This is a genomic window from Ruegeria sp. YKSE079, from assembly GCF_059612845.1.
In genome coordinates this window covers 55,956-167,478 of the sequence record NZ_JBXWRJ010000009.1, presented here as the reverse complement: position 1 = coordinate 167,478, position 111,523 = coordinate 55,956, and the positions used below count along the sequence as shown (strand labels likewise).

At 58.2% G+C, this 111,523-nt stretch carries 116 protein-coding genes, 2 tRNA genes and 2 pseudogenes (2 of these 120 only partly in view); 53 read left to right on the top strand and 67 right to left on the bottom strand.

Features of this window, described 5'->3' with window-relative positions:
• The 5 genes in view from AC2FMY_RS10630 to mraZ are tightly spaced (at most 21 nt apart) and all read right to left on the bottom strand, a layout consistent with a single transcriptional unit that may run on beyond the window.
• Positions 1–1,097, bottom strand: the 5' portion of a protein-coding gene (locus tag AC2FMY_RS10630; protein ID WP_496744634.1) for a UDP-N-acetylmuramoyl-L-alanyl-D-glutamate--2,6-diaminopimelate ligase. 385 nt of this gene lie to the left of the window's left edge; the window shows 1,097 of its 1,482 coding nt (coding positions 1–1,097); it begins with the start codon at positions 1,095–1,097; the stop codon falls past the left edge of the window.
• A 21-nt stretch (positions 1,098–1,118) separates the two neighbouring features.
• Positions 1,119–2,906 carry a peptidoglycan D,D-transpeptidase FtsI family protein gene (locus AC2FMY_RS10625; protein ID WP_480749149.1) on the bottom strand — a complete coding sequence of 596 codons (1,788 nt, stop codon included), beginning with the start codon at positions 2,904–2,906 and terminating at the stop codon, positions 1,119–1,121.
• The gene (ftsL, locus tag AC2FMY_RS10620; protein WP_480749148.1) at positions 2,903–3,271 is read right to left on the bottom strand and encodes a cell division protein FtsL; all 369 of its coding nucleotides are present in this window, start codon (positions 3,269–3,271) and stop codon (positions 2,903–2,905) included. Before ftsL ends, AC2FMY_RS10625 begins: the two co-directional genes overlap by 4 nt.
• Positions 3,268–4,287 (bottom strand): 16S rRNA (cytosine(1402)-N(4))-methyltransferase RsmH, encoded by a 1,020-nt coding sequence (rsmH, locus tag AC2FMY_RS10615; protein ID WP_496744631.1) that lies wholly within the window; start codon positions 4,285–4,287, stop codon positions 3,268–3,270. The genes ftsL and rsmH overlap by 4 nt, the downstream gene beginning before the upstream one ends.
• Positions 4,268–4,771 (bottom strand): division/cell wall cluster transcriptional repressor MraZ, encoded by a 504-nt coding sequence (gene mraZ / locus AC2FMY_RS10610; RefSeq protein WP_496744629.1) that lies wholly within the window; start codon positions 4,769–4,771, stop codon positions 4,268–4,270. Before mraZ ends, rsmH begins: the two co-directional genes overlap by 20 nt.
• Before the next feature lie 605 nt (positions 4,772–5,376).
• Here mraZ and AC2FMY_RS10605 point away from each other — a divergent pair.
• From AC2FMY_RS10605 to AC2FMY_RS10595, 3 genes are all read left to right on the top strand, one after another.
• Positions 5,377–5,724, top strand: a complete 348-nt coding sequence (locus tag AC2FMY_RS10605; protein ID WP_496744628.1) for a hypothetical protein — start codon at positions 5,377–5,379, stop codon at positions 5,722–5,724.
• 5 nt (positions 5,725–5,729) lie between these two features.
• On the top strand, positions 5,730–5,951 hold the full coding sequence (locus AC2FMY_RS10600; RefSeq protein WP_480749143.1) for a DUF1127 domain-containing protein: 222 nt from the start codon (positions 5,730–5,732) through the stop codon (positions 5,949–5,951).
• A gap of 369 nt (positions 5,952–6,320) precedes the next feature.
• Positions 6,321–6,611, top strand: coding sequence for a DUF1330 domain-containing protein (locus tag AC2FMY_RS10595; protein ID WP_480749142.1), 291 nt, complete (start codon positions 6,321–6,323; stop codon positions 6,609–6,611).
• Here the strand turns inward: AC2FMY_RS10595 and AC2FMY_RS10590 are convergent.
• Positions 6,608–9,064: an ATP-dependent helicase gene (locus tag AC2FMY_RS10590; RefSeq protein ID WP_496807356.1), complete on the bottom strand. Its 2,457-nt coding sequence runs from the start codon at positions 9,062–9,064 to the stop codon at positions 6,608–6,610. The genes AC2FMY_RS10595 and AC2FMY_RS10590 overlap by 4 nt on opposite strands.
• 180 nt (positions 9,065–9,244) lie before the next feature.
• Here AC2FMY_RS10590 and AC2FMY_RS10585 point away from each other — a divergent pair, with 180 nt between their 5' ends.
• The 3 genes from AC2FMY_RS10585 to AC2FMY_RS10575 all read left to right on the top strand — a co-directional run bounded on the left by AC2FMY_RS10585 (position 9,245) and on the right by AC2FMY_RS10575 (position 15,809).
• Positions 9,245–11,047, top strand: a complete 1,803-nt coding sequence (locus tag AC2FMY_RS10585; RefSeq protein ID WP_496807355.1) for a sensor domain-containing diguanylate cyclase — start codon at positions 9,245–9,247, stop codon at positions 11,045–11,047.
• Positions 11,048–11,085: 38 nt separating this feature from the next.
• Entirely contained in the window at positions 11,086–12,243 is a 1,158-nt protein-coding gene (locus AC2FMY_RS10580) for an alpha-hydroxy acid oxidase (RefSeq protein ID WP_480749139.1), read from the top strand.
• A 128-nt stretch (positions 12,244–12,371) separates the two neighbouring features.
• On the top strand, positions 12,372–15,809 hold the full coding sequence (locus AC2FMY_RS10575; protein ID WP_480749138.1) for a pyruvate carboxylase: 3,438 nt from the start codon (positions 12,372–12,374) through the stop codon (positions 15,807–15,809).
• A 70-nt stretch (positions 15,810–15,879) separates the two neighbouring features.
• Here the strand turns inward: AC2FMY_RS10575 and AC2FMY_RS10570 are convergent, their stop codons facing one another.
• From AC2FMY_RS10570 to AC2FMY_RS10560, 3 genes are all read right to left on the bottom strand, one after another.
• Positions 15,880–17,307, bottom strand: a complete 1,428-nt coding sequence (locus AC2FMY_RS10570; protein WP_496744621.1) for a hypothetical protein — start codon at positions 17,305–17,307, stop codon at positions 15,880–15,882.
• Positions 17,308–17,572: 265 nt separating this feature from the next.
• Entirely contained in the window at positions 17,573–18,520 is a 948-nt protein-coding gene (locus AC2FMY_RS10565; RefSeq protein ID WP_496744619.1) for a hypothetical protein, read from the bottom strand.
• Positions 18,521–18,864: 344 nt separating this feature from the next.
• A tRNA-Thr gene (locus AC2FMY_RS10560) sits at positions 18,865–18,940 on the bottom strand.
• A 231-nt stretch (positions 18,941–19,171) separates the two neighbouring features.
• On the opposite strand from AC2FMY_RS10560, the gene AC2FMY_RS10555 reads away from it, so the two are divergent.
• Complete coding sequence (locus tag AC2FMY_RS10555) at positions 19,172–20,050, top strand: hypothetical protein (RefSeq protein ID WP_496744617.1); 879 nt, start codon at positions 19,172–19,174, stop codon at positions 20,048–20,050.
• Between the two features lie 10 nt (positions 20,051–20,060).
• Here AC2FMY_RS10555 and AC2FMY_RS10550 read toward each other — a convergent pair whose 3' ends face one another.
• Positions 20,061–20,318, bottom strand: coding sequence for a DUF2312 domain-containing protein (locus AC2FMY_RS10550; protein WP_480749333.1), 258 nt, complete (start codon positions 20,316–20,318; stop codon positions 20,061–20,063).
• A gap of 165 nt (positions 20,319–20,483) precedes the next feature.
• Between AC2FMY_RS10550 and AC2FMY_RS10545 the strand changes: the two genes are divergently transcribed.
• The gene (locus AC2FMY_RS10545; protein WP_496744615.1) at positions 20,484–20,702 is read left to right on the top strand and encodes a hypothetical protein; all 219 of its coding nucleotides are present in this window, start codon (positions 20,484–20,486) and stop codon (positions 20,700–20,702) included.
• Between the two features lie 8 nt (positions 20,703–20,710).
• Here the strand turns inward: AC2FMY_RS10545 and AC2FMY_RS10540 are convergent, their stop codons facing one another.
• The gene (locus AC2FMY_RS10540; RefSeq protein WP_480749133.1) at positions 20,711–20,926 is read right to left on the bottom strand and encodes a hypothetical protein; all 216 of its coding nucleotides are present in this window, start codon (positions 20,924–20,926) and stop codon (positions 20,711–20,713) included.
• A gap of 266 nt (positions 20,927–21,192) precedes the next feature.
• Between AC2FMY_RS10540 and AC2FMY_RS10535 the strand changes: the two genes are divergently transcribed.
• From AC2FMY_RS10535 to AC2FMY_RS10520, 4 genes are read left to right on the top strand one after another with little or no spacing between them, the layout of a single operon-like run.
• Positions 21,193–22,056 carry an MBL fold metallo-hydrolase gene (locus AC2FMY_RS10535; protein WP_496744613.1) on the top strand — a complete coding sequence of 288 codons (864 nt, stop codon included), beginning with the start codon at positions 21,193–21,195 and terminating at the stop codon, positions 22,054–22,056.
• A 31-nt stretch (positions 22,057–22,087) separates the two neighbouring features.
• Entirely contained in the window at positions 22,088–22,516 is a 429-nt protein-coding gene (locus AC2FMY_RS10530) for a YeeE/YedE family protein (protein WP_480749131.1), read from the top strand.
• Complete coding sequence (locus tag AC2FMY_RS10525; RefSeq protein ID WP_480749130.1) at positions 22,516–22,947, top strand: DUF6691 family protein; 432 nt, start codon at positions 22,516–22,518, stop codon at positions 22,945–22,947. The genes AC2FMY_RS10530 and AC2FMY_RS10525 overlap by 1 nt, the downstream gene beginning before the upstream one ends.
• Positions 22,948–22,956: 9 nt before the next feature.
• Positions 22,957–23,397 carry a protein tyrosine phosphatase family protein gene (locus AC2FMY_RS10520; RefSeq protein ID WP_496744610.1) on the top strand — a complete coding sequence of 147 codons (441 nt, stop codon included), beginning with the start codon at positions 22,957–22,959 and terminating at the stop codon, positions 23,395–23,397.
• Between the two features lie 13 nt (positions 23,398–23,410).
• Here AC2FMY_RS10520 and AC2FMY_RS10515 read toward each other — a convergent pair whose 3' ends face one another.
• The 5 genes from AC2FMY_RS10515 to AC2FMY_RS10495 all read right to left on the bottom strand — a co-directional run bounded on the left by AC2FMY_RS10515 (position 23,411) and on the right by AC2FMY_RS10495 (position 29,290).
• A complete protein-coding gene (locus AC2FMY_RS10515; protein WP_496807354.1) occupies positions 23,411–24,460 on the bottom strand; it encodes a FliM/FliN family flagellar motor C-terminal domain-containing protein in 1,050 nt (349 codons plus the stop codon).
• Between the two features lie 82 nt (positions 24,461–24,542).
• Positions 24,543–27,221: an ATP-binding protein gene (locus AC2FMY_RS10510; protein WP_496744606.1), complete on the bottom strand. Its 2,679-nt coding sequence runs from the start codon at positions 27,219–27,221 to the stop codon at positions 24,543–24,545.
• Positions 27,221–27,529: a hypothetical protein gene (locus AC2FMY_RS10505; RefSeq protein WP_480749125.1), complete on the bottom strand. Its 309-nt coding sequence runs from the start codon at positions 27,527–27,529 to the stop codon at positions 27,221–27,223. The genes AC2FMY_RS10510 and AC2FMY_RS10505 overlap by 1 nt, the downstream gene beginning before the upstream one ends.
• Positions 27,526–27,906, bottom strand: a complete 381-nt coding sequence (locus AC2FMY_RS10500) for a response regulator transcription factor (RefSeq protein WP_480749124.1) — start codon at positions 27,904–27,906, stop codon at positions 27,526–27,528. The genes AC2FMY_RS10505 and AC2FMY_RS10500 overlap by 4 nt, the downstream gene beginning before the upstream one ends.
• An 85-nt stretch (positions 27,907–27,991) precedes the next feature.
• The gene (locus tag AC2FMY_RS10495) at positions 27,992–29,290 is read right to left on the bottom strand and encodes a helix-turn-helix domain-containing protein (RefSeq protein ID WP_480749123.1); all 1,299 of its coding nucleotides are present in this window, start codon (positions 29,288–29,290) and stop codon (positions 27,992–27,994) included.
• Positions 29,291–29,520: 230 nt separating this feature from the next.
• Here AC2FMY_RS10495 and AC2FMY_RS10490 point away from each other — a divergent pair, with 230 nt between their 5' ends.
• From AC2FMY_RS10490 to AC2FMY_RS10470, 5 genes are all read left to right on the top strand, one after another.
• Positions 29,521–30,873, top strand: coding sequence for a substrate-binding protein (locus tag AC2FMY_RS10490; RefSeq protein ID WP_480749122.1), 1,353 nt, complete (start codon positions 29,521–29,523; stop codon positions 30,871–30,873).
• Between the two features lie 125 nt (positions 30,874–30,998).
• Positions 30,999–32,030 carry a branched-chain amino acid ABC transporter permease gene (locus AC2FMY_RS10485; RefSeq protein WP_480749121.1) on the top strand — a complete coding sequence of 344 codons (1,032 nt, stop codon included), beginning with the start codon at positions 30,999–31,001 and terminating at the stop codon, positions 32,028–32,030.
• A gap of 3 nt (positions 32,031–32,033) precedes the next feature.
• Positions 32,034–33,242, top strand: a complete 1,209-nt coding sequence (locus AC2FMY_RS10480; RefSeq protein ID WP_496744603.1) for a branched-chain amino acid ABC transporter permease — start codon at positions 32,034–32,036, stop codon at positions 33,240–33,242.
• A gap of 12 nt (positions 33,243–33,254) precedes the next feature.
• Entirely contained in the window at positions 33,255–34,010 is a 756-nt protein-coding gene (locus tag AC2FMY_RS10475) for an ABC transporter ATP-binding protein (RefSeq protein ID WP_480749118.1), read from the top strand.
• A 12-nt stretch (positions 34,011–34,022) separates the two neighbouring features.
• Positions 34,023–34,778, top strand: coding sequence for an ABC transporter ATP-binding protein (locus AC2FMY_RS10470; protein WP_480749117.1), 756 nt, complete (start codon positions 34,023–34,025; stop codon positions 34,776–34,778).
• Between the two features lie 113 nt (positions 34,779–34,891).
• Here AC2FMY_RS10470 and AC2FMY_RS10465 read toward each other — a convergent pair whose 3' ends face one another.
• Complete coding sequence (locus AC2FMY_RS10465) at positions 34,892–36,409, bottom strand: class I adenylate-forming enzyme family protein (RefSeq protein ID WP_480749116.1); 1,518 nt, start codon at positions 36,407–36,409, stop codon at positions 34,892–34,894.
• Positions 36,410–36,562: 153 nt separating this feature from the next.
• On the opposite strand from AC2FMY_RS10465, the gene AC2FMY_RS10460 reads away from it, so the two are divergent.
• The 4 genes from AC2FMY_RS10460 to aat all read left to right on the top strand — a co-directional run bounded on the left by AC2FMY_RS10460 (position 36,563) and on the right by aat (position 39,784).
• The gene (locus tag AC2FMY_RS10460) at positions 36,563–37,099 is read left to right on the top strand and encodes a LuxR C-terminal-related transcriptional regulator (protein WP_480749115.1); all 537 of its coding nucleotides are present in this window, start codon (positions 36,563–36,565) and stop codon (positions 37,097–37,099) included.
• Between the two features lie 150 nt (positions 37,100–37,249).
• Positions 37,250–37,750 (top strand): acetyl-CoA carboxylase biotin carboxyl carrier protein, encoded by a 501-nt coding sequence (accB, locus tag AC2FMY_RS10455; protein ID WP_496744600.1) that lies wholly within the window; start codon positions 37,250–37,252, stop codon positions 37,748–37,750.
• Between the two features lie 9 nt (positions 37,751–37,759).
• Positions 37,760–39,109, top strand: a complete 1,350-nt coding sequence (accC, locus tag AC2FMY_RS10450) for an acetyl-CoA carboxylase biotin carboxylase subunit (protein WP_496744598.1) — start codon at positions 37,760–37,762, stop codon at positions 39,107–39,109.
• 42 nt (positions 39,110–39,151) lie between these two features.
• The gene (gene aat / locus AC2FMY_RS10445) at positions 39,152–39,784 is read left to right on the top strand and encodes a leucyl/phenylalanyl-tRNA--protein transferase (RefSeq protein ID WP_480749111.1); all 633 of its coding nucleotides are present in this window, start codon (positions 39,152–39,154) and stop codon (positions 39,782–39,784) included.
• On the opposite strand, the gene AC2FMY_RS10440 is transcribed toward aat, so the two are convergent.
• The 6 genes from AC2FMY_RS10440 to AC2FMY_RS10415 all read right to left on the bottom strand — a co-directional run bounded on the left by AC2FMY_RS10440 (position 39,748) and on the right by AC2FMY_RS10415 (position 43,519).
• Entirely contained in the window at positions 39,748–40,110 is a 363-nt protein-coding gene (locus tag AC2FMY_RS10440) for a DUF2155 domain-containing protein (protein WP_496744596.1), read from the bottom strand. The genes aat and AC2FMY_RS10440 overlap by 37 nt on opposite strands.
• Entirely contained in the window at positions 40,107–40,565 is a 459-nt protein-coding gene (gene mlaD, locus AC2FMY_RS10435; RefSeq protein ID WP_496744594.1) for an outer membrane lipid asymmetry maintenance protein MlaD, read from the bottom strand. The genes AC2FMY_RS10440 and mlaD overlap by 4 nt, the downstream gene beginning before the upstream one ends.
• Before the next feature lie 14 nt (positions 40,566–40,579).
• On the bottom strand, positions 40,580–40,963 hold the full coding sequence (locus AC2FMY_RS10430; RefSeq protein ID WP_480749108.1) for an NADH:ubiquinone oxidoreductase subunit NDUFA12: 384 nt from the start codon (positions 40,961–40,963) through the stop codon (positions 40,580–40,582).
• Positions 40,964–41,042: 79 nt separating this feature from the next.
• On the bottom strand, positions 41,043–41,402 hold the full coding sequence (locus AC2FMY_RS10425) for a RidA family protein (RefSeq protein WP_480749107.1): 360 nt from the start codon (positions 41,400–41,402) through the stop codon (positions 41,043–41,045).
• 66 nt (positions 41,403–41,468) lie between these two features.
• Positions 41,469–42,737, bottom strand: coding sequence for an ATP-dependent Clp protease ATP-binding subunit ClpX (gene clpX, locus AC2FMY_RS10420; protein ID WP_480749106.1), 1,269 nt, complete (start codon positions 42,735–42,737; stop codon positions 41,469–41,471).
• Positions 42,738–42,886: 149 nt separating this feature from the next.
• Positions 42,887–43,519, bottom strand: a complete 633-nt coding sequence (locus AC2FMY_RS10415) for an ATP-dependent Clp protease proteolytic subunit (RefSeq protein ID WP_480749105.1) — start codon at positions 43,517–43,519, stop codon at positions 42,887–42,889.
• A 267-nt stretch (positions 43,520–43,786) separates the two neighbouring features.
• Between AC2FMY_RS10415 and AC2FMY_RS10410 the strand changes: the two genes are divergently transcribed.
• Positions 43,787–44,791, top strand: coding sequence for a GlxA family transcriptional regulator (locus tag AC2FMY_RS10410; RefSeq protein ID WP_480749104.1), 1,005 nt, complete (start codon positions 43,787–43,789; stop codon positions 44,789–44,791).
• A gap of 9 nt (positions 44,792–44,800) precedes the next feature.
• Here the strand turns inward: AC2FMY_RS10410 and AC2FMY_RS10405 are convergent.
• The 11 genes and pseudogenes from AC2FMY_RS10405 to AC2FMY_RS10355 all read right to left on the bottom strand — a co-directional run.
• Positions 44,801–45,132, bottom strand: a pseudogene (locus tag AC2FMY_RS10405) (FCSD flavin-binding domain-containing protein); the annotation flags it as partial.
• Between the two features lie 285 nt (positions 45,133–45,417).
• A complete protein-coding gene (locus AC2FMY_RS10400; protein WP_496744589.1) occupies positions 45,418–45,606 on the bottom strand; it encodes a hypothetical protein in 189 nt (62 codons plus the stop codon).
• A 3-nt stretch (positions 45,607–45,609) separates the two neighbouring features.
• On the bottom strand, positions 45,610–46,635 hold the full coding sequence (locus tag AC2FMY_RS10395; RefSeq protein WP_496807353.1) for a c-type cytochrome: 1,026 nt from the start codon (positions 46,633–46,635) through the stop codon (positions 45,610–45,612).
• On the bottom strand, positions 46,619–47,890 hold the full coding sequence (soxC, locus tag AC2FMY_RS10390; protein ID WP_496807352.1) for a sulfite dehydrogenase: 1,272 nt from the start codon (positions 47,888–47,890) through the stop codon (positions 46,619–46,621). Before soxC ends, AC2FMY_RS10395 begins: the two co-directional genes overlap by 17 nt.
• Before the next feature lie 67 nt (positions 47,891–47,957).
• Positions 47,958–49,655, bottom strand: a complete 1,698-nt coding sequence (gene soxB / locus AC2FMY_RS10385) for a thiosulfohydrolase SoxB (RefSeq protein WP_496807351.1) — start codon at positions 49,653–49,655, stop codon at positions 47,958–47,960.
• 97 nt (positions 49,656–49,752) lie between these two features.
• A complete protein-coding gene (soxA, locus tag AC2FMY_RS10380; RefSeq protein ID WP_480749100.1) occupies positions 49,753–50,604 on the bottom strand; it encodes a sulfur oxidation c-type cytochrome SoxA in 852 nt (283 codons plus the stop codon).
• 70 nt (positions 50,605–50,674) lie between these two features.
• On the bottom strand, positions 50,675–51,004 hold the full coding sequence (gene soxZ / locus AC2FMY_RS10375) for a thiosulfate oxidation carrier complex protein SoxZ (protein WP_480749099.1): 330 nt from the start codon (positions 51,002–51,004) through the stop codon (positions 50,675–50,677).
• Positions 51,005–51,037: 33 nt separating this feature from the next.
• Complete coding sequence (gene soxY, locus AC2FMY_RS10370) at positions 51,038–51,454, bottom strand: thiosulfate oxidation carrier protein SoxY (RefSeq protein WP_480749098.1); 417 nt, start codon at positions 51,452–51,454, stop codon at positions 51,038–51,040.
• Between the two features lie 42 nt (positions 51,455–51,496).
• Positions 51,497–51,970: a sulfur oxidation c-type cytochrome SoxX gene (soxX, locus tag AC2FMY_RS10365; RefSeq protein WP_480749097.1), complete on the bottom strand. Its 474-nt coding sequence runs from the start codon at positions 51,968–51,970 to the stop codon at positions 51,497–51,499.
• Between the two features lie 176 nt (positions 51,971–52,146).
• The gene (locus tag AC2FMY_RS10360) at positions 52,147–52,725 is read right to left on the bottom strand and encodes a thioredoxin family protein (protein ID WP_496744581.1); all 579 of its coding nucleotides are present in this window, start codon (positions 52,723–52,725) and stop codon (positions 52,147–52,149) included.
• 17 nt (positions 52,726–52,742) lie between these two features.
• Positions 52,743–53,480 carry a cytochrome c biogenesis CcdA family protein gene (locus tag AC2FMY_RS10355; protein WP_496744579.1) on the bottom strand — a complete coding sequence of 246 codons (738 nt, stop codon included), beginning with the start codon at positions 53,478–53,480 and terminating at the stop codon, positions 52,743–52,745.
• A 93-nt stretch (positions 53,481–53,573) separates the two neighbouring features.
• Between AC2FMY_RS10355 and AC2FMY_RS10350 the strand changes: the two genes are divergently transcribed.
• From AC2FMY_RS10350 to AC2FMY_RS10340, 3 genes are all read left to right on the top strand, one after another.
• Positions 53,574–53,951 (top strand): hypothetical protein, encoded by a 378-nt coding sequence (locus AC2FMY_RS10350; protein WP_496744577.1) that lies wholly within the window; start codon positions 53,574–53,576, stop codon positions 53,949–53,951.
• 141 nt (positions 53,952–54,092) lie between these two features.
• The gene (locus AC2FMY_RS10345) at positions 54,093–54,431 is read left to right on the top strand and encodes an ArsR/SmtB family transcription factor (RefSeq protein ID WP_480749093.1); all 339 of its coding nucleotides are present in this window, start codon (positions 54,093–54,095) and stop codon (positions 54,429–54,431) included.
• 108 nt (positions 54,432–54,539) lie between these two features.
• The gene (locus AC2FMY_RS10340; RefSeq protein ID WP_496744575.1) at positions 54,540–55,595 is read left to right on the top strand and encodes a YeeE/YedE family protein; all 1,056 of its coding nucleotides are present in this window, start codon (positions 54,540–54,542) and stop codon (positions 55,593–55,595) included.
• Between the two features lie 7 nt (positions 55,596–55,602).
• Here the strand turns inward: AC2FMY_RS10340 and AC2FMY_RS10335 are convergent, their stop codons facing one another.
• Positions 55,603–56,496, bottom strand: coding sequence for a zinc ABC transporter substrate-binding protein (locus AC2FMY_RS10335; RefSeq protein WP_480749091.1), 894 nt, complete (start codon positions 56,494–56,496; stop codon positions 55,603–55,605).
• An 89-nt stretch (positions 56,497–56,585) separates the two neighbouring features.
• Here AC2FMY_RS10335 and AC2FMY_RS10330 point away from each other — a divergent pair, with 89 nt between their 5' ends.
• From AC2FMY_RS10330 to AC2FMY_RS10310, 5 genes are all read left to right on the top strand, one after another.
• Entirely contained in the window at positions 56,586–57,065 is a 480-nt protein-coding gene (locus tag AC2FMY_RS10330; RefSeq protein ID WP_496744573.1) for a Fur family transcriptional regulator, read from the top strand.
• Positions 57,062–57,811 carry an ATP-binding cassette domain-containing protein gene (locus AC2FMY_RS10325; RefSeq protein ID WP_496744571.1) on the top strand — a complete coding sequence of 250 codons (750 nt, stop codon included), beginning with the start codon at positions 57,062–57,064 and terminating at the stop codon, positions 57,809–57,811. The genes AC2FMY_RS10330 and AC2FMY_RS10325 overlap by 4 nt, the downstream gene beginning before the upstream one ends.
• On the top strand, positions 57,811–58,605 hold the full coding sequence (locus AC2FMY_RS10320; protein WP_496744569.1) for a metal ABC transporter permease: 795 nt from the start codon (positions 57,811–57,813) through the stop codon (positions 58,603–58,605). Before AC2FMY_RS10325 ends, AC2FMY_RS10320 begins: the two co-directional genes overlap by 1 nt.
• Positions 58,606–58,680: 75 nt before the next feature.
• Positions 58,681–58,818 (top strand): entericidin A/B family lipoprotein, encoded by a 138-nt coding sequence (locus AC2FMY_RS10315; RefSeq protein WP_480749087.1) that lies wholly within the window; start codon positions 58,681–58,683, stop codon positions 58,816–58,818.
• Positions 58,819–59,693: 875 nt separating this feature from the next.
• Complete coding sequence (locus AC2FMY_RS10310) at positions 59,694–60,119, top strand: type II toxin-antitoxin system Phd/YefM family antitoxin (RefSeq protein ID WP_496744567.1); 426 nt, start codon at positions 59,694–59,696, stop codon at positions 60,117–60,119.
• Positions 60,120–60,145: 26 nt separating this feature from the next.
• Here the strand turns inward: AC2FMY_RS10310 and AC2FMY_RS10305 are convergent, their stop codons facing one another.
• From AC2FMY_RS10305 to lepA, 3 genes are all read right to left on the bottom strand, one after another.
• Entirely contained in the window at positions 60,146–60,388 is a 243-nt protein-coding gene (locus AC2FMY_RS10305) for a PA2433 domain-containing protein (protein ID WP_480749085.1), read from the bottom strand.
• Between the two features lie 582 nt (positions 60,389–60,970).
• Positions 60,971–61,741 (bottom strand): hypothetical protein, encoded by a 771-nt coding sequence (locus tag AC2FMY_RS10300; RefSeq protein ID WP_496744565.1) that lies wholly within the window; start codon positions 61,739–61,741, stop codon positions 60,971–60,973.
• Between the two features lie 180 nt (positions 61,742–61,921).
• Entirely contained in the window at positions 61,922–63,721 is a 1,800-nt protein-coding gene (lepA, locus tag AC2FMY_RS10295) for a translation elongation factor 4 (protein WP_480749083.1), read from the bottom strand.
• Here lepA and AC2FMY_RS10290 point away from each other — a divergent pair.
• The 6 genes and pseudogenes from AC2FMY_RS10290 (at position 63,677) to AC2FMY_RS10265 (ending at position 68,421) form a co-directional block, all read left to right on the top strand.
• Positions 63,677–64,888 (top strand): hypothetical protein, encoded by a 1,212-nt coding sequence (locus AC2FMY_RS10290; RefSeq protein ID WP_496807350.1) that lies wholly within the window; start codon positions 63,677–63,679, stop codon positions 64,886–64,888. The two genes, lepA and AC2FMY_RS10290, sit on opposite strands and share 45 nt — an antisense overlap.
• A 173-nt stretch (positions 64,889–65,061) precedes the next feature.
• Positions 65,062–65,376 (top strand): hypothetical protein, encoded by a 315-nt coding sequence (locus AC2FMY_RS10285; protein ID WP_480749081.1) that lies wholly within the window; start codon positions 65,062–65,064, stop codon positions 65,374–65,376.
• A gap of 118 nt (positions 65,377–65,494) precedes the next feature.
• Positions 65,495–66,460, top strand: a complete 966-nt coding sequence (locus tag AC2FMY_RS10280) for a LysR family transcriptional regulator (protein WP_480749080.1) — start codon at positions 65,495–65,497, stop codon at positions 66,458–66,460.
• A 22-nt stretch (positions 66,461–66,482) separates the two neighbouring features.
• Positions 66,483–66,653 (top strand): annotated as a pseudogene (locus AC2FMY_RS10275) (IS5/IS1182 family transposase); the annotation flags it as partial.
• Positions 66,654–67,127: 474 nt separating this feature from the next.
• Positions 67,128–67,334, top strand: a complete 207-nt coding sequence (locus AC2FMY_RS10270; protein ID WP_480749079.1) for a cold-shock protein — start codon at positions 67,128–67,130, stop codon at positions 67,332–67,334.
• A gap of 73 nt (positions 67,335–67,407) precedes the next feature.
• Positions 67,408–68,421, top strand: a complete 1,014-nt coding sequence (locus AC2FMY_RS10265; RefSeq protein ID WP_496748291.1) for a fatty acid desaturase — start codon at positions 67,408–67,410, stop codon at positions 68,419–68,421.
• Here AC2FMY_RS10265 and AC2FMY_RS10260 read toward each other — a convergent pair.
• The 5 genes from AC2FMY_RS10260 to AC2FMY_RS10240 form a co-directional block, all read right to left on the bottom strand.
• Positions 68,413–68,661, bottom strand: coding sequence for a ParB N-terminal domain-containing protein (locus AC2FMY_RS10260; RefSeq protein WP_480749077.1), 249 nt, complete (start codon positions 68,659–68,661; stop codon positions 68,413–68,415). The genes AC2FMY_RS10265 and AC2FMY_RS10260 overlap by 9 nt on opposite strands.
• A gap of 74 nt (positions 68,662–68,735) precedes the next feature.
• A complete protein-coding gene (locus AC2FMY_RS10255; protein WP_496748292.1) occupies positions 68,736–69,425 on the bottom strand; it encodes a hypothetical protein in 690 nt (229 codons plus the stop codon).
• Between the two features lie 1,909 nt (positions 69,426–71,334).
• Positions 71,335–71,424: transfer RNA gene (locus AC2FMY_RS10250), tRNA-Ser, on the bottom strand.
• Positions 71,425–71,858: 434 nt separating this feature from the next.
• Positions 71,859–72,806: an aminotransferase class IV gene (locus AC2FMY_RS10245; protein ID WP_480749371.1), complete on the bottom strand. Its 948-nt coding sequence runs from the start codon at positions 72,804–72,806 to the stop codon at positions 71,859–71,861.
• Positions 72,807–72,974: 168 nt separating this feature from the next.
• Positions 72,975–73,889: a LysR family transcriptional regulator gene (locus AC2FMY_RS10240; RefSeq protein WP_480749372.1), complete on the bottom strand. Its 915-nt coding sequence runs from the start codon at positions 73,887–73,889 to the stop codon at positions 72,975–72,977.
• Between the two features lie 102 nt (positions 73,890–73,991).
• On the opposite strand from AC2FMY_RS10240, the gene AC2FMY_RS10235 reads away from it, so the two are divergent.
• Positions 73,992–75,116, top strand: a complete 1,125-nt coding sequence (locus AC2FMY_RS10235; protein WP_496807349.1) for an enolase C-terminal domain-like protein — start codon at positions 73,992–73,994, stop codon at positions 75,114–75,116.
• Positions 75,117–75,127: 11 nt separating this feature from the next.
• On the opposite strand, the gene AC2FMY_RS10230 is transcribed toward AC2FMY_RS10235, so the two are convergent.
• Positions 75,128–75,643, bottom strand: coding sequence for a winged helix DNA-binding protein (locus AC2FMY_RS10230; RefSeq protein WP_480749374.1), 516 nt, complete (start codon positions 75,641–75,643; stop codon positions 75,128–75,130).
• 117 nt (positions 75,644–75,760) lie between these two features.
• Here AC2FMY_RS10230 and AC2FMY_RS10225 point away from each other — a divergent pair, with 117 nt between their 5' ends.
• From AC2FMY_RS10225 to AC2FMY_RS10185, 9 genes are all read left to right on the top strand, one after another.
• Entirely contained in the window at positions 75,761–77,023 is a 1,263-nt protein-coding gene (locus AC2FMY_RS10225; RefSeq protein ID WP_480749375.1) for an NAD(P)/FAD-dependent oxidoreductase, read from the top strand.
• 39 nt (positions 77,024–77,062) lie between these two features.
• Complete coding sequence (locus tag AC2FMY_RS10220; RefSeq protein ID WP_496748294.1) at positions 77,063–78,046, top strand: TRAP transporter substrate-binding protein; 984 nt, start codon at positions 77,063–77,065, stop codon at positions 78,044–78,046.
• 64 nt (positions 78,047–78,110) lie between these two features.
• Entirely contained in the window at positions 78,111–78,644 is a 534-nt protein-coding gene (locus tag AC2FMY_RS10215) for a TRAP transporter small permease (RefSeq protein WP_480749377.1), read from the top strand.
• A 4-nt stretch (positions 78,645–78,648) separates the two neighbouring features.
• The gene (locus AC2FMY_RS10210) at positions 78,649–79,965 is read left to right on the top strand and encodes a TRAP transporter large permease (protein WP_480749378.1); all 1,317 of its coding nucleotides are present in this window, start codon (positions 78,649–78,651) and stop codon (positions 79,963–79,965) included.
• A 72-nt stretch (positions 79,966–80,037) separates the two neighbouring features.
• Positions 80,038–80,961, top strand: coding sequence for a hypothetical protein (locus AC2FMY_RS10205; RefSeq protein WP_496807348.1), 924 nt, complete (start codon positions 80,038–80,040; stop codon positions 80,959–80,961).
• Positions 80,948–81,697, top strand: a complete 750-nt coding sequence (locus AC2FMY_RS10200; protein ID WP_496807347.1) for a 5-oxoprolinase subunit B family protein — start codon at positions 80,948–80,950, stop codon at positions 81,695–81,697. The genes AC2FMY_RS10205 and AC2FMY_RS10200 overlap by 14 nt, the downstream gene beginning before the upstream one ends.
• On the top strand, positions 81,694–82,692 hold the full coding sequence (locus tag AC2FMY_RS10195) for a 5-oxoprolinase subunit C family protein (protein WP_496807346.1): 999 nt from the start codon (positions 81,694–81,696) through the stop codon (positions 82,690–82,692). The genes AC2FMY_RS10200 and AC2FMY_RS10195 overlap by 4 nt, the downstream gene beginning before the upstream one ends.
• Before the next feature lie 11 nt (positions 82,693–82,703).
• Positions 82,704–83,465: a LamB/YcsF family protein gene (locus AC2FMY_RS10190; protein ID WP_496807345.1), complete on the top strand. Its 762-nt coding sequence runs from the start codon at positions 82,704–82,706 to the stop codon at positions 83,463–83,465.
• A gap of 119 nt (positions 83,466–83,584) precedes the next feature.
• Complete coding sequence (locus AC2FMY_RS10185) at positions 83,585–83,899, top strand: hypothetical protein (protein ID WP_496807344.1); 315 nt, start codon at positions 83,585–83,587, stop codon at positions 83,897–83,899.
• A gap of 105 nt (positions 83,900–84,004) precedes the next feature.
• Here the strand turns inward: AC2FMY_RS10185 and AC2FMY_RS10180 are convergent, their stop codons facing one another.
• Positions 84,005–85,405: a D-alanyl-D-alanine carboxypeptidase family protein gene (locus tag AC2FMY_RS10180; protein ID WP_496807343.1), complete on the bottom strand. Its 1,401-nt coding sequence runs from the start codon at positions 85,403–85,405 to the stop codon at positions 84,005–84,007.
• 286 nt (positions 85,406–85,691) lie between these two features.
• Positions 85,692–86,393, bottom strand: coding sequence for an HAD family hydrolase (locus tag AC2FMY_RS10175; RefSeq protein ID WP_480749384.1), 702 nt, complete (start codon positions 86,391–86,393; stop codon positions 85,692–85,694).
• Positions 86,394–86,484: 91 nt separating this feature from the next.
• On the opposite strand from AC2FMY_RS10175, the gene clpS reads away from it, so the two are divergent.
• The 4 genes from clpS to hemF all read left to right on the top strand — a co-directional run bounded on the left by clpS (position 86,485) and on the right by hemF (position 89,605).
• Entirely contained in the window at positions 86,485–86,826 is a 342-nt protein-coding gene (gene clpS / locus AC2FMY_RS10170; protein ID WP_480749385.1) for an ATP-dependent Clp protease adapter ClpS, read from the top strand.
• 85 nt (positions 86,827–86,911) lie between these two features.
• Entirely contained in the window at positions 86,912–87,877 is a 966-nt protein-coding gene (locus tag AC2FMY_RS10165; RefSeq protein ID WP_496807342.1) for a class I SAM-dependent methyltransferase, read from the top strand.
• Positions 87,878–87,914: 37 nt separating this feature from the next.
• Positions 87,915–88,715, top strand: a complete 801-nt coding sequence (locus AC2FMY_RS10160) for an SDR family NAD(P)-dependent oxidoreductase (RefSeq protein ID WP_496807341.1) — start codon at positions 87,915–87,917, stop codon at positions 88,713–88,715.
• 5 nt (positions 88,716–88,720) lie between these two features.
• Positions 88,721–89,605 (top strand): oxygen-dependent coproporphyrinogen oxidase, encoded by an 885-nt coding sequence (hemF, locus tag AC2FMY_RS10155; RefSeq protein ID WP_496748421.1) that lies wholly within the window; start codon positions 88,721–88,723, stop codon positions 89,603–89,605.
• Positions 89,606–89,608: 3 nt separating this feature from the next.
• Here hemF and AC2FMY_RS10150 read toward each other — a convergent pair whose 3' ends face one another.
• From AC2FMY_RS10150 to AC2FMY_RS10075, 16 genes are all read right to left on the bottom strand, one after another.
• Complete coding sequence (locus tag AC2FMY_RS10150; RefSeq protein WP_480749389.1) at positions 89,609–90,022, bottom strand: hypothetical protein; 414 nt, start codon at positions 90,020–90,022, stop codon at positions 89,609–89,611.
• A gap of 103 nt (positions 90,023–90,125) precedes the next feature.
• Positions 90,126–91,229, bottom strand: a complete 1,104-nt coding sequence (gene modC, locus AC2FMY_RS10145; protein WP_496807340.1) for a molybdenum ABC transporter ATP-binding protein — start codon at positions 91,227–91,229, stop codon at positions 90,126–90,128.
• Positions 91,226–91,918, bottom strand: a complete 693-nt coding sequence (gene modB / locus AC2FMY_RS10140; RefSeq protein ID WP_480749391.1) for a molybdate ABC transporter permease subunit — start codon at positions 91,916–91,918, stop codon at positions 91,226–91,228. Before modB ends, modC begins: the two co-directional genes overlap by 4 nt.
• A gap of 4 nt (positions 91,919–91,922) precedes the next feature.
• Positions 91,923–92,702 carry a molybdate ABC transporter substrate-binding protein gene (gene modA / locus AC2FMY_RS10135; RefSeq protein WP_496807339.1) on the bottom strand — a complete coding sequence of 260 codons (780 nt, stop codon included), beginning with the start codon at positions 92,700–92,702 and terminating at the stop codon, positions 91,923–91,925.
• A gap of 60 nt (positions 92,703–92,762) precedes the next feature.
• Positions 92,763–93,134 carry a winged helix-turn-helix domain-containing protein gene (locus tag AC2FMY_RS10130; protein WP_480749393.1) on the bottom strand — a complete coding sequence of 124 codons (372 nt, stop codon included), beginning with the start codon at positions 93,132–93,134 and terminating at the stop codon, positions 92,763–92,765.
• Between the two features lie 137 nt (positions 93,135–93,271).
• A complete protein-coding gene (locus tag AC2FMY_RS10125; protein WP_496744239.1) occupies positions 93,272–94,375 on the bottom strand; it encodes an alpha-hydroxy acid oxidase in 1,104 nt (367 codons plus the stop codon).
• Positions 94,375–94,929, bottom strand: coding sequence for a sulfopyruvate decarboxylase subunit beta (gene comE / locus AC2FMY_RS10120; protein WP_480749395.1), 555 nt, complete (start codon positions 94,927–94,929; stop codon positions 94,375–94,377). The genes AC2FMY_RS10125 and comE overlap by 1 nt, the downstream gene beginning before the upstream one ends.
• Positions 94,926–95,432 carry a sulfopyruvate decarboxylase subunit alpha gene (gene comD / locus AC2FMY_RS10115; protein ID WP_496807338.1) on the bottom strand — a complete coding sequence of 169 codons (507 nt, stop codon included), beginning with the start codon at positions 95,430–95,432 and terminating at the stop codon, positions 94,926–94,928. The genes comE and comD overlap by 4 nt, the downstream gene beginning before the upstream one ends.
• 49 nt (positions 95,433–95,481) lie before the next feature.
• Entirely contained in the window at positions 95,482–95,892 is a 411-nt protein-coding gene (locus tag AC2FMY_RS10110; protein ID WP_496744237.1) for a universal stress protein, read from the bottom strand.
• A gap of 23 nt (positions 95,893–95,915) precedes the next feature.
• Complete coding sequence (locus AC2FMY_RS10105) at positions 95,916–96,896, bottom strand: alcohol dehydrogenase catalytic domain-containing protein (protein WP_496807337.1); 981 nt, start codon at positions 96,894–96,896, stop codon at positions 95,916–95,918.
• Positions 96,893–97,654, bottom strand: coding sequence for an SDR family NAD(P)-dependent oxidoreductase (locus AC2FMY_RS10100; protein ID WP_480749399.1), 762 nt, complete (start codon positions 97,652–97,654; stop codon positions 96,893–96,895). Before AC2FMY_RS10100 ends, AC2FMY_RS10105 begins: the two co-directional genes overlap by 4 nt.
• Complete coding sequence (gene hisD / locus AC2FMY_RS10095; protein WP_480749400.1) at positions 97,647–98,954, bottom strand: histidinol dehydrogenase; 1,308 nt, start codon at positions 98,952–98,954, stop codon at positions 97,647–97,649. The genes AC2FMY_RS10100 and hisD overlap by 8 nt, the downstream gene beginning before the upstream one ends.
• A gap of 12 nt (positions 98,955–98,966) precedes the next feature.
• Positions 98,967–100,295 carry a TRAP transporter large permease gene (locus AC2FMY_RS10090; RefSeq protein WP_480749401.1) on the bottom strand — a complete coding sequence of 443 codons (1,329 nt, stop codon included), beginning with the start codon at positions 100,293–100,295 and terminating at the stop codon, positions 98,967–98,969.
• Between the two features lie 11 nt (positions 100,296–100,306).
• Positions 100,307–100,819 carry a TRAP transporter small permease gene (locus AC2FMY_RS10085; RefSeq protein WP_480749402.1) on the bottom strand — a complete coding sequence of 171 codons (513 nt, stop codon included), beginning with the start codon at positions 100,817–100,819 and terminating at the stop codon, positions 100,307–100,309.
• Positions 100,820–100,929: 110 nt separating this feature from the next.
• Positions 100,930–102,075, bottom strand: a complete 1,146-nt coding sequence (locus AC2FMY_RS10080) for a TRAP transporter substrate-binding protein (RefSeq protein WP_496744231.1) — start codon at positions 102,073–102,075, stop codon at positions 100,930–100,932.
• Positions 102,076–102,109: 34 nt separating this feature from the next.
• Positions 102,110–102,295, bottom strand: a complete 186-nt coding sequence (locus AC2FMY_RS10075) for a hypothetical protein (RefSeq protein WP_480749404.1) — start codon at positions 102,293–102,295, stop codon at positions 102,110–102,112.
• Positions 102,296–102,430: 135 nt separating this feature from the next.
• Here AC2FMY_RS10075 and AC2FMY_RS10070 point away from each other — a divergent pair, with 135 nt between their 5' ends.
• Positions 102,431–103,450 carry a LacI family DNA-binding transcriptional regulator gene (locus AC2FMY_RS10070; RefSeq protein WP_496744229.1) on the top strand — a complete coding sequence of 340 codons (1,020 nt, stop codon included), beginning with the start codon at positions 102,431–102,433 and terminating at the stop codon, positions 103,448–103,450.
• On the opposite strand, the gene AC2FMY_RS10065 is transcribed toward AC2FMY_RS10070, so the two are convergent.
• From AC2FMY_RS10065 to AC2FMY_RS10045, 5 genes are all read right to left on the bottom strand, one after another.
• Positions 103,405–103,707, bottom strand: a complete 303-nt coding sequence (locus tag AC2FMY_RS10065; RefSeq protein ID WP_496807336.1) for a trimethylamine methyltransferase family protein — start codon at positions 103,705–103,707, stop codon at positions 103,405–103,407. The two genes, AC2FMY_RS10070 and AC2FMY_RS10065, sit on opposite strands and share 46 nt — an antisense overlap.
• A gap of 204 nt (positions 103,708–103,911) precedes the next feature.
• Complete coding sequence (locus AC2FMY_RS10060) at positions 103,912–104,901, bottom strand: C45 family autoproteolytic acyltransferase/hydrolase (protein ID WP_480749407.1); 990 nt, start codon at positions 104,899–104,901, stop codon at positions 103,912–103,914.
• A gap of 5 nt (positions 104,902–104,906) precedes the next feature.
• Complete coding sequence (locus AC2FMY_RS10055; protein WP_496744228.1) at positions 104,907–106,358, bottom strand: biotin carboxylase; 1,452 nt, start codon at positions 106,356–106,358, stop codon at positions 104,907–104,909.
• A 40-nt stretch (positions 106,359–106,398) separates the two neighbouring features.
• Positions 106,399–109,137, bottom strand: coding sequence for an aminotransferase class I/II-fold pyridoxal phosphate-dependent enzyme (locus AC2FMY_RS10050; RefSeq protein ID WP_496744241.1), 2,739 nt, complete (start codon positions 109,135–109,137; stop codon positions 106,399–106,401).
• A gap of 57 nt (positions 109,138–109,194) precedes the next feature.
• Positions 109,195–110,163 (bottom strand): carbon-nitrogen hydrolase family protein, encoded by a 969-nt coding sequence (locus AC2FMY_RS10045; RefSeq protein ID WP_496744227.1) that lies wholly within the window; start codon positions 110,161–110,163, stop codon positions 109,195–109,197.
• Positions 110,164–110,469: 306 nt separating this feature from the next.
• On the opposite strand from AC2FMY_RS10045, the gene AC2FMY_RS10040 reads away from it, so the two are divergent.
• Positions 110,470–111,240, top strand: coding sequence for an SDR family NAD(P)-dependent oxidoreductase (locus tag AC2FMY_RS10040; RefSeq protein WP_496744226.1), 771 nt, complete (start codon positions 110,470–110,472; stop codon positions 111,238–111,240).
• 90 nt (positions 111,241–111,330) lie between these two features.
• A protein-coding gene (locus tag AC2FMY_RS10035; protein WP_496744225.1) for an adenylate/guanylate cyclase domain-containing protein crosses the window boundary here: on the top strand, positions 111,331–111,523 show its 5' portion. 1,652 nt of this gene lie beyond the right edge of the window; the window shows 193 of its 1,845 coding nt (coding positions 1–193); the start codon lies at positions 111,331–111,333; its stop codon lies off the right edge, out of view.

Below are 111,523 nucleotides of genomic sequence, written 5' to 3'. Positions count from 1 at the left end.
AGCGCGGTCGCCACCGCGTCGGGTGTGTGAGCATAATCGACAAAGACCGCCGCCCCGCTGTCACGGGTGGCGGCCAACTGCATCCGCCCGCGCACGGTCGTCAGATGCGGCAGGGTTTCGAATACTCGCTCAGGGTCATCACCGCCCGCAATGACCAGCCCGCAGGCCAGCAGCACGTTTTCCGCCTGAAACCCACCGATCAGGTTCAGCCGGGACTGGAACGTCTTGCCGCGCCAGGAAAACCGCAAATCCTGCCCGGTGGCGTCAAAGCGTTGGTTCAGCAGACTCAGATCACCGCCCGTGCGTCCGACGGTCAGAATCTCCTGTCCGCGCGCGGCGGCCACGGCGCGCATTTCCGCGCCCTTGGGGTCATCCAGATTGATCACTGCCGTTCCGTCGGGCGGCAACACGCGGCGGAACAGACCCGCCTTGGCGGCGAAATAGGCTTCGAACGTGTCGTGATAATCCAGATGGTCCTGGGTAAAATTGGTAAACCCCGCCGCCTTGAGCCGGACGCCGTCCAGGCGACGCTGTTCCAGACCATGCGAGGAAGCCTCCATCGCCGCGTGGGTTATGCCGTTGGCCGCAGCCTCGGCCAGCGTCCGGTGCAAAGTGATTGGCTCGGGCGTGGTGTGGGCCAGCGGCGCGGTCCATGCGCCCTCGACGCCGGTTGTACCCAGATTGACAGCGCTGTGGCCCAGTTCGATCCAGATCTGGCGTATGAAAGTGGCGACGGATGTCTTTCCGTTGGTGCCGGTCACCGCCACCATGGTCTCTGGCTGGGCACCGAACCAGAGCGCCGCGGTATAGGCCAGCGCCTGACGCGGGTCCTCGGCCACGACCAGTGCCGCATCAGAAGCTGCCAATTCGTCCCTGGCGATTTCGGCCCCCTTTGCATCCGTCAAAACAGCGACGGCCCCCATGCGCAGGGCATATTGGATGAACTCGCCACCATGCACGCGGGTGCCCGGCAACGCGGCAAAGAGGAATCCATCCCTGACCTCTCGGCTGTCCACGGCCAGGCCTGTGACCGCTGGATTGCGTCCAGCTCGTGCGGTCAGGGCCAATTCACCGAGAGTTTTTGACCTTGCGCCCATGACCAATCTGCCTCGTGCTGTCTAGTTTGAGGTCAGCGTTATAGCAGCGCCCGCTTCAGGCTCAAGCCGCGGTCGCAACCCCAGCAACGGGGCCACCCGCCCGATCAGTTCCGCCGTCACCGGAACCGCCGTCCAGCCCGCCGTCCGGCGCTTTTCGCCGTATGCCACGATTGAAGGTTCATCCAAAGTGACAATCAGGACATATTTCGGATCATAAGCAGGGAACAGGGTGGCAAAAGTGGCAATCACCTTGTCTTCGTAATAGCCGCCTCGCGGTTTCGGCTTGTCGGCGGTACCGGTCTTGCCGGCCACGTCATAGCCCGGCACTTCGCCAAAGCTGGCTGTGCCGCTGGTGACCACCTTGCGCAGCATCGCCCGCGCCTGTTTTGCCGCGCTTTCGGACATCACGCGGGGTCCGTGTTGTGGCCCGCGCTGCTTCAGGATTGTGGGGCTGACATAATGGCCACCATTGGCAAGCGCGGCATAGCCGGCCGCCAGATGCATCGGGCTGGTCGACAAGCCATGCCCGTAAGACACGGTGACAGTGCTCAACTCGCCCCATTTCTTGGGCTTGAGCGGCGCGCCGCCCGAAGCTTCGACAATCTCGAAGGGGGTCGGATCGAACATGCCGAGGGATTCCAGAAACGACTGCTGCCGCTCGGCCCCGATCTGCAGCGCCAGCCGCCCGGTCCCCCGGTTCGAGCTGTGGACGATTACATCCGCCACACTGATCTTGCCATAGTTCTTGTTGTTGAACTCGCCGATCGGGAACCGCCCGATGCGCATCGGGCCGGACGTGTCGATAATGGTCTCCGAGTTCACCAGCCCAAGGTCTATGGCCTGCGCTGCCGTGAAGATCTTGAAGACAGATCCCAACTCATAAACGCCCTGCACATAGCGGTTGAACAGCGGGCTGTCCGAGGGATCAAATCCACTGGTCGGCGGTCGCGGGCGATCATTGGGATCGAATGCGGGCAATGATGCCGCCGAGATCACTTCGCCAGTGTGTACATTCATCAAGACGGCCGAGGCCCCCTTGGCGTTCATGATCTTCATGCCGCCGAGCAGTACCCGTTCGACCGCCGACTGGATTGTCAGGTCCAGCGAAAGTTGCAGTGGCTTGTTGCCGTTGGCGGGGTCGCGCAGATAGCCGTCAAACTGCTTTTCGACGCCCGCAACGCCGATAACTTCGGCGGCACTCACCCCTTCACGGCCAAAACCGGAACCGCCAAGGATATGCGCAGCAAGCTGGCCATTGGGATAAAGGCGCATTTCGCGGGGACCGAACAGGATGCCGGGATCGCCGATATCGTGCACCGCCTGCTTCTGTTCAGGCGAGATGCGCTTTTTTATCCACAGGAACTTGCGCTTGCCGGTGAAATCCTTGACGAGACGATCCTTGTCCAGATCCGGGAAAATCCGCACAAGCCCTTCGGCCGACGCGACGGGATCGATCATGTTCGGCGGCTGGGCATAGACGGAATAGGTTTCCAGATTGGTGGCGAGTATGCGCCCTTCACGATCCACGATTTCCGCCCGTTGCATGGCGATATTTGCTCCGGGCGCGGTAGCCAGCGGCTCTTGCGCCTCGGACGTCGCGAGCATCCCCATCCGGGCACCAACCACGGCAAATGCGCAGAAAAAGAACACGCCCAATACCAGCAAGCGCCCCTCCGCGCGAGTACGAGCGCGGTCCTTCATCTCTTCGTGGCGCTTGCGGATGTTTTCGCGCTCGATAAGGTCCGGATTTTCACCACGGGAGCGGGCGTCGAGGATGCGGGCCAGAGGGCGGAGCGGTGTGCGGGTCATGGGATTTCCACCTCACCCAGCGATTCGAACTCGGTAACCGCCTGCAACTCGATCGGATCGACGATGGGCAGGTCAGGGTCTTCGCCATAGGCGATCTGATCGGCGCTTCCGAATTGCTCGGCCCGAAGAGGCAGCAAGCCCAGACGTTCGAAATTCAGGTCCGCCAGTTCACGCAGCCGATCGGGCCGATTGAGATAAGCCCATTCAGCACGTAAAATCGCAAGCCGGGCCTGTGCCGCGCCGATCTGACGCTGCAGTCCTTGAGTTTCCTTGAGCACCTGCTGGGTGCGATAGTTTTCCTGATACGCCCACAATGCCAGCCCGAACACGGCCAGAGCGGTCAACACATACATCAAACTTTTCATCTCGCTCCCCCACTAAGCTGAGGCATTCCGATGGCGCGGGCATCAATTTCCCCCGCCGGGGCGTCGGTACGTACCGCGACGCGCAACTTGGCTGACCGCGAGCGCGGATTCTCGGCCAACTCCTGATCGTCGGGGCCGACGGCCTTGCGCGTTTTCAGAATGAATTGCGGCTGATCTTCCTGTTGCTCGGGGGCGTACCGATTGGCGCGTCCGGTCTTACCCGCCCGCGACTGTAAAAAGCGTTTGACCATCCGGTCTTCAATCGAATGAAACGTGACGACCGCCAGTTGTCCGCCCGGTTTCAGCGCTCGTTCCGCAGCCATGAGACCCAGAAACAGTTCTTCGTATTCCGCGTTGACCGCAATCCGAAGAGCCTGGAACGAGCGTGTCGCCGGATGGGACTGCCCCGGCTTGGCGCGCGGCAAACAGGATTCGACGATTTCGGCAAGACGCAAGGTCGTTGTGATTGGCGCTTCGGTGCGAGCCCGGACGATGGCCTTGGCGATGCGTCGACTGGCGCGTTCCTCACCATAGTGGAACAGAATATCGGCCAGAGCCGCTTCGGGCGCGGTGTTCACCAGATCGGCTGCGCTTTCCCCATCCTGACTCATCCGCATGTCCAGGGGGCCATCCTTCATAAAGGAGAACCCGCGCTCGGCCTGGTCGAGCTGCATCGAGGAGACGCCAAGATCCAGGACGATGCCGTCGAGGCCCCCGGCATAGTCATCCATGCGCGAAAACACACCTGGCTGCATCACCAGCCGATCACCATAGGCACCAGCCCAGCTTGCCGCCATCTCAAAGGCCAGCGGATCACGATCGACTGCGATGACCTTGTCTGCCCCGGCCTCCAGCAGACCGCGGGTATAGCCACCCGCGCCGAAGGTGCCATCCAACCAAACGCCCGACACCGGTGCAACCGCAGCCAGCAAGGGGCGCAGCAGAACGGGGATGTGCGGATCATTCGAGGAGGATAGGGCAGCGGCGGCCATGCCGTCACCCATCCCTTGGGCCATCAAGGAACTGCATCGGATCGAAATCGTCTGGCAACTCGTCCAGCCACTCCTCGGTCAAAGCGAGTTCTTCTTGGGTGTAAGTTTCGGGCTTCCATATCTGGAACGTGTCACCGGCGGCGATAAAAAAAGCGTCGCCTTCGAGCTTGATCTTGTCACGCAGTTTGGCCGGAAGCACCAGACGCCCCGTTTCGTCCACATTGGTCGGGAACGACAGACCGTGGAACAGGCGCTGAAGCATCCTGCGCTCCATCGAACCGCGCGGAAGTGCATCTATCTTAGCATCAACCTCGTCAATCGCTTCCATGGTGTAGCATTCAAGAAACTTACGGCGGTGATCACCATAGACGATCACCAGTTCAGGATTGCCGCCGGATTGCCAGTTGGGATCGCCCGCTTCAAGCACACGGCGAAACGAGGCCGGGATCGAGACCCTGCCCTTGTTGTCCACCTTGTGGTGGCTTTCGCCTCTGAACCTGCGCGCCAAGCCGATTGTCCCTTTCGCTTGCGCCCCCAACAAAATTCCGACCCCCAGAAGTTAAAAACGGCGAGTTGATCTGCTGCCACTGATCAACCCGCCGCATTTGCCCGCCTTGCGGGAAGTCCAGCTGCGCGCGCCACCTGGGGGGATGTCTGCTCGCTCGCGCGCCGGATCTCTTGGTTCGATGAAAGCGAGATGCCTGTATGAAACCTTTGGATTTATGTCGGGGTCGTTTAGCGCCCCTGCTGCCTCGTCCTCATCGGATGAACTAGGGATGCCATGGGAATTCATGGAAATCAATAGGAATTTGGGAGTAACTTCCATTCGGCTTGCCAGCTTCGCAGTATATTATGCAAGGCAGAGTGAAGAATTTTGAGTCATTATTGCCCCATGATGTAACTAAACAACAAGCGCATACTAAATATAGTACAGACGGCGTATCGGTAATTTTATCCCATGAATTCCCAAGAAAATTCAGAACGGCGAAGAACTTTTTTGATTACGTCAGAATGTTCACTTTTTACCCCAATCAAAGAGCGCGAATCACCCGGTATTCCCATGAGCGATTAGTGAGCATCCCATGCCGACTGGCTCGAATTTGAGCGCTTCCCATGAAATCCCGTATCCAGAATCAAACACGGCGCTTCGGTTTCGCTGTCCGCATTGAACAACGGAAGCAACACAGGCGGTTTGAAGCAACCTTCTCGGAGTATCTGGCGTCAACTTGGAGGCGCGCCCTGGGTAGTCGCAGCAAATCAGGTACTTTTATGGCGGCGAGAGTTGAAAAAGTGCCAGTGAATTTTGATCCCGCCGGCCCGCCAGCCGCGCAAGGGGGCAATCTATGCAATTGTCGCATACCCGCTTTGACCACGGAAGCCATTGTGCACCTGCAGCATTTGCTTATTTTCAGTCTCAAGCAACGCCGCAGCGATACGGCAGAACGAAAAAGATCAGGTTAGATACGATGGCATCAACGAGCGAACATATCACCCACAAAGGTGCGCAAGGATTTGGATTCTCAGCGCTTCTAGAGGCTGCAAAATCCCGTGTGGGCCGACATCTGATGTACCGCAAGACCGTGAACGAACTGTCGGCCCTGTCGGCACGTGAACTGGATGATCTCGGGCTGAACCGATCGATGATCCGTCAGGTTGCGCTTCAGGCGGTCAACGAACACTTCGCGTAACGGACGCAATAGAAATTGGAATTCAGCCCCGCTTCCTCCTCCCTGCGGGTCTGAACTTCAGCGGCGGTATCCTCCTCCTCCCTGGTGCCGCCGCAAAGAATACCGGCCCTGAACGCCGGGAGCTGATACACCGGGTCCTCCTCCCTGATTCCGGTGTTGAAAGCGCGCGGCGATGCCTCTCCTCCTCCCTGGCATTGTCGCGACCTCATACCGGGTCAATACCCGGGTCCGACTGCATCGGGGCTCTCCTCCTCCCTGCCTCGATGTTGCAAAGAACGGCGGTTCCCCTCCTCCTCCCTGGGAACCGCCGTTTCTTTTTTGGTTGTGCCGGAGTAACATTTACGCCCCGGCTTCAAGAGCGAGGACGCCATGGCTGCCTATTTCATTGCCCAACTGAAGATTCACGACCCCGACGGGTATCAGGACTACCTGAAAGGCTTCATGCCGATTTTCGATCGCTACAAAGGCCGTTTGCTGACAGTGTCATCCAAGCCCGTGGACTGTGTGGAGGGCAATTGGCCCGAAGGCGGAATCGTCCTGATGGAGTTTCCGGACCTTGAGACGGCAACGGCCTGGAAGAACGATCCAGACTACATTGAACTCGCGAAAATCAGGAAAGCCACGGCCTCCACGAACATGGTGCTGGTCGAAGGCGTCTAGAACGGCACATCGTCCTTGGCCGACAGGAACCGCGCGACCACTTTCTTGGTGCCCGCTTTGTCGAAAACGACCTCGACCTTGTCGCCTTCAATGCCGATCACCGCGCCATAGCCGAATTTCTGGTGAAACACGCGTTCGCCCAGCGTGAAACTGGCCAGTGCGGTGGCGTCGATCACCGTGTTGCGGCTTTCGCGGGGTTGCGACATGCCATATTGGCCCTGCCGCGCCTGCAACCGTCTCCAGCCCGGCGAGTTATAGACATTGGCTTCGGCCGCACGTGTTTCTATGCCTGCCGTCTGATGACCGCCGCCATAAAGGCCCGGAGGTGTCAGCACCTCGACATGGTCCTCGGGCAACTCGTCAATGAAGCGTGACGGCAACATCGATTGCCAACCTTTAAAGTCACCAGAGAAAATTAATCTATTGGAGGCAAATGAAATTGTGCAAACTTCCTCCGCGCGAGTGATGCCCACATAGGCGAGGCGGCGCTCTTCCTCGAGCCCCTTCAACCCAGTTTCATCCATCGACCTCTGGGACGGAAACAACCCCTCCTCCCATCCCGAAAGAAAAACCGCAGGGTACTCTGAACCCTTAGCTGCATGAAGTGTCATGATCGAGACCTTTGGCTCATCATTGTCCTGCTCGTTATCCATGACCAGACTTACATGCTCGAGAAAACCTTGCAGATTCTCAAATTCGCCCAAATGGTTGACCAACTCCTTCAAGTTTTCCAACCGTCCGGCAGCCTCGTGATCACGTGGACTACGTGGCGGGCTTGGGTCCATTCTTAGCTCTTCATCGGAAAGTGGTTTTAAGTAACTTTCAGTGTAACCACTTTCATCTAGGATCATCTGAGCCAATTCAATATGTGAAACCTCAGGATCGCCATACCGGACAGGTTCGGCACCGTTATCAATCACTGAATCATCATCGATTTCTATCTGTGGGCCGCGGGTCATCGCATTCCAGCGCGCCAGCCCATCGACCAATTCGCGCAAAGCCACGCCACCCTTGCCCTTGATCAACCTCTGCTCGACCGCGATCCGCGCGCCTTGAAGCAGAGACACACCATGGTCCCGCGCGGTGCGCTGGATCGTCTGTTGCGCCTTCTCTCCTAAACTGCGCTTAGGCGTGTTTACGATTCGCTCGAAAGCCAGATCATTGTCAGAACTGACCACGACGCGGAAATAGGCAATTGCATCCCTGATTTCCAATCTACGGTAGAAGGGCACCCCACCAACAACTCTATATGGCATGCCGATCTTCAGAAACCGATCCTCAAGCACTTTCATTTGGTGGGTAGCTCGAACCATTATCGCTATTTCATTTAGCTCAAAGGGTCGCATACCTCGGGTACCGCTTCGCATTGCATCGATTTCCTCACATATCCAGCGGGCTTCCTCTTCGGCGTCCCAATGGCCGATCAGACGGACCTTTTCGCCCTCGGGCTTGTCGGTCCAAAGCTCTTTACCCAAACGGCTTTCGTTGCCCCGAATGACGTTCGACGCAGCCGCCAGAATATGCGGGGTTGAGCGATAGTTCTGCTCCAGCCGCACCACGTAGGCTCCGGGAAAGTCCTTTTCGAACCGCAGGATGTTGCCGACCTCGGCCCCGCGCCAGCCATAGATTGATTGATCGTCATCACCCACGCAGCAGATGTTCTTGTGCCCCCCGGCCAGCAGGCGCAACCACAGGTACTGGGCGACGTTGGTGTCCTGATACTCATCCACAAGGATGTAGCGGAACCAGCGCTGGTATTGTTCCAGAACATCCGGGTGGGTCTGGAAAATCGTGACCATGTGCAAAAGCAGGTCACCAAAATCCACCGCATTCAGCTCGTGCAGGCGGGTCTGGTATTGGGCGTAAAGTTCAATGCCCTTGTTGTTATAGGCCCCGGCATCCGCCGCAGGCACTTTGTCGGGCGTCAGCGCACGGTTTTTCCAGTCATCGATGATCCCCGCCAGCATTCGTGCCGGCCAGCGTTTGTCGTCGATATTGGCGGCTTGAACCAGTTGCTTGAGCAGGCGAAGCTGATCGTCGGTATCCAGAATGGTGAAGTTCGATTTCAGATCGACCAGTTCCGCGTGGCGGCGCAGCAGTTTTACACAGATCGAGTGGAAGGTGCCCAGCCATGGCATCCCCTCAGCGGGCTGACCCAGCAAGCGGCCCACACGCTCTTTCATCTCGCGCGCAGCCTTGTTGGTGAAAGTCACCGACAGAATCTCGTTCGGGCGCGCACGTGCCGTGTTGAGAAGGTGTGCGATTCGGGCCGTCAGCGCCTTGGTCTTGCCCGTCCCCGCCCCGGCCAGCATCAGAACCGGGCCGTCCAGACGTTCGACCGCATCACGTTGCGCCGGGTTCAGATCATCCAGATAGGGCGAAGGACGCACGGCCATAGCCCGCGCCGACAGCGATGCGCCCTCGAAAGCGTCCATTTCGTCAAAACTGCTCATGGTCGCAAACTACGCGTTTCAAGGGCTAAGGGAAAGGGTTTGTTCACTCCTTGTTCCATTCTTTCTGCGCCTTCCTGAGATCGAGAAAATTTGAGCAATACGGTAGGGGTCCGGCGGGAGCGCGTTAACCTTTTGTCAAACCACGGTAACGATCCTTGTTCCGAATTGGGAGCGCGGGACATGAGATTTTTGGAAATACGTGCAGGATCATGGCAACTCAGGTGGGCCATGGTCGTCGCAGGACTGGTTGCGGCCACAGGGTTGGCTGTATGGGGGACGATGCAGCTTCCCAATGTGATCGTCGACAAGATGCTTGAAGCGGATGTGATGCACCAGGCAAACCTGTGGAACCGGCGGGTTGTACTGCATCTGGAGGATGCCGAAAAGACGTTTCGAAACGGCACTCTTGATTCGCACGACCGTGAATTTCTGAGTCTGATGCCCCAGGCCTCGGATGTGTACCGGTTCAAATTGTTCGACGCGGACGGGCGCGTGTTCTGGTCGACGCGTTCCTCGGACATCGGCACTGTGACATCCAAACCTTACTTCCAGGACGTCGTCGCAACCGGAGCCAGTTATTACGATCGAGCAGAAAAACCGGTGGCGGAAATCGACAATTTTATGCCTCAGGGAGGACAGGCAACCGACCCGTTTCGCCATGTGGCAGAGATTTACACGCCTGTCATGAAAGAAGGGCAGTTTCTGGGGGCGGTCGAGTTCTACACGGACATTACCAATATCCGGAATATCCTGATGTCTCGCGTCCGCCTGTCGTTGGTGATTGTCTGCGGAATCGCATTGCTTGCGTTGGCGGGGGTGTCCGCCATGATTTTTCACACCAACCGGATAAAAATGCAGACCTTGAAAGCACGAACCAACAAGGAGCGTGAGCTGATGGCCGACCAGCTGCGTCTGGTGCGCGAAGTCCGGCTGTTGGGCGAACTGAACGAATGGCTGCAGTCGAGCCGCTCGCTGGAGGAGCTGTTCGACATGGTGGCACGGTTCATGACCCACATCCTGCCCGATGCCGAAGGCAATGTGTATGTCTATTCCAACTCGCGCGATGTGCTGGACGGCTGCGCCAGCTGGAATGGTGGCACGCACAAATCTCATATCCATCCCGAAGGTTGTTGGGGCCTTCGCCGGGGGCGAACATATGAGTTCGGTGCCTCGGAAATCGATTTCGTCTGCGAACATGCGGAACCGCATGACGGGCGACCCTATTTCTGCTTTCCCATACTTGCCCACGGCGAAACCGTCGGTCTTTTGCATCTGCGCGCACGGGGTGGACACAGTCAGAACTTTCATTCAAACAAACAGCTGGCGCAAATGTGCGCCGAACAGATCAGCATGGCGATTGCCAATGTCCGGATGCGCGACCAGTTGCACGACCAATCCGTGCGCGACCCGCTGACGGGGCTGTTCAATCGCCGCCACATGACCGAATGCCTGCGCAAGAGCATCGGGCGCAGCCAGAAAACCGGTGCGCCGCTATCGCTTGTGGCGGTGGATGTGGATCATTTCAAGAAATTCAACGATACGCACGGGCATGATGCTGGTGACATGGTGCTCCGCGCTGTGGGCTCGACCCTTGCTCATAGCTGCGATGGCGACGAGGTGGCCTGCCGAATTGGCGGCGAGGAGTTCATGCTGATCCTGCCAAACATCGCGCCTGATGAAGTGCTTACCCGGGCCGAACACTTGCGACAAGCGGTCGAATCCATCAACGTCCGTTATGGGGAAAAGACCTTGCCCCGGATCACCATTTCTGCAGGCATCGCCCATTACCCGTCACATGGCACCATGCCCCAGGAACTGATGCAGACTGCGGATGAGGCCTTGTATCGCGCCAAGGATAAGGGCCGCAATCAGGTCTGCGTGGCCGCGCGAGCATCGCTGAACGCATCAGAATATGCAGAAGCGCAGCCAAAGAAGAACTCTACCTCTTCGGAAGCGTTGAAGAAATCCGGGAAAGCAGCCTGAACGCTTGCCGAATCGCTGTGCAAATTGGATCAATCGGCATGGATTTGCAAAGCACCCATCCCGGCATTGACGACCTGAAATGGCGCGCCCGACGCCGGTTGCCACATTTTGTCTGGGAATACCTGGACAGCGGCACCGGGGCCGAGGCCACAAAATCTCGAAACCGCGCGGCGCTGGACTGCATTGGATTTGAGCCGTCGATTCTGAATGGTCCGATGGATTTCGATCTGCGCACTTTGCTACTGGGGCACGAGTTGCCCCTGCCCTTCGGGATTGCTCCGATAGGCATGTGCGGGCTGATCTGGCCGGATGCCGAAGGAATCCTTGCACGCGCAGCCGCAAGAGCCGGAATTCCCTATGCCCTTTCCACGGTCGCCAGCCAAAGCCCCGAAGACTTGGCCCCACATCTGGGAGAACATGCCTGGTTCCAGATGTACCCGCCAAAGGATTCCAATATCCGAAAGGACATGCTGGACCGCGCACGCGCTGCCGGCTTTTCGACACTGATCCTGACTGCCGACGTCCCCGTGGCGTCACGCCGCGAGCGTCAGACCCGATCCGGGCTGACCCAGCCACCCAAGCTGACACCCCGCCTCCTGTCGCAAATTGCAATCCGGCCTGCCTGGGCTCTGGGGATGGCGCGGGTGGGAATGCCTCGGATGAGAACACTCGACAAGTACATATCGGGTGCTCAAAAGAACCTGCCGCCGACTGCGCATGTCGGCTATCTGCTGCGGACTTCGCCCGACATGGAATACGTGAAATGGCTGCGGGACAATTGGGAAGGTCCATTCGTGGTGAAGGGTGTGATGAGGGCTGCAGACGCTGCCCTATTGGCAGAAATCGGTGTCGATGCGCTATGGGTTTCGAATCACGGCGGACGTCAGTTTGACGGCGCGCCCGCAAGTATCGAAGCCCTGCCATCGATCCGCGCCGTGACTTCTCTGCCTCTGATCTTCGACAGTGGCATCAGCGGGGGGCTCGATATTCTGCGCGCGCTTGCACTTGGGGCCGATTTTGTCATGGCAGGCCGGGCATTTCTTTATGGGATTGCCGCGCTGGGGCAGGCCGGCCCGGCCCATGTCATCGAAATCCTGCGCAAGGACATGGAAGCGAATATGGGTCAGCTTGGCGCAGCTCGCCTGGCGGATTTGCCAGCGCCCGTTTACTTCGCCGATGCCGCGCCGCGGCAATGATAGGGTAAATATATCGCATTTGCGGCGCTTGCGAGCGATAACATGCCGGTTCTACCCCGAATTACAGATATACGTGCGCGTATTGTCCGCTTAAAACACGGCCACCCGCCAACTACCGGAACCTGCCAATGACCGATTTCAAAAAGATTCTGATCGCCAACCGCGGTGAGATTGCAATTCGCGTGATGCGCGCGGCCAACGAGATGGGCAAACGCACCGTCGCCGTTTTTGCCGAAGAGGACAAGCTGGGCCTGCATCGCTTCAAGGCGGACGAAGCCTATCGTATCGGTGAGGGGTTGGGACCGGTTGCGGCCTATCTCAGCATTGACGAAATCATTCGCGTCGCCAAGGAAAGCAGCGCAGATGCCATCCATCCCGGCTATGGCTTGTTGTCGGAGAACCCAGATTTCGTGGATGCCTGCGCCAGCAACGGTATCACCTTCATCGGTCCAAAAGCCGAGACCATGCGCGCTCTGGGAGACAAGGCCAGCGCCCGAAAGGTCGCCATTGCGGCGGGCGTTCCGGTGATCCCGGCCACCGAGGTTCTGGGCGATGACATGGACGCCATCCGCAAGGAGGCCGCCGAGATCGGCTACCCGCTGATGCTAAAAGCCTCCTGGGGCGGTGGCGGACGCGGCATGCGCCCGATCTACTCCGAAAAAGAACTGGCCGAAAAAGTGATGGAAGGCCGCCGTGAGGCGGAAGCCGCGTTTGGCAATGGCGAAGGCTATCTGGAAAAGATGATCACTCGCGCCCGCCATGTCGAGGTTCAGATTCTGGGCGACAAGCACGGCGAGATCTATCACCTTTATGAGCGTGACTGCTCGGTCCAACGACGCAACCAGAAAGTCGTAGAACGCGCGCCCGCCCCTTACTTGAGCGAAGAACAGCGCGCCGAGATTTGTGAGCTGGGCCGCCGGATTTGCGCCCACGTGAACTATGAATGCGCCGGAACCGTCGAGTTCCTGATGGATATGGAAACCGGCAAGTTCTATTTCATTGAAGTGAACCCCCGGGTGCAGGTCGAGCATACCGTCACCGAAGAAGTGACCGGCATCGACATCGTGCAAGCGCAGATCCTGATTGCCGAAGGCAAGACGCTGGCCGAGGCGACGGGCAAAGCCAATCAGGACGAGGTTCAGCTGAACGGCCATGCGCTGCAAACACGGGTGACGACCGAGGACCCGCTAAACAACTTCATCCCGGATTATGGCCGCATTACCGCCTATCGTTCGGCTACGGGCATGGGCATCCGTCTGGATGGCGGCACGGCCTATGCGGGCGGGGTGATCACGCGGTATTACGACTCGCTCTTGACCAAGGTTACCGCTTGGGCGCAGACCCCGGAAAAAGCGATCGCCCGGATGGACCGCGCCTTGCGCGAGTTTCGGGTGCGTGGCGTCAGCACCAATATCGCATTTGTCGAAAACCTGCTGAAGCACCCGACGTTCTTGTCGAACGAGTACACCACCAAGTTCATTGACGAAACGCCAGAGCTGTTTCACTTCAAGAAGCGTCGCGACAGGGGCACCAAGGTTCTGACCTATATCGCGGATATCACTGTGAACGGGCATCCAGAAACCAAGGACCGCCCCCTGCCGCATCCCGACCTGAAAGTGCCCAGACCACCCGCAAAAAAGGCGGAACCCCAGATGGGCACTCGCAACCTGCTGGAACAGAAAGGCCCGCAGGCGGTGGCCGACTGGATGAAGGCGCAGCGCCAGCTGTTGATCACCGACACGACCATGCGCGACGGGCACCAATCGCTGCTGGCGACCCGGATGCGTTCGATCGACATGATCCGCGTGGCGCCGACCTATGCCGCCAACCTGCCGCAATTGTTCAGCGTCGAGTGTTGGGGGGGCGCCACGTTTGACGTGGCTTACCGCTTCCTCCAGGAATGCCCGTGGCAGCGCCTGCGCGACCTGCGCGAGGCGATGCCCAACCTGATGACCCAGATGCTGCTGCGCGGCGCGAACGGGGTGGGTTACACGAACTATCCCGACAACGTGGTACGCGAATTCGTGCGCCAGGCGGCCACCGGCATCGACGTGTTCCGCGTCTTTGACAGCCTGAACTGGGTCGAGAACATGCGCGTCGCGATGGATGCAGTGGTCGAGCAGAACAAGATCTGCGAGGGCACGATCTGCTATACCGGCGACATCCTGAATCCCGAGCGCGCCAAGTACGACCTCAAATACTATGTCTCTATGGGCAAGCAGCTGCGTGACGCGGGCGCCCATGTTCTGGGGCTCAAGGATATGGCGGGCCTGTTGAAACCGGCTGCTGCGCGGGTATTGATCAAAGCGCTGAAGGAAGAGGTTGGCTTACCGATCCACTTCCACACGCATGACACCGCCGGGATCGCCAGCGCCACCATCCTTGCGGCCTCGGAGGCTGGGGTCGATGCGGTCGATTGCGCGATGGACAGCTTTTCGGGCAACACGTCACAGGCGACACTGGGTACCGTGGTCGAGGCGCTGCGGCATACGGATCGCGACACCGGGCTGGATATCAAGGCGATCCGCGAGATCAGCGACTATTTCGAAGCGGTGCGCGGCCAGTACGCGGCATTTGAATCGGGCCTGCAGGCCCCTGCCTCCGAAGTCTATCTGCACGAGATGCCGGGCGGTCAGTTCACCAACCTAAAAGCGCAGGCGCGCAGCCTGGGTCTGGAAGAACGCTGGCACGAAGTGGCCCAGATGTATGCCGACGTTAACCAAATGTTCGGCGATATCGTCAAGGTGACGCCGTCCTCGAAGGTCGTTGGGGACATGGCGTTGATGATGGTCAGTCAAGGCCTGACCCGCGCGCAGGTCGAAGACCCGAATTCCGATGTGGCCTTCCCCGACTCGGTCATCGACATGATGCGCGGCAATCTGGGCCAACCGCCGGGAGGGTTCCCCGATGCGATCATCAGCAAGGTGCTGAAAGGCGAAAAACCCAATACCGAACGTCCGGGCAAACACGTCGAACCTATCGATCTGGACGCAACCCGCGCCGACCTGTCCAAACAACTGGAAGGTAAAGAAGTCGATGACGAGGACCTGAACGGATATCTTATGTATCCCAAGGTGTTCCTTGACTACATGGGGCGCCATCGCCAGTACGGGCCAGTGCGCACCCTGCCGACACGGACGTTCTTTTACGGCATGGAGCCGGGCGAAGAAATCACCGCCGAGATCGATCCAGGCAAGACGCTGGAAATCCGATGCCAGGCCATTGGCGAGACGGATGAAAATGGCGAGGTCAAGGTGTTCTTTGAACTCAACGGCCAGCCCCGCGTGATCCGCGTGCCCAACCGTCTGGTGAAATCCTCCACCATCCAGCGGCCCAAGGCCGAAGTCGGAAACCCCAATCATGTCGGGGCACCGATGCCGGGTGTCGTGGCAACCGTCGCGGTCTCGGCTGGTCAGGAAGTCAAGGAGGGCGACATGCTATTGACCATCGAGGCAATGAAGATGGAGACCGGCATCCACGCCGAGCGTGACGCCACGATCAAGGCCATACACGTCCAACCCGGCGGCCAGATCGACGCCAAAGACCTGTTGGTGGAACTGCAATAACAGTTCGGGCGGCCACAAGAGCCGCCCGCCGCAATCCAAACGCCGCCACGACACCACGGCGGCGTTTTTTTCAGTCCAGAAGCAGACCGTTCAGTTCTCTTTTGGCCGCTCTGGACAGGTCCTCACCTCCGGGCAGGCCGGACAGTGTTTCCTGAGAATACTCCTTAGCCTCTTTCACGTCGTGACGGGCCTCGATGACGTCCTCTTTGGCGTCATGGACGGCATCCTTGGCATAGTCGACTTCGTCTTCGGCCTTGGAAACCGCATCCTGAGCATCCTGAACAGCCGCGTCATAGGCCTCTTGCGAGTCGAATTGTTCGTCGATTTCCTCCTGCGACAAGGATTCCAGATCGTTCAGGTGATCTTCGGCGTCGTTCAAACCACTCCGCGCGGTGTCAAGATCCATCAGCGCATCGCGGAAGTCCTCTTTGCTTTCGACGAAATCGTGTTTGGCGTCACGCAGATCAAACAGCGAATCCCGATAAACCGAAATCCGCCCAACCATGCTGTTGGGGCTGGCGTTTGCAAATGCCTGAGGGCTGGCATGAGCCGCGTTCAGGCCCTTGAGTTCCGACGCGATTTTACCGTGCTTGTTCGGATGGTCGTATTCGTCATCGTAGCTGTACTTGTCGTGGTAACCGTATTTGTCGTGGTAACCGTATTTTTCGTGGTAACCATAGCTGTCCGGATAATCGTACTTGTCCATGTGGTCGTAGTCGAACCGGTCATAGTAGCTATGATAGTCGTGCCGAATATCCTTGTCGTACTTGTCGTGATGATCATAGTCGTCATCATCATCGTACCAGTCGTGATAGCTGTATGAGTGATAGTGCTCGTATTCGTGGTGCTTGCGAGAATAATAGTCGCGCTTGTCCGTATAGTCGTATGTATCGGGATACTCGTACTTGTTCAGGTGATCGTAGGTTTCATAGCGCGCCGGATACTCCGTCGCATAAGCAGTTGTCGCCAACGAGGCGGTTGCGACGCTGCGCGCGGCGTAACTCTTGGAACTCTTGCGTGACCCGTCATAAGATTTTGTTTTTGACCTTCCGCGGGACTTTGTACCGCCAAACAGATCGGACATCGCTTGCGCGAACGCGCCTTTCTGGCCGCCATTCTTTCCCCTGTCCTTTGACCTGGAGCCATTGAAGCCGGCAAAGAGACCCTTTTTTCCCTTCGATCCACCTTTGCCAAACCCGTGCTTTGAACCGCCCTTGCTTGTGGATTTGGTGCGGCCACCTTTGCCAAATGAACTTTTGTCTGTGCCGCTATTACCATGGGCGCTCTTTCCTTTGCCGCCCTTGTCAGGCCCACCCTTGCCGTGACCACCTCCACCTTTGTCTCCGCCGTGGCCACCACCTTTACCGCCGCCTTTGCCACCGCCATTTCCGTTCTTGGCGATTGCCATGTCCGGAATTGCGATGTTGGCGGCAAATCCCAAAGCACCGGCCAGCATCAGGGATGTGGCTGTGACGCGCAACGCGAACCCGAGTTTCATAAATCTTCCCCCACATTTGCACCGATCGCGAACTTGTCGGCCAAAATCGAAGGATCATAGGCGTCAAGAACTCAATACCCACCGCCACGACTATACGTCAGTTTCACGTTGAGACAAAACTAACCGGCAACCTCTTGGCAATTGCCCGCCAAAAGACCGGGTCTGACGACCGTGGGGGAATTCACACAAAAGAAAAAAAACAGGGCGGCCAAAGCCGCCCGTTTCTATTTTATCTCACCACCCAAAACCGCGATGATTAATTAAGTCAGTCGGTTAGCATTCCGTTGAGTTCGGCAACAGCCTCGTCCGACAGGTCTTCGCCACCTGGAAGGCCAGCAAGCGACTCCTCCGAGATTTCCTGCGCCTCATCCACAGCGTCTTCGGCATCGGCAACATTGGTTTCCGCGTCTCCTATGGCGGTTTCCGCATCGGAAACATCAGTCTCCGCATCACTTACCGCGCTTTTTGCGCCGGCCACCGCATCATTATAGGCGTCTTCCGATTCAAATTGCGCCTCTCTTTCTTCCTGCGACAGGCTTTCAAGATCGGCCAGATCCTGTTGTGCATCCATCAGGGATTTTTCGGCATCGGCCAGATCGCTTACAGCATCGCTCAGCGCCGTGTTGGCTTCGGCCAAGGCGTCCTCAGCATCAGCAACATCGGCCAAAGCCTCACGATATTCTGCCAAACGCCCAACCATGCTGTTCGGCGATGCATTTGCAAAAGCCTGAGCACTGGCATGTGCAGCGTTCAGTCCTTTGAGTTCCGAAGCAATCTTACCTTGCGAGTTTGGGGCCACTTCCGATTTGGTCGCCTTCGCCACGCTCTTCGACGCAGGGCTTTTGGCCTGGGTTGAGGATTTGGTCTTGGATTTGCCGCCAAACAGGCCCGAGATCGAATCCGCCAACCCCTTGCCTATCCCGTTCCCCTTGCTTTTGCCGTCGCCCAGCCCGGCAAAACCACTTTTGCCATGACCCTTGGTTCCGCCAAAGCCACCTTTGCTGGTTCCGGAACCGCCTTTTCCAGCGTTTCCACCGCCATGGTCGCCACCTTTGCCACCGCCATTTCCGCCGCCGTTGCCACCACCGTTACCGCCACCATTGCCGCCCTTAGCAAAGGCAGCGTCGGGGGCTATCACACCGGCGGTGAAACCAACCGCACCCGCCAACATGAATGTCGTGGCCGCAATGCGAACGGCTGACTTGAGCTTCATCTCTCTCTCCTCCGGCTACCGGTCTCAACATGTGTTTCTAAGCCACAAGGAACTGTTGTGGATTGCAATCAGAAACATTTCGGAAAATCATTACTGCGAAACTATGGCAAAAGCGCGCCCAATATCTGCCTCATTTTTGCCCCGGCGGATTCCCGCTTGAAAGGAGAGCACCCGTATTCTTCACATCTGTACGAAGTCAGGTCATTCCTGCTCATTGATCAGTCCTGAAACGCTGCAGAATCGTCAGGCTGTTTTTGACCAGCACACCGCTGTCCGCCAGTGGCAAGAGCAATCGTCACCCGAGAAACACCAGAAGATGTAATTAATTGAATACGTATAGGAAATGGTGCCCCCACACGGACTCGAACCGCGGACCTACTGATTACAAATCAGTTGCTCTACCAGCTGAGCTATAGGGGCACGCGGTTGAATTACTGAGTTCGATCGTCGACTTCAAGACACTTTTTTCTGTTGCCGAAAAGGATGGGCTTTTAGCCACCTGATGCCCACAACTTTCCGAAGCAAAAATTTTGCCGGTTCTCCAATAACCGAGAGATTCGTTGTTTTCATGACGCGGACAAATGCTTGATTTGACTGTCCTGGCCAAACATGCCACCCGAGGCGAGGAAACTGACGATCGGTCGAAGACGCATGACGCAGCTGGTTTTTCATACGGGGGCTCACGCAACCGATGGCGGACGCCTGATCAAATGCCTGCTACAGAATACCGAGGAATTCGGTCGGCACGGTATCGCCATTCCACGACCTCGAAAGTACCGCAAGCTGTTTCAGACAACCTTTCAGGCACTCAAGAATGCGCCCGTTCAACCAGAGGCAGGCGAAGCAATTCTCGATACCGTCCTTCAGGGTGAAATGCCCCGGCGCGTACTTTTCTCCGACCCAAACTTCTTTGGCACGGAATGGTCTGCCATTCGCGACGGCCAGTTTTACCCACTGGCCGGGCCGCGGATGACGCAAATTTGCGCTCTGTTCCCCGGATCGCAAATTGATCTGTGCATCGGGCTGAGAAACCCTGCCGGCTTCATTCCCGAAGTCCTGTCTTCCCTTCCCGAGCGCAGGCAGAACGAAATTCGTTCGACTTTCGACCTAAGTCGGTTGTCCTGGTCACAGGTCATCGCGCAGGTCCGCGAACAGGCGCCAGAGGTCAATGTCACTGTCTGGTGCAACGAAGATACGCCGCTGATCTGGGGAAAGGTTTTACGTGCCGTGGCGCGTCTGGCGGATAGTGAACCGGTGATTGGTGAGTTTGCAGTTTTGCCAGAAGTACTGTCCGACGAAGGCCTCGCAAGGTTCCACGTTCAACGGTCGCTATCGCCCGACATAAACGACCGTCAAGTCAGCAACTTGATCCGAAGGCATCTGGACGAGTTTGCTGCTCTCGAACAGATCGAGGAAGAGCTCGATCTGCCGGGCTGGACCACCGAGGTGGTCGACGCTTTTACACAACTCTATGACGACGATGTAGGAACCATACAATCGATGCCTGGGGTATCGTTCATCACCCCATAAGCGTTGCGAATCACATCCCCAACGCTTCTTTGTACATTTCCAGAACTGCCTCTTCCTCGGCGATGTCGTCCTTGTCCCGTTTGCGCAGCGCAATCACCTTACGCATGACCTTGGTGTCATAACCGCGTGCTTTGGCTTCGGCCATCACTTCCTTTTGCTGGTCCGCAATGTCCTTCTTCTCTGCCTCCAGGCGCTCGAAGCGCTCGATGAACTGACGCAACTCCCCTGCTGTCACGCGATAGTTAGAATCGGCCTGTGTTTCGATCATTTCGTCCATCTGCATCACTCCGTCGGGCTGAAATCGGGCAAAATGCGGGATACATCGGCGATGGGCAGGCCGCAAGCGGCCAATGTCTGGAACCGACAAAACCTTGCACCTGCCGCAACGATCCGCTAACCGCGAACCGGTTCGGAACACGAAAACGGGCAAGACATGTTCGACATTATCATTTGGTCTGGCGCCGCCATATCCCTTGCCGGTCTGGTTGGGTTGGTCTGGTGCATTCTGCGTGTCATGAAAGCGCGCAAGGCGGGACTTTCGGATGAAGAACTGCGCGCAGCCGTCCAAGGCGTATTGCCCTGGAACCTAGCCTCGCTTTTTCTGTCGGTTCTTGGACTGATGATGGTGATTCTGGGAATATCGCTGGGGTAAACCCAGACTCAGACCGGCATATTGTCGAATCGCGCTTCGATCGCATCCTCACACAACGCAACGTCCAGCCTGCGCAATCGCGAGGGAACACGAATACCTTGCGTCCGCATCTGCCGAACCATCTGGCTGACCGTTGGCTGCATTTCCAAGCGTTTTTCGATACACGCGCCCTTGAGCGTCCTCTCCAATCGTTCAACTTCACGATAAAGTTCTTGTGCAGTCATCTGACTCCTCCCCTATACGTTGAACCTGACAGAGTTCAGTAACAACCGTAAGAAATTCATGCACCGAACATGGAGTACCTGCGAATTTCCGCCCGTCGTGCCTGTTTTTTCGGCGAGGAAACGCTACTCTGGCAGAGTCTATCATGGTTTGAGGAAATTGCCTTGACCGACATCAAAGCAGCCGGGGAATCGGCGTGAGGAGACGGGGTGGTTGAATCACATTCAAACTTATTTATATGATTAACATATGAAATGCGGAGGATCCAATGACGCCATTCGTAAAAGCCTTCTTTGACGAAGCCACTTTCACGGTGTCTTATCTGGTGCGCGAACCCAAAGGGCGTGCGTGCGCGATCATCGATAGCGTGCTGGATTTTGATCACGCATCAGGTCGTACCAATACCGCATCGGCGGACGCAATCGTCGACTATGTCAAATCCGAGGATCTCAAGGTCGAGTGGATATTGGAAAGCCATGTTCATGCCGACCACCTTTCGGCAGCTCCCTATCTGCAAGAAAAACTTGGCGGCAAAATCGGGATCGGGTCAAACATCACCGTTGTTCAGGATACATTCGGCAAAGTTTTCAATGAGGGCACTGAGTTTCAGCGGGACGGTAGTCAGTTCGACTCCCTGTTCACAGAGGGCGACAGTTTTCACATCGGGCAGATGCGCGGCGATGTTCTGCACACTCCGGGCCATACGCCCGCCTGCCTGACCTACGTTATCGGTGATGCCGCGTTTGTGGGTGACACGCTTTTCATGCCGGATTTCGGAACCGCGCGCTGCGATTTCCCCGGCGGCTCGTCGGCGACTTTGTACAATTCAATCCAAAAAATACTGACACTTCCGGATGATACGCGGATATTTGTCGGACATGATTACAAGGCACCTGGCAGGGATGAATATGCTTGGGAAACAACGGTAGGCGAGCAAAAAGCGCTGAACATTCACATCGGTCAGGGCAAATGTATCGAGGATTTCGTCAAGATGAGAGATGCGCGCGACGCAACCCTTGCAATGCCGCGACTGATCCTGCCGTCGCTGCAAGTCAATATGCGAGCCGGGCAAATGCCGCCCGCTGATGAGCAGGGCGACGTCTTTCTGAAGCTTCCGATCAACAAGATCTGACGAGCTTGCGCAAACAGGGGAACATCAACCTATGGAAACGGACTGGATCTGGGGACTGGTCGGCGGCGTGTTGATCGGCACGGGCGGTGCGGTCTATTTGCTGGCAAACGGCCGGATCATGGGGGCGAGCGGCATCCTTGGCGGGCTGGTGGATGGCAGCGAACGCCGAACAACCCTCGAACGCCTGGCATTCATTCTGGGAGTGATAGTTGCTCCCTTGGCGTTGTGGCCAATGTACACTGTCAAGATCGACACCCATCTAACCAATAGCGTTACAATCGTAATTGCCGCAGGATTGCTAGTGGGCGTCGGCACGCGCATTGCCAACGGTTGCACTTCGGGTCATGGCGTTTGCGGTATATCGCGACTTTCCCTGCGGGGCATCGTGGCCACCGTTTTCTACATCATTGCAGGTGGGCTAACCCTCGTTTTCTTTCGTCACCTGATAGGAGTGATCTGATGCGTTTTGTATTCGCATTGATTGCGGGCGCACTGTTCGGCGCGGGACTGTTCGTGTCCGGCATGACGGACACCACCAAGGTTCAGGGGTGGCTTGACGTTTTCGGCGACTGGGACCCGACCCTGGCTTTTGTGATGGGTGGCGCGCTTATCCCCATGGCCATCGCGTGGCGGATTGCAGCCCACCGCAAGCCAATCCTTGGCGGTGACTTTCCTGCCCCGCCGCAGGTGGAAGTCGATCACCGGCTGGTGACTGGATCGATTATGTTCGGAATGGGGTGGGGTTTGGCTGGCCTGTGCCCCGGGCCAGCGCTGGCCTCAATTACCTATGGCGGGATTGGCGGTGCGATTTTCCTTGCATCAATGATTGCAGGAATGATGGTGGCTCCTAAAGTTGGCGCACAACTGGACAGATTCGCGACCGCCGCATAAGGAAGCTGCATGCAGATTCGACAGATCACCCCCCGCTATTCCGTTTCGCCTCAAATCTCGGTCGAAGATGTTCCGGCGATAGCAGCGGCCGGTTTTTCCAAGGTCATCTGCAACCGCCCAAATATCGAGGTTCCGCCCCAACAGCAGGCCGATGCAATTGGCGCAGCGGTGCGTCAGGCTGGAATGGAGTTCGAGGTTCTCGAACTGACGCATCAGACGATGACGCCGGAAAACGTGGCGCGCCAGATGGAACTGGCGGAAAGTGAGACGGGGCCGGTTCTGGCCTATTGTGCCTCTGGCACAAGATGTTCGGTGGTCTGGGCATTGGGGCAATGCGGTGTGATGGACCCCGATGAGATTCTGGCAAAAACGCAGGAAGCAGGATATCAGCTGGATGGCCTGCGGCCGACACTGCAACAATTGTGTGAAGAAGCCGGACGACGTCGCTGACGTAATAGCTTTCTCAGATTGCCCCTGAAATCCCGTTTCCTGAATTCGGTTCTGTTTTCGCAGGCGTGTTGACCTCCTTTGCAATCCCATCATGCTCGATTGCTGGCGCGTCCAAGTCGGTGCGCGATGCGTTTTCCGCAGCAGGAGAAACGTTGTGCTTCTCGAAAGTGCGGGCCGCAGGAAGAACAGCCCGGTTTTCGGTGCCGGTTTCATTCAGGCGCACCGCGCGCATTCCGTCGCGCTGACCCAACCGGCCTACTGCGACTTTCTTTTGGTCGATCGTCTGCAGCTCAGTCCGGTCAAGGCGCAATCCGTGCAGCGGCAGAAAATCCCCTGCTGTCAGAGACGAAAACACCACAAGCGGCAATCGCAACTGACCAATCACCGCATTCAGATCGGCAACAATGACCTCGGCTGCACGTTCCAGTCGGCCCTCAGTTTCCGCCCCAACGCCATCGACCACAACCTCTTCTTTATCCACTTCCGGCAGAACAAGCTGCACCTTGCCCTGCCGCTTTCCACCGGCGATGTCGACGGTTAGGTCGATGACGCAATAGTTTTCCATTTCCAGCGCCAGAAGTAAGCTGCGCCGGTCAGGCAAAGATGACAGGAATTCAAACCCCGCGACGCGCGCACGTTCAACCGGGGCATCAACCAACCCGACCACCCGCGACAGCGTCCCTTCGATCAGCGGCGCGGACATGGCGGCGTCGGTGCCAGTGTAGGGCCGCGCTTCGGCGTCACCCTTGGAAAGCTGCCCCAACGTTTGCTGCTGAATGATCGATGCGACGCAGTGCCGGTCAAGACAAGCCGCGGCAAGAACTTCAGTCTGCGATGCAAACAGAAGGAACAGGCGTCCTTCTTCAATCGCCTGCGGCAGCGCATCGTGTGAGCACAGGCGCTGTGTGGCACCAATGACCGCCAGCGGCAGCTTTAATAGATCGTCCGCAGATCTGGCCAACGCAAGCCGAATTGCCCGCAAAAGCGAACGAGGTTTGTCATCGACCTGAAAACGACTGTCGAGTTTGCGCGCCAGCGCTGTCTTGGGGTTCTTACCGGTCACCATTTTCCGGATTCTGTTGCAAGGGACACTTCAGTTTTCTGGTGTATCCCAGCGACGGTTACGAATGTCTTTACCGACGCAGTTACTGCGCAGCCTGTTTGTGGGTCAGCGGCAAACTTACCCGAAACGCGCCGCCCCCCTGCCCGGCAAGATAACTCACTTCGCCGTTCAGGCGCTGCATGATCTCTCGGCAGATCGCCAACCCCAGCCCGGCTCCACCGGCCTTGTCCGACCCGACCCGAGCAAACTTCTCGAACACCATGGCTTGCGCCCGAGCCGGAATACCACTTCCGTTATCCACGAAATCAACAACCACCTGCCCGCCAACATCATGAACCGAAATCGTCAGAACCGGTTCCGCTGCATCGCAATACTTCTGGGCATTGGCGATCAGGTTGATAAAAACCTGTTTCAGCCGGTCCAAGTCCGTATGAAGGTAGATATGTTCAGCACTTCGGTTGCGGCGTACGCGAACAGCCCGCTCCGTTCCAGTAAGCGCCGTAGAAACGGCACGGTCCATGACGTCATGAAGGCTTCCATCACCCATGTTCAGGTTGACCTGGCCGTTCTCAAGAACGCTCAGGTCCAGCAGGTCATCCAACAACCGGGTCAGCCGCAGCGCTTCGTCATGGATGATCGTCGCATACTTCGCGCGCTCATGGGCGGTCAGGCCCTCTGTATCGCGCATAATTTCAGAAAACGCGCGAATCGAGGTCATAGGGGTGCGCAACTCATGGCTGACCTGGCTCAGGAAGGCATCTTTCTGCAAGGAAATCTGGGTCAGCTTTTCGTTTGCTTCTCGCAGCTTGCGCGCGGTTCTGGTCAACTCGGCCGATTTCGCCTCGAGCTGACTGGAATACTCAAGAAGTTGAGCGGATTCATCGGCCACCGCCAGAAGGTCTTCGACCGAGACGGACGACCCGCCCACAATCTGCCCGATCATGGCATGAGCCGTGGCCGCGCCCACGGAACCGCTCAACTCCCGCTCAAGCCGTTCCAAAAAGGCTGGTGTCGGCTCTGGTAGATAGCCGCGACCGCCCTGACGTTCTGCCTCTGCGTGAAAGAAATCATGCGCTTCGGAACTGCCAAGTATCCGCTGGGACATGATCATCAGATCCTCGCTTTGCGCCACCGACCCGGTCCACCCACGCGGACCGGCGGAATGTTCGAAGACATTGACGAATTGCGCCCCTTGCAACCTCTCCAAAGGGCTGGGAAAGCTCGCAAGCGATGCCGCGCAAAAGGCTGCAGTGTTCAGCGTCAAAGACCACATCACCGAGTGAACCATCGGATCGATTCCTTCGATCCCGAAGAGGGCGCGGGGTCGCAACCAGCCAAATCCGAACGGCCCTTCGGTCAACAAGCGCTCAGACACGATCCAACCGCTCATATCCGGCAGCAACAGGGTGTAGGTCCACAGAACGAAACCGACGGTCAACCCAATCAGGGCTCCGGTACGGGTCGCTCCGCGCCAGAACAGGCCGCCAACCAGTGCTGGCAGAATCTGGGCGATGCCTGCAAAGGCGATCAGACCGATCGAGGCCAACGCTGCGCCTCCACCGGACATCTGGTGATAGAAGAACCCCAGCGCCATGATGACCGCAATCGAAACCCGGCGCGAAAACAGGACGATGCTGCGAACATCCCCGGACACCGAGGCGCGTACGCCCTGCGCGCTCAGCCAGATCGGCATGACGATATGGTTCGAAACCATTGTCGAAAGCGCCATTGCGGCGACGATGACCATGGATGTTGCGGATGAAAACCCACCGAGGAAGGACAACATCGCCAAAGCGTCGTTTCCCTGCGCCAGCGGAATGGTGAGAACGAAAAGATCCGGGTTGGCGCCTTCCGGCATCAGGTCCAGCCCAACAACCGCGATCGGCACCACGAACAGGCTCATCAGCAGCAGGTAAAGTGGAAAAGCCCAAGCTGCTACACGCAAGTGTCGTTCGTCATCGTTTTCGACAACCATCACCTGGAACATTCGCGGCAGACACACAAAAGCGGCGGCGGACAGAAAGGTGATCGCGGCCCAACGCCCGTGGTTGACCTGCCACTGCCCGATTTCCGACGCGTCAATCCGCGCCATGATCGGCCCAATTCCGCCGCCGATCCTCCAGACAACAAAGATGCCGACAGCAAGTAGCGCGATTAGTTTGACGATCGCCTCGATGGCAACTGCGGTCACCACACCATGGTGACGTTCATTTGCATCCAGATTGCGGGTGCCAAACAGAATGGCGAATACGGCCAGACCTGCGGCCACCCAGAACACACTCGATCCTTCGCGATAGATACTGGACGGATCGTTCTCGGCAAAAATGCTGAATGACAGAGTGATCGACTGGAGTTGCAGGGAGATGTAGGGCGTCACGCCCAGAACCGCCAGAATGGTCACGCAGATCGCGAGGGTATTGGATTTGCCGTAACGGGACGAAATCAGGTCGGCAATAGAGGTCACCCGCTGGCTGCGCCCAACGCGAACAAGCTTTCGCAGTCCCCACCACCACCCGACCATGACCAGCGTAGGCCCAAGATAGATGGTGACGAACTCCAGCCCGGAACGCGCCGCATATCCGACCGCGCCATAGAAGGTCCAGGCAGTGCAGTAGATGGACAGGGACAAGGTGTAGACCAAGGGCGAGCGCAGCCAGGTGCTGCGACCCGTAGCGGCCAACCGGTCGGCGGCAAAGGCCACGCCGAACAACAGTACAACATAGCCTAGGCACACCAAGATCAACAGGTTGAGCGTCGCCATCAACCTTCGTCTCCGTCCTGGCCCTCTCGCACTGACAATCGCCGCGCCGCAATACCGAAGCCGAAGCTAAGGGCTATCAGTCCCGCCCAACAAAGAAACACATACGAGATCGCGGAAGAGGTCGGCACGGTTTCCGTATCGGAGGTGCCCGATGGCCAGAGCAGCGGAATGGCAAACAGACCAGCACCTAAAATGGGCAGCAGCCGGGCCGCGTCAGACAGCCTGCGTCGGCGATAGCTTTGCCGTTCAAGAAATACCGGTGGCGGCGCCACCGTATTGCCGGATTCGGGCTCGGACCCGCCCGTCATGTCCGAGACGCCTGTGCGTGCAGGTCGCGAACAGCAGTCACCACCTCGGTATTGGAAAATGGTTTGGTCATGAAACGGCTCACCCCAGCTTTTTCCGCCATTTCCCTATCTCGACTTTGACCTCTAGCGGTCAGCATCAGTACCGGCAGATTTTCCAAATCGGCCTCCTCCCGCAGATCACGCAGGATGTCCATGCCGCTTTTGCCGGGCAGCATCACGTCGAGTATCACCAGATCCGGGTTCGCGTTTTTGATGACTTCGACCGCGTCGGAGCCTTCGGCATGGGTTTGTACCTGCCAACCTTCTCGGGTCAGCAAAAAACGGATCGCCTCGGTAATGTTGGGTTCATCCTCTATAAGCAGAACCTTGCGGCTCATTCTTGCGCGTCCTCCCCCGTCTTGCCTTTCGGCGGCAATGCCGCTCATTGTGTATAAACAGACTATCCCTGCGTTCACCGAACTGTCAAAAACCTTCGCTCAAAATCGAAGGTTCGCGACGGGCGTTACAGGTCGGGTGTGGGCAAACTCTGCAACTGCTCCCGACCGGCAATGTCTCGCTGGTTTGGTGCTCCGAGCGATCCCGGGACAGGATCAGCATAACCGAATGATACACCGGGTCTTGACCGAAAGCCGTTATTTCCCGCGGCCAGGCGACAGCAAAACACTCGAATTCAGCTGCCGTCCGGCCGAGTTGTGACACCCTGCGGTGCACTGGGACCAACGGTCGATTCAAAGCAACAAACAAAGGCCAGAGCGGACAGGATTCCCCGTGGCGTGGCAAGGCGAAGCCGGACACCGGTTTGCGAAACAGGATGCTACCCGAGGCGTCGCAGATCACCAGCCCTGTGGGCCTGGGCAATACATCCTCTGGTAAGCACCCCAACCTCCTGAGAACCGTTGGCAGATCGGTATCGAAGCGGCGCATCAGAGCAAGTGGATCGGGATCACCTGCCTCCAAAGCCTGACGTAGTTCGTCGAGCGGCATGGCCAGGGCGTCGGCGGCATAAGTTCTCAGCATGTCACGCCCGATCGCTCGAGCTGCTCCGGACGGCAATGCATCAAGCGCGACATCACTCACCTCCCCGCCTGTCTCGATTACCGGAAAATGATGACCGTTCTCGACGAAAAAGGCTTCAACCTGTTCCAGCGGAACGCCCCGGTGATCCTCGGACGATTCGCTTTCGTCTAGGTAGTTGACCAACGCCTTGGAGCTGCCAGCGAGGCGTTCGGCGTCCTGATTGAGGTTTTTGTGGAAGCGATCGCGCCATTCCGCCTCCAACTCGCCGGGCTCAGCTAGAATGGCCGCTGTCGATCTAATTGCGGCCGCGGTCGAGAGAACCTCGTGCAATGACGCAGCAAGCCGAGGATCGTGTGTCAACCGATCAGACAATGTCTCGACGGTGCGCTCAAGAGATTTGATCCGCCTGTGCATCTGAGACATGACGCTGGCCCAGCCGGGAAAACGCCCGGCAAACTCATCTGCGCGATCTGTCTCGGCCTTTTGGTTCACTGCATCCGCTGCCGCTTCGCGCAGAGCCGCTATCAACGCAGCCTCGGCGCCTTCAGTCAACATCGATGGCTCCACGCCCAGAACCGAAGCAATATTAACCAAGAGCTTTCCGCCGATTCTGCGCCGGTTGTGCTCGATCAAGTTGAGATAAGAAGCTGAAATCCCCACATCGCGGGCCAGCTCGGCTTGGCGCAGGCCAACAATCTGCCGTCGCTCGCGAATTCGGCTGCCAGTCAAAGTGTCCCGGGCCATTGGTTATTGCTTTCCTTTATTGCGCATTTTCAACGACTTTCTGCAACGCGACATAAGATACTTTACAATTATCACGCATATTGTGTTGATATATTTTCAGAATTATGCAGCAATTAAAAGGGTTTATTGCGTGATTTTCCATATTTCCTCCATACTCGCTTTGCACATACCGTGCCCGCGCCCTGCGGAAGAGGAGCCAAGGGGCGCATACAGGGAAATGGGAGGAATGAATGTCCAATAAATCCGTTACGCGTCGTGGCGTGCTGAAATCGGGTGCCGTTGCCGGTGCCGGTGTCGCCCTGCCGACGATCTTTACCGCGTCGTCCGCATCAGCATTCACGAATGAACCGACCGGCGGAACCGTGACGCTTGGTTTTAACGTGCCGCAAACCGGTCCTTACGCCGACGAAGGTAATGACGAGCTTTTGGCACAACAGCTTGCCGTCGAACATCTGAATGGCGAAGGAGACGGCGGATGTCTTAATACCTTCACGTCGAAGGCGCTGCAGGGCAACGGCATCCTTGGCAAGAAAGTCGCATTCGTTACCGGTGATACCCAGACCAAATCGGATGCCGCGCGTGCTTCGGCCAAGTCGATGATTGAAAAGGACGGAGCCATCATGATCAACGGCGGATCGTCCTCGGGCGTGGCCGTCGCTGTGCAGGGCCTGTGTCAGGACGCCGGCGTCATGTTCATGGCTGGTCTGACCCACTCAAACGATACTACCGGCAAGGACCGCAAGAAGAACGGCTTCCGTCACTTCTTCAACGCCTATATGTCCGGTGCGGCGCTCGCACCTGTGCTGGCAAAAGAATACGGCGCCGACCGCCGCGCCTATCACCTGACTGCCGACTACACCTGGGGCTGGACCCAGCAGGAATCGATTGCAGCCGCAACCGAAGCGATGGGCTGGGAAACCGTCAACAACGTGCTAACCCCGCTGGCGGCAACGGACTTTTCGTCCTATATCGCGCCGGTTCTGAATTCGGGCGCGGACGTACTTGTTCTGAATCATTATGGCGGCAACATGGTCAACTCGCTGACCAACGCCATCCAGTTCGGCCTGCTTGACAAAATTGCCAACGGCAAGGATTTCAAGATCGTTGTTCCGCTGTATTCGGAACTGATGGCCGCAGGTGCTGGCGACAACATCAAGGGCGTTCTGGGTTCGATGAACTACAACTGGCAGCTGGACAACGAAGGTTCGAAGGCGTTTGTCAAGTCGTTCGGTGAAAAGTACGGCAAACCGCCGTCCAACTCGGCGCAGACCTGTTATGCGCAGGTTCTTCTCTATGCTGATGCCTGCGAACGCGCCGGAACATTCAACCCCTGTGGCGTGGGCGAAGCGCTCGAAGGCTTCGAGTTCGACGGGCTGGGCAACGGGAAGACGCTGTATCGTGCCGAAGACCACCAGTGCTTCAAGGACGTTCTGGTCGTGCGCGGAGCGGCAAACCCCTCCAACGCCTACGACACGCTGGAAATCGTTGAAATCACACCGGTCGATCAAGTCACCTATGCACCGGACCATCCGATGTTTGGTGGTGCCGAGGCAACTCTGGGCGAGTGCAACGACGGCGCATAAGCGACTTTCTACCCGGACCCTGAAACAGGGTCCGGGTTTCGCGCCCTTTTCAAATTCGGACGCGCCCTGACGCCCCCTGAAACGGATGGGTGAAAGCGGCAAGACCCAAACGACGGTGGGTAACGATGGACGCATTCCTTCTGCAAATTCTCAATGGGCTGGACAAGGGATCGGCATATGCTCTGATCGCTCTGGGCCTTACGCTGATCTTCGGCACGCTGGGGGTCGTAAATTTCGCACATGGCGCGTTGTTCATGATCGGCGCCTTCTGTGCTGTTACCTTGCAAAGGCTGCTGGGCCTGTCCTATGAAATGGTCGACGAGACCCAAAAGGACTTCTTGGGCAATCCTCTCAAGGTCAAGGTCCCTTATGTCGAGGGCTGGTTCGGCCCGGAAGTTGGCGCGTCGATCATCGACTGGTCCGTTCCCCTGGCCGTGCTGTTCACGATCCCGATCATGTTGTTTGTCGGCTACGCCATGGAGCGGGGCTTGATCAAACACTTCTACAAGCGCCCCCATGCCGATCAGATACTTGTGACATTCGGTCTGGCCATCGTCCTGCAGGAGATCATCAAGTATTTCTTCGGCGCTAATCCGATCCAGACACCGCCGCCCGATGCGTTGCGCGGCTCGCTGGATCTTGGTGTGATGATCGGGTTCGATCCTAACGCCATCATCTACCCGATCTGGCGGCTGATCTATTTCTGCTTCGCTGCACTGATCATCGCCGGGGTCTTCTGTTTTCTTCAGTTCACTACATTCGGCATGGTCGTCCGGGCCGGTATGGCAGACCGTGAAACCGTCGGATTGCTGGGCATCAACATCGACCGGCGGTTCACGATTATGTTTGGCGTCGCCGCCGCCGTCGCAGGACTGGCCGGGGTAATGTACGGGCCACTCAATCCACCGAACTACCACATGGGCATGGATTTTCTGGTGCTCAGCTTCGTTGTGGTCGTGGTCGGTGGCATGGGATCGCTGCCAGGCGCCGTATTGGCCGGGTTCCTGCTGGGCATTCTGGAAAGCTTTGCGTCGACCACCTGGGCCACCACCACGATACCCGGCATCAACCAGATCATCATCTATCTGGTCGCAATCATAATTCTGCTCACCCGTCCGCGGGGTCTGATGGGCCGCAAAGGCGTGATGGAGGACTAAACCATGCTGGGTCTGGACAAGAAAGATACCACCCTTCTGATCATCGTGGCCATCCTCGCTTTGTTTGCGCCACTGATCCTGAACCCCTTCCCGTCTGGCAGCGCCATGGCGCAGTTCAACGCGGGTTACCCGGACTTGATGCAGCGGTTCGTCATCTTCGGCATTTTCGCAATTGGTTTCAACATCCTGTTTGGACTGACCGGATATTTGTCGTTTGGGCACGCCGCGTTCCTGGGTATCGGATCCTATTCGGCAGTCTGGGTGTTCAAGCTGTTCACTTATAACGTGGTTCCGGCAATCGCGTTGAGTGTGATTATCGCAGGTCTGTTCTCGCTGCTGATCGGCTTTGTCAGCCTGCGCCGGTCTGGGATCTATTTCTCGATCCTGACGCTGGCCTTTGCACAGATGAGTTTTGCGCTGGCCTATTCGGTTCTGTCGAACCCGAAGTTCAACCTGACCAATGGCGAAACCGGACTGCAGGTCTATGCCAACGACCCTCAGATGTTCCACCGCGACAGCCTGCCCGATGTCCCGCATTTTTTTGGTATCGCAATGCGCGACAGCTTCTGGGAGCCAAGCATTGGAGGTTGGACCTTTACGTTCAACAACGGCTACTACCTTTGCGCCGTCATCATGATCATTGTCTTCTATCTGGCAATCCGCATCTTCCGTTCGCCCTTCGGCATCATGTTGCGTGCCGTGAAATCCAACCAGCAGCGGATGAACTATACCGGGCTGAACTCGCGCCCCTATACACTGGCGGCATTCGTGATCTCGGGAATGTATGCCGGTCTGGCCGGCGGCCTGATGGCGGCGATGGACCCACTAGCCGGCGCCGAGCGGATGCAATGGACCGCCTCGGGCGAGGTGGTGCTGATGACCATTCTCGGCGGCACCGGCACCCTGATCGGTCCGGTTCTGGGCGCAGGTTTCATCAAGTATTTCGAGAACATCTTTTCGAAGATCAACGACAACATTCTGCACGGCTGGTTCAGCTTTCTGCCGGACGGAATGGAGGATTTCATGGTCTTCATCGTACATCCTTTCATTGGCAAGGGTTGGCACCTGACACTGGGCATCCTGTTCATGCTTGTGGTTATCTTCCTGCCGGGTGGCCTCGTCGAAGGCGGTCAACGTTTGTTGAACTGGGTGCGCGGCAAGCGCTCGGGGTCTGACGACAAGACCGCACGCAAGACCGAACCCGCGGAATAAGGAGACGGAAAGATGGGTATTCTCGAAGTCAAGAACGTGGGCAAACGGTTCGGCGGCCTTCAGGCGCTGAGCGACGTGAACCTCAGTGTCAAGGAAAACACCGTCCACGCGATCATCGGGCCGAACGGAGCCGGAAAATCGACCCTGCTAAACTGCCTGGTCGGCAAGCTGATCCCGGACACAGGATCGGTCATGTTCGATGGCCAATCGGTCTTGGGTCGGGCGCCGTTCGAAATCAACCAGATGGGCATCAGCCGCGTGTTTCAGACACCCGAGATCTTTGGCGATCTTTCGGTGATGGAGAACATGCTGATCCCGATCTTCGCCATGCGCGACGGAGCCTTCCGCCTGCACGCTTATGAAACTGTCGCTAACGAGCGTGAGGTCATCAAGCAGGCCGAAGAGATGCTGGAAGAAATGGGCATGGCCGACAAGCGCCACATGCATTCGGCCTCGCTGTCGCGCGGTGACAAGCGCCGACTGGAAATCGCCATGTGCCTCAGTCAGAAACCGCGGCTGCTGTTGCTGGACGAACCCACCGCCGGGATGGCGCGTGCCGACACCAACAACACCATCGACCTGCTCAAGCAAATCAAGGACGAGCGCGACATCACCATCGCCATTATAGAACACGACATGCATGTGGTTTTTAGCCTGGCCGACCGGATTACCGTTCTGGCACAGGGCACACCATTGGTCGAGGACGACCCGCAGAACATCCGTGGCAACCCCAAGGTACGCGAAGCCTATCTGGGCGAGTCGGCGTAAGGAGGATCAGATATGAACGTCAAACCCGATTTCTCCAAAAACGCCAACGTGGCGCAGACAGCCCCGGCATTTCTGTCGGTCTGGGACATGCACTCGTACTACGGCGAAAGCTATATCGTTCAGGGCGTCAGCTTTAACGTTCACGAAGGTGAAATTCTAGCGCTGCTGGGCCGGAACGGCGCTGGCAAGACGTCAACTTTGCGCTCGATCGCGCGTGTCGGCGATCCCGAAGTTCGCCATGGCGAGATCTGGTTGGATCACAAGCCGCTGCATCGGATGACCAGCTATGAGGCCGCAGCCGCCGGTTTGGGACTTGTGCCCGAAGACCGTCGTATCATTCCTGGCCTCACGGTCGAGGAAAACCTGCAACTGGCCCAGATCGCCCCTCCGATCGGCTGGTCTCTGGATCGCCTGTATGAACTGTTCCCCCGTCTCGGCGAACGCCGCAAACAGGAAGGCGTAACCCTGTCCGGTGGTGAACAGCAAATGCTGGCGATCGCCCGCGCTCTTGCCCGAGACATCAAAGTGCTGCTTCTAGATGAACCCTATGAAGGGTTAGCCCCAGTGATCGTAGACGAGATCGAAAAGACACTCATCCACATCAAGGAACAGGGCATGACCACCATCATCGTCGAACAGAACGCTGTCCGCGCGCTGGAACTGGCCGACCGGGCCGTCATTCTCGACACCGGTGGGATCGTATTCGACGGCACCGCGTCAGAAGTTCTGGAGAACGAGGAACTGCGTGCCGAATATCTGGCTATCTGATCAATTCTCCCCGTCGCATGGCCGGTTGGCCGTGTGGACCAACTTGGGTGCCGGTTCACATTGAACCGGCATTTTTTTACTTTAAAGCGCGCCTTGTTTTTGAGGAGTTTTTATTAATTTGACTTCGCCATCTGCTCCAAAAGCTTGCGCAGCTCGGTTTTCAGGACTTTGCCATAATTGTTCTTGGGCAGTTCGCTGAGAGAGTAATAGGCCTTCGGCCGCTTGAACCGCGCGATGTTGTCACGGCATAGAAGGTCCAACTCGTCCGGATGAGCATCGCCCACGATGAAGGCGACGACTTCTTCGCCCCAATCCGGATGCGACCGTCCGACCACCGACGCTTCGGAGACCTTGGGGTGAGACAGCATCACTTCTTCGACCTCTCTTGGATAGACGTTCGAGCCGCCCGAAATGATCAGGTCCTTGGATCGATCCTGAAGCGTGACATACCCGTCTTCGTCCATGTAACCCATGTCGCCGGTAAGCAGCCAACCATTCACGAGCGTCTTTGCAGTGGCCTCGGGGTTTTGCCAATAACCCGGCATAACAACATCGCCGCGAACCATGATCTCGCCATGACTTCCAGGCGGCAGCGCATTGCCATCCGCATCGCCGATGCATACTTCGACAGTCGATTGCGCACGCCCGACGCTGGCCAGCCGTTCTTTCCAACGGAAATGGGTACGGTCCGTCACGTTGTCCCGCGACAGCGCGGTGATCCCCATCGGGCATTCCCCCTGACCGTAGATCTGTACGAAGACCGGCCCGAAATGCGCGACAGCTTCAGTGATGTCGGCCAGATACATAGGCCCGCCCGCATAGACGATGGTTCGTAGTCCGGTTCCTGTTTCCCCCATGCTTTTCGCGACGTCGGTCATGCGTTTGACCATCGTCGGCGCGGCAAACAACTGGATTCGATCAAAATGACGGGCGAGGTCAAAGATTTCCGCCTCGTCAAACCCGCCTGATCCGGGGCAAACGTGGCGCGCGCCGGCAAGCACATGCACCATGCTGTAAAGACCCGCGCCATGACTCATCGGGGCGGCATAGAGGATGGCATCTTTCCCTGAAACCTTGTCGACATCGGCCCTGTAGGTCAGCGAAACGGCCATCAGCATGCGGTGCGTGATCATCACCCCCTTGGGCTTACCTGTGGTTCCCGAGGTGTAAAACAACCAGGCCAAATCATGCGGCGAGCGATGTGCCACCTCGGCAATCGGCTCGTGTTCCATCGCCGATGAATAATCCGCACTGGAAATATCGATGACACGGCCTTGCACATCTGCCTCCAGCAAAGCCTCGGTCAGACCGGGAGAGGTGAACGTAATGCCGGTACCGGAATTTCCCAGGATATAAGCCACCTCACGCCCATGCAGTTTGGCATTGACCGGCACGGCCGCCGCACCGGCATACCAGATCGCGTATTTGGCAATCAGGTAGTCCGGACAATTCTTCATAAAGATCGCAACCCGGTCACCAGGCCTGATCCCCTGACTCAGCAACCAGCCCGCCAATCGTGCTGCGCGGTCATGAAACTCCTGATAGCTGGCCACCCTGTCCCGCCCCAGATAAAGTGCTGGCCGCGATCCGCTAATTTGTGCCTGGCGCGCAAGCCAAAGACCAATATTCATTCCCACCCTCCCACAACATCACCGAACCCGAAGGCGATCGGCTGCGGTGTTTTCGCCGTGATCTCGCCGCTTGCCCATTCCGATAGTTGCAAAATCCTAGTCATCCAAACCTTTTCGCTTCAATTCCGTAGAAATACCCGTCACCATGAATACATGAGCGACGCCGCCTTTGAATATGCCCCGATCGGCCTGGTCGAATTGGAAAACCGGGTCATCCGGCGCTGCAATCTGCAGTTTGCCCGCATGTTTGGCGGCGGGGAAGAACAATATCGTAACATGCCACTGCTGCACCTGTATCCGTCGGTTGCCGATTGGGAAAGGATCGGCGCACGTGGCCTGCAGGTGATGAAGGAAACCGGTTATTATACTGACGAACGTGTCATGCGTAGGCGCAATGGCGATCTGTTCTGGTGCCGCGCACGTGGTCGCTCGTTGACCCCGGATGATCCGTTCCGTCACAGTATCTGGAGTTTTTCTGACATATCCGAAGAGCGCCCGATCGTGGAATTAACCACCCGAGAGCGCGAAGTTGCGATCTTGTCCTGCCGTGGCCTGTCCGCCAAGGAAATTGGCGCTGAACTTGGACTCAGCTATCGCACTATCGAGGCGCACCGAGCGCGACTTTTGGAGAAATTTGGTGCGCGCAAATTGCCGGAACTGGTCGCGAAGATGTCTGGCATGCCTCTTTGAGGCCCTCGGCCACTGGTATTCTTTGAGGTTTTCCCCCATCTATCGGCCCATACGGCGCTTTTCATGGCTGATTTCATGGCCTATAACGCCGGGTAATTTACCAGAGCCCGCAAGAACAGACGGGCCAAAGGGGAACCGTCGAGGACACTCATGACAGACAACAAACACGAAGCGGACGTGGCGTTCATCAAGGCTCTGGCCGAGTTGCTGCGTGAAAACGATCTGACCGAGCTACAGGTCAAGCGTGAATACGGCGAAGAGGACAGCCTGAATGTTCGCGTCAGCCGCGTTACACAGACCGTGGCCGCGCCGGTTCAGATCGCGGCACCCTCGCACGCTCCGGCAGCAGCACCTGTTGCGGTACCGGCCGCCACATCTGCCGCGGCACCGGCGCCCGCCGAAGACCCGGCCAGCCACCCCGGCGCGGTGACCTCGCCCATGGTCGGAACTGTTTATCTGCAAGCCGAGCCCGGGGCGGCACCTTTCGTGTCTGTTGGGGCCAGTGTATCCGAGGGCGATACTCTTCTGATCGTCGAAGCCATGAAGACCATGAACCACATCCACGCTCCCAAGTCTGGAACCGTCAAGCGCATACTCGTGGGCGATGGCGATGCAGTCGAGTTCGGCACGCCCCTGGTCATTGTCGAGTAAGGGTGCGGGATGTTTGACAAAATCCTGATTGCCAACCGAGGCGAGATCGCCCTGCGCGTGATCCGCGCCGCGCGCGAGATGGGGATTGCGACGGTCGCCGTGCATTCCACCGCCGACAGCGATGCAATGCATGTGCGTATGGCCGACGAATCCGTCTGTATTGGCCCGCCCCCCAGTCCGAAAAGCTATCTGTCAATGCCCGCCATCATCTCGGCCTGCGAGATTACCGGCGCTCAGGCAATCCACCCCGGATACGGCTTTCTATCTGAAAACGCGGATTTCGTTCAGATCGTCGAAGATCACGGTATCACATTTATCGGCCCCACCGCCGAACATATCCGGATCATGGGCGACAAAATCACCGCCAAGGACACGATGAAGGCCTTGGGTGTGCCCTGCGTGCCCGGTTCGGATGGTGGCGTTCCCGACCTGGAGACTGCGAAAAGGATCGGTGAAGAGATCGGGTATCCGGTCATTATCAAGGCTACCGCTGGCGGCGGCGGGCGCGGCATGAAAGTGGCGAAGACCGCCGCTGAAATGGAAAGCGCATTCCTGACCGCGCGGGCCGAAGGCAAGGCCGCTTTTGGCAATGACGAAGTCTATATCGAAAAATACCTGACCACGCCGCGCCATATCGAAATTCAGGTCTTTGGCGACGGCAAGGGCAACGCGGTTCATCTGGCCGAACGAGACTGCTCACTGCAACGTCGCCACCAGAAAGTTTTTGAAGAGGCCCCCGGCCCTTGTATCTCGCCGCAAGAACGCACGAGGATCGGCAAAGTCTGCGCGGACGCCGTGGCCAAGATTAATTATATCGGCGCAGGTACCATCGAGTTTCTCTATGAAAAGGGCGAGTTCTACTTCATCGAGATGAACACCCGCCTTCAGGTCGAACATCCCGTTACTGAAGGCATCTTTGGGGTCGATCTGGTGCGCGAACAGATCCTTGTTGCGGCAGGAGAACCGATGTCGTTTGGCCAGAACGATCTGAAGATCAATGGCCACGCCATCGAAGTGCGGATCAATGCCGAAAAATTACCGAATTTCTCGCCCTGTCCGGGCAAGATCACAGCCTATCACGCCCCCGGCGGTCTGGGTGTGCGGATGGATTCGGCGCTTTATAACGGGTATTCGATCCCACCCTACTACGACTCGCTGATTGGCAAACTGATCGTACAGGGGCGTGACCGGGACGAAGCTCTGGCCCGTCTTCAACGCGCTCTGGGCGAACTGATCGTGGACGGTGTGGACACGACCGTTCCCCTGTTCCACGCCCTGCTGCAGGAGCCGGACATCCACAGCGGCGACTATAACATCCACTGGCTGGAACACTGGCTTGCGGAGAATTTGGCCCAATAGCAAAACAGGTCGGGCGACTCGTCCGACCTTGGGGCATCCGTCATGAGCCTGTCGCCAGAACTTTTGTTGCATGGCTATTCCATCGGAATTTTTCCGATGGCCGAACATCGCGACGACCCGGAACTGTTCTGGGTCGATCCGCAGCACCGCGGTGTATTCCCGCTGGACGGGTTTCACATCTCACGCTCACTCGCACGTCGCATCCGTCGGGCGGACTATCGGGTCACCATCAATCAGGACTTTCAAGGTGTGATCGAGGGTTGCGCAGATCGGGCAGAAACCTGGATCAACGCCGAACTGAGGCACCTCTACCAATCGTTGTTTCAACGCGGCCATGCCCACTCGGTCGAAGTGTGGCAGGATGAGCGGCTGATGGGCGGTGTCTATGGCGTGGTTCTCGGAGCAGCTTTTTTTGGTGAAAGCATGTTTTCTCGCCGCGAAGACGCATCAAAAATTGCACTGGCCTATCTGGTCGATCGTCTGCGACAGACGGGTTACAAACTGTTTGACACTCAGTTCCTGACCGCCCATCTTGCCTCGCTCGGGGCAATCGAAGTTCCGCGCGCGCAATACCGACGCGAACTGAAGGAAGCGATTGAGGGCAAAGCTAACTTTGCCGCCGAGATCGAGCAGACCCCTCAGGGGGTCATACAACGGATAACCCAGACATCGTAACGCGCATGATCCAGCGCGTTCAATGCGGGTGACGTTGCAATCATCCAACCATCGAACAACTCGTCGGATTTCTCCTGTTCCCATATGGTGAGATAGGCGAAAGCGTCGCCCGTGGGATTGTCCGGAGGATACCGGCAATCGCCAAGCGCGACTTCCAATCCAAAAACCGGCGTCGTTTCACCTGACGCCACTTTCACGTCGATAGTCTGACCGTTTACCTTGTCCAAGCCGCGTAAAATGGCACCGGTACCAGAGGTTACCGCTTCCTGCGTCAGTGCTCCGCCGCAGCATGAAAAGGCAAGGATTAGGGCAGTCGCACGGATCACTCGGAACTGCTCCCATCTCCGGCGACGAATTTGACGAGCAGGGAAATCAGGCTGACCGCGCCTTGCGTGTCCTCGACTTCGTCGCCCGGTTCAAAGAAAAATGGCGAGCCGCCAGGCATCACCTCGACAAAGTTGCCCCCCAACAGCCCTTCGGAGGAAATCACAACCGCACTGTCGTCGGGGATTTGAATGCCGTCGGCGACAGAAAAAAGCGTATCCGCGCGATAGCTTTCCGGGTTCAGCACCACATCCGTTACGGTACCGATCTTGACCCCGGCCAAGCGGACATCGGTGCCAACGGTCACTCCTTCGAGCGAACGGAAGGATGCGCCCAACTCGTAACCGGAGCGGTTTTGCGACAGCCCCGCCGACTGGCTGGCATAGACACCGAATGCGACCGCAAAGGCCAGTACGACCCCGCCGACCACGACTTCGGTCATGTTGTGGCTAGACATTGCTCTGCCTCTTCCTATTCCGGGCTCCACGCCTCATAGTCGCTGCGTTTGATCGGATCGGGACGGCGAAGCGAACCGGCCGGCGCATAGGCCAGTGCCGAACCGGTCATGTTTTCCTGGTGCGGTTTTTCCCAGGATTTGTGTGCAAGTGGCTTGTCGGTCGGCGGCTCGTCCCAGGTCCGGTGCAGCCAGCCGTGCCAATTCGGGTCGATCCGGCTGGCCTCGGCCTCGCCGTTGAAGATCACCCAGCGCTTGCTGTCATCGGCATTGCGATAAAACACGTTGCCCTGGTCATCCTCGCCAACCTTGACGCCCTTGCGCGCAGTATAGATTTGCGTGTTCAGGGTCGCACCGTTCCACCATGTTACGGCTTTCAGAAGAGTATTCAGGATTCCCATCGGCTGCCTCCGGAATTTTGTCCTTGGCAGGTATGGACCAAAGGCGCGCCAAGGTCCAGTGCGACAAAGGCCGCAAACCTCATTCCGGCAGAACTGCGGTGACTTCAATTTCGATACGGTATTTCGGGTCGATCAACCCACATTCGATCATGGTCGCAGCTGGCGGATTTTCGCCAAACGTTTCCGCCAGAATGGGCCAACACGGCGCGAACTCGTGACGGTCGGACAGCATGTAGGTCACGCGTACAACGTTATCGAAGGTGGCTCCCCCCTCGGCGAGCGCCTTTTCAATGATGCCCAACGCCGATCGGCATTGTTCGACAATCGTCTCACCCTGCCCAACCGTGCCAGCCACATGAATAAAGCCGCCCGCCACCACCGCGCGGCAATAACCGACTTTCGCTTCGAACTCGCCCCCGGATGAAATGCGTTTGATCACTTCGATTACCTCACAAGAAAACGGCGCGGATCAATCCGCGCCGTTGAAGCTGTTGTATCCGGCAGATCAACCGGCAGAGGCCGATTCCTTACCCGCGTCTGCATAGATGATCAGCGGCTGCGCGTCGGAGGTCACGGCCTCTTCGTTCACCACGACCTTTGTCACATTTTTCATGCCCGGCAGTTCAAACATGGTGTCCAGCAGGATGTCTTCGAGGATCGAGCGCAGCCCGCGCGCGCCGGTCTTGCGCTGGATTGCCCGTTTGGCGATGGCCTTGAGCGCGTCATCGGTGAAATCAAGCTCGGCAGCTTCCAGTTCGAACAGGCGTTGGTATTGCTTGACCAATGCGTTCTTGGGTTGAGTGAGGATTGTCACCAGAGCATCTTCGTCCAGATCTTCCAGTGTCGCAAGAACCGGGAGGCGACCGACAAATTCCGGAATCAGTCCGAATTTCAGCAGGTCTTCGGGCTCCAGATCCTTAAATATCTCGCCTACACCGCGCTCATCATTGTCACGCACATCGGCACCGAACCCCATCGCGGACCCCTTGCCACGCTGCGCAATGATCCGGTCAAGACCAGCAAATGCGCCGCCGCAGATGAACAGGATGTTGGTCGTATCCACTTGCAGGAATTCCTGTTGCGGATGCTTGCGCCCGCCCTGCGGCGGAACGGAGGCCACAGTGCCCTCCATCAGCTTCAGCAATGCCTGCTGAACACCCTCGCCCGACACGTCGCGTGTAATCGAGGGGTTTTCGGACTTGCGGGTGATCTTGTCGACCTCATCGATATAGACGATGCCGCGCTGCGCGCGCTCGACATTGTACTCGGATGCCTGCAACAGCTTGAGAATGATGTTCTCGACGTCCTCACCTACATAACCGGCCTCGGTCAGCGTTGTGGCGTCGGCCATAGTGAAGGGCACATCCAGAATGCGCGCCAACGTTTGAGCCAACAGCGTTTTGCCACAACCCGTCGGACCAATCAGGAGGATGTTGGATTTTGCCAACTCGATATCCCCGCCCGACTTCTGAGCGTGGTTCAAACGCTTGTAATGATTGTGAACCGCGACCGACAGCACGCGTTTGGCAGTGGTTTGTCCGATTACATAGTCATCCAGGACTTCACAGATATCCTTTGGTGTTGGCACACCGTCGGTGGATTTCAGGCCGCTTGCTTTTGTTTCCTCGCGGATGATGTCCATGCAGAGTTCGACACACTCATCACAGATGAACACGGTCGGTCCTGCGATCAGTTTGCGCACCTCGTGCTGGCTTTTGCCGCAGAAGCTGCAGTAAAGCGTGTTTTTGCCGTCACCGCCTGAATTCGTCGCCATGATTTACCTTTCGGGCTCCGTCTTTGCCACCCTGTCCAAGGGCGGCGCTCTGCTGCGTGTGTACCCAGCTTAGGCCAGCACACCGACCGCTACAATCTCAAATTGCCACCCCGCGCCGCTGATGGCCTGAGGTTTGGCGAAATGCCGTGTCAGGCTTCGTCATCGCCTGCCTTGGCACGGTTTTCGACGATTTCGTCGATGTGCCCCCATTCTTTGGCTTCTTCCGGCGACATGAAATTGTCGCGGTCCAGCGCCTTTTCAACCGCTTTTTTGGTTTGTCCGGTGTGCTTTACGTAAATGTCATAAAGCCTGTCTTTGAGTTTTTGCGTCTCGGCGGCATGGATCATGATGTCACTAGCCTGTCCTTGATATCCGCCCGATGGCTGATGTACCATGATGCGGCTATTGGGCAGCGAGAACCGCATTCCCTTCTCCCCGCCAGCCAGCAGAACCGACCCCATCGAAGCGGCCTGACCGATGACCAATGTTGAACATTTCGGTTTGATATACTGCATTGTATCGTAAATGGACAAACCACTGGTCACAACGCCGCCGGGAGAATTGATGTAGATCGAGATCTCTTTGTTCGGGTTTTCCGCTTCAAGATGAAGCAATTGCGCCACCACCAGATGACTCATGCCGTCATGGATGGGGCCATTGATAAAAATGATCCGCTCCTTGAGCAGGCGAGAAAAGATGTCATAGGCCCGCTCGCCGCGGCTGGTTTGCTCGACGACCATGGGGACGAGGGTGTTCATGTAGGTGTCAACTGGATCGAACATAGAAACCTGCCTGCTCTTTGCGATTGGATCGGGACCGTACCCGACAAAGGATTACACGAGTCTTAGTGCCGCCTCTGAGGGGCCGCAAGGCCCGCAGATAGAATTCCTGCGTTTCGGATGTTTCGATGTCTGTCGCAACTCTGTTGCAAGACGTCGCAACGTTGACGATCGGCATTCGAGTTACCAGTTTAGAGAAGCCCAAACGACGTCACGTCACACAATCGCGGCGCAGACCGATCTGATGTCGCCAAAACCGGTGTCGAAATCATGTCACGAGATCCTTTTATTCAGAAAGGAGCGTCCGCCAATCTCAAACTTGCTTTTGATGGGCCTCCGCAAAAGTTCTGCTTTCTGCTGCTTCCGCGCACCACGATGCTTGCCTTGGCTGCAGCAATCGAACCGTTGCGCATCGCTAATCAACTGACCAAGAAACAGCTTTATACATGGCACACAATGACAGAAACCGGCGAGCCGATAACCTGTTCCAACGGGTTGCGGATTACACCGGACAAAGTACTGGAACCACTACCTTCTGACGCGCTGGGGTTTGTCTGCGCCGGGGTCGAGCCGGAACGGAGCTACTCGCCAGCAGTCCTGAATTGGCTGCGCAAGGAATACCGGTTTGGCCGGTCGCTGGGCGGAATTTGCACGGGTGCATTTGCGTTGGCGAAGTCAGGGTTGCTTGAGGGACGGAGATTCACTCTGCATTGGGAAAACCAGCCCGGTTTCGTCGAAGCGTTTCCAAACCTGACACCGACGCCGAATATATTCGAAGTTGATGGGCGCATCACCACGTGTGGTGGAGGAAACTCGGCCATTGACATGATGCTGGCCCTGATCGAACAGCGTCATGGGGTGGAACTGGCGATCATGGTCGCGGACATGTGCATTCACATGCGATCTGGAAACCGATCACCGCAGCGATCGGCACAATCCGTAATCATCGGCAGCCGAAACCCTGCGCTTCTCAAGGCGATCCAGTTGATGGAAAAGGAGTCTGAAGATCCTCTTTCAAGCATCGAACTGAGCGAGCGGCTCGGCATATCGAGACGCCAGTTGGAACGGTTGTTCAAGCGGTATCTACAGCAGGGGCCGATGGCCTATTATCTTGATCTGCGCCTGTCCCGGGCATTTACATACCTCAACGAAACTAACATGACGGTGGCCGAAATTGCAGCAGCTACCGGTTTTGCCAATACCAGTCACCTGTCGCGACAGTTTCGCGCCAAATACGGTGCGCCGCCGCATTCCTTCCGCAAGGCGTGGTCGTAGGTTCGTGACCTAGCCAAACATATCCGCGGTGATACCTGCGTACCAGCCAACGCTTTCCTCGTATGTCGCCCGCCGCAGTTCCGCCCCTTCTCCGGTCTGACTGATAAAGCCGTCGTCCTTTGTGATTTCTCTTCGGTCGCCTCATAAGTCGCGCCAACCTTGACCCCATCATTGGTATCGATTAGCGACCAGCAGGTGTTCGAGAACTTCACCAGGAACGGCTTTCAACCCGTAAGCGCCGCGCGAACAGCCATGGCCGCGACTTTAGCCTGCGAATTGGCGGAAAACCCGGATTTGCGCATGTCACATTGCGCGCACGCGTCACCCAGAACACAGATATTCTGCGCGGTCAGGTCCCAGCCTTCGACAGAACCACCGACGAAACCGGTCCCGGGCGACAGGACCGGCCGGTCACAACTCAGCGTTCCGCCTCCTGAAAGGGTCACGGCTATGGCATCCGTGGAATCTTTGGCGATATAACACGCGGTGGTTGCCCCACCGGCACCACCGCCGACCACGATGACGCATGCTTTTCCCTGAACCATACAATCGCGGCGTGCGCGATAGTTGCCTTCGGAATAAGTGAAATCATCGAAGTGGGCGATAATGCGATCAAAAAACGTTGTTCAGGTGCGGGCGGTGCCTTCTTCGGCATCTTGCTCGGCGTTTTCACCCACTTGGTGGCAGCTTCCGCATTTCTGGAGGAACAGCCGCTCGCCCCGTCCCGCGTCGCCGATCGCCATCGCTGTTTCATCAGCCTGAGCGGGCATGTTGAATACCACCCAGACCAACAATGCCACTGCTGTCCAGCGCATTGTTCAGTTCCCGAAGCTTTGGATATAGGCGATGACCGCCTCGACATCCTTTTCCTTCTTCAGTCCGGCAAAGGACATCTTGGTGCCCTTCATGTAAGCTTTTGGCTTGGCTAGAAACGCCGCCAGCTCCTCCTCAGACCAGATTAGGCCACCCTCGGCGGCTGTTTGCAGGGCCTTGGAATACTTGAAACCGTCGGCTCTCGCAGCGGCGGCTCCGACAACTCCGTTCAACGCCGGTCCAACCTTGTTCTGCGCACCTTCTCCGACCTGGTGGCAGGCTTTGCATTTCTTGAATGTTTTCTCACCATGTTCAACCAAAGCCGGATCAAGGGCTGCTTCCTGAACCGGTTCATCCACGACCGGTTCGGACGGCGATGCTTCCACAGCTTCACCTTCCTCTTCAGGCGTTACATCCAGCACCATGGCGCGCATGGTGATCTCAACGCTGTCCTTGCAGTTTTCCATGCAGGGTTCGATGTCCCAGAAATGCGCCTCGGCCTCCTCCCGATCATCGACGATGAACCCGTTCGCATTGGGCATTTCGACTTCAAGGAAGTTCTCGTTCGACAGGACGAAATCATCCTCGACCAAGTCGTTGGAGTAAAGGATGTAGGCCACTATTGCATAGGTATCGTCCACGCTCATTGTCTGGGCGTCGCCGAATGGCATGGACCGATGGACATAGTCCCACGCGGTCGACAGATAGGGCCAATAGGACCCAACTGTCTTGAGCGGGTCCTTGTCGGCAAGAGTGCCTTCACCGCCTGCCAGCTTGGGCCAGTTGTCGACGCCTTCGGCAAAATCGCCATGGCAGATAGCGCAGTTGTCAGCAAATACCATTTCGCCGTCTTCCACTGAACCGGATCCCGCAGGCAGGCCGGTACCGTCTGGCGAGACGTCCAAATCCCAGGCAGCAATTTCCTCGGGCAGTGCCGGGCGGCCAAGACCATATGTCCCAGCCAATACCGGCGCGGCGACACAAACAGAGCCAAGCACGGTTCCGACAAGAACATTAAGAAACTTCGACATTCTCGGCCTCCCCATTCGCCTTGACCCACCAGGTCTGGATGCAATTGTTGTGGTAGATCGAGTTTTCGCCCCGAACCTCGCGCAATTGCGCCTTGCTGGGTTGCACATATCCGGTAGAATCCTTGGCGCGCGCTTGCAGCAACATTTCAGAACCATCCCAGTTATGATCGAGATAGAACCGCGTCAGCGCCTTGTCGGTGCCCGGCGCGGCCAAACGAGCGGGCATCCAGTTCTTGCCACCGTCAACCGACACATCAACACCCGTGATCGCGCCTCGGCCCGACCAGGCCAATCCGGTGATCACCAAGGGCCCCGGACCATGGGTAATCGGCGCCTGCGGACTCGGCGACGTGACTACGGATTTGGCGTCCATCACCCAGGTCCATTTGCGGCTGATCCCATTGGCCAGAGTATCGGTGTATTTAGAGGTTTCTTCGCGACTTTCCACTGGACCTTCTGTCACTTCGACCCGGCGCAGCCACTTGATCCACATGTTCCCTTCCCAGCCGGGAACCACAAGACGGACAGGATAGCCGTGTTCTTTGCGCAGCGCTTCGCCATTGGCCTTGAACGCCACCAATACGTCATCCATAGCCTTATCCAGCGGGATAGACCGCCCGTTCGAACTGGCGTCCGCACCTTCGACATAGACCCACTTGCCTTCCAGCTTCACTCCGGCCTCTTCCAGCAAGGTGCGCAACGGCACACCGGAGTACTCCATGTTGTGTATCATGCCATGAGTGAACTGCGCGCCATTCAGTTGCGCACCGGCCCATTCCATCCCGGTATTGGCGGCACATTCACAGAAATAGACGTGGTTTTCGCGCGGAAACCGTTCCAGGTCGGCATAGGTGAATACCAGTGGTGTATCCACCAGACCGTTGATCATCAGCCGGTAGTCCTGCTTGTTCAACTCAATGGCACCGGAATGGTGGCGTTCAAACGCGCATCCTTGAGGCGTTATGGTGCCGTCAAGGGCATGGATCGGAGTGAAATTGATGGAACTGATCGTATCCGCCGTCAGCCATTCCACGTTCCGGCGCACGACGTCAGATTCAAACTGTATAGGCAATCCGTATGGGGTGACATCCACGCCTTCACCTGTCGAGCGCGCCCATTCCTGAATTTCCGTGATCAGCGGGTCAGGCTCTGCCGCCTGCACCACACCCGCAGAAAACGCCCCTGCCCCGGCAGCAGCAGCGCCGGTAAGAAACTGACGGCGGGACGGGGCGTTTTTTAGGAAGTTCTCACTCATCTCAAACTTGCCTCCTTAAACTTCATCACACCTGTTGTCTTGGGTGCGTAAATGAGCTGGCGGGCGCTCAGGCACCCACGACATTGACCGAGTTTTTGGGGTTGACCGTGACGGTTTCCTGCTTGCGGATGTGGCTCTCTACCACGTCCCATATCATCGGACCTTCGGTGCCTTCGTTGACGCTGGCCCATCCGGCGACGACATAAATTTTGGCTGGATCGATCGCCTCACCGGTCTTGAGTAGCGTCATTTCACTGATGCGTTCGCCCTGCGATTTGTTTATGTCGATCCGGTACCCCATCCCACCGATCCGCACCATATCACCGCCCTGCTGATAGTATGGGTCAGGGTTGAAGATGTTGTCGGCCACGTCTTCGAGGATGACCTTGATAAACTCGCCAGTCATCTCTGACCGATAAGCCTGCCCGTAACTCATCGAGGTGACGTTCCAGATATCTTCGCGGGTGATATCGTCGCCGGGAACAAGGCTCGGCCCCCAACGAACGCCGGGGGACATGGCGATATCGGCCTCTCGTTCCGAGATCAGCGCGTCGCAGATCAGATCGTCCCAGGTGCCGTTGAAATTGCCGCGCCGGAAAAGCAGCGAGTCGGTCTTGCCGATCACCTCGGCCAGATCGGCCGCAAACGGTGCGCGCTGTTCTTCGATCAGCGCCGTCATCGCCGGGTCGGGCGCAATTACGTTTGAAAAGACTGGAATCAGTTTGTGGCGCAGTCCCATCAACTGGCCATCGCGCACATCCATGTCTACCCGGCTGACGAACTTGCCATTCGATCCGCTCGCGATGATATGGGTCTTTTCGACCAGCACCGGGTCGGGCAGCGCATCATGCGTGTGGCCTGACAGGATCACGTCGATCCCCTGCACCTTGCCCGCCATCTTCTTGTCGACGTCAAATCCGTTGTGGGACAACACGACCACCACGTCGGCGCCGTCGGCGCGAACCTCGTCGACCGTGGCCTGCATGTTTTCATCGCGTATGCCGAATGAATACTCGGGAAACATCCAGCGTGGGTTGGCAATGGGCATATAGGGGAAAGCCTGCCCGATTACGGCTATCTTGGCCCCGCCACGTTCGAAGAACTTGTAGGGCTTAAACAACTCGGCTGGTTCGTCCCATTCGGCATCGAATATGTTCTGTCCCAGTGCGGCAAAAGGCAGGCTTTCGACAATCTCGTTCACCCGCTCGCTGCCTAAAGTGAACTCCCAATGGAAGGTCATGGCATCGGGCTTTAAGGCGTTCATGACGTTGACCATGTCCTGACCCTCGGTCTGGTAGCACGTGTAAGAGCCGTGCCATGTGTCCCCGCCATCAAGCAGAAGAGCATCAGGTCGATCGGCGCGAATGGCGTTGATGACAGTAGCGACACGATCCATGCCACCCACGCGACCATAGGCCTTGGATAGCGCCGAAAAGTCATCATACGTCAGGGCATAAGCAGACGCGCTTCCATCTAGGATCCCGTAGGCCTTGCGGAAATCTGCGCCGGTAATGTGAGGCACGTATCCCTTGTTTTCTCCAACGCCCAGGTTGATTTCGGGTTCACGGAAATATATCGGCTTCAGCTGGCCATGAATATCCGTGACATGGATCAGGCTGATGTTTCCGTAGGTTTCGAACTCCAACAACTGGTCCTGCGTCAGGCTTTGCTGCGCGGCCAGTCGGGCCCAGTTGCCGAAACCCGACGCCCCCACAAGGGCCGAAGCCGCCATTGAGACCTGAAGAAAATCACGACGCGAGATCATCTGGACCAACTTTCCCTATTAATCTTGATTGCATTCGCTTTATTGAATTTGTTGATACGGAAAAACCCCGCGCACAATGACGCGGGGTTTTTCGGTTTCAGTTACGGACAGACGGACCTTCGACCGACAAGCCATTGCCGCGCGAAGCAACGTAAAGCTCCAGAGCGACGAACTCATCGCTACCCGGTTTGAAGGTCTCGGCACGGGTGTCACGCACACAACCCTTGAAGCGTGCGTGTGCATTGTTCAACTTGGCATTTTTTAACCGATAGGTCGGGAACCCGTTGATTTGCCCCTGACTCAGGTGGTCGGCACGGATCATGTTGCCATAGTTTTGTTCGTGGCAATTGGCGCAACTCAACTCCAGCTGGCCGTACCGCGTATAGTATACTTCCTTGCCCTTCTCCCAGGTTTCCCGGGCGGGGCCGTCGATGGCCACGTTGACCGGCATTCCACGGGATTGCACAGAAATCAGAGCTTCCATTGCGGTCATTTCTCCGCCGTCATACTTCCATTTTTCTGCCCCCATCTGGTTCTCGCGGCAATCATTCACCTGCATCACCAGAGTGCGGACTTCGCCTGCTTTTTCATTCCACTTTGGATACACGGCCCGCACACCGGCCATGCTCTCTTCGACAGCTCCATGACAGGACGCACAGGATTTGCCTTCGCTTCCTTCGACCGTGTCCCACGCTTCCTGCGCCTGATCCACAAACACCATTGCGGGATTGTCAAAATCATCCATCTGAAGCGCCTGAGTTTCATCCGAACGAAAACGCCAACCCGAATAAATCTCATCCATTGCATCGGAAAGATGCGCCGGTGCTGCAGTTTTTGTGACCATCTCGATCTCGCCATTCACAACGAGGTTGTCCTCGTCAGGACCGGCACCCGCTGCCAGCGGCGCGGCGACCAATGCGGCAATCGCACTCATTGCCCTGAAATTCATTCAATATCCTCCCTTGGGTGGTCGGCCACGCCGGTTCCGTGCGGCATGGCCATTGTTCTCGCGCCCTGTATCAGGCGATGGCGATCGACTTTTTCTCGTCGTAGACCGAGCCGTCATCGTCATGCCAGGTAAAGGCAAACTCCCCTGCCTCCGGCACGGTCGCCTCGAACTGGAAATACGGATTGGTCGAGATTGCCGGTTCCATTTTAACGTCAATCACAAGCTGCCCGTTGAACTCGCAGGTGAAGCGGTTGATGATCGAACGCGGAATGACGTTGCCTTCCTTGTCCTTCCGCTGACCACTTTCCATCTTGTGGCTGATCAGAGTCTTGATTGTCACTGCTTCGCCCGCAGCCGCGCTTTTCGGGACCTTGACGCGGGGTTTAACACCAGATGCCATTGTGAATTCTCCTGTTTATCGGATGGACGGCAATCAACCGCCGCACCCCCCGATGGTCACTTTCACGGTCGCGCTGGCCTTGGCGAAAGAGCCGTCGGCCAGTTTGGCGATTGCAACAACATCCTGCGTTTCCGCCAGGCGGATGCGCGTAGATGCCGCTTGCGACCCGGCCAATGGCCCAAAGTTGAAGGTCGCGACACCCGGTGTCGGGTTGCCGGTAGCCAGAACCATGATCGCCGATGCGCCCGGCGCCGACACCTCGATCGGAACGGTATTGCCATTCTCTGCGATTTCCGGTGCGGTCAGGGTTACTCCGGCATCCGCAAGTTCGGCGCCTCCGGTGAATTCCGCAATCAAATCCTCGGCCGCCGCATTTGCGCGGAAGGGCAGGACCGAAAGGGCCGCTGCGCCTAGGGCAAGGCCCAAGGTGTCACGACGTGTGAATTCCATCGTTATTCTCCTTTGCATGCTGAAAGACACAGGCAACGCGCCTCACTCTTCCTTCAAGGTCGCCAGGAATGCGACCACATCCTCGATATCCTGCGCGGCCAAGATAGGCGGCAGCGGCCCTTCTGGCGCATTGCCCGTGTAGGCGTCACCGGGCCGAACGAAGCCATCCGTTTTATAGAAGGCAGGCATGACCGTTCCTTCGAAGGTCATCTTCGCATTTGAGACGAGACCGCGAAGCTCGGCTTCGGTCCAGCGATCCCCTGCGCCGTCAAGCGACGGGCCAACTTCACCTTGGAAAGGCACGTCGGACAGGGCCGAAACCTGATGGCAGGCAACGCAATTTCCCATGGATTTTTCGCCTACCACCATCGCACCGTTGGACGCGTCGCCGGGCTTTCCGGTCAACGAAGCCTCGACAGCGCCATCCTCCGTGAAAGCAACGTCGTTGGGGCCGGTTTCTGCAAGCGCGGCGCCTGCAACCACAATTGCGGCCAATGTCAGTGAAGCAGTTTTCATGTGTCCTCCCCTTGGCTGCCGCGCAGGGCGCGGCGAAACTCGCTTTGCATACCGTAGGCCACCGAACAGACGGAACGCAACAACAAATTCATGTTTATGAATTTTTTGTTTTATTTCACGCCTCAGCCGTGAATTCGATTGAAGATTCAATACGGGGTTCTTTCAGCCTGCGCGCCTCAGCGTGTATCGCCATCGTTCCGTTCACGAATCATGCGGGCGTGATAGCGCTGGAAATCTTCCTCGGACTGATCCAGATAGCGCTCCTCGGCAACCCAGGTCAAAAGATCCAGGGTGGTTCCCGGAGAAAACGCCCCGGGCATAACGGCAACCGCCTGTTCCGCTGCCGAGCGTTCGGCGTCCATCTCGACTGGCAAAAAGATCATTGTGGGCGTGAACAAAACGCCCCATCGGCGGGTTGCTTGTTTTTCCGACAAAACCTCACCATCGGCATCGACGATTTCGGTATCTCCATGCAGGTTGATCTGCACCGGGAAATAGGTGTCCTCCAACATCGCCATCACCCGCGGGTCGGGGAAAGTATTGTCGTGCATATCCTTGCAATACAGACACCCGCGCTGCTCTACCAGCAGCAGCAAGCGCTTTCCTTCGGACTGGGCCTCGGCAAAATCCTCGCTCAGGTCCTTGAATGTATCCCGCATCCAGTCTGCCTTATGCAGACCGTCATCACCCAGTTCAGCACTCAACACGGGTACAGCAAGCAGGGCGGCAAAAAACACGGCAACCAGTCTTGTCATTTCTCTCTCCTATTAATTCAACCTATGCTGGCAAATCCTGGAACCCACCGGATCATTGCATCGGCGATCAAATTGACCCCGCCGGTTGCAATCAGCACAGCAAACAGGATCAGCATCGCGCCCATCGCCTTTTCGACCCAGGCAAACGCGGCGCGGTGACGCTGCACCCATGCCAGAAACGGTTTGGCAAACAACGCAGCGATTACAAATGGCGCCGTCATGCCCGCTCCGTAGACGAACAACAAAAGCGCGCCGCGCCAAATATCCCCCATCCCCGAGGCAATCATCAGGATCGATGCCAGTGCTGGCCCCACGCAGGGCGTCCAGCCGAACCCAAAGGCCAGCCCCATCAGATAAGCCCCGAACACGGTGGACGCCTCGGCCGAGCTTTCCAGCCTTGCCTCGCGATAGAGAAAGGGAACTCGGATTATTCCTAGAAAATGCAGGCCGAATACCAGTAGAACCGCCGCTGCAATATAAGACAGCGCGTCGATGTGCTGCCCAAACAGCTTGCCTAGCGCAGTGGCCCCCATCCCCAGCAGCATGAATATAGTCGTCACGCCAAGGGCAAACATCAGAGCAGAAACAAGCAGCCTCTTCTGCGCGCCAGAGGCAATCCTGCCATCGCCGCGCAACTCTGCAATGCTCAATCCACCAAGATAGGACAGGTAAAACGGGACCATTGGCAGAATGCAGGGCGTAAAAAAGCTGAGCAATCCTGCGGTCAATGCTCCGACCAGAGAAATTTCAAGCATTGCACCATCCAAGCAATTGGCAGGCCAAACGGCAGGTTGCAAAATTCATACATTCAAATTATATTATGGGAAAGATCAGGTCAACAACTGCACATGCTGATACGCCGCCTCTTGCTTTCGATTGCTTTTGCTCTGCTGTGGGTCCTTCCCGCAGCGGCCGCTGAGTTGGTGATGGTCGAACGGAAAGGGTGTAGTTGGTGCGCCCGTTGGGACGCCGAAATCGCGCCGATCTATCCAAAAACGCACGAGGGCAAGTTTGCTCCATTGCGCCGTATCGACATCCGCACCGTGACTGATGAGTTGCAGATCAATCGCCCCGTGTCCTTTACCCCCACCTTTTTGTTGGTCGACCAAGGCCGCGAATTGGCGCGGCTCGAAGGATACCCTGGTGAAGATTTCTTCTGGCCGCTGCTTGAACGGTTGCTGGTCGAGTACACGGAGTTCCGAATCGCATCCCTGGCAGGTGGGTGAGCCCGAACGGTCGCGCATTCGCAATAATATTGGACTTGTAGCTGGAAATGTCTGGACAAGAAGTGTAACGAATTTGACCACTGGACCGAAGCGGAGGGGAGCCGCTCGAAGCGTCCACTGGGAATGTAGGGAACTCGAAAGATGGCGCTGCCAAAGTTTTCAAGCGATATGGCCGAAGACGAACTCGACAAGATGGTCGATAATGCGACCAAGGCGTCGAATTTTCTAAAGGCAATCAGCCACGAGGGGCGGCTGATGATCCTGTGCCATCTGGTGTCCGGCGAGAAATCCGTCACGGAACTGGAAGAGTTGCTCGCGGCCCGTCAGGCAGCAGTCTCTCAGCAATTGTCGCGCTTGAGGCTTGAAGGGCTGGTTGTACCGCGCCGCGATGGCAAGGCAATCTATTACCGTCTTGCTGACGACCGCCCCCGGCGCATGCTGGAAACGGTTTATGACCTTTTTTGCAAAGACACTGACTGAAAAACTCGGTTTCTGCCAGCGCACCCAGCTTTTGTGACCGCTTGCGGTGGCCGGGCTATTTCTGCATGCTCCAAGTCAATTCCACATGCGATCAAGGGGAGATGGTCCATGTTCGAGTTACTGACCGACCATCAAATCGTCACCGCTATCGGTTTCGGCGGCGGCATTCTGTTGGGTCTGGCCGCCCGATTGGGGCGGTTTTGCACACTGGGCGCCATTGAAGACCTGCTTTATGGCGGCTCTGACCTGCGATTGCGGATGTGGGCACTGGCCATCGGCAGCGCCGTGATGGGAAGTTTTGCTCTGGCCGCACTCGGTCTTTTTGACCCTGGCAACAGCTACTACCTGTCTATCCGTTGGAATCCTTTGGCGTCCATTGTCGGCGGTCTGATGTTCGGATACGGCATGGCGCTGTCCGGCAATTGCGGTTTCGGCGCGATTGCGCGGTTGGGCGGGGGTGACTTGCGTGCCTTTGTTATCGTGCTGGTCATGGGGGTATTTACCTATGTCACACTTAGCGGCCCACTGGCCCCGATCCGAAACTTCCTGTTCCCCCAAATCCCGGTGTCTGGTGAAACCCTGCCTGGCCTTGCCCATCACGCAGCCAACGCGACTGGTCTGCCGTCAAATACCATCGGTCTAGCGATGGGTGCAGCGATTTGCATCGCCGCCCTGTGGGCGCCGTCGCTGCGGCAAAACCCGAAATCCATCTTTTGGTCTTTGATTGTGGCGCTTGCCATTGTGTCCGGCTGGGCCGGAACTTTCTGGGTTGCTCAGCACGGGTTCGAGGCACTTCCCGTCGTTTCACACAGTTTCTCGGCCCCTCTTGGGGAAACAATTCTCTTCGCCATGACCGGCAGTTTGCGCCCCCTCTCCTTTGCTGTGGGATCGGTGGCGGGTGTCTGGACCGGTGCGTTGATTGGATCGATGATCCGGGGCCATTTCAGGTGGGAAGCCTGTGAAGATCCGCGTGAGTTGCGCAGGCAAATTCTCGGTGCCGCAATCATGGGGATCGGAGCGGTGCTGGCAATCGGCTGTACCGTCGGTCAAGGCATGTCCGCGTTCAGCGTGCTGTCACTCAGCGCACCGGTCACGTTTGCCGCGATCTTCGCAGGGGCAGCGCTTGGACTGCGGCAGTTGATCGAAGGTTTCCGGATCGCCTGACAGCCAGTCAGTTGCCATTGGCGCAAGCAAAAAAACTGTCTTTCATCTGGTTCAGAATAGCGGAATACATCCCCACGCCGGGTTCAAGCTTTGTTCCCAACGGGTCGAGGATATACACACTCACCTCAGCTTCCTCGGCCACGGCATCCACCAACCGTGTGTCAAATTGGGGCTCGGAAAATACGCAAGTCACGGAATTTCCTTGCACATGTTCCCGAACTTCCGCCAGGTGCGCGGGGCCGGGAGAACCGGCGTCTCCGAGGGTGATCGATCCGGTGTGGTTGAGCGAGAACCGTTGTTCGAAATACTGATAAGCATCGTGATACGTCACAAATGGGCGATCCTGCATCGGGGCAAGATGCAAGGAAATATCCGTCTCCAATTGTATCAACCGTTTTTTGGCCACCGCCGAGTTACGCTGATATGTCTCCGCGTTTTCCGGATCGGCCTCGGCCAACGCTCTGGCGATGTGGTCCACCCAAACCTGCGCATTACGCGGATCCAGCCAGGCATGGGGGTCTATCCCTTCGTGACCATGCCCGTCATCTTCTTCGTGCGCCTCGCGAAGCTCGTGCAGGATGGTTCCATCCATTTCCAGCAATTCCAGTTGCTCCGCATCACCTGCCAGTGCCGCCAATGGTTTCTCCATCCAGGGCGTCAGGCTCTCTCCGATCCAGATCACCAGATCTGCCGACTGCAGCACACGCGCCTCTGACGGGCGCAGCGCATAGGCATGAGGCGATACTCCGGGGCGGATGATCAGTTTTGGCTCTCCTACGCCTTCCATAACCTGCGCAACCAAAGAATGAACCGGTGCTATGTCCGTTGCGACGACCGGCACTTCAGCCGCTACGGAACCGGCATAGAAGGGCAACGTCACCAGGATCGGGAATCTAAACATGGCGCCTCAGTTGATATGTTATTACATTCAGGTTAGCTTGATAGTTCCGACGTTATAACATATCAACCACTAAAATGACGGAGAGCCCCTTGACCGCCATAGGATTTCACAACCACGATCACGGCACCTGCATTGCGACCGCGTTGCATGAAGCGGAAGCGAAATGCCGGCAACAAAAATTACAACTGACCCCCGTCAGGCGTCGCGTACTGGAAATCCTGCTGGAAAAGCACCGTGCGATGGGGGCTTATGACATCCTCGAAATCCTCGCGTCTGAGAGGTTGGGTTCGCAACCGCCAGTCGCGTATCGGGCACTGGATTTCCTTGTGCAAAACGGCTTCGTCCACCGAATCGAACAGTTGAACGCCTACACCGCCTGTGCCCACCCCACCCATGACCACGTCCCGGCCTTTCTGATCTGCCGAGAATGCAAGGCTGTAGCCGAAGCTGAAACGGAACTGAAACAAGGCCGGTTGGGTACCGCTGCGGACAAGACCGGGTTTGTCATCGAACGTGTCGTTGTCGAAGCCGAGGGTCTTTGCCCCACTTGCGCAACAGGTGTGGCATGAGCCCTCCGGTCATTGCCGCCGAGGGCGTCAGGATCGAGTTGGAGGGCCGCACGATCCTTGACAATATCGACGTCGCAATTTCGGCGGGTGAAATCGTCACCATCGTGGGACCAAACGGGTCGGGCAAATCCACCTTTCTGAGGGCCTTGATTGGCGCGGTACCCCTGGCGCAAGGACACATTGTCCGGGCACCTGGGCTGCGCATCGGATATGTACCCCAAAAACTTGCGTTGGATGCGGCCCTGCCGATGACCGTAGAGCGCTTCCTGAGCCTGCCCCGGCGCATCGCGTCCACGATAGCTTTGGATGCGCTTGAACGAGCCGGAGTTTCGGACATCCGACACCGCCAGATGGCAGATCTTTCCGGCGGCCAGTTCCAGCGTGTTCTTTTGGCGCGCGCCCTGCTGGAAAGGCCGCAACTGTTGCTGTTGGATGAAGCAACACAAGGCCTGGATCAACCCGGTTCCGCCGCGTTCTATGAGCAGATCGAGCAGGTTCGGCACGATTTGGGATGCGCGATTTTGATGGTCAGTCATGATCTCCATGTCGTCATGGCCGCATCAGACCGCGTTCTGTGCTTGAATGGCCATATCTGCTGCGAAGGTTCTCCGCGGATGGTTGCCGACGCGCCGGAATACCGCGCGCTTTTCGGAAGTGGCACCAAGGGAACCATGGCACTTTATCGGCACGAGCACAGCCACTCGCATGATCACGACCACCCGCACTCGCATGATGAGACGCACTGATGCTCGATGATTTCATGGTTCGCGCAACTCTCGCCGGATTGGGCGTCGCAGTCGCGACCGCCCCCTTGGGCTGTTTCGTTGTCTGGCGCCGGATGGCCTATTTTGGAGAAGCAACGGCCCATGCCGCGATCCTAGGCGTCGCGCTTGCGCTCAGCTTTTCTTTACCACTTTTACCCTCAGTGATCGTGGCGGCGCTTGCAATGGGCCTTGCAATTACTGCTTTCCGCGGCCGCGGATACGCGATGGACACGTTGCTGGGAGTTATGGCCCATACCGCGCTGGCAGCGGGAATGGTAGCGGTGACCGTGCTTTCGGATGTCCGCCTGGACCTTAGCGCGTTCCTGTTCGGCGACATTCTCGCCGTAACCCGCGCCGACCTCGCCGCCATATGGGGCGGGGCCATGCTGATCGTCGGGGGAATCGCATGGCGCTGGTCGGCCCTGCTGGTGTCCACGCTAAACCCGGACCTCGCCCGCGCTTCGGGTGTGAATCCAAGGCGTGAGGAGTTGTGGCTGACGCTTTCCCTCGCCCTGACGGTTGCTGTTGCAATAAAGGTCGTTGGGGTCTTGTTGATCGCCGCTTTGCTTGTCATCCCGGCGGCGGGTGCACGACCCTTGGTCAGAACGCCAGAGGCCATGGCCATGACCGCAGCTCTCCTCGGCGGTATGGCTGCCGTGGGTGGGCTAGGCGCAGCTTATCTTGGTGATGCTCCGGCGGGGCCTAGTATTGTTTGTGCTGCGGCGCTTTTGTTCATTTTGACAGCTTTGTTTGCGCCGTTGTTTCGACAGAAGTGACGGCAGCGCGACAAAGCTGGATTTGTTGTACAAGAGGTGCTACGGGATCGGCAAACAGAAGAAACGGAGAGCAGCATGATCCGCGCGATTTTGGTTGGCATTGCCCTTATTTCATTGGCCGCTTGCGAGACCGCCAAGGGGGCGGGGCGTGATGTACAGAAGGCCGGGGACGCAATCGAGGATGTGGCCGAGGATATTCAGAAGAAATTCTGACCCCGGCTCCGGGCAACCGGACGGCCTGTTGCCCTGACGCCTCATTCAACAAAATATGGTCACCAAAACCGCATGGCCCGCAATATGTGGTTGTACCAGTCCCGCAAACCGGGTAGCCATGGCATCACAGGTGCATGGACGCGGTAATGCATCAGCAGACGCTGACGACGGGGATTGACTGCTCATGCAGTTGATCCCCGTTTCTTTTCAATGGGTTACGAGTGGTGGCCTGTATGATCCCGACCTGAAAAAGGAAAAGGCGTCAGGTGCTCAGACGCGGTCTTCGCATGCATCCAGACGGATACCCCTGACGCCTTAGTGGCCTGGCTTCCTCCGAAAAGTACACCTGACCGTTTGCCCCGATCCCGAAGGACCAGTGCCGCCGCATGAGATCCGAGGGACCCCACACGACCCGCACAACCCTTATGAAAAACCGATCCTTCGCCATGAGCCCGAAGACCCCTCGCGACCGACCTGTTCCCGGTAAGCCTTTGCGATGAAACGCAAATCCTAAGACCTGCCTTCCGTCAACTCCGACCCCCTTGGCCTGTGCGTCCCGCTCCGGTTCCTAAGAACCCTTGCGATGGACCAACTGTTGCACCGGCCCTGCCGCCAGACAAGAAAATAGCACTGCAGCATGAAAATTAGACGGGGATAACGTGTTGATATCCACTTGTACGAATATGTGGACAACCTGAAAACCGGTGCTGCCACGCGCGGTTAAAACCGGAAAAACCGGGGCACCTTTTCTGCGCCTGAAAATCGCGTCTTTCTGCAGGTGCAAAGGCGATCGTACGCCGCGGCAGGGCCGAATTTACCGAAATGTCCCAGTTTCAGACCCCCGGTTGTCCGAATCGTACAAAGGAGATTCGCCCATGCTCATCCCGATTTCCCGCGCCCGCGCCGAGCTGAGCCAGCTTGTGACCCGCGCCCAGGACCCGCGCGAGGTGATCATCCTGACCCGGCGCGGGCGGGCGCTGGCGGCGCTGGTTTCGATCCCCGAGGCAGAGCGCATCTGGGACCTGTCGGACAACGAACAGATCGGCTGGCGGCACCCGCTGAGCGGGCTGCGTGGCTGGTGGTCACGCGGCAGGGGCATTCCGGGGATGGAGCCGGGGCCGGATGGCACCTATGTCACCGCGCGCGAGGCGGCGCTGCGGGTGCGCGAGGTGCAGATGACCCGCGCCGAGGAACGGCGCATCCTGCAGCGCGGCGGGCTGGACCCGGTGGAGGGCGGAGAGGTGATGCAGCGCGACCAGATCCGGTGGTGGCGCCGATTGATGGGACGCGCGGCGGGGTGATGCTGCACGCCCCCTGGATGCCGGTGTCAGTTGAGGCCCAGCATCTCTTTGGCCTGGGCCAGCGTCTCGACCGAGGCGCTGTGATCGCCCGCGTCATGCAGTTGCTGCCCCTCGTCGCGCCATGCCTCGACCTGTACGATCTGCTCGTCGGTCAGGTCGGTGCCCGCATCCAGCGCGGCGTTGATGGCGGCAATGTCGGTGGGGCATTGCCCGGCAAGGGCGGGCATGGCCAGCAGGCAGAAGGCGGCGGCGATTGTCAGATGTTTCATCAGGGTATCCTCCCACAAAGGTGTCGGAATGATACCACTTTTCCGGCGGGCGGTTCTGCCGACTTTGGTCGGAGTGTTTGGGATCGGCGGTAGTTGGCTTATGGGGGTAAGGCCCGTCCTGGAAACGGCCCAGTGGACCGTTTCAGGGCCGAACGGGCGCAGCGTCATTAGTGATCCGGTAGCGTAGGGCGGGCTTCAGCCCGCCAATATGTGCTGCCAATGCATCGGATTGGCGCCTGTTGCCCGGGTTGGATGGCGGGCTGAAGCCCGCCCTACGGAGATAAATGCAACGGGTGTGGTCGGAACCGAGGGCCGCGAACGGGCGGAGCGTCGTTAGTGATCCGGCAGCGTAGGGCGGGCTTCAGCCCGCCAATATGTGCCGCCAATGCATCGGATTGGCGCCTGTTGCCCGGGTTGGATGGCGGGCTGAAGCCCGCCCTACGGGTGTTCAACAGAACAGAGGGCAGCGCCGACCCGAGGGGTGGCGCAAACGCGCCGCCCCATGGGGGCGGGTCGGCGCGGCCCGGCGGTGCCGCCGGGCGGGTGTTTTCAGCTAATCTTCAACTAGGTATCGGATAACGGCTAAAACAGCGAAGCAATTGACTCACCGAAGGATTTCAACCCTTGTGCAGCAAACCAAACAGATAAGCCCCTCGCCGTCCATTTCGCGGTTTGCTCGCCAGCAACTTTTGCAAATTCTTTGACAAAAGAATCTCCGACCTCACCAATGTAAGCAAAGATCTTCTTTGACAAAGCAATTGAGAGTTCAGACAATCGGCTCAGTTTGCTTTCAGAAGCTTCCAGTTCTTCAACTTCGGCCTCCTCAACAAACTCTAGAAGTTTTCGAAGTTCGCGGAGTTCTTTCGCAATCAGAACACTATCGCTTGGTGGGCGATTGTGCCCCATACCCGCAGGTATAACTTCCTCGAACAAATTTAGATAAGAACGAATTCGAGGCACACTGTCCTTCAAATCACTAAAATTGAACTCCTCATCCTCGTCTTCTTCCACTTCATCTACGTCAACACGATCCTCGTGCGGCACCCAATAGTCCGGAAAGCTATCATCTAGTTTTTCCAGCAGATTCTCAAACTCGGAAACCGTAATGTGTTGCGCCCATGCCCGATGCAGAAGGTCTTTTGTCGGAATTGATCGCAGCTCCCATTCATCGGCGAGTTCATCTTCATTTTCCCAATCACTGAAGTCGTATCGGGCTTCTTCCTCGGGAACAAAATTCGCCTCAACCCATTTTCGAAATTCTCTGATCTTTTTCTCAGGCGACCAATTGTCGACAAAAGCTGGAACGGTAGTCTCCGAGTAAACCTGAAGCTCACCTTTGGGCAAATCTGACAACCAAAACCTCCGATGCAATGTACGTCGAAAGTGAGCATCTATCTATAAGTTGTCAAAGGGAAATATACATGAATTTTCTTTTGCAAAGGTGTGTTGGACTTCTAAAGCAACTATGCCCGTAGGGCACGCAGTTGGCTGCGCCAACCGCTTTCGCCCACCCGCCGTAAAAATGGCCAGCCTTTAGCTGTCCATTTTTAAGGCGCTAATAAACGCCTCCTGCGGGATATCAACCTTCCCGAACTGGCGCATCTTCTTTTTACCCGCCTTCTGTTTGTCCAGCAGTTTGCGCTTCCGGGTGGCGTCGCCTCCGTAGCATTTCGCGGTCACGTCCTTGCGCAGGGCGGACAGGGTCTCGCGCGCGATGACCTTGCCGCCGATGGCGGCCTGGATCGGGATTTTGAACATGTGGCGCGGGATCAGGTCCTTGAGCTTTTCGCACATCGCGCGGCCCCGCATCTCGGCCCGGTCGCGGTGAACCATGGTCGACAGCGCATCGACCGGTTCGTCATTCACAAGGATCGACATCTTGACCAGATTGTCCTGACGGTAGCCGGTGAGCTGGTAGTCAAAGCTGGCATAGCCCTTGGTCACCGATTTCAGGCGGTCGTAGAAGTCAAAGACGACCTCGTTCAAGGGCAGGTCATAGACGACCATGGCGCGCTGGCCCGCATAGGTCAGGTCCATCTGGATGCCGCGGCGGTCCTGGCAGAGTTTCAGCACGTCGCCGAGGAATTCGTCGGGCACCAGAATGGTGGCCTTGATGCGCGGTTCCTCAAGGTGGTCGACCTTGGACAGGTCCGGCATGTCGGCGGGGTTGTGCAGTTCGATCTTTTCGCCGTCCTTCATGAAGACGTGATAGATCACCGACGGCGCGGTGGTGATCAGTTCGATATCATATTCGCGTTCGATGCGGTCACGGATCACCTCGAGGTGGAGAAGGCCCAGAAAGCCGCAGCGGAAGCCGAAGCCCAGCGCGGCGGAGGTTTCCATCTCGAAGCTGAAGGAGGCGTCGTTCAGGGCCAGCTTGTCGATCGCGTCGCGCAGGTCTTCGAATTCGGCTGAATCCACCGGGAAGAGGCCGCAGAACACCACCGGCTGCGCCGGTTTGAAGCCGGGCAGCGCCTTATCGGTGCCGTTGCGGTCATTGGTGATGGTGTCGCCGACACGGGTATCGCGGACCTGTTTGATCGAGGCGGTGAGAAAGCCGATTTCGCCGGGGCCAAGCTGGTCGACCACCTGCATGGCGGGGCGGAAGACGCCGATGCGGTCGACATGGTGCAGGGTGCCGTTCGACATGAACTTGACCCGCATGCCCTTTTTCAGCACGCCGTCCATGATGCGGACCAGAACGATGACGCCGAGATAGCTGTCGTACCACGAATCCACCAGCATCGCCTTGAGCGGCGCATCAAGCGTGCCCTTGGGCGCGGGCAGATGCGCGACGATGGCCTCCAGCGTTTCGTGGATGCCCTGCCCGGTCTTGGCGCTGACCCGGATGGCGCCGGATGCGTCTATGCCGATCACGTCCTCGATCTGTTCGGCCACGCGGTCGCAATCGGAGGCGGGCAGATCAATCTTGTTGAGCACCGGCACGATCTCGTGATCGGCGTCGATGGCCTGATAGACGTTCGCCAGCGTCTGCGCCTCGACCCCCTGGGTGCTGTCGACGACCAGCAGGGAGCCTTCGACCGCGCGCATGGAGCGGCTGACCTCGTAGGCGAAGTCGACATGGCCGGGCGTGTCGATCAGGTTCAGCACATAGGCCTCGCCATTGTCGGCGGTATAGTCGATGCGGACGGTGTTGGCCTTGATGGTAATGCCCCGCTCGCGCTCGATATCCATGGCGTCGAGCAGTTGTTCCTTCATGTCACGATCCTGCACCGTCCCGGTCTCTTGAATGAGCCGGTCGGCAAGGGTGGATTTGCCATGGTCGATATGCGCGACGATGGAGAAATTGCGGATATGAGCGAGGTCTGTCATGGTCCGCGTATTAGCGGGTTTTTTAAGGCGGTCAAGGTGGAGAACGACGGCGCACCGACCCTGAGCAACGAAACGATTGATACTTGGCTGCTGAGCGCCGATGAAATCAAGCTGCGCGATGTTCTGAGGCGCAATGCCCTCCGGTCGGTGCCTGCGGCGGCTGCGGTTGCGTCGCACCTGTCGGGCGACAACAAGGTGCAGCGTCTGAATGATTTTCTTTGCTCATACCTGCGCCTTCTGGTCAGCGTGGTGGGGTATGAGGGCAAGGATTTGCCAAAGACGTTGGGGCGTCGTGGCGAAGAATTCGACCGCGCCTTTAGAGAAGAGGTCGGCGCGTTTGATTTTCGGTTCGGCGCGATTGGCGAGGCCGTTTTGGCGCTGAGCGGCGAGCGCGCGCCGGAGCCTTGCTGTCGTGCTTCGATCAGCAGATTGAACAACTACTTTCGCGGCGCGGCCAATGCCGATGGTGATCTTCGCAATCTGGCCACAGAATACCTGCATCACGCGCTCAACGACGATTTCAACGCAAACAGTCCTTTCCTTCTGAAACTGTGGTTGTTGGAAAGCCCTCATGCGTCCAAACGCGCAGCATTTTTCTTCGACATTGTCGCACGTGAAATCGGGAGCGACTGGTTTCAGAACTGGTACGCCGGTTTCCTTGATGGCAAACCCCTCGACTGGGACTTGCAGCGCCGTGTTGCGCTGATCGACGATGCCGTTTGGGAGGCCGGTCCCGAAGCTGTCGCTGGCGAAATCGAACAAATTCAGGCGCGGTGGGACGTCGAGAAAGCCTTATCGGACATGAAAGACAACCTGACGGTTCGAACGTCTGCGCGCCACGGTATCGGAGGCAACAACCCTCCTGAGAGCATCGAAGATGAACGTTTGTCCGGCGTGATAACCTTGATCTGGGAAGCCACCGAAGAACTCTCGACGGCTTTGGAAGAGGAAAGCCCTGCTCGCGAGTGGATTGAAGCAATTCTTGCTAAGTTTAAATCTGGGTTGGCAAGCTTTCTCAAATGGTGCGCAGGCAAAGGCGATCTTGCGGTCGATACTTTGATCAAGTGGGGTATTCCGGCGACCGGAGCGGGGTATGCTGCAACGTATCCGGAAAAAATCGAAGCGTTAATCAAGGCGATTGAAAGGTGGCTCCCCTTCCTGTCCTGACCGGTGCCGGGCTGAAGCCCGGCCTACGGGGGATGGTGGGAATGTATCGTTTCCGGATCGAGTAATCACTTTTTCGCAACGTATGATTGATCCACGCGACCGTTTAATTCATACTTTGCCCACGGCCGAGAGGGGCACAGATTCCTCCGGGCAGGCAAAACGAGAGCAGAGTCATGAAACATCTCTTTACCATCGCATTCGGCGCAGCCTTGCTGGCATCGGCGATTCCGACCGCCTCTGCGGCGCGCGGCGACATCCAGCGGGCCTGCATGGCCTCGGGCAGTCAGGCGGCAACGCGTCAGCGGTGCAACTGTATTCAGGGCGTGGCCAACGACACCTTGTCACGCGGCGACCAGCGCACCGTGGCCAAGTGGTTCACCGACCCGCATCAGGCGCAGGAAGTGAAGATGTCGAAAACCGCCGAGGACGACACGCTGTGGGAGCGGTATGAGGTCTTTGGGCAGCTGGCGCAGGCCGCCTGCCGCTAAGGTTTGATCCCAGTGTTGACGGGTTTGCCCGGCCACCCCAGTGCGGTGTGCCGGGTTTGAGTGCTTGACCTGACGCCGGGGGCCTTTCAGAAATGGCGCAGCGGAAAGGGACGGTTGAATGGTGATCAAGGGTGTGACCCTGCGGGGGCTGGAAGTGTTCGCGGCGCTGGCGCGCACCGGCTCGGTGGCGCAGGCGGCCGAGGTCACCGGGCTCAGCCAGCCATCGGTCAGCCAGCAGCTGCGCAATCTGGAACAGGCGCTTGGCGTCGATCTGGTCGATCACACGCGGCGGCCGATGCGGCTGACGCAGGCGGGGCGCGGTTTCCAGACCCGCGCCGAGGCGGTGCTGTCGGAACTGCAACAGGCCCAGAGCGAGCTGATGGTGATGGATCTGGGCCACCTGAGCATGCTGTCGATCGGGCTGATCGACGATTTCGACAATGACCTGACGCCGCGGCTGGCGACGTTGCTGGCCGACAGCCTGACCCGCAGCAAGTTCAAGCTGGTCACCCTGCCCAGCCTCGAAATCTTCGAGGCGCTGGCCTCGCAGCGGCTGCATCTGGCGGTCTCGGCCCATAGCGGCGAGATGCTGGAAGGGGTGGTGGAATATCCGCTGGTCAACGACCCCTTCATTCTGGTGGCGCCCAAAGGGGCGGTTCCCGAGGGCGGCGATGTGGCCGGGGCGCTGGCGGACCTGCCGTTTCTGCGCTATGCGCGCGAGCAGCTGATCAGCCGCCAGATCGAGGCGCAACTGGCGCGGCACAAGCTGGAATTCGAGGAGCGGTTCGAGATCGGCTCGCATCTGGCGCTGATGGCGATGGTGGGGCGGCGGCTGGGGTGGGCGCTGACGACACCGCTGGGATATATGCGCGCCGAACGGTTCCACGACGATATCGACGTGTTTCCGGTGCCGTTCGGGGATTTCTCGCGCCGGATATCCCTGTACACCCGGTCGGATTGGTCCGATCAGGTGCCGCGCGACGTGGCCGAGATGATGCGCCGCCTGATGCAGGCGCATATGATCGATCCGGCGGTGGCGCGGCTGCCGTGGCTGAACGACCGGCTGACGATCATTCCGGGTTAGGTGTTCAGGCCTGGGGGCGGCCAGCCCAGTACTATCTGACCTGCCCAGCCAGACCCCGCCGGACGAGCCGATCAACACCGTGATCGCCGATGGCGCCTGCGACACGCGCCGCTGTAACAATGCCATCATCGAGCGCGATGCCGTTCCAATCTTTCCGATCCGCAAGAACAGGGGCTTGTGGAAAGAAGGGTGCTGTCAGACTGATTCCAACCAGTCTCAACAAGGGCCGTGACGCTGCCCCTTGCCGCGAGAGCGGGTTAGTCCGTGAGCCCAAACTGTACCTTGGAGATTTTCGCTGCGCGCGCTCGCAGCATAGGTTTTATCTCATGTGCATCATCGTTGGCGCGGCACTGCGGCATGAAGACGGACCATTCATTCCGGGCGCAGCAAGCGTTTGTCCGGCAATGAGCAGGACACAGACAAAGCGTGCTTTGGCAACGGCTCTGGTGCTCTTTATCCTGACTTGAGCCAGGGAGATTCAAATCCTCTGTTTTACTCCACTGAATCAAGGCTTGTATCGTGCGTACTCGAAGTCCATATACATTAGGCTTACGTTTTTCTTTTTCGACCTGCTGTCTCCTCAATTCGGCGTTCAGTCTTTCGATTCAGACCGACCACGCCGAGTCGCCGCAATCATGCGGGCGGCAAGTATTAGGAGACTACCACCATGGCAAATGGCACAGTAAAATGGTTCAACTCGACCAAAGGTTTTGGCTTCATCGAGCCTGAAGACGGTAAGCGCGATGTATTCGTGCATGTCTCGGCACTTGAACGTTCCGGCATCAGCGAATTGAAGGATGGCCAGAAGGTGACCTTCGACGTTGAAGCCGGCCGTGACGGACGCGACAGCGCCGCCAATCTGGCACTGGCTTGATCTTTTTCGGGCACCCTTTTGGGGGTGCCCGTTTGCACAATGGACTACTAAAAGCCGTTGGAGAACACGTAAGTTGCAACCAAAAGACTGGACGCGGGTACTCGCGCAATATCGTGTGGCCGATGCGAAGCGCAGTGTTTTTGAACTTTCGGTCACTGTTGTCCCATTATTTGCGCTATGGGCTATAGCGTGGTTTGCGTTATCTTTTAGTGTCTGGGTCGCAATATTACTGTCCATCCTGAATGCCGCGTTTCTGGTCCGTATCTTCATCATTATGCATGATTGTGGTCATGGATCTTTCTTTAGAAACCGAACCGTTTGCAATTGGACAGGCCGGGTTCTGGGTATTCTTGCCCTGACACCCTACGACGTTTGGCGACAAAGCCACGCGATTCACCACGCCTCAACGGGTAACCTTGATCGACGTGGCATGGGTGACATCCCTACATTGACTGTTGAAGAATACCTGAAGCGGAAATGGTTCGGGCGTGCCGCTTATCGTCTGACCCGGAATCCCATCTTCCTTTTGGGTATTGTGCCGATCTATACGTTCTTTCTTCAAAACCGCTTACCTCTTGGTTTCATGCGGTCGGGCTGGCTGTATTGGGCAAGTGCGATGGGAACAAACGCCGCGATTGCAGGGTTATTGCCTCTGGTTATTTGGGCCGGAGGCTTTGACGTGTTGGCGTATGTTTATCTGCCAACCATGATTGTCGCATCATCGATTGGTATTTGGCTATTCTATATTCAACACCAGTTTGAACACACGACCTGGGAGCGGGAAGAAGTGTGGAATCTTCAGAACGCCGCATTCTATGGAAGTTCTCACTATGCCCTGCCAGGCATCCTGCGATGGTTCTCTGCCAATATTGGTGTGCACCATGTTCACCACCTTGCCAGCCGCATACCGTTTTATCGGCTAAACGAGGTTTTGCGTGACCATTCCGAGTTGGAAAACTGCCAGCGTATTACTCTGTATGAGAGCTTTCACTGCGCGCGATTGCATCTTTGGGATGAAGAAAGTCAGCGCCTGCTGACGTTTTCCGAGGCTTTGTCGAACGCCAATCCCAACAAAAATTTAGTGTAGCCTGGCGCGCACCAAGTAGGCTTCGACAGTGTCTCCTCCGAGGGCGCGAATGGCCTCTAGTCGGTGAAGGCCTTCAATCAGTACGAACCTTTTGTTGTCCGCGCGTATCTGAATCGGGGTTTTCTGGCCGTTCTTCAGGATATCTTCGGCCAGCGACAGGACTTTTTGCTGATCAAGTGTTTTTGCACGTTTCACAGGTACATAGATCAGGTCGAGCGGGTATGATTTTTTCTTCAGCATAAGCTATGCGTGCAACCTTTCGTGCATTTGGAGCGGTCAGGAACTCTCTTCGTATTTAGGTGCTTGATTTTTCGTCATAGAATAGAACGCACGGCGTCGCGCAGTTCCTGATGCATGATCCAAGTGGCTGGTTTATCGTCATTTTCGACGTGAGAAAATGCCAGGACTTGAGCAGCGCCATCATTCTGAGCAGACCCGCCTTCGGGAAGTTCGAGTTCCAGATATTCTGCGATCAAAAACCCGATTTTCTTGAAGACCTTGACGGACGCCTCGCGCGATTTGTAACCGGCCGCCTGAGACAAGTGACCAATGGTCAGACCTTCCTTGCCTGCTATTGTCAGTGCTTTGAGCATTGTAACCTGTGCAGGGGTCAGCCTGATCTGGCGCAATGCCTCGGCATATTCTCTTTCACTGGGAACGAAGGTGCCAGAGTTTCCCTCCAAACGGCGTTGACCGCTTCGTTTTTTGTCTCGCTCTTTGAGAGTGTTTTTTAGTGCTTCAATGGCCAATGCGGGTGTTTCACCAACTGCGTCGGCGATCATTGCCTGCGTTTTAGCAGGCGGCTTGGGGAATGCGCGCGCAACGCTGTTACCGCTCAGCATTCCTGCCTTAATCAAGTACTTTCCGAACTCTTCTTCAATCACTCCCGATACGTCAGCGTTCCGCGTCTTACGAACATTGCGGTCCTGAAATGCTCTTTGTTCCAGACCACGAGCTGACATCTTTGAGCCCGGAAGTGTTACTTGAGGGGCATTTTTACGCATCAGAGAAACACCACTACAATTATCGCCGCAACAAACACCACTGACGCAATAGATATCTTAATCCCGTGGGACCGGCGACGAGCCTTTTCGGCTTTGAGGCTTTTACCCAGATTTTCATCAATCGAGTTATGGTTCACGGCTTCGTCCTTCCGGATATGTCAGGAGGTATTGATTTCCACCGACCTATTGTCTCGGCACATTTTCGGTGCACTTGTCGTTCTGTCGTGTGAACGACCGATTGCATTCCCATCCGTCACCTCTTCGATTCAAGTGAGCGTTTGAAGGGACAAGGATCGCAACGCACCTGTCCCGGTTTGCGCGAAAACCACGTTCGCATTTCCATCCGGAAAAAGTTCCAGATGCCAGATATGCATGCTTTGGAATAGCCACAGGCTCACAGCCGCTCTCTGCTGCCCTGTAACCTCTGAGGCATACCCAACCATCCGGGCTGTTTTTGTCAGTCAGACGGCCGTTGCTTGGGACATTAATTGCAACACATTCCTGGTCCTCCTTACGAAATCCCCAGTTGCAGTGTATTTCCTGTGCGCCAAACCGGGTTTCGACGTACCCATTTTGAGGCGCAATCAGTTCTTCACATTCTTCTCCGACTCGGCGGAAGAGCCGATTGCACTCCCATCGATCTCCGGTTGATGCAAGATAGGCATTCTCAGGAACATTGATTTCCTCGCAAAACTCCCCGACATGCTGGAAACCATGATTGCATTCCCAGCCACTGCCATAGGAACTGCCCGTCAGATATGCGTTTTCTGGTACGTCTGTTCTTTGACACGATCCATTCTTGTTTTCGAAACCTTCGTCACAAACCGATCCGTCGGCATTGCCTGTGGCTTGGGCAGGAAGCTGCGTTCCTGTGAACAACAACAAGAATGCCGGGATTAAACAAAGAACGCCGTGCGAAAACACGATGAATGACTGATTGAAACGGAGCCTGAGACCTGATCTATCGGGCATCAAGCACGCTATTTATTAGCCATGTGCTGTTCATACGGCGCCTTCTTTCATGAGTCACGCGATGACTGGGGCTTGTCAGGTGACAGTTGCGAATGCTTGCGAGGAACGAGCTCATAGCGAAGACCCCAGCCAAACCCGTTCCTATGCTGGGGCACATGCTACAATTGGTCTGAAGGCCATTGGATCATCGAAGCCGGCAGCATCGCGGCAACGAGTAATTTTCACCAATACACTCTTGTGGTTCTTAGCCAGCATAGAGTCAAGGAAGTTGGCCCAGTCGCTGTGCTGGCACCGCCAAGACAGATAGTTTTTGAGACTGCCAGTAGCCAAGTTGCCTCGTGAAACACCGAAATATTCTGTCCAGCGTCAATCTGCCGTTGTGGTGATTTAGGGTCGGACCAGCAGGGAACGGCAACTTAAGTCCGCGTCTCGATTGTCGCGCCCGAATGCGGTCAAAGTGCAATTTAAGACTACGGCTTTTCGATGCTTTGAATAACCGGTCTGACGACATTAGCTGCAACGCAGCGATACTCGCGCCGCTTTCGCCAGTCGATGCTGCACAAGCACTCGCGGTGCGGGCATGTGGTGGCTCTTTTTCGCGCCTTGCCCATTAGCCAACACGGTCTCCCTGCGTCCCTGGCTGACTTCGGCTCGACCATGGTGCTCACACCTTCACTGGGAACCTGTTTTATCAGCCCGCGCTTTTTCGCCCAGCGGAGCATGGACAAGAAGAAACGCAGCCGCTTTTCCTGTGTCCGGGGTGCGAGCCGCTTCCCCGCGATGTTGTTCGCGGCCAAGTCGACAAGCGATGTGCCTGTGTCCATGCTGAGCTTGAGCACATTCGGTGCCCTCACTGTACCAGTTGACTGTACCAGGGCGCGGATTTCGACCTTCCCGAAAACCAGTATCGTTTTATATCAGCAGGTTAGCCGTGAAATGGCGGAGACGAAGGGATTCGAACCCTCGAGACGGTTTCCCGTCTACTCCCTTAGCAGGGGAGCGCCTTCGACCACTCGGCCACGTCTCCGCCGACGGGTATATCCGCGCAAGCAACGGAAATTCAAGGCCAATTCGGCAGCTTTGGGAATTTTTTACGGAACCACTCGAACCCTTTGAAATAGCACGGAAAGGCGGAGGCGAGCGGCAATTTCGTGCACGGATTTGTCGTCTGTCTGATACGGTGTCGGCTCGCCAGCACCCGATGTGCGCCGCTCGGACCGGCGAGATTCAGTTTGTCGGCAGTATTTTCTTTTACTGCCGCCGATATGAAATGGGACTGTTTCTTGCTGAACCGAGATCCGGCATCAAACATCGCATCTGGCAGGACAGTTACGGAGTTTCGGAGTTCGGCCACGCAGGGTCGACCCCGCCTGCTCCCACGAATATTCTACCCGTCGGGCGCGTCGCGTATTTCAACCACGTTCCGGCGTGTAATCCGGGCCAATCCGCCATCACTGCCCCTTATTTCGTTTTCGATGCCTTCTGCTCGACCACGTTTTGCGCAACCAGATCCTTGTAGAGTTGGCGAAGGCGCAAGGTCATGGGGCCTGCGCCCGTATGGTCGCCGATCGGTTTGCCGTCGATTTCCGCCACTGGCGTCTGCGCCCCGAAGGTGCCGGTCAGAAACGCCTCGTCCGCGCCATAGGCCTCGTAAAGTGAATAGTTCTTTTCCTGCACCGGAATGCCGTTGGCGCGGCACAGGTCGATCACCTTTTGCCTGGTGACCCCGTTCATGCAGTAATCGCCCGTCGAAGTCCAAACCTCGCCGCGGCGCACGATGAAGAAATTGCAGGCGTTGGTGGTGTTGACGAACCCGTGCGGGTCCAGCATCAGCGCCTCATCCGCGCCGGCCTGCTCGGCCTGCAGGCAGGCGATCACGCAGTTCAGCTTGGAGTGGCTGTTGTATTTGGCGTCCTGACTCATCGGCAAGCCGCGCACCTGCGGGACCGTTGCCAGCCTGATACCGCGCGATTGCAGGCTATCGGCGGGCGTGGAATGCTCGACGATGGCCACGATGGTCGGCCCCCATTTCGACAGACCCGGATGCTGGAACGGTTTGGCCTTGCGCCCGCGCGTGATCATCAGGCGGCAATGGGCGTCGCCTGTCATGCCATTGGCCGTGGCGGTATCATCAAGAATCTTTCGGATGTCTTCAGCCCCCATGCCGATGTCTATCGAGACCGATTTCAGCGAATTGAACAGCCGGTCCATGTGATCGTCGAAAAAGGCCCATTCGCCGTCATACAGGCGCAACCCTTCCCACATGCCGTCGCCCAGCATGAAGCCGCTGTCATAGACCGAAACCACTGCTTCGCGCTTGGGCACCAGTTTGCCGTCGACGTAGATCAGAATGTTCTCGTTGCGATCGTCTGCCTGGGCATCGTGAGTGGAATGGCTGTGTTTGGTCATCTGTCTGTCTTCCCTCTGTGTCTTGGCCGATCATGTGATCGGCGGCAGGCTGGCGGGTAATGTCGGGCAAGGCGCGACTCTTGCCTGGCGCACATGCTTTCTCTGGCAAGATCGCCAGAACGTCCAGTGCTCTCAGGATAAGTCGCGTATCAGATCGCCGATGAACTGTCACAACCTGGCGACGGCAGGAGATATTGCAAGGCGACTCATACTGGCCGAGACCTGCGACAGGAATTGTTCCCCGATCGCCGAAATCGGGCGCCCGCGCGCGGTGACGATGACCACGTCCAGCACGATCTGCGGCACAAAACGGCGCAGCACATATCCTTCGCGGTCGTCACTGGACAGGGTGAAGGGATCGACAAAGGTCACTCCCAGCCCCTGCTTGACCAGATTCAACGCGTTTCGGAACAGATCAGTGTGGCATCTCGTTTTCATGTTGGCCCCGTCGGTATGGAACGCCTCGCGCGCACGCCGGGTGACCATGTGATCCGCACCCATCACGATAAACGGGATATCATCCAGCAGCCTCGGGGTCAGCACTTTATGTTCGACCAGTGGGCTATTTTGCGGAACCGCGCAAAGGATCTCGAAGAAGAAGGGCGTATAGTCCAGGCCGTCCTGACGCAAAGGGGGTTCGCAGATCCCTATCTCGAACAGGCCCGCGGCGACCCATTCCTGTATCTTCGATGAGTACTGAGACTGAAACGCGATGGTCAGGTTCGGCTTGTCCTCGGCAAACCGCGCGATTTCTCCTGGCATGAACCCAAAGGCCATGGCGTGGCTGGTCGCCACCTGCAACTGGCCGGCCTTTTGGTTCTGCAAGTCCACCACCGCTTGATTCACATGGTCAAGGCCCCGGACCACGGTATCGATTTCTTCGTACAGCACCATCGCTTCGGGCGTCGGCAGCAAGCGGCCCCTGCTGCGCTCGAAGAGCTTGAGCTTGGAGTGGCGCTCCAGTTGCCCCAGAAGGTTGGAAATGGCCGGCTGCGAGACGCCAAGCTGCTCGGCCGCGCGTGTCACGGTCCCGGTTTCGATAATGGCGTGAAAAGCCTGATAGTGGCGAAAGAAGGAGGCCATATAACACTATACATCATTTTTGCTGATGCATTGCAAAAATATTAGTATTTGAAATGATGAAAATGACGCCGCACACTGTTCTTGACCTTGGGGGAGGACAGCGTGGATCTTTTGCAAACCATCACCGGATTTGATCTGTGGCACCTGAAATTGCCCGTCGTTTCCGCAAGGGATCATGGCATCGGACGGGTCGAGGGAACCTGTGAAATCGTCGTTTTGCGCCTGACCGCCGAGGGTGGTGCTCAAGGGTTTGGCGAGGCCTCACCCTGGTCGGTTTTCACCGGAACCCCCGAGGCAAGCTATGCCGCGCTGGACCGGTACCTTCGCCCACTGGTGGTTGGCCGGAGTGTTGGTGACAGGGCAGCAATAGTGGCCCAAGCCGCCCGCGCGGTGGCCCATTGCACCGAGGCCAAGGCAGCGCTGGAAACCGCGTTGCTGGATCTGGCCGGGCAGATCAGCGGTCAGCCGGTCTGGTCCCTGCTTGGGGGCAAGTGTCGCGACACGATTCCGCTAAGCTGTTCTATCGCCAATCCGGATTTTGGGGCGGATATCGAGTTGATGGAGCGCCTGCGTACCGACAAGGTCGGGCTTATCAAGCTCAAGACCGGGTTCAAGGACCATGCCTTTGACATCATGCGGCTTGAACGGATCGCTCAGGACTTTCCCGAGTTCCGTGTGCGGGTCGACTACAATCAGGGGCTTGAGATCGAAGAAGCGGTGCCGCGCGTGCTGGATGTGGCCCGCTTTACCCCGGATTTCATCGAACAGCCTGTCAGGTACCACCATTTCGACATGATGGCGCAGCTGCGAGGCTTGACCAATGTTCCCCTTTTGGCGGATGAAAGCGTGTTCGGGCCGGAAGACATGGCGCGCGCCGCGCGCGAGGGCATTTGCGACGGCGTGTCGGTCAAGATCATGAAATCAGGCGGTTTGTCCCGCGCTCAGACGGTTGCGCGGATGGCAGCGGCACACGGGTTGACGGCCTATGGCGGTGATATGTTCGAGGCCGGGCTGGCGCATCTGGCCGGAACCCACATGATCGCCGCGACGCCCGAGATAACGCTGGGCTGCGAGTTCTATCAGGCTTTGTATTTCCTGAAAGAGGACATTCTGGAGACGCCATTTGCCGTCAAGGATGGCCAGGTTGTCGTCCCGGACGGTCCGGGGTTGGGAGGGCGACCCGATCTGGACAAGCTTGATCACTACAGCGTTCGGAAATCGACATGAACGCGCGGTGTTCAGAACACGCTGGCGCCACGCGCGGCCTGGTCGTATTGCCCGGACATCAGGCGCATCAGCGCGGACACCCGGCTAAGCTGTTCGGCTTCGACACCGATTTCCTGCATCGCTTCCAGCAAGAGCGCCTCGCGTATCTCGCCATATCGCGTGCAGGCAGCGGCGCCTTCTGGCGTGGCTTCGACAGTCTTTTCCTTTCCCTGACGGCCCTGTTTGACCAACCCTGCCGCGCTGAGTTTCTTGATCGCGTAATTGACCGTATGCGTGTCTTCGACGTTCAGTACATGACAGATATCGGCCAGCTTTTTGGGGCGGTCCCGATGGCGGACCGTGTGCAGCACCAGCACGTCCAGCGAGGACAGGCCGGAATAACCGGCGGCGGCCATGGCGCGCACGGTCCAGCGGGCAAAGGCGTGCCCGGCGATGATCAGCCCGAATTCAAACTCGGATACTTCCGGAAAGCTCCCTTCGGCCAAGTGAGCAGAGGATACAATGGGGCCAAGAATGGATTTTGACATGGCGTCAGAATATTGTTCACCGTCACTTTGTCAACATTTTGTTGACGTTTTCTCCCCGTGTGGCACTCTATGTCCAATCGAATCGGTCCGTTCAGCAGCGAACCCGTGGAGGGCATCATGACTGAAACGCCCAAAACCATTGCCATCGTCGGCGCCGGCATCGTCGGGGTTTCGACCGCAATATGGCTGCAGCGGGATGGCCACAGGGTCATCCTGATCGACAAGAAAGGCCCGGCCGAGGGCACCTCGTTCGGCAATGGCGGCATTTTGGCGTCCTGCTCGATCGTGCCGGTGACCGTTCCCGGCCTGCTGCCCAAGGCGCCGCGCATGTTGTTCGACCCTAATCAGCCGCTGTTTCTGCGATGGGGCTATTTGCCGAAACTGGCGCCGTGGCTGCTCAAGTACCTGGGCAACGCCAATACCAGTGGTGCTGAACGGGCGGCGGCGGCTCTGGCTCCGATCGTGGGCGACAGCCTGCAAGACCATCTGGCACTTGCACAGGGAACGGGGGCCGAGAAATGGATCAAGCCGTCGGATTACCTGTTCGTCTACAATGATCGCCCGCATTTCCGGGAAGATGCGTTCGGTTGGGGCTTGCGGCGCAAACACGGTTTCACCTGGGACGAGTTCGACGCGCAGGAGTTCCATGCCTACGATCCCATATTCGCCTCCGACCTGACCTTTGCGGTGCGCCTGAAGGATCATGGCCGAATCGCCGACCCGGGCCGATATGTCAAGGACCTTGCCGGGCATTTTCAGGCACAAGGCGGACAGCTGGTAAGGGCGGATGCCGAGGACATCGTGCATGAAAACGGGCATGTCATCGCAGTACGTGCCGCCGGGCAGAACATTGCCTGCGATGCAGCGGTCATCGCCACCGGCGCATGGTCGGGTCCGTTGACCAGGAAACTGGGTCTGAACATCCCGTTGGAGGCGGAGCGCGGATACCACATCGAATTCTGGGAACCGTCGATCATGCCGAAGGCCCCCGTTATGGTGGCAGCCCGGAAAATCGTCGCAACCCCGATGGATGGGCGCTTGCGATTGGCAGGTGTGGTCGAATTCGGTGGTCTTGAAGCGGGCGCTTCGGAGGGTCCCATCGAGTTGCTGCGAAAAAGCGCCAAAGCGGTCTTTCCAGACCTGAAAGCCGCCGAGGTGACAGAATGGCTGGGCCACCGCCCTGCCCCGGCGGATTCAATCCCGGTGATCGGAGAGTTGCCGCACATCAAGGGCGCGTTCACCGGGTTCGGACACCATCATGTTGGGCTGACAGGCGGCCCCAAAACGGGCCGTTTGCTGGCCCAACTCATCTCGGGGCGACAGCCAAATGTTGACCTGAGCGTCTATTCACCGGCACGCTATACGAAGGCCGGGCATTAACAACCACGCAATCAAACACTTCACACCAGGGAGAAAACCATGAAAACACTTGCGAAACTGATGACGGCAACTGCCCTGACTGCGGCTGCGGCGATGCCGGCCATGGCCGAGAAATGGGACATGCCAATGGCCTATTCCGGCTCGAACTTTCATTCGGTGACCGGCGCGGAATTCGCCAAATGCGTGACGACCGGCACCCAAGGCGAAATCGAGATCGTGACGCACCCGTCGGGTTCGTTGTTCCCCGGCGCACAGATCAAGCGCGCCATCCAGACCGGACAAGTGCCGATCGGCGAACGCTTGTTGTCGGGTCACCAGAACGAAGACGCAATCTTCGGCGTCGACTCGATCCCGTTCCTGGCGACGTCCTTTGACGACGCTGAAAAACTGTGGAAGGCGGCAAAGCCAACTCTTGAAAAGGTACTTGCCGACCAGAACCTGACCCTGATCTATTCGGTACCGTGGCCGCCGCAGGGCCTTTACTTCCGGGACGAAGTGAATTCGGTCGCTGACATGAAGGGCGTCAAGTTCCGCTCATACAACAACGCCACCGCGCGTCTGGCGGAACTGACCGGGATGTTGCCGGTCACCATCGAGGCGGCCGAAATCAGCCAGGCATTCGCCACCGGCGTTGCGGATTCGATGGTCAGTTCGGGCGCAACCGGCTATGACCGCAAAGTCTGGGAAAGCCTGAATTACTTCTACGAAGTGGATGCCTGGCTGCCGCGCAACTATGTCATGGTGAATTCGGACACCTGGTCGGGCGTTTCGGACGCGAACAAGGCCGTGATCCAGGGCTGTGCGGAACTGGCGGAATACGCGGGTACCTGGCGCGCAGTCCAATACACCGACTTTACCCTGAAGGGTCTCAGCGACGGCGGTATGACCGTGGCCAAGGCCAGCGATCAACTGAAGGGCGAGCTGCAGCAGATCGGTGAAACCATGACAGCCGAATGGCTGGAGGCCGCCGGTGCCGACGGTGCGGCGATCGTCGAAGCCTTCAAGGCGTCCAAGTCGGAATGACTCCGGACCGGGGCGGGCGATGGTGCCTGCCCCATTCCCAATCAGCAAAAAACAGGGGGGCATCATGACAATGGCCCAGCGGCTTCGCTCCGCCCTAGATTTCCTGTACCTCGGCTCTGGTATTCTTGCCGCGCTTTGCCTGATCGCGATCCTTGTGCTGATCGTGATCCAGATGATTGCCCGCTGGACGGGCGAGGTATTTCCCGGCGCACCGGATTATGCGGGCTACGCCATGGCGGCGGCCTCGTTCCTGGCCTTTGCCAACGCGCTGAACCGCGGTGCGCATATCCGTGTTTCGATCCTTTTGAATGCGGTTGGCCCGACCATGCAACGCGTGGTCAACATATGGTGTTTTGCAATCGGCACGGCAATTGCATGGTTCTTCGTACGCTACTGCGTCAAATTCGTTTACTGGTCGTGGAAGTTCAACGATATCAGTCAGGGACAGGACAGAACCGCCCTGTGGATACCGCAATCCGTCATGCTGTTGGGCGCAGTAATCTTTGCCATCGCTCTGACGGACCACCTGATCAGCCTGATCATCAGCGGCGAGCACCGCATCAAACGCGATCTCGTCGATCAGAGCTTTGGGGAGTAAGGTAATGGAAGATTTCTCGATCATCATTCTCTTTCTCTTTGTGCTCTTCCTTCTGCTGGGAACCGGCGTCTGGGTCGGCCTTGCGCTGATGGGTGTGGCCTGGGTGGGGATGGAGCTGTTCACCACCCGCCCGGTTGGCGACGTAATGCTGACCACGATCTGGACAGCATCGTCCTCGTGGACGCTGACCGCACTTCCACTGTTCATCTGGATGGGCGAAATCCTGTATCGAACGCGGCTATCCGAGGATATGTTCAAGGGGCTGGCCCCTTGGATGGCCGGGCTGCCCGGCGGTTTGGTGCACACCAATATCGTGGGCTGTACCGTGTTTGCCGCCGTTTCGGGGTCGTCCGCTGCAACGTTGACAACGGTGGGCAAAATGTCGATCCCCGAACTGCGAAAACGGCAATACCCCGAACCGATGATAATCGGCACGCTGGCGGGCGCGGCCACGCTTGGCCTGATGATACCGCCGTCGCTGACGCTGATCGTCTATGGCGTGACCATCAACGAGTCGATTTCGAAACTGTTTTTCGCAGGTATCCTGCCCGGTCTGGTGCTGGCCACGATGTTCATGGCTTATGTGGCAATCTCCTCGCGGGTGTCCAAGACATGGAACCCGGCGCAGGAACCGCCGCTGACACTGGGGCAAAGGCTTGCAAATTCGCGATTTCTTCTGCCAGTGATCTGCCTGATCCTGGTGGTGATCGGATCGATGTACCTGGGCTATGCCACCGCGACCGAGGCCGCAGCATTCGGCGTCATCGGCGGGCTGATCCTGGCTGCCAGCCAGGGCTCGCTCAGCTGGCAGACATTTACTGAAAGCCTGATGGGGGCCACCCGCACCAGCGCGATGATCGCGCTGATCCTGGCCGGAGCCGCCTTTCTGTCGCTGTCGATGGGCTTTACCGGCCTGCCGCGCGGATTGGCGGATCTGATTGCTCAGCTTGAACTCAGCAAATTCCAGTTGCTGATGGTCTTGCTGGTATTCTACATCATCCTGGGCATGTTCCTTGACGGTATCTCGTCGGTGGTGCTGACCATGGCTGTGGTCGAGCCGATGGTGAGGCAGGCGGGCATCGATCTGATCTGGTTCGGCATTTTCATCGTCGTTGTCGTCGAGATGGCGCAGATCACGCCGCCGATCGGGTTCAACCTGTTCGTGCTGCAAGGCATGACGCATCATGAAATGGGCTTCATCGCGCGCGCGGCGTTTCCGATGTTCCTGATCATGGTGTTGATGGTCTTTGTGCTGATCGCCTTCCCCGAGATCGCAACGTGGTTGCCTGAAAATATCCGGCAGGCGCCGGGTGGCGGATAAACCTGCTGCGAGAGCATGGAGTGGGCCGTCTGGCCCACTCCAGACTTTTCCAAGCCCCAAGTCCCAGCTCCCATGATTCATTCCGCACTTTCATTCGTTGCCCGTCACGGCAAGTTGGCCCTGATTTGCGGCCTGGTTGCGGGGATCGCCTTGCCGGGCCTTGCAGGCACCCTGCGGGCGTGGATCCCCGAGATGGTGGCGCTGCTTTTGTTTCTGACGGCGTTTCGCATCGGTCCACGCGACACTGTGGAAAGCCTGCATGCAATGGCCAGGACCTCGGCAACGGCGCTGGTTCTGCAATTGGTCATGCCGCTGGTTTTTCTCGCTGTGCTGGCGATTTTCGACCTGCCGTTGTCGCCGCTTGCGCTGGCTGTTGCCCTGATGCTGGCGGCCCCGTCGGTCACCGCGTCTGCGAATCTGACGATCCTGCTCAACCATGATCCCTCCCCGGCCCTACGTCTGTTGATCCTCGGTACTGCCATCCTGCCGCTGACCTGTATTCCGGTTTTTACACTGCTGCCCCAGTTTGGAGCGCTGGCGTCGGTGCTGCAGGCCGCAGGTCGTCTGTTGGCGGTCATTCTGGCGGCGGCTGCATTTGGCTTTGCATTGCGCCACTGGGGTTTTTCCGGGATGACTGACCGGGGGCGTCAGGTGACGGATGGAATTACCGTTGTCACGCTGGCGGTGATCGTGATCGGCCTCATGTCGGCGGTTCGGCCAACATTCGAACAGAACCCCGCCGAATTGGGCTTTTGGCTGGCCGCCGCTTTCGGCGCCAATTTCGGTGTGCAGATAGTGGCCTTTACCGTTCTACGCCTGCTTGGTCGCCCCGATGCGGTTCCAACGGCGATCATCGCGGGAAACCGGAACTTTGCCCTGTTCTTTGTAGCCCTGCCTCCGGAAACCACCGATCCGCTGCTGATCTTTCTTGGATGCTATCAATTCCCCATGTATTTGACGCCGACCCTGTTGCGGAGGCTTTATGACCCACGCTGATCCTTTCCCCGTGATCCGGAACGTCGGACTGGACGGCATGCTTGTCACCTTTGCCGACACCATGACCGAGCCGTCGAACCGCGCGGCGCTCGCCTTTCGCGGCGCGGTGGAAGACGCCGGCTGGGAGGGGGTGATCGAAACCTCAACCTCGCTGGCCTCGACCTATGTTCGGTTCGATTTCTCGCGGCTGCCCCATACCGAGATGGAACGGTGTCTGCGCGATCTGCTGGCCTCGCGCGACTGGTACGCCGCGCCCCTGCCTGCCGGACGCAAGTTGTGGCGGGTGCCCACCGTTTATGGCACGGAACTGGCCCCGCAACTGGACGAAGCCGCCGCCGCGGCCGGGTTGCCCGTTACAGAGGCCATTCGCCGCCTCAGCCAGACACGCGTGCGCGTCCTGACCATCGGATTTGCACCGGGCCAGCCCTATCTTGGCCCGCTGGGGCCCGAGTTTAACATCCCCCGCTTAAAGGAACTGACCCCGATGGTTCCCGAAGGGGCGCTGGTTCTGGCCATTTCGCAGTTCGTATTGTTTTCGGGGCCGACCCCGACAGGGTGGCGGCATATCGGGCAAACCGCGTTTCGGTGTTTCCGGCCCGAAATTGAGCAGAGCTTTGCCCTCAATCCCGGCGACGAGATGGTGTTTGAATCGATTCCCCGCGACGAGCTGGAACACATCTGCGCGCATAACGAGGATGGTACAGGCGGCTCAACGGCAGAGGAGATCCCAGCATGAGCCTGATCGTCCGCCGTATCGGCCCTGCTTGCACGGTTCAGGATCAGGGGCGCGAGGGGTTCCTTGATCAGGGCTTGTCGCGCTCGGGCGCCGCGGACCTGCTGGCCCTGCACGAAGGGGCCGCACTTTTGGGTCAACCGGCTGCGCTGGCCGCACTGGAGATGGCGGGGATGGGCGGAGAGTTCGAGGCGTTGGAGGACATCCGCATCGCCCTGACCGGCGCGCCGATGCAGGCCAGCATCGACGACAGTCCGGCGATGTGGAATGCCTCGCACCTGCTGGCCAAGGGGCAGCGGTTAACTTTGGGGGCTGTACTCAAGGGTGGTTATGGTTACCTGCATTTGGGCGGCGGCATCGCAACTGAACCGTTCCTGGGATCACGCGCCACACATCTGACTGCCAAAATCGGCAGGGCTGTTGAAACCGGGGACACATTGCCCGGTGGGCCTGACGCGGGTATCACGGGTATGAAACTGGTGCCCGCCGAGCGGTTTTCGGGCGGTGCGCTGCGCATCGTGCCCAGCTTTCAGACCGCGCTTTTCGATCCGGAGACTTTGGCCCGGTTCGAACAGACCGAATTCCGGCGCGGCCCGCGCGCCAACAGGATGGGTATGCAACTGGACAGTGACGGCGAGGGGTTCGCGGCGCAGGGGCAGCTCAACATTCTGTCCGAAGTCATCACCCCGGGTGATATCCAGATGACCGGATCGGGAAACCCTTTCATCCTGCTCCCTGAATGCCAGACCACCGGCGGTTATCCCCGCATCGCCACGGTCGTGCCCTGCGACCTGCCTCGCGCGGCTCAGACACCGGCAGGTGGCAAGATCAGGTTCCAGTTCGTGACACTGGACGAGGCGACGGCCCTTCAAACCGCTTTTGTCAAGGATCTGGCGGGGCTGTCCCGACGGGTCGAACCACTGGTCCGCGACCCGCATGACATTGCCGACCTTCTGTCCTACCAATTGATCAGCGGAGTTGTTTCCGCGACCGACTGAGGAGACTGCCGATGAACCGCGTCGATCTGAACGCCGATATGGGAGAAAGCTTTGGCCCTTGGAAAATGGGCGATGACGACAGCCTTTTGAAAATCATCACCTCGGCCAATATCGCCTGCGGGTTTCACGCGGGCGACCCGGACGTGATGGCAATGACCATGCGGCTTGCTGCGGACAACGATGTGGGGATCGGCGCCCATCCCGGCTTTCCCGATCTGCAGGGGTTCGGGAGGCGCAACATGAAGGTGCCGCACAGCTCGCTGCGCAATCTGGTTCGCTATCAGTTGGGCGCGGCACAAGGTATGGCAAGAGCCGTTGGCACCAGCGTCAGACACCTGAAACTGCACGGGGCGCTGGCCAATATGTGTTCAGCCGATCAGGACATGGCGCGCGCCTGTTATGAGGGCGCACTGGATGTGAACCCGGACATCATCATCATGGTTTTGGCGGCAACCCAGCAGGAAGCAGCCGTGCGCGAACTGGGCTGCAATTGGGTAGGCGAAATCTTTGCCGACCGGGCCTATAACGACGACGGCACACTGGTGGATCGTTCCCTTCCCGGAGCCGTCATTCACGACCCCGAGATCGCCGGGCCACGCATTCTGAACATGGTGCGCGAAGGGGCGATCATCACCGAAAACGGCAAGCGGCTGGAAGCCTCGATCGACACGATCTGCCTGCACGGCGACGGGCCGACAGCGGTTCAGATCGCCAAATCTGTACGTTCCAGTCTGATTGACGGTGGCATCCAAGTAAGCAAGTTCGAGCGTTAGATAGTCGGGCGGTTGACCAAAACGCGCAACCCTTTGGCGTCTGTTCACAAGCGCGGGCCCAGGCCGCGCTCCATCTATCCGGTGCAGCCGAACAGGCCGCCTGACCCCGGAGGAACTCAATGAACGTCAAAGTCACGCTCGACCAGCCAACCGCGAAATTCCAACCCGGCAAGACCGTGTTGATCTGCCAAGCGCGCCACCTGCGCAGAAAACTGGCCTTGGTGAAATTGTCGCCATCGGATGCCGAACGTCTGGCCGAAGGTGATACCATTACCCTCATGATCGATCCCACGGACAACGAGGCCTTGGCAACTGAAATGCGCGACCTGACGTCGTGCTGGCGCATCGTGATGATCGAAACCCGTCCTGAGGGACCATTCGCTTATTGCATGCCGCAAGGCCCGTCATTCGGGCGGCCAATGTTATTGATCTGACAATCGGGAGTTAAGAAACGCGGCCCGTTTTCGCTGCGCAATCCAATAAAAAGCGGCTGCGGTTGAGAGCGCAGCCGTCCAGTACCCGTGAGTGAGCGCCAGACCTTAGGATGGTCCGATCATGAAACAGGTGACATTGCGGGCTTTGAGGCGACGGCAGGCCAGATCAGCCTGTTCGCGTGTCATGCCCTGGAAAGTGGCATCATACCCGCGCGACCCTTGATTGACTTTGCGCAGGGTACCGTCGAGCGTGGTCATTTCCGCCAACGCCGTTCTCAGCAGGATTTTCTCTGCCTCGTACCGGCTGGGATAGCGCCCGACATTGATACCCCACAGATGGCCGCCGGACGTGGACAGGCGAGTGACAATTTCTTGTTCGGGCTCCGGCTCGGGGACCGGTGACGCGGATGCCAGCACCAGTTCTTTTGGGCGTCCCACGGGCCGGGTATCGGTAACCTCGGCGACGGTTTGTGCAGCCGTCGATCCGACTTCGGCAATCGCAGCCTCGATACTTTCCTGGATCAAAGTGCCGTTCTCGGCCGCATTTTCAGCGATGGCGCTGACAAGCAGCACTGGCTGGGCACCGGACCGCGAAAGCGGGCGAAGGCTCTTTTCGGGGGCGCCAACCAGCCGGATCGTCTTGGTCACGCCGTCGCTGATACCGGTGTTCCCGGCATAGACCGGACGTGCGGGTTTGCGGATCGGCGCGCGCGAAGGCGCCTTGCGGAATCCCAGATCCAGAAGCTCTGCCACTTTGGCATTGCGCGAGGCGCTGGAATTGCCGCCAAAAACCGTGGCGATGATGCGCTCATCCCCGCGTTTGGCCGAAGCCACAAGATTGAAACCTGCCGCGCGGGTGTATCCGGTCTTGATCCCGTCCGCGCCCTTGTAGGCTGCCAGCAGTTTCCGGTTGGTGTTGGGGACGGTCTTGATCCCCGCATTCGTGGATTGGCGCGAGAACAGGTTGTAATACTGTGGATAGTCATACAGCAGGTGCCGCCCCAGGGTTGTCATGTCGCGGGCACTGGACAGGTGCCCTGCCTCGGTCAAACCATGTGCGTTCTTGAAGGTCGTACGCGTCATTCCCATCGACTTGGCGGTGCGCGTCATGCGGCGGGCAAAAGCGGACTCGGACCCGCTGAGCGTGACACCGATCGCCGTCGCGGCGTCATTGGCCGATTTCACCGCAGCCGCGCGGATAAGATAACGAAACGCAATCTTCTGTCCGGTCCGCAATCCAAGCTTCGACGGCGGTTCTGCCGCCGCCTCGGACGGAACAGTCACCATGGTATCCAGGGTAATCTCGCCGTTCCGCACCGCTTCGAACGCGATGTAGAGCGTCATCATTTTTGTCAGAGAGGCAGGATGCAGTCGGGCATCGGCGTTTTTGGAATGCAGGACTTCGCCCGTTCGGGCATCAATGACCATTGCCGCGTAAGGCGCCGCCACCGCGTGAAGCGGCAGCATCAATAGCAGCCACAAAAATGCTAGAAGATATAGCCCCATACGGGCCGGACTTGTCCGCCGAACCTGCACGATCTTTGCCTCTGTCTGCCTCGCGCCGCCGGATTTTCCGGTCAGCAAAATTCATTTTTATTGCCTCAAGCGTAACACAGGGTTTTGTTGATTGAAACCGAAAGCGCCATATTTGCATGATCAATTCCTTGAAACCACCAACCTGCATATAGTGGCGGGACTTACAAAAGCGCCCCATATCTGGTGTATCTTCGACCTATCGACGATAATCGCCCCTTAAAATTTGAAAGATGAGGCGCTTTTGCAACAAGCGCAACTAGTCCAGAGAACGCACCAGATCCGCCAAATCGCCCAGATCAGAAATCTCGCGAAACCGGTTGTGATCGTCGGGTGCGTCGGCTTGTTCCACCTCCCACACCAACCCGTGCGGTACAAATACCCCCCATCCCCCGGCTTCGATCGCAGGCAGAACATCCGACCGCATGGAGTTGCCCACCATCATCGATTGCGCCGCGCCATCGCCATGACGGGCAAAAATACCGTGATAGATGTCAGGCGTTTTTTCCGAAACGATCTCGACAAAGTTGAACAACTCCCCCAATCCCGACTGCGCCAGCTTGCGTTCCTGATCAATCAGGTCGCCCTTGGTGATCAGCACGACCTTGTGCGTTTCCGCAACGGCCTCGACTGCCTCGCGCGCATGAGGCAACAACTCGATGGGGTGCGCCAGCATCTCCTGCCCCGCTTCGATCAACTGGCGGATCACCGAGGCAGGTACACGGTCTTGCGTCACCTCGATGGCGGTTTCGATCATCGACAGGGTAAAGCCTTTGATTCCGTAGCCATAGTGCCTGATGTTGCGTCGTTCCGCGGCCAACAGCCGTTCCATCAGGTGATCTTTCTCGGCGTGATCAGCCAGCAGTTCAGCGAAATGCGACTGGGTCAGCTGAAAGAACCGTTCGTTGTGCCACAATGTGTCGTCGGCATCGAACCCGACAGTCGTGAGCATTTGTCCCATGCCAATTTGCCTGCTTTCTCTTTTCCAAAGCTGCGCTAAGGTTATATAAGCTCCCAATTGAATCGAAGGCTGAATCGGAATTTCGAAAGTAATGGTGATCGAACCCCTGTTGATGTCGGACAAATCGGACGAGGATGGAAGCACCTCGATCCTTGTGCAGACGCGCCCAAAAACCAAGCGTCCGCCGCTCTACAAGGTTCTGCTGCTGAATGACGATTACACGCCGATGGAATTCGTGGTGCATGTGCTGGAACGCTTCTTTGGTATGAGCCATGCGCAGGCGTTCGAGATCATGCTTACCGTCCACAAGAAAGGCGTGGCCGTTGTCGGGGTGTTCAGCCACGAGATTGCGGAAACCAAGGTCGGGCAAGTGATGGATTTCGCCCGACGCCACCAGCACCCGCTTCAATGCACGATGGAAAAAGAGGATTGAACCGGTTGACTGGCCGTGACTGCGCCTGCCTCTGTCAATTGCGAAAGCGCAATCCATCCCTCTGACACACGACTTGGAATCCTGAATGTCGCCACGCGTTTCACTTGCCCTCGACGCCGGACTGACCCTGTCCGAAAACGTATCAGCCCTGTTGCCCACGCCTGAACATGATCTGTCAGACCTGCCCGGCCAGGCCGAAGTGGTGCAGCCGTTCAAGCCGTTCCACGATCATTTCGCGGCACTGGGGTTTCATGCAGTACCCGCTTCGGACACTCCCTGTACCGATGCGATCCTGTTTCTGCCGCGCGCCAAGGCGCAGGCCAGGGCGATGGTGCAACAGGCGTGCACAAGGGCCTCGGGAACCGTTGTCATCGACGGCGGCAAGACCGATGGCGTGGACGGCCTGTACAAGGAAATTCGCAAGAGGGTCGATGTTCGGGGGCCGATCTCCAAGGCGCATGGCAAGATTTTCTGGTTCAAATCCGATGCAGACGCATTTTCCGACTGGGCCGCGCCGGAACACCAGCAGGCCGACGGGTTCTTGACCGCGCCCGGCGTCTTTTCCGCCGATGGCATTGATCCCGCGTCCGAGTTGCTTTTGGCCGCCCTGCCCGCAAAACTGGGTCGCCATGTCGCGGACTTTGGGGCGGGTTGGGGGTACCTGTCGGCGCAGATTCTTAAGGACGAGCGTATCGAAAAGCTCGATCTGGTCGAGGCCGATCACCTCGCGCTGAGCTGCGCACGGGACAACGTGCCGGATGCCCGTGCCCGATTTCATTGGGCCGACGCCGTCACATGGAAATCCGCCGAGCCGCTGGATGCGGTCGTCATGAACCCGCCGTTTCACACCTCCCGGGCCGCCGACCCGTTGCTGGGCAAGGGATTCATTCAGTCCGCCGCCCGCAACCTGGGCAAGTCGGGGCACCTGTGGATGGTCGCCAACCGCCACCTGCCGTATGAGGCCACGCTTGGCGATTCCTTCGCATCCGTGGAAGAAGCGTCGGGAGACAACCGTTTCAAAGTGCTTCACGCCTCTCGCCCTCGCCGGTGATCCCGGTTAACGTGCGCCGCAACTCAGGAGGAACCGGATGTCCTTTTCCATCGCAGGCAAAACCGCAATCGTCACCGGGGGCGCAAATGGCATCGGCCTTGCCATAGGCAGACACTTTGCCGAGGCCGGGGCAAATGTCATGTTCGCGGACATGGACGAGGCCGGATTGGCCAACGAATTGGGAGAGCAGGGCGAAGACAGCAATATCAGGTATTTCGCCGGAGATCTGCGCGAGAAACTGACCATCGCCAATCTGCTGTCGGCGACCATCGACGCCTTTGATCAGGTGGACATCCTGGTCAACGGAGCGCGGCAGGTTCTGCCGTCCGATCCCCTGGACCCCGAGGATGACACGGTGCGCGAGTTGCTGAATCAGAATCTCATGCCGGCGATGCGGCTCACCCAGATGGTCGCAAACCGGATGATCAAGCAGACCGAAAAGGACAATGAAAGCCCGGCCGGATCGATCATCAACCTGTCTTCGGTCGCTGCGCGCAGGACACATCCCAACCTTCTGGCTTACTCGGTTTCTACCGCCGCCCTCGATCAGCTGACCCGCTCACTGGCGGTCTCTCTCGCCCCCAAGCGCATCCGCGTGAACGCCATCGCAATCGGCTCGGTGATGAGTGCGTCGCTGCGAACTACCTTGAAGGACAACCGCGAATTCCGTCTGGATATCGAACGGCATACCCCTCTGGCCCGCATTGCGGCGCCGACCGAGTTAACCGAAGCCGCGCAATTTCTGGCCTCGGAAGCCTCCGGCTTCATGACCGGCCAGATCCTGACCGTTGATGGCGGGCGCACCCTTCTCGATTCCGTTGCGGCCCCGGCTCATTGATACCGATGTTCGATACAGAAAAATCCACCGCCTCCGCCTGGTTCCGTCAACTGCGCGACGAAATCGTCGCCGCCTTTGAACAACTGGAAGACAATCATGACTCCGGCCCGTTTTCGGACGCTGTCCCGGGTCGCTTCGAAGTCACGGAAACCAAACGCCACTCAGACGACGGAACGGATGCCGGCGGCGGGCTGATGTCGGTCATGCGCGGTGGGCGCGTGTTTGAGAAAGTGGGTGTCAACGTCTCGACGGTGTATGGCACCTTGGGCGAACGCGCGCAAAGCGCCATGGCCGCACGCAAGGGCATTCCGGGGATGAAGGACGATCCGCGCTTCTGGGCCTCGGGTGTCAGCCTTGTCGCGCATATGCAGAACCCGCAGGTTCCGGCGGTGCATATGAACACCCGCATGTTCTGGACACCGCATGCCTGGTGGTTCGGCGGCGGGTCCGACCTGAACCCCTGCATCGAGTATGACGAAGATACCGCACATTTCCACGGCACCCAGAAATCCTTCCTCGACCCGCATGGCGTGGGCCACTATCCACGCCTCAAGGACTGGGCGGACGAGTACTTCTATATCCCGCACCGCAAGCGCGCGCGGGGTGTCGGCGGTATCTTCATGGATGATTATTGCACCGACGACTGGCAGGCCGATTTCGCCCTGACACAGGATATCGGCCGGGCTTTTCTACCTGCCTTCGTGCCTCTGGTGGAGAAGCGCAGGGTGCAGGGTTTCACCGACGCAGACAAGAACATCCAACTGATTCACCGCGGGCTTTATGCGGAATACAACCTGGTTTACGACCGCGGCACCAAGTTCGGGCTGGAAACCGGCCATGATCCCGATGCTGTACTGATGAGCTTGCCACCGCTGGCAAAATGGGTCTGAGCGTTACCGCAGCCACAAATCGTCGGTAAGGTTGTCGTAGCAATATCCCTGCGCCATCGATGCGGACAGGTTGTCGCCCACGCGCTTGACGGTCAGGGAATAGCCCGGCGTTGTATCCGCGCCCTCCGGGGCCTGCAGCGAGAACTGAACGCCTTTCTTGCCCGGCTGCGACACCGACGGCCCGACCGCATTCCACAAATAGATGCGCTCGTTGCCCTTCAGCCTGAGTACCCGGATGCCGTAATCACCCGCACCGCACCAGTAATCCCTTGGGGCCGAGCCGAAGTAATTGACGACTTCGAACACGCCATTGCCGATCGGCGTGACCTCGGATCGGTTCCAGGCGCGGAATGCCAACGCCATTCCCGGGGCTACAATCAGGGCGGTCAGAACGCCCACCTTAACCAACTGTTTCATCCGTATCTCCAGTTTCAATACCCGTGATCCATAAAAAGCATAGCGCATTGTTTCGCGTCGCCCACATCGAAACACGCAAGTTTCAAGTCTCGACACCGCGACTTCAATCTGCACCTTTCAGGATACGCCCGCCCACATCTTCCGGGGCAATCGCCACAGTTTTGATGATTGCATGGCATTCGCTCCCCACTCCTAGCCCAAGGGCCACCACGGATCGCCGTGTGACACGGGCAAGCACTGTCCCGGCATCGGTCGCGACCGAAACGATTGCCCCCGGCCCCTCTCCCGCGCGGATACCCGTGACCGTGCCGGGCAGGACATTGAGCGCCGACAATCCCTCTGGCTTGTGGTTGGCCAGGATCACCTCTTGCGCCGCAATCCGAACTCGCAGGCTTTCGCCGATCCTGTGCGGGATGCGCGGCAGAAACAGGCGGTTCTCACCAGCCTGCAGCTCGGTCAACCCGTCATCATGATGTGTCACGACATTGGCTTGCAGGATTGCCCCGACGGCGCGAATACCCGCAGGCGCGACCGCCGGGTCGGACAGGACTTCGGATGCGGGGCCATGCCGGGCGACACGCCCGTCTTGCAACGCGACCACCGAAGTCGCCAGACGCGCCACTTCGGCGGCAGAGTGGGTGACATACAGAATCGGGATTGAAACCTCGTCCCTGAGCCGTTCGAAATAGGGCAGGATTTCCGCCTTGCGCGCGTCGTCCAGCGCCGCCAACGGCTCATCCGCCAGGATCAGCCGGGGGCCGGCCAACAGGGCACGCCCGATGGCAACGCGCTGCTTCTCGCCCCCGGACAGGTCCGTTGGCCTGCGATCCAGCAGGTGGCCGACACCAAGCATCCCGACCACCTTGTCCTCGCTTTCAAATCGGGTTCCGCGCGGGGCAAACCAGCGACCGTAGGCCAGGTTCTGGCGCACGGTGAGATGCGGAAACAGTCGGCCTTCCTGAAATATATAGCCAAGCCTGCGCCGGTGTGGCGACAGCCACCGCTTCTGTTGCGTGTCAAACAGAACCCAGTCACCCACCGCAACCCGACCCATCTCGGGCCTCAACAACCCGGCCACCGCGTTGACAACCGTGGTCTTGCCCGACCCCGACCGCCCGAACAGAACCGTGACGCCGGGCGGCGCATCAAAGGAAACGTCCAGTTCCATCTCGGGTAACTGGTGCCGGATATGCACCGACAACGTCATGTTCCGGCCACCCGCGCCGCCGCACGCCTGCCGACATATTCCGACAACAGCAAGGCGCCCATCGCGATCCCGATGGAAACCAGCACAAGCCGCGTTGCCGCAGGCTCGCCACCTGGCACCTGCAGAAAGGCGTAAACAGCCGATGGCAACGTCTGGGTCTGGCCGGGGATGTTCGACACAAAGGTGATGGTTGCGCCAAATTCCCCCATCGCCTTGGCAAAGGCCAGTATCGCCCCCGCAATGATACCCGGAAAGATCATCGGCAGCGTCACCGTGGCGAACACCATAAACCGGTTGGCGCCCAGCGTTGCCCCGGCCTGTTCCAGCTTGGGGTCGACCGCCTCGATCGACAGACGGATGGCGCGCACCATCAGCGGAAAGGCCATGATCCCCGCCGCCAGCGCCGCCCCGGTCCAGCGAAAGGCAAAGACGATACCGATCTGTTGCAAGGCGCTGCCCAGCGGCCCTTGGGTGCCGAACGTCAACAACAGCAGATACCCCGTGACCACCGGCGGCAGGATCAGCGGCAGGTGAACCAGACCGTTGACGATGTGCCGCCCGGGAAACCGCCACCGGGCAAGAGCATAGGCCACGAATATTCCCAACGGCAAAGCCACCGCTGTCGCCCAAAGCGACACTTTGAGCGACAGTATCAGCGCAGTCCATTCCTGTGGACCCAGCCAACCCATATTCCTATCCCTCCAGCAGGGCGAACCCCTGCGCGACAAAGATGCGGCGAGCTTCGTCCCGCCGCAGATAAGCAAGGAACCTTCGGGCAGCGTCCGAGCCTTTTGCAGTCACCGCAGCCGGATAGACGATTTGTGAATGTGAAGCGGCAGGAAAGTGGCCCAGAACCTGAACCCGATCGTCCGCTGCGGCGTCAGTCGCATAGACCACGCCCAAAGGCGCTGCGCCCACCGCCACCAGCGCCAACGCGGCCCGAACATTGTCGGATTGCGCTATACGGTCTGCGACGCCGTCCCACAAACCAAGATACTGCAGCGCCGCCTTGCCATAGACACCTGCGGGCACCGCGTCCACCAGAGCCATTGCAAGGTGGCCGCCCGCCAACTGATCGCCCAAAGGATAGTCCGGTCCGATCTCGACGGGCGATTCGCCGGTCGGCGGCCCGATCAGAACAAGACTGTTGCCCAACAGATCCACCCGGGTTTCCGGGTCGATGAACCCTTCCACCTCTAATAAGTCCATCCAGTCGACATTGGCCGAAAGAAAGACCTGTGCCGGGGCGCCAAGCTGTATCTGGCGCGCCAGAACCGAGGACCCTGCAAAAGAGAGGGTAACCGTATGTCCACTTTGCGCCGAATACTCTGCCGCGATGTCATCCAAAGCTGACTTGAGACTGGCCGCTGCAAAAACCAGAACCTCCTCGCCGCGCGCTGGGATGGCCAGCGAAGCGCATATTCCAAGCGCCGCGATCCAGGTTCGGCAAACGCGAGAGAAAGTCGTGTTCATAGGTCAAAAACTCGTTATGTTTCTTCGGGAATATCGGAGCTTCATCTGCATGGGCAACCCCTATTTTTCCACCTCCCGTTCGCGCAGCATCTCGCACAGCTTTTCGATATGTGGATGCGCGGCCTGCCGCGCATCGTGTTCGAGCGCGCGATAGGCAGCCAGGACCTTACGCCCCGTCTGCGTCAGCTCGGCCCCGCCACGATTGGCCCCACCGCGCGTGCTTAGCACGACAGGTTCGGCAAACATCGCATTCATAGTCTCAACCAGTTGCCAGGCCCGCTTGTAGCTCATACTCATTTCGCGCCCCGCCGCCGCAATGGACCCGGTGCACGCGATATGTTCCAGCAATTCCGCCTTGCCAGGTCCGATCATCTCGTCCGGGCTGAACACGACGCGCAATCGGAAGCGGGGATCGGGAAAGCGGTTTGTCATAGCGCGATTGTGCTTGGACAGGGTGCAGAGTTCAACGGTACATCTGACTATGAACCCGGTGGCGGTCAATCATATGCGCAATGGTTGCCGACACGCCTGCTGATCCACGCTGTCGCGGTTTTCCGAATACCGCAACGTCACGCAATACAGCTTTGATCGACTTCAGTGATCGCGCATCGGCCGATTTGCGCCAATGTCTGGTGAAGCTCAGCCTGAAGCACAGCTGCAAACTGCTTGAGGCCAGCTTCGCCGCTGGCCGCGATTGCAAAAAGCAGGGGCCGCCCGAAGAAAACGAAATCCGCGCCCGAAGCATAGGCTTTGACAATGTCTTCTCCCGACCGCAGGCCGCTATCGAAGAACAGCGGGAACTCCGACCCGATGGCCTCGCGAATTTCGCGCAACGCGTCAAGTGCACCCGGCGCGCTTTCCATCTGTCGGCCGCCGTGGTTGGAAACCTGTACCGCATCGACGCCTTCGCTCCGCAATCGCAAGGCATCTTCGGGGTCCATCACACCCTTGACCACCAGATTGCCCTGCCATTCCTGGCGCAACCGCCTCAGATAGTCCCAATCGGCCGCCGCACGGCTGGCGTCCCGGTCAAAAGTCCCGAAAGGTCCGCCAAAATTCGCCAGTTCCGGACGGCCCTTGAAAAGGGTGCTCAGCGACCAGCGCGGATGCAGCGCAAAATCGATGAATTGGCGCGGACCCAGACGGAAGGGCATCTTGAACCCATTGCGCAGATCCTTGGGCCGCCGCCCCACCTCAGGCACGTCCACGGTCAGAACCAGCGTCTGGTAACCCGCAGCGCGCGCACGAGGGATCAGACGCCAGGAATCTTCGCCATAGTACAATTGCAGCCAGGCCTGCCCTTGCGCCTGTTCCTGGATCTGTTCGAGGCTGGTCGAGGCCAGCGTTGAAACCACATGCGGTATGCGCAGTCGCGCAGCCAACCGGGCCAGCATCAGATCCGCCCCATGCCCAGCCAGATTGCACATGCCCATTGGACTGATCCCGAAGGCTTGCCCGCACTCCTTATCTAGGACCACGTAATTCAGACTTCGTCGCTGCACGTTGCGAAGCACTCGCGGGCGTAACTGAACCCGGTCCAGCGCCGCGCGATTGCGCCGCGCGCCCTGCTCTTGGCCTGCGGCACCGTCGATATAGTCGAACACCATCCAAGGCAGCCGTCGGCGTGCCAACCGGCGCGCGTCTTCGGCGCAATGGATGGCGTTTGTCGCCATCAGGCCTGAACGGCCTTCATGAAACGGTCGCGGATGACCACCGGGTCCATGGTGATGACAGGCATCTTGGCGTTGCCACTTTCGCATTTGCACACGATGACGGTCTTGCGCCCGGCATCCAGAGCCTGCTGCAACACTGCTCCGGTCTCTTCTGCGCGGCACTCGATCACGGTCTCGCACCCCGCCTCGCGGGCCATTCCCGCCAGCGAGGTCCGCTGCCCGGCATAGGTCGGCTGATCCCCGGTCGAGCCATAGGACCCGTTGTCGATGATCAGCAGGATATAGTTGTCGGCCTGATGGTTACCGATGGTGGGCAACGTGCCCAGATTGGTCAGAACCGATCCGTCACCGTCGATCACGATCACCGGCTTGGGCTGCGCCAGTGCCAGCCCGAACCCGATCGACGAGGCCAGACCCATCGTGCCAAGCATGTAGAAATTGGTCGGCTGGTCGTCGATGGCGTGCAACTCCTGGCTGGGGATGCCGATATTGCAGATCACCAGATGGTCACGAATGATCGGGGCGATTTCCCGCAGAATTTCAGAACGGATCATTGGTCGCCATAGCCTCCCCAGAAATTGGCGTCGGTCAGGACCGCCACCGGCTTGTTGCACATGAAGGTGTATTTCAGGATGTTGTCCAGTTCCCCAACATCCCGCTGATTGTGGAAATGGTAGGCGGGGATGTTAAGTTGCGCCAGAAGCGCCTTGGTATGCACGGCCATCTCGACCTGACAGGCCACCGGCTCGCGCAACTCGCCGCGATAGGAGATCAGCATCGGCAGGGGCATCCGATAGTACTGGATCAGCGTGGCCAGCGTGTTGATGGTTACGCCAATCGCGGTGTTCTGCATGATGATGGCCGGACGCTTGCCGCCCATCCAGGCACCGGCACACAACCCCATACCCTCGTCTTCCTTGTTCGAGGGGATGTGTAGGATATCATCGCGCCGATCGATTTCGGCAATGACCCCGGCCAGTTGCTTGCACGGCACCGTGGTGACGAACGAAATGTCGTTCGCGACCAGAGTATCGGTGATCTGTTTGTCTATGTTCATATCCGAGTTCTAGATCCTGAATGATGCGCCCTGGGCGCGATTGACGGGTTTAGGATTGGCGGTGCACATGCACGGCACAGGGTGCATGCCGAACGACGCGCGATGCGGTCGAGCCCAGAAAATAGTCGCTGAGCCCCGGTTTGTGCGAGCCTACGATGATACAGTCGATCTCGTTTTCGGTGGCATAATCGATGATGGCACGAGCCGAATGCCCCCTGACGATAACGGGATGAACGCCGTCAAGGCCCTCGACCTTGTCCTCAAGCAGGTTGCGCGCATGGCGAAACGCCTCTTCGACCACGGATTTGTCCAGATAGCTGCTGACGGAACCCTGCGGCGCTTCATAGACATGCAATGCAATGATCTCACCACTTCCGCCGGAAAGGGCCTGGGCCACTTCCAGCGTGTGCTGCGAGATGCCGTGATCCAGCGCCATCGGGACAAGAACTTTTTTGTACATGGTTGCCTCCATTGTTGCCGGGTCTACGCCCACGGTGTCAGGACGATCTTTGGTGCGGCGACCGTACCGGCACGCAAATCGCGAAACGCTTGCGCCCCATCTGACAACGCCCGTTCTTCAAACCAGTCGAGTTGCCCAAGGCGCCCATCAAAGATCGCCTGCACGGTCTGGCGAAAATCCTCGCTCGTATAGGTATAAGTGCCGATGAAGGTTATTTCCTGCAAGGTCATTCGGCGCACATCCAGCCCGCCCGTGTCCTCGCCCAGCCCGACATGCACGATCACCCCTCCCGGCGCAACGCGGGCTGACGCGCTGTCTCGGGTCGCCGCATATCCGACAGCGTCTAGGACAAGCGGAAACGAACCGATCACACTGTCTACCAGTTTCAGTGACCGAAGCTGTTCCAGAAACCCTCGCCTGTGCGCATTCGGTTCGACAATGGTCACGTCATCAACCCCGATCGCCTTGAGCGCCAATGCCGCCGCAACGCCAATGGCCCCGCCACCAATCACCAGCGCACGCCTGTCCATCGCAGGATGCAGGGCCTCAACCCCCAACCTGACCGCATGCCAACTCACTGCGAGCGGCTCGGCCAGCGCGGCCCGGGATAACGGCACGTCATCCGGCACCTTGATCAGATTGGCCTCCGGCATGGTGACATATTGCGCAAACGCCCCCTCACGCGGGGGCATCGAGATGATTTGACGGTCCGGGCACAGATTTTCGCGACCAGACACGCAGGCAAGGCAACGGCCACAGACCACAAGCGGATTGATCGTCACGCGCGTCCCGTCCATGGTCCCGCCGACGACAACTCCCGCCGCCTCGTGCCCCAATATCAGCGGCGCCGGACGCCGGGCATCGTGACCGAGATACGCATGCATGTCCGAGCCACAGATGCCGACGGCCTCGACCCGGATCAGGTGCTCGCCCAGGACGGGAACGGCATCGGGCACTTCCTCATAAGCCAGCCGTTCTACACCCTCGTAAACCAGCGCTTTCATTTTGCCGTGAACCCCCCGTCGACCATCAAAACCTGCCCCGTGACATAGTCAGACGCCCTTGAGCACAAAAACAGGATTGGACCGTCGATATCCTCCAACCGCCCATTGCGCCGGATGCAGGTTTGCGCGGCATTGCGGGCAGCCCGTTCGGGATCGTCGAATACGGCTTGCGTCAGTTCCGTCGGAAAGAACCCCGGCCCGATTGCGTTGGCGGTGATGCCGAAAGGCGACCATGCCTCGGCCATGGCCCGTGTCAGCTGGCCGATCCCGGCTTTGGTCGCGCCATAGGCGATGCCGCCCGGAAAGGCCCTCGTGGTCTGCAACGACGCGAAGTTCACGATGCGGCCCCAGCCGCGTTCCTTCATTACAGGCACCATCGCCCGGCTCAGAAAGAACGGCGCGCTGAGGTTCAGTGCAAGGGTCGCATCCCAACCTTCGTCCGTGACCTCATCGGCGGCTTCGCGCGAATTCAACCCGGCCGCGTGGACAATGATGTCCGGCGCGCCGAACGGGGCGGATATCCGTTCGACCAGCGCGTCTGTCGCGGCCCGGTCGGCCACATCCCCGACCATTGTGGCGACGCTGTCGCCAACCTCGTCACGCAGCTGCGCCAAGGCCCCGGCGCGTCGAGCGACGCCGATTACCCGAGCCCCGGCGGCGGCCAGAACAATCACCGCCCTCCGCCCCAGACCCGAGCTTGCGCCGGTGACGCAGGCAACCCGTCCCGTCAGGTCAAAAAGCGCGCGCGGATCATCCATCGGCGGTCAGATCGAACTGTTCGTCGGGAAAATACTTGGCAAGTCGCACATCGGCAGCCCGTGCATGCCCCTCCATCCCCTCCAGGCGGGAGATGCGGGCAGTGGCCAACGCAATCGGCTTGGACCCCTCACGCGTCGCCCGCTGCCATGTCACGATCTTCATGTACTTGTGCACGCTCAGCCCACCAGTATAGCTCGCAGCGCCAGATGTGGGCAGCACATGGTTGGTGCCCGTGGCCTTGTCGCCGTAGGACACGGTGGTTTCCTCGCCCAGAAACAGCGAGCCATAGCAGGTCAGCCGGTTCAACCACCAATCCAGATCATCGGCCTGTACCGTCAGATGTTCGGGCGCATATTCGTCGGAACAGGCGGCCATTTCCTCGCGGTCCGAACAGACGATCACTTCGGCATAGTCACGCCACGCAGCAAAAGCATTGTCACGGTTCAGTTCAGGAAGATCGTCGATCAATGCCGGAACCAGTTCCATGACCTTCTGCGCCAGATCCCGGTCATCGGTCACCAACCAGACGGGAGAGTTGTATCCATGTTCGGCCTGGCTGACCAAATCGGTTGCAACGACATGCGCATCCGAGGTCGAGTCCGCCAGAATCAGACTGTCGGTCGGGCCTGCGATCATGTCGATGCCGACCTTGCCATACAGAATACGCTTGGCCTCGGCGACAAACTGATTGCCCGGCCCCACGAGGATATTGGCGCGCGGCAGGCCGAACAGGCCATAAGTCATCGCGGCGACCCCCTGAACGCCCCCCATTGCAAGGATGCTGTCGGCACCACAGATATGCGCCGCGTAAACGATTGCGGGCGCGACCCCCTCACCCGGGCGCGGAGGGGAACAGGCGGTGATATGCCGGCACCCGGCCACCTTCGCCGTCGTGACGGTCATGATCGCGCTGGCGATGTGACTGTAACGCCCGCCCGGCACATAGCAGCCCGCCGCATCCACCGGGATCGCTTTCTGACCGGCGATGAACCCCGGCACGATTTCCATCTGCACATCAGACACGGTTGCCTTTTGCGTTTCCGCAAACCGGCGTACGTTGTCATGGGCAAAGCGGATGTCCGCTTTGAGCTTTTCGGGAACCAGCGCACAGGCGGCCTCGATCTCCTTGGCGCTCATCAGGACATTGCCTTCGTATTTGTCGAACTTGGCCGCGTATTCCATGGCCTTGGCGTCCCGGCCTGCCTCGATGTCGGCAAGAATTGTCTTGACCGTGTCATGAACCTCCGACGCATGCGATTGCGCGGTCAGGGTTGCCTTTTTCAGATAGTCACGAGGCATATTCAGCAGATCCTATTGGTAGATTTCAGGAAGCAATGTAGTCGAAACCGCCGGAACATAAGCGATCAGAATGACCACGATCAGCATGGTAAGAACGAAGGGCACGGCACGGGCGGCGATCTTGAGGATCGACTCGCCGGTTATGCCCGAGACGACGAACAGGTTCAGACCCAAAGGCGGCGTGATGAACCCGACACCCAGCGCGGTAATCATCATGATGCAGAATTGAATTTCGTTCATTCCGATATTGTCCGCCAACGGTTTCAGGATGGGCGCGAGGATCACGATATTCGGCGTCGTCTCCATGACGCAACCGGCAGCAATCAGGATGCCGATCATCAGAAGGATCAAAAGATAGGGGTCATCGGTCAGCGACGTGATCGAGGCGACAAAGCCCTGCGGCACACCCATGATAGCAAGCGCTTCGGCCAATGGGGCCGAAAACGCAATGATCGGCAGGATCACCCCGTTCACCTTGGCCGAACTGACCAACATCGACGGGAAATCAGCCAGCGTCAGCGTACGCAGGATGAAACCCATGATAATGGTGACGACCACCGCGGTCGCTCCGGCCTCGGTCGGCGTCAGGCGACCCGAGAAGATGCCGTAGAAGATAATCCCCGGCACGATGAAGGCGTACCAACCTGACCTGAGAGCCTTGCCCAGATTGGCCAGCCACTCGCCCATGGTCATCAACCCGCCCCCTTCATAGGCGTATAGGCGGTTCATGATGATGTTGGTGATCAGGATAGACACCAGAATGGCAAGACCGGGAATGAGCGCGGCCAGAAACAGGGTCGATGCGGAAATCCCCAGCACAAGGCCGATGATGATATAGGCAATGGACGGCGGGATCAGAATGCCGGTACAGGCCCCTGCGGCAACCAGCGCACACGCGTAGGGGCGCGGATAGCCGCTTTCGACCAACCGGTTGATGGTCATGCGGCCCACGGCGGCTGCACCCGCCGCGTCAGAGCCCGAGATGGCGGCAAACATGCCACAGACCAGAACCGTGGCCGAGCCGAAACCACCTTTGGCGAAACAGGTCAACGCCTCGGCCACGTCCAGAAACTTGCGTGACAACCCGGTCCTGACCAGTACGTCACCGGTCAGGATGAACAGCGGAACGGCGGTCAGCGCAAACGCGTCGATGCCGGTGAACAGGCTCTCGCCAACAAGGCTGAGCGGCAAGTCACCTGACATCACCAGCATCACGATTGCCGCCGAACCAATCGCGGCCCAGACCGGTACGGCCAAGGCGATGAGGCCGACAAACATGATAACCGGCAGATAGAAATCCCAGCCCAGTTCGACGGATTGATTGAGGGAATTCCAAAGCATCGCAGGTCTCCTCAATCAAACAGCTTGTCACCTTCAAAGACGGGGGTGCCGTCTCGAAGGGATTTCACGTCGCGCATCAGGGATTGGATCAGCCGCCAGATCATCAGCGCAAAACCGGTTGGAACCGCCATCAGGAACCAGACCTTTGACACGCGCAGGCCATCGGTCACCGATCCGAACTTGGCAGACACGTGAACGGCCTCGTAAGACCAGTATAGCGCGATCACGGCGACGACGAACATCACCAGATCGCCAAATATATACAGCAACGCTTTGGGGCGCGGCCCGAGATAGTGCATGACCACGTCAATGCGGATATGCGCCCGCTCCTTGACGGCGGCAGCCGCGCCAATCCAGGCAAGATAGATGAAGGAATAGCGAACGATTTCCTCGCCCCAGATCGAAGAGAACGCGAAAATCTCGCGCCGCAGAACCTCGATGGCCATCGTGATCACCAGCATCACATAGAACACAAGCAGCAGCCAGCGTTCGGCATTTCGGTCTAAGTTCTGAAGAACGGTCATTTTCCCCTCGGCGTCAAAACGGTCACGCGCAGACATTCTGCAAGACGTTGCTGTGGGCCACGCTTTTGAAGCTCTCAGCGGACACCCGTTCGGTGCCCGCCGAATTTGTATCAGGCGTCGTGAACGTAGTATTTGCCCTGTGTACCAGCCGCTTCGACCAGCTTTTCAAAGGCATCCATCGACCCCGCCAATTCCGTCTTGAACGGATCCCAATCGGCGTTCTGATAGCCGCCGGCATCCTGCCATTCCGCCAATTGATCTGCGCTGAGCGAGTGGAACTCGACTCCGGCCTTGTTCAACTCGGACATGGCATAGGCCCGCGCCGAGGGAACCTTGGACAGGTTCTGGTGGCTGGTCATCTCCGACCCCCACATGATGCCTTCCTGCACATCGGCAGGCATCGAGTTGAACCATTCCAGGTTACAGGAATAGACCTGACTGTCCGGCACTGCCTGTGTAAAGGTCACATGGCTCAGAATGTCCTTGAAACCAAAAACATACAGCGCCCCAACGGACGGATCGAGCGCATCCGCGACACCCTGCTTGATGGCCGAAGGTGTTTCGCCCCACGCAACCGGGGTCGGGTTGGCGCCTACCATCCGGTAGTATTGTTGCAGCATCTTCGACCCCGGCACGCGGAACTTGATGCCGCTCATGTCACCCGGGGTCATGACTGCGTTACCGCCCTGACGCACCGCGACGACACGCGGGTCGATCACCACATAGAACAGTGCCTTGAACCCGGCCGCCTCGACCTTGGGGTGAACTTCGTTCTTCCATGTGTCGGAATGCACCAGATTGGTAAAGCGCTGGTTCGAACCGCACAAATAAGGCATGTTGATCAGATCGACGGTCGAGGCAAAGGGCGCGAAGTTCGACAACGAATGCTGCGCCGCCTGAATCGTGCCGCCCTGCACCTTTTGCACCAGCGCGCCGCCCGCGCCCAACTGGCCGCCGGGTGCCAGTTTGACATACACCTTGCCGTTCGTCGCGTTCTGGATATTCTCTTTGAGGTCCAGTTGCATGATCGGATAGCTGCGCGAGGCTCCCAGCACATAGGCTGTTGCCACGGTCATGACGTGATCGGCCGCATTTTCCCGCTCGCGCTCCTCTTTCGCGGTCTGCGCGGCCGCTTCGGATGACCAAAGCACCCCACCGGCACCTGCGACCAGCGCGGCGGTGAAAGCGCCGCTGGCACTAAGTTTCAGGAAATTGCGGCGCTCTGCGGATGCAAGCTCGTTTCTGTCGTTGTTCATATTATGCCCTCCCATTGGAAAATTCGGCCCCATCTCAACCGCCATTCTTGGCGTCGCGGTCGGCCTCCTTCTTCAGAATTGCGACAACGAACAGGATCGACGCCGCGAACAGAACCAACATCTCCCCTACATCCCCAAGAAATGCGCTGCCCGCAAAAGCACCCAAAGCCACGTTCGCAAAATAGATGGCAAACACGATAATGGACGCTGCAAGAAACATTTCCCGGTCTCCCTGTAGAATCGGCTCCTACCTATTTGTAAGCGCTTACATGACAAATGCAAGCGCTTACATTGTGACTTCCATCCACTCATCAAACCGTCTAGACTTTGGCAAAAGCGAATTGTGAGTTCGAGAATGACAAAACTTCGGTCCGCGCCGACCCTGGATGATGTGGCCAGGAAAGCGGGCGTTTCGACTGCGACCGTGTCGAGGTGCCTCAACGATCCGCAACGCGTCGTCGAGGCGACGCGCAAACGCGTCATGTCGGCGGTCGAGGTCTTGGGATACACACCGAATTTTGCCGCACGCGTCATGGCGGCTAAGAGGTCGTTCACGATCGGCGCGATCATTCCCACGATGGAAAACGCGATCTTTGCTAGGGGGCTGCAGGCGTTTCAGGAAGAGATTCACCAGCGCGGCTATACCCTGCTTGTTGCAAGTTCCGCCTACAAACCCGAGGTCGAGGAAGAGCAGATCAGAAATCTGGTCGCCCGTGGCGCTGATGGGCTGTTGCTCATCGGCCATGATCGCGACCCACGCATCTACGACTATCTCGACCGTCAGAAGGTCCCCGCGATGGTTGCCTGGTCCTTCATTCCGGGCAAGCGTGTTCCTTCCATCGGATTTGACAATCGCGAAGCGATGATGGCACTGGCGAACGCGGTGATCGGTCAGGGGCACACGCGCCTGGCGACGATTTCGGCCATCAGTAAAGGCAACGACCGCGCCCGGTTGAGGATCGAGGGCATCAGGGACGCCTTGACAAAAAACGGCCTGTCCCCCGACGCATTGTCGATCATCGAAACACCATACGAAATCGAAAATGGGGCCGCAGCCTTCAGCAGGTTGATGTCCCGCGCCCCACGCCCGACAGCAGTCTTGTGCGGTAACGACGTTCTTGCCGTAGGCGCGCTGCGCCAGGCCGAAAAGATGGGCCTGCGTGTGCCCGAAGATATATCGATCACCGGGTTTGACGATATCGAGTTGGCCCGGATCGTTCATCCGGGCCTTACGACATTGCATGTCCCGCATCGCGAGATGGGTCGTAGGGCAGCGATCGAGTTGATCAACATGATCGAAACCGCAGCGCCTGGCCAATCCATCCAGCTTCAAACCGAAATCGTGACCCGCGGTTCGCTGTCCCGGCCAATGTGACCCACGTGGGATTGACGGGGCCCTGCCCGGTTTGTCCCAGCCCGGGCGCGTGCCGCATCCGGCGCGCTGGGCAGTTCGGCATTCCCTTTTTCGCAACCCGCCTGAAAGTCGGGTAGCTTGCTGTTGGTCATGCCCGCGCTGTCCGTGCAAGGAATGCCATGGCGTTGCCCCATCTGCGCGCTGACGGCCATCCGCACGCCCAGTTCGGCGCGGCCACCCGAACAGCGCGGGATGACCGGGGTGCAGCAGATTGACATAAACCAGCTCGGCCAGAGCCTCGGCAGTTTGCTGCGCTGTGCCGGTCCTTCTTCAGAGTGTATCTTCTTAAGAGACAGGGTTCGCGCAACGGTTGACAGTAAAAGTTCCTGCAAGGCAATGGCAGGGTTTGACAAACAGCTTGGACGGGGTGGATCGGTCACCTTGCACCTGACCCGAAATGGAGCGTCAGCTCAAGGCGATTGTCAAGTTGCCGACTGCAAAACATCGGGATAGTCGACCCCGAGTTGACCTGTTTCAAACCGGTTCAGGTTCTTGCGCCACGTCCGGTCCGGCCAGATCAGTTCCACGGACAGATCGCAGGGGTGATAGGCGGCTGTGTAGAGGGTGCCAAATCCCCTGTTGAATGCCAGCGAATACAGCGGGGGCTTGAGGAACGACCCGATGAACTTCTCTTTCGTTTCCGGATGCAGCGTCAACCGCTGAAGCAGAAACCGCTCCCGTTCGACTGAGGCCGTCAAACGCGCGTGGCTGGACCATTCAACGCGCTCCTGATGGTTGGTGGCGACTGCCACTCTGGTAATGATGGTGGGGCGATCTGGAGCAAGGTAGGCGGTGAAGTAATTCCTGTCGCGATCCAGAACCGTCACGTTGTAGGTCATGTGACAGGGAACCCGCGTCAGAACCTCTTTTGCCTCATCGATGGTCGAGCAAACTTGCAAAAGGTATCTGAGGATGAGGGGCACGCCAAAGCCGTCGCCAACAGCACGGCGTCCGCCAAAGGTCAGCGAAACGGTGAGGCCCGCGTCGTTGATCCCGTCGAGCAGACCGAACAGCCCATCCGAAGTGCCCATCACCTGACGCCCGTTCCAGACGGTTTTGAGAAATACCCCGTCAAATGCCGACGGGTTGTAATCGTAGTTGCGGACCAAGAGCGGTTCCTTGCCCTGCCAGATCGCCTGACTGCAACCGGCCAGATAGCGTGGCGGGCAATAGAAACTCAGGAACCGCGATTCCAGATCACCGCCCCCAGCGGCAGCGCACAACCGGTCGTAGAGTCCGACGATTTCGGGCATGTGAGTTTGCAAGGCCCGGCGGCATTCCGCATAGGTGGGGCGACCGGACAGGCCTTCGCCCGCCCACCAATTGAGATAGGCCTTTCTGTATTCGGAAAAGAGCCCGGTCAGTTTCTGGCCGGGCTGTGTTTCCTCTACGGCGCGGAATGTCAGTTTCATGCGCCCTACATAATCTTAAATGCCGGATCCTCAAAGGCCTGCGCAGAGGGCAGCGGGCGGGCGGAATAGGCGTTCTTGATTCCGTCGATCCAGCGCTTCGATTTCTCGGTCAGTTTGAAGCCTTTGGTCATCGAGCGCCCCCTGGTCACAAGGATGCCGAGATCCGCGCCCTCATAGCGGTAATCGCCCACATTCGAGATACGCAGGAAGAACGCTTCATCCTCGCTTTCGACCGCGCGGCGGTGGTAATCGAACCGATTGAACACGACCTGACCGTCCGGCAGCATCTTGTAAATGCCGGATTGGGGGGCATGGGTGACAATATCCACGGTGTCCTCGGTATGCTTGATCACCATCTGTGACCAGGAATCGATCATGTCTGGATCCGCCCAGCGGGCGTTCAATTCCTCCACGCCCAGCTTGAACGGCTTTTTCGAGAACTCGAGCAGATGGAAGATAAACAGTGGCGCATCCGCATGGGCAAAGGCCGCGTGGTTGGTCATCGAAGAGGCGCCGGTGATGCGCGGGTTCAGCTCGCCCAGCCAGATGTCGCCTGTTTTCTTGTCGATCAGGAAGTCCAGTTCGAAATAGCCGCGATAGCCTTCCTTGCGCAGCTGTTCGCCGAACTTGAAGGTCAGCTCGCGCGCCTTCTCGCGGGTTTTTGGCGGGAAGGCGGTGGAGAAGATTTCGTTGCCGCACCAGCCGCCTCGATAGGGCGTCAGTTCCTTGAACCCGACAAGCTCGGTCATCAGTGGGCCGACGATGGTGCCTTCGGCGGTGCAGCACGCTTCGATCGCCGAGCCGCGGCAGTCGATCCGCTTCATGATCTTGATTTCGCCCTGGCCGACGATCTCATGCTCGTGCTTGCGAAAATCGGCCTCGGACTTGATAAAGAATGTGGTGTGGCCTGAATCCCCGAACGCGCTTTGCAGCACCAGATCGTCGCCCAGATCCGCCTTCTTGCAGATCTTCTTGAGGTGGTCGTAGCTGTCCACCCTGGACAGTGTGTTGGGCACCGAGGGGACGCCGGCCTTGTTGCCGACACGGACGGTTTCGATCTTGTTGTCCATCTTGGTGCGCAGTTTTGCCTTGGGAAACCAGACCTCGCCGCCGATTTCCTTGGCAAGTTTCTCGGTTTTCTCGTCGAACATCAGGAACACGAATTTCGGCTTGCCGCCGCGTGATTTGACGTAGTCGATGACTTCCTTGTGCTGCAGCAGGTAGTTGTTGATATCCTCGATCGACTGGAACTCGTCATGCGGCAGTTCTGACGGAACCAGCACGTTCGGGTGACGGCCGTCGAAACAGTCCATGTAACAGATGTATTTGAAATTCTTCACCCACTCATCAAGCCCAAGAAGATTGAAATTGGTTGCTGAGACAAAATAGATCGGGTCCGAATTGGTGTGAAAGTACCGGCGGATTTCCGAAATATTGTTCAGAACTTTCTTCGGCATGTGTCTTCTCCCCTTTGAAATTATTGTTTTGGGCCGACTGTTATTTCTTGACTGATTGCAGAGCCTCTTTGGTGAACACCCGCAGGCCCAGATCGGCGCGGTAGCCATGGATTTCGCTGACATCCAGCGCCCGCATGAATGACAGGATTTCCGGGCTGATGACCTGACCCGGCACCAGTATCGGAAAGCCGGGCGGATAGGGTATGATGAAGCTTGACGACACCAGTTCCTCGCCGGATTCCAGGCGCTTCAACAGGTTGTCGTCGGTCGGGATGTAATCGCAGTTGTCCTCGTTATAGGCGAGGAAGAAGGCAGTACGGATGTCGCCTTCGGGCGTATCCTTGCCTGTGCGGAACGCGTCGTGGAAACGGCTGAAATCCGGTAGCGGCGGGACATGCTCGACCAGCGCTGCCACCCGGTTTTCGAACGAGCGCCGCTCCATCTTGGACGCGTCATCAAGCAACTCGTCCAGATCGTTTGCAATCTCGACCAGTACCTCGATCAGATAGGCGACCGAAGAACGTGTGGTGCCGATATTGGTCATGAACAGCACCGTATTGCGGGACGTCTTGTTGATCTGGATCCCGTATTTGTCCATCAGGATCTTGGTCTTGAACGTATCGCCGTCCCATCCGGTTCCGCCGACGGCCAGAGTGATGCGCGTCGGGTCCAGTACGAACTCGTCCTGGCTCCACATATTCCAGGTGTCGGCCCATCCGTGATCCGGGTCGTAATAGGCTTCCACTCCGCTTTCGCGAAACCGCTCGGGGATCATGTCGCCGGCAGTCAGGATGCGAAAATACTTGTTCAGGAGCGGATTGTCGGAGATTGCGCGGCGGATCGACATCGCGGTTTCGATCTGCTTCTGAACGAACTCGAACCCCTCCAGTTCGACCTGCCGCCGCCCGACATCCAGCGAGGCGATGATCTGGTAGTTCGGCGAGGTCGAGGTGTGGGTCATGTAGGCTTCGTGAAAGGACTGTTCGACCTCGCCCTTGAAGTCCTGATCGTTGACATGGATCATCGAGCCCTGACGGAGCGATGTCAGCGTTTTGTGGGTCGATTGGGTGGCATAGACCCGGACCCGCGCGTCGGGCGGCGGTACAAGACGCGTATCGAGCAATTGATCTTCGGTTGCGCCTTTGAGCGCTTGCTGCTGCGCTTCCCATGCGTCGGCGGTTTCCTGACTGCGCAACGTTTGTCTGAGCGTGTTGGCAACCCCCATTGCCGTGCGTTGGCGGTAGGTGGGGTCAAAGCGCGCAAAGCCAAACCAGGCCTCGTCCCAAAGAAAGATCAGGTCTTTCTTGATTGCGAGGCATTCTTCCATGACGCGTTGCACGTTATAGACCACGCCGTCAAATGTGCAGTTGGTCAGCAACACCATTCTGACCTGATCCAGCTTTCCGGCGGCCTTGAGTTGCAGGAGGGTGTGTTTGATTTCCCGCAGCGGTACCGCGCCGTACATCGAGTGCTCATGCAGCGGGTAGCTGTCCATGTAGACAACGTTGGCCCCGGCCAGAACCATGCCGTAATGGTGCGATTTGTGGCAGTCGCGGTCGACCAGCACGATGTCGCCGGGCCGGACTACCGACTGCACCACGATCTTGTTGCAGGTCGAGGTGCCGTTGGTGGCAAAGAATGTATGTTTCGCCCCGAATGCCCGCGCCGCCATGTCCTGCGCTTCCTTGATCGGGCCGCGTGGCTCGAGCAGGCTGTCGAGGCCGCCGGAGGTCGCGGAAGTTTCGGCAAGGAAGATGTTCGAGCCGTAAAACGCCCCCATGTCCTGAATCCAGTGCGAGCGGCTGATCGACTTGCCACGGCTGATCGGCATGGCATGGAACACGCCCGTGGGCTGTTTGGAATACTCTTTCAACGCGGTGAAAAAGGGCGTCTTGTAACGGCGGTCCACCCCCCGCAGGATATTGAGGTGCAGCTCCTGAAAATCTTCCTGATTGTAGAACACGCGGCGGCACCGGCCGAGGTCCAGACCGGCAATATCCTCGGCTGACCGGTCGGTGACCAGATAGGCATCCAGTTCGGGGCGAATTTTCTCGATCAGCCGGCAGGCCTCGGGACCGTATTCATGTGGCTCGATCTCGTCCACGGCTTCGCCTTCGCTGACGCGAGTCAGGTATTGGCTGAGAATCGGCAACTCATTCTTGGACTTGAGCGACAACCCCGGACGTACCACCACGGCCTGAACATTGTGGTTGAACAGAACGCCAATCAGCGCGTCTTCGAGCGAGGGTACGATCACTGGCTCGTAAATGAACTGATCTTCGACACGGCGCATGCGCTGCAGGTTCTGCCGCAGGAACCGCTCCTGAGGTTCGGACACGTCATCGACGATCAGAACCTCGAAATAGGGACGCCCCAGCGCCCGTGCTTCGGGGGCCAGCGAAGCTTCATCCTCGTAATCCTCATTGTCGATCTCGTCAGAAGACAATGGAATCGAGCGACGCCGGTAGGCGCCCGACGTCAGCGCCCTGGCGATCCGCCGGACTGATACGGACAGATCGTCAGAATTGCCATGCAGCAGAAGCCTGCGCAGGTGATCGAATGCGTGTATGCCGGGAAAGGCCCAGTATCGTTCGACCGGTGCAAGGACATCCAGCAGATGCTCTGCGGTGTTCATGAGCTTCTGGTTTTGGCGGCCCTCTTTGCGGTGTCGGACGAGGCCTTCGGCGGCCTCCCGCAATGCGCTCCACCTGTCCGCGCGCAGTTGGGTCGCGCTGTAGTAATCCCGGATCGACGGCAGCTTCTTCTTCCGCGAGTGCAAGTTCAAAACCTGCCTCCTTTTCTGTCGCGTCAGGACCTGCGCCGCCTTCCAGTCCGGTTAATCTGAACCCGTCTTTCCAGGAAAGACGGTAAAATTATGCGGCGAACGTAAGTTCTGCTCCAAATTCTCCAGGGAGCTTCTGGGGTCGGAGGTCTGAAGCCCGCGTGCTGACCCTTGTCCGGGGGTTTCCAGCGGCCCTAGTGTCTTGAGATATGCGTCTGCGCCGCTGGTGCGGTCGTAGACGGTGAATTCGGCTTCGCGATCGCGGAAGCTTTTTAATACCTGACCAAGCCCCTTGAGACCGGTTTCACGCTGACGCCGCACCTGGTCGAGGTCTATTTCGATGGGGAACATATCCTCTTGTCCCGCAGATTGGTGCAGTACGGTTGCCGAGGGGTCGACCACCAGCGAGCGCCCGACACCGCCCGCGCTGAGCCCGTTGACGTCGAAGACATAACATTGGAATTGCGCCGCCGTGGCGCGGGCAATGGACAGTTCCGCCTCCCGGTCGGTGGTGCCGGTCAGCACCGGATGCAACAGCACCTCGACACCCTGACTTGTCAGTTGCCGTGTGGTTTCGGGAAACCAGATATCATAGCAGATCGACAAGCCGAAGCGGCCTACCTCTGGAACATCGAACACACAGAATTCGGTTCCGGCGGAAATTCCGGTCTCATACGGACGGAATGGGAACATCTTGGAGTATTTGGCGACGATTTCGCCTTGGGGGTTGATCACGACGGAGGTGTTGAAGATCCGGCCGTCCTCGGCTTTTTCGAACATCGATCCGGGGATCAGCCAGATACCGAACCGATGCGCGTCTTCCTGAAACTGTGACAAGGCATCGTTCGGAAACGGCTGCGCAAAACGGTCCAGCGGGCCGTAAGGTGCCAATTCGGAAAACAGCACCATCTGCGTCCAGGGGAAACGAGCCATCAGAATTTCAATTCGGTGACGCATGGCCTCTACATTCGAGTGAAGCGCGGCGACATGCATCTGAACACCAGCAATGGCGAAAGGTGTCATATGGGGAGAAACTCCAAAATAATCTGTTAATCCCAGTCTATGACCCCTTTTTTGCATTGGCTAGAGCGTTTCTCAGATCCAATCCATCGGTGCCGCTTGGTCATTATTTGGGCTTCTGCGGGGATCGCCTTGCAAGTTCTGTTTCAAGGCTGGGTGCGCCCCCGACCGCCGGAATGATTGAATGTACTGTCTTGTGGCCTCGCCTGATGCGCCATTGCCGCAATCGTCCGCCGATAATTTTCACTGACAGTCCTGTCAAATACTGTGGTAAATTTGCCTGACGGCAGTGTATCGGAGGGAAACCACATGGGCCGGTTTGATGGCAGCGTCGTGCTGGTTACCGGCGCGGCAAGCGGGATCGGTTTGGCGACCGCTGTCGAGTTTGCGGCAGAAGGCGCGGTCCTTGTCGCTACCGACATCAACAAGGATGGCTTGGAAAAGGCGCTTGCCGACAGCGTTTCTGCAGGTCTGCCAATCGAGACGCTATGGCAGGACACCACCGACCCCGACGGCTGGGATGCCCTGATCAAGGACGTGATCAGCCGCCACGGACACCTGGATGTTCTTTTCAACAATGCCGGCGGTGGCCACATGGTCAGGATCGACGAAACGACTCTGGAACAGTGGCGACACGTCACAGCAGTCAATTTCGATGGCGTGTTCTTCGGGATGCAGGCCGCAATTCGTGCAATGAGAGACCGCGGAGGCGCAATCATAAACAACTCGTCCATCGCCGCTTTGATCGGGGAACCGCTGCTTGCCGCCTACAGCGCGACAAAGGGCGGGGTGAGGGCCGCGACCAAGGCCGCTGCCGTCGATTGCGCCCGTCGCGGTTGGCCGATCCGCATCAATTCGATTCATGCCGGCTATACCGATACGCCGTTGGTGCATTCAGCGGTTGCAAGCCTCGGTGACGATGCCGAGGCATTCGTCGCCGCAACCATCGCCAAGATACCGATGGGTCGGCTGGCCCAGCCCCGCGAGATTGCGCGTGCCGTCTTGTTCCTTGCCAGCGACGACGCCTCGTACATGACGGGTGCCGAGTTGGTCGTGGATGGCGGGTTTGTCGCCGAGTAGGCATGTCGGATCGTCCCGGGCGCCCAGAGAGCAAGATTTCGTCGTGCGAATTTGCCTCTGGCGGACGACACAGACCTGAGGAGGGCCGGAATGCGCGAGCGAATGTTCACAATTCGGCGCACCGAGCGTTTCGACGCACCGGTTGATGCCCTGTGGAACGCGGTTGCGGACACCGAAAGACTGAACATTGTCGCCGGCACGGGGTTTACTCCCTACGTCGCCGAGGACGTGATCGGATCGGACGGTCGGACCCTGAGGCGCTGTTCGAAGCGCATGGGCCCAT

Bases quoted from the DNA above. Each gene is read 5' to 3' on its own strand.
- AC2FMY_RS10055 (WP_496744228.1), bottom strand. From the start codon at position 106,358: ATGCCGAAGAAAGTTCTGAACAATATTTCGGAAATCCGCCGGTACTTT.
- clpX (WP_480749106.1), bottom strand. From the start codon at position 42,737: ATGGCGACGAATTCAGGCGGTGACGGCAAAAACACGCTTTACTGCAGC.
- soxY (WP_480749098.1), bottom strand. From the start codon at position 51,454: ATGGAATTCACACGTCGTGACACCTTGGGCCTTGCCCTAGGCGCAGCG.
- AC2FMY_RS10305 (WP_480749085.1), bottom strand. From the start codon at position 60,388: ATGAAACATCTGACAATCGCCGCCGCCTTCTGCCTGCTGGCCATGCCC.
- soxX (WP_480749097.1), bottom strand. From the start codon at position 51,970: ATGAAAACTGCTTCACTGACATTGGCCGCAATTGTGGTTGCAGGCGCC.
- AC2FMY_RS10580 (WP_480749139.1), top strand. From the start codon at position 11,086: ATGGATTTGCAAAGCACCCATCCCGGCATTGACGACCTGAAATGGCGC.
- AC2FMY_RS10575 (WP_480749138.1), top strand. From the start codon at position 12,372: ATGACCGATTTCAAAAAGATTCTGATCGCCAACCGCGGTGAGATTGCA.
- modC (WP_496807340.1), bottom strand. From the start codon at position 91,229: ATGACGTTGTCGGTGCATATCCGGCACCAGTTACCCGAGATGGAACTG.
- AC2FMY_RS10310 (WP_496744567.1), top strand. From the start codon at position 59,694: ATGCTCATCCCGATTTCCCGCGCCCGCGCCGAGCTGAGCCAGCTTGTG.
- soxC (WP_496807352.1), bottom strand. From the start codon at position 47,890: ATGAGTGAGAACTTCCTAAAAAACGCCCCGTCCCGCCGTCAGTTTCTT.
- AC2FMY_RS10065 (WP_496807336.1), bottom strand. From the start codon at position 103,707: ATGTCAATCTGCTGCACCCCGGTCATCCCGCGCTGTTCGGGTGGCCGC.
- ftsL (WP_480749148.1), bottom strand. From the start codon at position 3,271: ATGAAAAGTTTGATGTATGTGTTGACCGCTCTGGCCGTGTTCGGGCTG.
- AC2FMY_RS10525 (WP_480749130.1), top strand. From the start codon at position 22,516: ATGCGTTTTGTATTCGCATTGATTGCGGGCGCACTGTTCGGCGCGGGA.
- AC2FMY_RS10205 (WP_496807348.1), top strand. From the start codon at position 80,038: ATGATTCATTCCGCACTTTCATTCGTTGCCCGTCACGGCAAGTTGGCC.
- AC2FMY_RS10350 (WP_496744577.1), top strand. From the start codon at position 53,574: ATGCTGATACGCCGCCTCTTGCTTTCGATTGCTTTTGCTCTGCTGTGG.
- AC2FMY_RS10190 (WP_496807345.1), top strand. From the start codon at position 82,704: ATGAACCGCGTCGATCTGAACGCCGATATGGGAGAAAGCTTTGGCCCT.
- AC2FMY_RS10150 (WP_480749389.1), bottom strand. From the start codon at position 90,022: ATGAAACAGTTGGTTAAGGTGGGCGTTCTGACCGCCCTGATTGTAGCC.
- AC2FMY_RS10400 (WP_496744589.1), bottom strand. From the start codon at position 45,606: ATGCGCTGGACAGCAGTGGCATTGTTGGTCTGGGTGGTATTCAACATG.
- comE (WP_480749395.1), bottom strand. From the start codon at position 94,929: ATGATCCGTTCTGAAATTCTGCGGGAAATCGCCCCGATCATTCGTGAC.
- AC2FMY_RS10460 (WP_480749115.1), top strand. From the start codon at position 36,563: ATGAGCGACGCCGCCTTTGAATATGCCCCGATCGGCCTGGTCGAATTG.
- AC2FMY_RS10565 (WP_496744619.1), bottom strand. From the start codon at position 18,520: ATGAAGCTCAAGTCAGCCGTTCGCATTGCGGCCACGACATTCATGTTG.
- AC2FMY_RS10165 (WP_496807342.1), top strand. From the start codon at position 86,912: ATGTCGCCACGCGTTTCACTTGCCCTCGACGCCGGACTGACCCTGTCC.
- AC2FMY_RS10465 (WP_480749116.1), bottom strand. From the start codon at position 36,409: ATGAATATTGGTCTTTGGCTTGCGCGCCAGGCACAAATTAGCGGATCG.
- AC2FMY_RS10195 (WP_496807346.1), top strand. From the start codon at position 81,694: ATGAGCCTGATCGTCCGCCGTATCGGCCCTGCTTGCACGGTTCAGGAT.
- AC2FMY_RS10260 (WP_480749077.1), bottom strand. From the start codon at position 68,661: ATGCTGAAGAAAAAATCATACCCGCTCGACCTGATCTATGTACCTGTG.
- accC (WP_496744598.1), top strand. From the start codon at position 37,760: ATGTTTGACAAAATCCTGATTGCCAACCGAGGCGAGATCGCCCTGCGC.
- modA (WP_496807339.1), bottom strand. From the start codon at position 92,702: ATGAACACGACTTTCTCTCGCGTTTGCCGAACCTGGATCGCGGCGCTT.
- AC2FMY_RS10520 (WP_496744610.1), top strand. From the start codon at position 22,957: ATGCAGATTCGACAGATCACCCCCCGCTATTCCGTTTCGCCTCAAATC.
- soxZ (WP_480749099.1), bottom strand. From the start codon at position 51,004: ATGGCATCTGGTGTTAAACCCCGCGTCAAGGTCCCGAAAAGCGCGGCT.
- hemF (WP_496748421.1), top strand. From the start codon at position 88,721: ATGTTCGATACAGAAAAATCCACCGCCTCCGCCTGGTTCCGTCAACTG.
- AC2FMY_RS10360 (WP_496744581.1), bottom strand. From the start codon at position 52,725: ATGACAAGACTGGTTGCCGTGTTTTTTGCCGCCCTGCTTGCTGTACCC.
- AC2FMY_RS10045 (WP_496744227.1), bottom strand. From the start codon at position 110,163: ATGACACCTTTCGCCATTGCTGGTGTTCAGATGCATGTCGCCGCGCTT.
- AC2FMY_RS10585 (WP_496807355.1), top strand. From the start codon at position 9,245: ATGAGATTTTTGGAAATACGTGCAGGATCATGGCAACTCAGGTGGGCC.
- AC2FMY_RS10540 (WP_480749133.1), bottom strand. From the start codon at position 20,926: ATGACTGCACAAGAACTTTATCGTGAAGTTGAACGATTGGAGAGGACG.
- AC2FMY_RS10160 (WP_496807341.1), top strand. From the start codon at position 87,915: ATGTCCTTTTCCATCGCAGGCAAAACCGCAATCGTCACCGGGGGCGCA.
- AC2FMY_RS10285 (WP_480749081.1), top strand. From the start codon at position 65,062: ATGAAACATCTCTTTACCATCGCATTCGGCGCAGCCTTGCTGGCATCG.
- AC2FMY_RS10075 (WP_480749404.1), bottom strand. From the start codon at position 102,295: ATGTTTCTTGCAGCGTCCATTATCGTGTTTGCCATCTATTTTGCGAAC.
- AC2FMY_RS10490 (WP_480749122.1), top strand. From the start codon at position 29,521: ATGTCCAATAAATCCGTTACGCGTCGTGGCGTGCTGAAATCGGGTGCC.
- AC2FMY_RS10215 (WP_480749377.1), top strand. From the start codon at position 78,111: ATGACAATGGCCCAGCGGCTTCGCTCCGCCCTAGATTTCCTGTACCTC.
- AC2FMY_RS10130 (WP_480749393.1), bottom strand. From the start codon at position 93,134: ATGACAAACCGCTTTCCCGATCCCCGCTTCCGATTGCGCGTCGTGTTC.
- AC2FMY_RS10325 (WP_496744571.1), top strand. From the start codon at position 57,062: ATGAGCCCTCCGGTCATTGCCGCCGAGGGCGTCAGGATCGAGTTGGAG.
- AC2FMY_RS10270 (WP_480749079.1), top strand. From the start codon at position 67,128: ATGGCAAATGGCACAGTAAAATGGTTCAACTCGACCAAAGGTTTTGGC.
- AC2FMY_RS10545 (WP_496744615.1), top strand. From the start codon at position 20,484: ATGTTCGACATTATCATTTGGTCTGGCGCCGCCATATCCCTTGCCGGT.
- AC2FMY_RS10210 (WP_480749378.1), top strand. From the start codon at position 78,649: ATGGAAGATTTCTCGATCATCATTCTCTTTCTCTTTGTGCTCTTCCTT.
- AC2FMY_RS10080 (WP_496744231.1), bottom strand. From the start codon at position 102,075: ATGAACAACGACAGAAACGAGCTTGCATCCGCAGAGCGCCGCAATTTC.
- AC2FMY_RS10600 (WP_480749143.1), top strand. From the start codon at position 5,730: ATGGCATCAACGAGCGAACATATCACCCACAAAGGTGCGCAAGGATTT.
- AC2FMY_RS10605 (WP_496744628.1), top strand. From the start codon at position 5,377: ATGAAATCCCGTATCCAGAATCAAACACGGCGCTTCGGTTTCGCTGTC.
- AC2FMY_RS10125 (WP_496744239.1), bottom strand. From the start codon at position 94,375: ATGGCGACAAACGCCATCCATTGCGCCGAAGACGCGCGCCGGTTGGCA.
- AC2FMY_RS10230 (WP_480749374.1), bottom strand. From the start codon at position 75,643: ATGTCAAAATCCATTCTTGGCCCCATTGTATCCTCTGCTCACTTGGCC.
- AC2FMY_RS10320 (WP_496744569.1), top strand. From the start codon at position 57,811: ATGCTCGATGATTTCATGGTTCGCGCAACTCTCGCCGGATTGGGCGTC.
- AC2FMY_RS10530 (WP_480749131.1), top strand. From the start codon at position 22,088: ATGGAAACGGACTGGATCTGGGGACTGGTCGGCGGCGTGTTGATCGGC.
- AC2FMY_RS10500 (WP_480749124.1), bottom strand. From the start codon at position 27,906: ATGAGCCGCAAGGTTCTGCTTATAGAGGATGAACCCAACATTACCGAG.
- AC2FMY_RS10040 (WP_496744226.1), top strand. From the start codon at position 110,470: ATGGGCCGGTTTGATGGCAGCGTCGTGCTGGTTACCGGCGCGGCAAGC.
- AC2FMY_RS10185 (WP_496807344.1), top strand. From the start codon at position 83,585: ATGAACGTCAAAGTCACGCTCGACCAGCCAACCGCGAAATTCCAACCC.
- rsmH (WP_496744631.1), bottom strand. From the start codon at position 4,287: ATGGCCCAAGGGATGGGTGACGGCATGGCCGCCGCTGCCCTATCCTCC.
- AC2FMY_RS10070 (WP_496744229.1), top strand. From the start codon at position 102,431: ATGACAAAACTTCGGTCCGCGCCGACCCTGGATGATGTGGCCAGGAAA.
- AC2FMY_RS10105 (WP_496807337.1), bottom strand. From the start codon at position 96,896: ATGAAAGCGCTGGTTTACGAGGGTGTAGAACGGCTGGCTTATGAGGAA.
- hisD (WP_480749400.1), bottom strand. From the start codon at position 98,954: ATGCCTCGTGACTATCTGAAAAAGGCAACCCTGACCGCGCAATCGCAT.
- AC2FMY_RS10430 (WP_480749108.1), bottom strand. From the start codon at position 40,963: ATGGGAATCCTGAATACTCTTCTGAAAGCCGTAACATGGTGGAACGGT.
- AC2FMY_RS10480 (WP_496744603.1), top strand. From the start codon at position 32,034: ATGCTGGGTCTGGACAAGAAAGATACCACCCTTCTGATCATCGTGGCC.
- AC2FMY_RS10245 (WP_480749371.1), bottom strand. From the start codon at position 72,806: ATGACCAAACACAGCCATTCCACTCACGATGCCCAGGCAGACGATCGC.
- AC2FMY_RS10555 (WP_496744617.1), top strand. From the start codon at position 19,172: ATGACGCAGCTGGTTTTTCATACGGGGGCTCACGCAACCGATGGCGGA.
- AC2FMY_RS10280 (WP_480749080.1), top strand. From the start codon at position 65,495: ATGGTGATCAAGGGTGTGACCCTGCGGGGGCTGGAAGTGTTCGCGGCG.
- AC2FMY_RS10395 (WP_496807353.1), bottom strand. From the start codon at position 46,635: ATGTCGAAGTTTCTTAATGTTCTTGTCGGAACCGTGCTTGGCTCTGTT.
- AC2FMY_RS10175 (WP_480749384.1), bottom strand. From the start codon at position 86,393: ATGGGACAAATGCTCACGACTGTCGGGTTCGATGCCGACGACACATTG.
- AC2FMY_RS10085 (WP_480749402.1), bottom strand. From the start codon at position 100,819: ATGACCGTTCTTCAGAACTTAGACCGAAATGCCGAACGCTGGCTGCTG.
- AC2FMY_RS10090 (WP_480749401.1), bottom strand. From the start codon at position 100,295: ATGCTTTGGAATTCCCTCAATCAATCCGTCGAACTGGGCTGGGATTTC.
- AC2FMY_RS10240 (WP_480749372.1), bottom strand. From the start codon at position 73,889: ATGGCCTCCTTCTTTCGCCACTATCAGGCTTTTCACGCCATTATCGAA.
- AC2FMY_RS10595 (WP_480749142.1), top strand. From the start codon at position 6,321: ATGGCTGCCTATTTCATTGCCCAACTGAAGATTCACGACCCCGACGGG.
- AC2FMY_RS10290 (WP_496807350.1), top strand. From the start codon at position 63,677: ATGCGCGACGATGGAGAAATTGCGGATATGAGCGAGGTCTGTCATGGT.
- AC2FMY_RS10625 (WP_480749149.1), bottom strand. From the start codon at position 2,906: ATGACCCGCACACCGCTCCGCCCTCTGGCCCGCATCCTCGACGCCCGC.
- AC2FMY_RS10345 (WP_480749093.1), top strand. From the start codon at position 54,093: ATGGCGCTGCCAAAGTTTTCAAGCGATATGGCCGAAGACGAACTCGAC.
- lepA (WP_480749083.1), bottom strand. From the start codon at position 63,721: ATGACAGACCTCGCTCATATCCGCAATTTCTCCATCGTCGCGCATATC.
- AC2FMY_RS10335 (WP_480749091.1), bottom strand. From the start codon at position 56,496: ATGTTTAGATTCCCGATCCTGGTGACGTTGCCCTTCTATGCCGGTTCC.
- AC2FMY_RS10340 (WP_496744575.1), top strand. From the start codon at position 54,540: ATGTTCGAGTTACTGACCGACCATCAAATCGTCACCGCTATCGGTTTC.
- AC2FMY_RS10110 (WP_496744237.1), bottom strand. From the start codon at position 95,892: ATGTACAAAAAAGTTCTTGTCCCGATGGCGCTGGATCACGGCATCTCG.
- AC2FMY_RS10570 (WP_496744621.1), bottom strand. From the start codon at position 17,307: ATGAAACTCGGGTTCGCGTTGCGCGTCACAGCCACATCCCTGATGCTG.
- AC2FMY_RS10510 (WP_496744606.1), bottom strand. From the start codon at position 27,221: ATGGCGACGCTCAACCTGTTGATCTTGGTGTGCCTAGGCTATGTTGTA.
- mlaD (WP_496744594.1), bottom strand. From the start codon at position 40,565: ATGTCTAGCCACAACATGACCGAAGTCGTGGTCGGCGGGGTCGTACTG.
- AC2FMY_RS10180 (WP_496807343.1), bottom strand. From the start codon at position 85,405: ATGGGGCTATATCTTCTAGCATTTTTGTGGCTGCTATTGATGCTGCCG.
- comD (WP_496807338.1), bottom strand. From the start codon at position 95,432: ATGAACATAGACAAACAGATCACCGATACTCTGGTCGCGAACGACATT.
- accB (WP_496744600.1), top strand. From the start codon at position 37,250: ATGACAGACAACAAACACGAAGCGGACGTGGCGTTCATCAAGGCTCTG.
- AC2FMY_RS10100 (WP_480749399.1), bottom strand. From the start codon at position 97,654: ATGGATGATCCGCGCGCGCTTTTTGACCTGACGGGACGGGTTGCCTGC.
- AC2FMY_RS10485 (WP_480749121.1), top strand. From the start codon at position 30,999: ATGGACGCATTCCTTCTGCAAATTCTCAATGGGCTGGACAAGGGATCG.
- AC2FMY_RS10220 (WP_496748294.1), top strand. From the start codon at position 77,063: ATGAAAACACTTGCGAAACTGATGACGGCAACTGCCCTGACTGCGGCT.
- AC2FMY_RS10415 (WP_480749105.1), bottom strand. From the start codon at position 43,519: ATGTTCGATCCAGTTGACACCTACATGAACACCCTCGTCCCCATGGTC.
- AC2FMY_RS10060 (WP_480749407.1), bottom strand. From the start codon at position 104,901: ATGAAACTGACATTCCGCGCCGTAGAGGAAACACAGCCCGGCCAGAAA.
- aat (WP_480749111.1), top strand. From the start codon at position 39,152: ATGAGCCTGTCGCCAGAACTTTTGTTGCATGGCTATTCCATCGGAATT.
- AC2FMY_RS10315 (WP_480749087.1), top strand. From the start codon at position 58,681: ATGATCCGCGCGATTTTGGTTGGCATTGCCCTTATTTCATTGGCCGCT.
- AC2FMY_RS10200 (WP_496807347.1), top strand. From the start codon at position 80,948: ATGACCCACGCTGATCCTTTCCCCGTGATCCGGAACGTCGGACTGGAC.
- AC2FMY_RS10475 (WP_480749118.1), top strand. From the start codon at position 33,255: ATGGGTATTCTCGAAGTCAAGAACGTGGGCAAACGGTTCGGCGGCCTT.
- AC2FMY_RS10550 (WP_480749333.1), bottom strand. From the start codon at position 20,318: ATGATCGAAACACAGGCCGATTCTAACTATCGCGTGACAGCAGGGGAG.
- AC2FMY_RS10590 (WP_496807356.1), bottom strand. From the start codon at position 9,064: ATGAGCAGTTTTGACGAAATGGACGCTTTCGAGGGCGCATCGCTGTCG.
- AC2FMY_RS10225 (WP_480749375.1), top strand. From the start codon at position 75,761: ATGACTGAAACGCCCAAAACCATTGCCATCGTCGGCGCCGGCATCGTC.
- soxA (WP_480749100.1), bottom strand. From the start codon at position 50,604: ATGAATTTCAGGGCAATGAGTGCGATTGCCGCATTGGTCGCCGCGCCG.
- AC2FMY_RS10495 (WP_480749123.1), bottom strand. From the start codon at position 29,290: ATGGCCCGGGACACTTTGACTGGCAGCCGAATTCGCGAGCGACGGCAG.
- AC2FMY_RS10505 (WP_480749125.1), bottom strand. From the start codon at position 27,529: ATGACGGGCGGGTCCGAGCCCGAATCCGGCAATACGGTGGCGCCGCCA.
- soxB (WP_496807351.1), bottom strand. From the start codon at position 49,655: ATGATCTCGCGTCGTGATTTTCTTCAGGTCTCAATGGCGGCTTCGGCC.
- AC2FMY_RS10255 (WP_496748292.1), bottom strand. From the start codon at position 69,425: ATGCGTAAAAATGCCCCTCAAGTAACACTTCCGGGCTCAAAGATGTCA.
- AC2FMY_RS10410 (WP_480749104.1), top strand. From the start codon at position 43,787: ATGTCACGAGATCCTTTTATTCAGAAAGGAGCGTCCGCCAATCTCAAA.
- AC2FMY_RS10535 (WP_496744613.1), top strand. From the start codon at position 21,193: ATGACGCCATTCGTAAAAGCCTTCTTTGACGAAGCCACTTTCACGGTG.
- AC2FMY_RS10470 (WP_480749117.1), top strand. From the start codon at position 34,023: ATGAACGTCAAACCCGATTTCTCCAAAAACGCCAACGTGGCGCAGACA.
- AC2FMY_RS10355 (WP_496744579.1), bottom strand. From the start codon at position 53,480: ATGCTTGAAATTTCTCTGGTCGGAGCATTGACCGCAGGATTGCTCAGC.
- clpS (WP_480749385.1), top strand. From the start codon at position 86,485: ATGGTGATCGAACCCCTGTTGATGTCGGACAAATCGGACGAGGATGGA.
- modB (WP_480749391.1), bottom strand. From the start codon at position 91,918: ATGGGTTGGCTGGGTCCACAGGAATGGACTGCGCTGATACTGTCGCTC.